This window comes from Rudanella lutea DSM 19387, from assembly GCF_000383955.1.
In the GTDB taxonomy this organism is placed as follows: domain Bacteria; phylum Bacteroidota; class Bacteroidia; order Cytophagales; family Spirosomataceae; genus Rudanella; species Rudanella lutea.
This window is the reverse complement of record NZ_KB913013.1, coordinates 3243694-3359036: the sequence shown is the minus strand read 5'-3', so window position 1 is coordinate 3359036 and position 115343 is coordinate 3243694. Positions and strand designations below refer to the sequence as shown.

The 115343-nt window shown below is 53.9% G+C and carries 80 protein-coding genes and 1 tRNA gene (2 of these 81 only partly in view); 48 read left to right on the top strand and 33 right to left on the bottom strand.

Annotated features, from left to right (window positions below):
- On the top strand, positions 1-161 hold the 3' end of the coding sequence (locus RUDLU_RS0113780; protein ID WP_019988972.1) for a 3-hydroxyacyl-CoA dehydrogenase NAD-binding domain-containing protein. The gene continues 2041 nt to the left of window position 1, outside the view; only the last 161 of its 2202 coding nucleotides appear in the window; its start codon lies off the left edge, out of view; it ends in the stop codon at positions 159-161.
- Here RUDLU_RS0113780 and RUDLU_RS0113775 read toward each other — a convergent pair.
- A complete protein-coding gene (locus RUDLU_RS0113775) occupies positions 158-1882 on the bottom strand; it encodes a DUF6044 family protein (protein ID WP_019988971.1) in 1725 nt (574 codons plus the stop codon). The genes RUDLU_RS0113780 and RUDLU_RS0113775 overlap by 4 nt on opposite strands.
- 134 nt (positions 1883-2016) lie before the next feature.
- Here RUDLU_RS0113775 and pseF point away from each other — a divergent pair, with 134 nt between their 5' ends.
- The 10 genes from pseF (at position 2017) to pfkA (ending at position 12536) form a co-directional block, all read left to right on the top strand.
- Entirely contained in the window at positions 2017-2727 is a 711-nt protein-coding gene (pseF, locus tag RUDLU_RS0113770) for a pseudaminic acid cytidylyltransferase (protein WP_019988970.1), read from the top strand.
- Positions 2727-3692, top strand: coding sequence for a UDP-2,4-diacetamido-2,4,6-trideoxy-beta-L-altropyranose hydrolase (gene pseG / locus RUDLU_RS0113765; RefSeq protein WP_019988969.1), 966 nt, complete (start codon positions 2727-2729; stop codon positions 3690-3692). The genes pseF and pseG overlap by 1 nt, the downstream gene beginning before the upstream one ends.
- Positions 3693-3704: 12 nt before the next feature.
- Positions 3705-4244: a UDP-4-amino-4,6-dideoxy-N-acetyl-beta-L-altrosamine N-acetyltransferase gene (pseH, locus tag RUDLU_RS0113760; protein WP_019988968.1), complete on the top strand. Its 540-nt coding sequence runs from the start codon at positions 3705-3707 to the stop codon at positions 4242-4244.
- Positions 4245-4536: 292 nt separating this feature from the next.
- On the top strand, positions 4537-5433 hold the full coding sequence (locus RUDLU_RS0113755) for a tail fiber domain-containing protein (RefSeq protein ID WP_245581670.1): 897 nt from the start codon (positions 4537-4539) through the stop codon (positions 5431-5433).
- A 14-nt stretch (positions 5434-5447) separates the two neighbouring features.
- Complete coding sequence (gene pseI / locus RUDLU_RS0113750) at positions 5448-6521, top strand: pseudaminic acid synthase (protein WP_019988966.1); 1074 nt, start codon at positions 5448-5450, stop codon at positions 6519-6521.
- A gap of 59 nt (positions 6522-6580) precedes the next feature.
- Positions 6581-8068: an oligosaccharide flippase family protein gene (locus tag RUDLU_RS0113745; RefSeq protein ID WP_019988965.1), complete on the top strand. Its 1488-nt coding sequence runs from the start codon at positions 6581-6583 to the stop codon at positions 8066-8068.
- Positions 8069-8099: 31 nt separating this feature from the next.
- The gene (locus RUDLU_RS0113740) at positions 8100-8906 is read left to right on the top strand and encodes an FkbM family methyltransferase (protein ID WP_027303043.1); all 807 of its coding nucleotides are present in this window, start codon (positions 8100-8102) and stop codon (positions 8904-8906) included.
- Between the two features lie 73 nt (positions 8907-8979).
- Positions 8980-10245, top strand: a complete 1266-nt coding sequence (locus RUDLU_RS0113735; protein ID WP_019988963.1) for a glycosyltransferase family 4 protein — start codon at positions 8980-8982, stop codon at positions 10243-10245.
- 33 nt (positions 10246-10278) lie between these two features.
- The gene (locus RUDLU_RS0113730; protein WP_019988962.1) at positions 10279-11412 is read left to right on the top strand and encodes a glycosyltransferase; all 1134 of its coding nucleotides are present in this window, start codon (positions 10279-10281) and stop codon (positions 11410-11412) included.
- Between the two features lie 149 nt (positions 11413-11561).
- Positions 11562-12536: a 6-phosphofructokinase gene (pfkA, locus tag RUDLU_RS0113725; protein ID WP_019988961.1), complete on the top strand. Its 975-nt coding sequence runs from the start codon at positions 11562-11564 to the stop codon at positions 12534-12536.
- Positions 12537-12617: 81 nt separating this feature from the next.
- Here pfkA and RUDLU_RS0113720 read toward each other — a convergent pair whose 3' ends face one another.
- Positions 12618-13406: a YdcF family protein gene (locus RUDLU_RS0113720; RefSeq protein WP_019988960.1), complete on the bottom strand. Its 789-nt coding sequence runs from the start codon at positions 13404-13406 to the stop codon at positions 12618-12620.
- Between the two features lie 110 nt (positions 13407-13516).
- Between RUDLU_RS0113720 and RUDLU_RS0113715 the strand changes: the two genes are divergently transcribed.
- On the top strand, positions 13517-14992 hold the full coding sequence (locus RUDLU_RS0113715) for a DUF4369 domain-containing protein (protein ID WP_019988959.1): 1476 nt from the start codon (positions 13517-13519) through the stop codon (positions 14990-14992).
- An 89-nt stretch (positions 14993-15081) separates the two neighbouring features.
- Here RUDLU_RS0113715 and RUDLU_RS0113710 read toward each other — a convergent pair whose 3' ends face one another.
- The 9 genes from RUDLU_RS0113710 to RUDLU_RS0113670 form a co-directional block, all read right to left on the bottom strand.
- A complete protein-coding gene (locus RUDLU_RS0113710; RefSeq protein WP_027303042.1) occupies positions 15082-15993 on the bottom strand; it encodes a DUF58 domain-containing protein in 912 nt (303 codons plus the stop codon).
- Between the two features lie 190 nt (positions 15994-16183).
- Complete coding sequence (locus RUDLU_RS0113705; RefSeq protein ID WP_027303041.1) at positions 16184-16624, bottom strand: septal ring lytic transglycosylase RlpA family protein; 441 nt, start codon at positions 16622-16624, stop codon at positions 16184-16186.
- A gap of 185 nt (positions 16625-16809) precedes the next feature.
- Positions 16810-18999: a c-type cytochrome domain-containing protein gene (locus RUDLU_RS0113700; protein WP_019988956.1), complete on the bottom strand. Its 2190-nt coding sequence runs from the start codon at positions 18997-18999 to the stop codon at positions 16810-16812.
- Positions 19000-19023: 24 nt separating this feature from the next.
- The gene (locus RUDLU_RS0113695; RefSeq protein ID WP_019988955.1) at positions 19024-20478 is read right to left on the bottom strand and encodes a DUF1501 domain-containing protein; all 1455 of its coding nucleotides are present in this window, start codon (positions 20476-20478) and stop codon (positions 19024-19026) included.
- Positions 20479-20483: 5 nt separating this feature from the next.
- On the bottom strand, positions 20484-22808 hold the full coding sequence (locus tag RUDLU_RS0113690) for a PSD1 and planctomycete cytochrome C domain-containing protein (protein WP_019988954.1): 2325 nt from the start codon (positions 22806-22808) through the stop codon (positions 20484-20486).
- A gap of 10 nt (positions 22809-22818) precedes the next feature.
- The gene (locus tag RUDLU_RS0113685; RefSeq protein WP_027303040.1) at positions 22819-24255 is read right to left on the bottom strand and encodes a DUF1501 domain-containing protein; all 1437 of its coding nucleotides are present in this window, start codon (positions 24253-24255) and stop codon (positions 22819-22821) included.
- A gap of 50 nt (positions 24256-24305) precedes the next feature.
- The gene (locus RUDLU_RS0113680) at positions 24306-26666 is read right to left on the bottom strand and encodes a DUF1549 domain-containing protein (protein WP_019988952.1); all 2361 of its coding nucleotides are present in this window, start codon (positions 26664-26666) and stop codon (positions 24306-24308) included.
- A gap of 47 nt (positions 26667-26713) precedes the next feature.
- Complete coding sequence (locus tag RUDLU_RS0113675) at positions 26714-28210, bottom strand: RagB/SusD family nutrient uptake outer membrane protein (protein ID WP_019988951.1); 1497 nt, start codon at positions 28208-28210, stop codon at positions 26714-26716.
- A 12-nt stretch (positions 28211-28222) separates the two neighbouring features.
- A complete protein-coding gene (locus RUDLU_RS0113670; RefSeq protein WP_027303039.1) occupies positions 28223-31396 on the bottom strand; it encodes a SusC/RagA family TonB-linked outer membrane protein in 3174 nt (1057 codons plus the stop codon).
- 257 nt (positions 31397-31653) lie between these two features.
- On the opposite strand from RUDLU_RS0113670, the gene RUDLU_RS0113665 reads away from it, so the two are divergent.
- Entirely contained in the window at positions 31654-31974 is a 321-nt protein-coding gene (locus RUDLU_RS0113665; RefSeq protein ID WP_019988949.1) for a DUF3276 family protein, read from the top strand.
- Between the two features lie 201 nt (positions 31975-32175).
- Positions 32176-33276 (top strand): redox-regulated ATPase YchF, encoded by a 1101-nt coding sequence (gene ychF, locus RUDLU_RS0113660; RefSeq protein WP_027303038.1) that lies wholly within the window; start codon positions 32176-32178, stop codon positions 33274-33276.
- 83 nt (positions 33277-33359) lie between these two features.
- Here the strand turns inward: ychF and RUDLU_RS0113655 are convergent, their stop codons facing one another.
- Both RUDLU_RS0113655 and RUDLU_RS0113650 read right to left on the bottom strand, forming a co-directional pair.
- Positions 33360-36530: a PVC-type heme-binding CxxCH protein gene (locus RUDLU_RS0113655; protein ID WP_019988947.1), complete on the bottom strand. Its 3171-nt coding sequence runs from the start codon at positions 36528-36530 to the stop codon at positions 33360-33362.
- A gap of 209 nt (positions 36531-36739) precedes the next feature.
- The gene (locus tag RUDLU_RS0113650) at positions 36740-38047 is read right to left on the bottom strand and encodes a type IX secretion system plug protein (RefSeq protein ID WP_019988946.1); all 1308 of its coding nucleotides are present in this window, start codon (positions 38045-38047) and stop codon (positions 36740-36742) included.
- 104 nt (positions 38048-38151) lie between these two features.
- Between RUDLU_RS0113650 and RUDLU_RS0113645 the strand changes: the two genes are divergently transcribed.
- Positions 38152-39045: an EamA family transporter gene (locus RUDLU_RS0113645; RefSeq protein WP_027303037.1), complete on the top strand. Its 894-nt coding sequence runs from the start codon at positions 38152-38154 to the stop codon at positions 39043-39045.
- Between the two features lie 110 nt (positions 39046-39155).
- Here the strand turns inward: RUDLU_RS0113645 and RUDLU_RS0113640 are convergent, their stop codons facing one another.
- Both RUDLU_RS0113640 and RUDLU_RS0113635 read right to left on the bottom strand, forming a co-directional pair.
- Positions 39156-39563: a hypothetical protein gene (locus RUDLU_RS0113640; RefSeq protein ID WP_019988944.1), complete on the bottom strand. Its 408-nt coding sequence runs from the start codon at positions 39561-39563 to the stop codon at positions 39156-39158.
- A 105-nt stretch (positions 39564-39668) separates the two neighbouring features.
- A complete protein-coding gene (locus RUDLU_RS0113635; protein ID WP_245581669.1) occupies positions 39669-41834 on the bottom strand; it encodes a T9SS type A sorting domain-containing protein in 2166 nt (721 codons plus the stop codon).
- 243 nt (positions 41835-42077) lie between these two features.
- Here RUDLU_RS0113635 and RUDLU_RS0113630 point away from each other — a divergent pair, with 243 nt between their 5' ends.
- From RUDLU_RS0113630 to RUDLU_RS0113610, 5 genes are all read left to right on the top strand, one after another.
- Positions 42078-43376: a UDP-N-acetylmuramoyl-tripeptide--D-alanyl-D-alanine ligase gene (locus tag RUDLU_RS0113630; protein WP_019988942.1), complete on the top strand. Its 1299-nt coding sequence runs from the start codon at positions 42078-42080 to the stop codon at positions 43374-43376.
- Positions 43377-43385: 9 nt separating this feature from the next.
- A complete protein-coding gene (locus RUDLU_RS0113625; RefSeq protein WP_019988941.1) occupies positions 43386-44063 on the top strand; it encodes a GDSL-type esterase/lipase family protein in 678 nt (225 codons plus the stop codon).
- Positions 44064-44116: 53 nt separating this feature from the next.
- Positions 44117-44452 carry a nucleotidyltransferase family protein gene (locus RUDLU_RS29290; RefSeq protein ID WP_083940578.1) on the top strand — a complete coding sequence of 112 codons (336 nt, stop codon included), beginning with the start codon at positions 44117-44119 and terminating at the stop codon, positions 44450-44452.
- A 167-nt stretch (positions 44453-44619) separates the two neighbouring features.
- Positions 44620-45936, top strand: a complete 1317-nt coding sequence (gene ahcY / locus RUDLU_RS0113615; RefSeq protein WP_019988939.1) for an adenosylhomocysteinase — start codon at positions 44620-44622, stop codon at positions 45934-45936.
- Positions 45937-46153: 217 nt separating this feature from the next.
- Positions 46154-49147 (top strand): FAD-binding and (Fe-S)-binding domain-containing protein, encoded by a 2994-nt coding sequence (locus tag RUDLU_RS0113610; protein WP_019988938.1) that lies wholly within the window; start codon positions 46154-46156, stop codon positions 49145-49147.
- Positions 49148-49153: 6 nt separating this feature from the next.
- Here RUDLU_RS0113610 and RUDLU_RS0113605 read toward each other — a convergent pair whose 3' ends face one another.
- Complete coding sequence (locus RUDLU_RS0113605; protein ID WP_157580200.1) at positions 49154-49969, bottom strand: hypothetical protein; 816 nt, start codon at positions 49967-49969, stop codon at positions 49154-49156.
- Positions 49970-50182: 213 nt separating this feature from the next.
- Here RUDLU_RS0113605 and RUDLU_RS28780 point away from each other — a divergent pair, with 213 nt between their 5' ends.
- The 3 genes from RUDLU_RS28780 to RUDLU_RS0113590 all read left to right on the top strand — a co-directional run bounded on the left by RUDLU_RS28780 (position 50183) and on the right by RUDLU_RS0113590 (position 54852).
- Positions 50183-52255: an McrB family protein gene (locus RUDLU_RS28780; RefSeq protein ID WP_019988936.1), complete on the top strand. Its 2073-nt coding sequence runs from the start codon at positions 50183-50185 to the stop codon at positions 52253-52255.
- Positions 52256-52291: 36 nt separating this feature from the next.
- Positions 52292-53326 (top strand): galactitol-1-phosphate 5-dehydrogenase, encoded by a 1035-nt coding sequence (locus tag RUDLU_RS0113595; protein ID WP_019988935.1) that lies wholly within the window; start codon positions 52292-52294, stop codon positions 53324-53326.
- A gap of 218 nt (positions 53327-53544) precedes the next feature.
- Positions 53545-54852 (top strand): APC family permease, encoded by a 1308-nt coding sequence (locus RUDLU_RS0113590; RefSeq protein ID WP_019988934.1) that lies wholly within the window; start codon positions 53545-53547, stop codon positions 54850-54852.
- 120 nt (positions 54853-54972) lie between these two features.
- Here RUDLU_RS0113590 and RUDLU_RS0113580 read toward each other — a convergent pair whose 3' ends face one another.
- The 4 genes from RUDLU_RS0113580 to RUDLU_RS0113565 form a co-directional block, all read right to left on the bottom strand.
- Positions 54973-55704 (bottom strand): SGNH/GDSL hydrolase family protein, encoded by a 732-nt coding sequence (locus RUDLU_RS0113580; RefSeq protein ID WP_019988932.1) that lies wholly within the window; start codon positions 55702-55704, stop codon positions 54973-54975.
- A 167-nt stretch (positions 55705-55871) separates the two neighbouring features.
- On the bottom strand, positions 55872-56588 hold the full coding sequence (locus RUDLU_RS0113575; RefSeq protein ID WP_019988931.1) for an ABC transporter ATP-binding protein: 717 nt from the start codon (positions 56586-56588) through the stop codon (positions 55872-55874).
- A 116-nt stretch (positions 56589-56704) separates the two neighbouring features.
- A complete protein-coding gene (locus RUDLU_RS0113570; RefSeq protein WP_019988930.1) occupies positions 56705-59746 on the bottom strand; it encodes a tetratricopeptide repeat protein in 3042 nt (1013 codons plus the stop codon).
- A gap of 50 nt (positions 59747-59796) precedes the next feature.
- Positions 59797-60570, bottom strand: a complete 774-nt coding sequence (locus tag RUDLU_RS0113565) for an HNH endonuclease (RefSeq protein WP_019988929.1) — start codon at positions 60568-60570, stop codon at positions 59797-59799.
- 180 nt (positions 60571-60750) lie between these two features.
- Between RUDLU_RS0113565 and RUDLU_RS0113560 the strand changes: the two genes are divergently transcribed.
- Positions 60751-61674, top strand: coding sequence for an SPFH domain-containing protein (locus tag RUDLU_RS0113560; RefSeq protein WP_019988928.1), 924 nt, complete (start codon positions 60751-60753; stop codon positions 61672-61674).
- A gap of 185 nt (positions 61675-61859) precedes the next feature.
- On the opposite strand, the gene malQ is transcribed toward RUDLU_RS0113560, so the two are convergent.
- The gene (gene malQ, locus RUDLU_RS0113555) at positions 61860-63410 is read right to left on the bottom strand and encodes a 4-alpha-glucanotransferase (protein WP_019988927.1); all 1551 of its coding nucleotides are present in this window, start codon (positions 63408-63410) and stop codon (positions 61860-61862) included.
- 290 nt (positions 63411-63700) lie between these two features.
- On the opposite strand from malQ, the gene atpD reads away from it, so the two are divergent.
- Positions 63701-65221: a F0F1 ATP synthase subunit beta gene (gene atpD, locus RUDLU_RS0113550; protein WP_019988926.1), complete on the top strand. Its 1521-nt coding sequence runs from the start codon at positions 63701-63703 to the stop codon at positions 65219-65221.
- Between the two features lie 121 nt (positions 65222-65342).
- Positions 65343-65588, top strand: a complete 246-nt coding sequence (gene atpC, locus RUDLU_RS0113545; protein WP_019988925.1) for an ATP synthase F1 subunit epsilon — start codon at positions 65343-65345, stop codon at positions 65586-65588.
- A gap of 104 nt (positions 65589-65692) precedes the next feature.
- Here atpC and RUDLU_RS0113540 read toward each other — a convergent pair whose 3' ends face one another.
- The 6 genes from RUDLU_RS0113540 to RUDLU_RS0113515 all read right to left on the bottom strand — a co-directional run bounded on the left by RUDLU_RS0113540 (position 65693) and on the right by RUDLU_RS0113515 (position 72134).
- Positions 65693-66406 (bottom strand): hypothetical protein, encoded by a 714-nt coding sequence (locus RUDLU_RS0113540; protein ID WP_019988924.1) that lies wholly within the window; start codon positions 66404-66406, stop codon positions 65693-65695.
- Between the two features lie 171 nt (positions 66407-66577).
- Positions 66578-67462, bottom strand: coding sequence for a LytR/AlgR family response regulator transcription factor (locus tag RUDLU_RS0113535; RefSeq protein ID WP_019988923.1), 885 nt, complete (start codon positions 67460-67462; stop codon positions 66578-66580).
- A gap of 6 nt (positions 67463-67468) precedes the next feature.
- Positions 67469-68092 (bottom strand): rhomboid family intramembrane serine protease, encoded by a 624-nt coding sequence (locus RUDLU_RS0113530; RefSeq protein WP_019988922.1) that lies wholly within the window; start codon positions 68090-68092, stop codon positions 67469-67471.
- Positions 68093-68219: 127 nt separating this feature from the next.
- Positions 68220-69206, bottom strand: coding sequence for a polyprenyl synthetase family protein (locus RUDLU_RS0113525; RefSeq protein WP_019988921.1), 987 nt, complete (start codon positions 69204-69206; stop codon positions 68220-68222).
- A 73-nt stretch (positions 69207-69279) separates the two neighbouring features.
- On the bottom strand, positions 69280-70053 hold the full coding sequence (locus RUDLU_RS0113520; RefSeq protein ID WP_044130312.1) for a hypothetical protein: 774 nt from the start codon (positions 70051-70053) through the stop codon (positions 69280-69282).
- 167 nt (positions 70054-70220) lie between these two features.
- Positions 70221-72134 (bottom strand): RecQ family ATP-dependent DNA helicase, encoded by a 1914-nt coding sequence (locus RUDLU_RS0113515; RefSeq protein ID WP_019988919.1) that lies wholly within the window; start codon positions 72132-72134, stop codon positions 70221-70223.
- Between the two features lie 137 nt (positions 72135-72271).
- On the opposite strand from RUDLU_RS0113515, the gene msrB reads away from it, so the two are divergent.
- The 7 genes from msrB to RUDLU_RS0113480 all read left to right on the top strand — a co-directional run bounded on the left by msrB (position 72272) and on the right by RUDLU_RS0113480 (position 82116).
- Positions 72272-72667, top strand: a complete 396-nt coding sequence (gene msrB, locus RUDLU_RS0113510; protein WP_019988918.1) for a peptide-methionine (R)-S-oxide reductase MsrB — start codon at positions 72272-72274, stop codon at positions 72665-72667.
- A 100-nt stretch (positions 72668-72767) separates the two neighbouring features.
- A complete protein-coding gene (locus RUDLU_RS0113505; RefSeq protein WP_019988917.1) occupies positions 72768-75467 on the top strand; it encodes a T9SS type A sorting domain-containing protein in 2700 nt (899 codons plus the stop codon).
- 178 nt (positions 75468-75645) lie between these two features.
- Positions 75646-76923: a D-alanyl-D-alanine carboxypeptidase/D-alanyl-D-alanine-endopeptidase gene (locus RUDLU_RS0113500; RefSeq protein WP_019988916.1), complete on the top strand. Its 1278-nt coding sequence runs from the start codon at positions 75646-75648 to the stop codon at positions 76921-76923.
- 104 nt (positions 76924-77027) lie between these two features.
- Positions 77028-79277, top strand: a complete 2250-nt coding sequence (locus tag RUDLU_RS0113495; protein ID WP_019988915.1) for a S9 family peptidase — start codon at positions 77028-77030, stop codon at positions 79275-79277.
- Between the two features lie 98 nt (positions 79278-79375).
- The gene (locus RUDLU_RS0113490) at positions 79376-80044 is read left to right on the top strand and encodes an NUDIX hydrolase (RefSeq protein WP_019988914.1); all 669 of its coding nucleotides are present in this window, start codon (positions 79376-79378) and stop codon (positions 80042-80044) included.
- Between the two features lie 152 nt (positions 80045-80196).
- Positions 80197-80268: transfer RNA gene (locus RUDLU_RS0113485), tRNA-Arg, on the top strand.
- A gap of 141 nt (positions 80269-80409) precedes the next feature.
- Positions 80410-82116: an AMP-binding protein gene (locus RUDLU_RS0113480; RefSeq protein ID WP_019988913.1), complete on the top strand. Its 1707-nt coding sequence runs from the start codon at positions 80410-80412 to the stop codon at positions 82114-82116.
- A 129-nt stretch (positions 82117-82245) separates the two neighbouring features.
- On the opposite strand, the gene RUDLU_RS0113475 is transcribed toward RUDLU_RS0113480, so the two are convergent.
- Positions 82246-82683: a LytR/AlgR family response regulator transcription factor gene (locus tag RUDLU_RS0113475; RefSeq protein ID WP_044129433.1), complete on the bottom strand. Its 438-nt coding sequence runs from the start codon at positions 82681-82683 to the stop codon at positions 82246-82248.
- Between the two features lie 215 nt (positions 82684-82898).
- On the opposite strand from RUDLU_RS0113475, the gene cysM reads away from it, so the two are divergent.
- The 3 genes from cysM to RUDLU_RS0113460 all read left to right on the top strand — a co-directional run bounded on the left by cysM (position 82899) and on the right by RUDLU_RS0113460 (position 87598).
- On the top strand, positions 82899-83786 hold the full coding sequence (cysM, locus tag RUDLU_RS0113470) for a cysteine synthase CysM (RefSeq protein ID WP_019988911.1): 888 nt from the start codon (positions 82899-82901) through the stop codon (positions 83784-83786).
- Positions 83787-83884: 98 nt separating this feature from the next.
- The gene (locus RUDLU_RS0113465) at positions 83885-84946 is read left to right on the top strand and encodes a quinone-dependent dihydroorotate dehydrogenase (protein ID WP_019988910.1); all 1062 of its coding nucleotides are present in this window, start codon (positions 83885-83887) and stop codon (positions 84944-84946) included.
- 105 nt (positions 84947-85051) lie between these two features.
- Positions 85052-87598 carry an FtsK/SpoIIIE family DNA translocase gene (locus RUDLU_RS0113460; RefSeq protein ID WP_019988909.1) on the top strand — a complete coding sequence of 849 codons (2547 nt, stop codon included), beginning with the start codon at positions 85052-85054 and terminating at the stop codon, positions 87596-87598.
- Between the two features lie 60 nt (positions 87599-87658).
- On the opposite strand, the gene RUDLU_RS0113455 is transcribed toward RUDLU_RS0113460, so the two are convergent.
- Together RUDLU_RS0113455 and RUDLU_RS30425 are read right to left on the bottom strand one after the other, a co-directional pair.
- Positions 87659-89320: an FAD-dependent oxidoreductase gene (locus RUDLU_RS0113455; RefSeq protein WP_027303032.1), complete on the bottom strand. Its 1662-nt coding sequence runs from the start codon at positions 89318-89320 to the stop codon at positions 87659-87661.
- An 80-nt stretch (positions 89321-89400) separates the two neighbouring features.
- Positions 89401-90783, bottom strand: coding sequence for a sensor histidine kinase (locus RUDLU_RS30425; RefSeq protein ID WP_019988907.1), 1383 nt, complete (start codon positions 90781-90783; stop codon positions 89401-89403).
- Between the two features lie 207 nt (positions 90784-90990).
- On the opposite strand from RUDLU_RS30425, the gene RUDLU_RS0113445 reads away from it, so the two are divergent.
- The 3 genes from RUDLU_RS0113445 to RUDLU_RS0113435 all read left to right on the top strand — a co-directional run bounded on the left by RUDLU_RS0113445 (position 90991) and on the right by RUDLU_RS0113435 (position 95651).
- Positions 90991-91620 carry a gluconate 2-dehydrogenase subunit 3 family protein gene (locus RUDLU_RS0113445; protein ID WP_027303031.1) on the top strand — a complete coding sequence of 210 codons (630 nt, stop codon included), beginning with the start codon at positions 90991-90993 and terminating at the stop codon, positions 91618-91620.
- Positions 91621-91723: 103 nt separating this feature from the next.
- On the top strand, positions 91724-93442 hold the full coding sequence (locus RUDLU_RS0113440) for a GMC oxidoreductase (RefSeq protein ID WP_019988905.1): 1719 nt from the start codon (positions 91724-91726) through the stop codon (positions 93440-93442).
- 88 nt (positions 93443-93530) lie between these two features.
- Positions 93531-95651 (top strand): outer membrane protein assembly factor BamB family protein, encoded by a 2121-nt coding sequence (locus tag RUDLU_RS0113435; protein WP_019988904.1) that lies wholly within the window; start codon positions 93531-93533, stop codon positions 95649-95651.
- Here the strand turns inward: RUDLU_RS0113435 and RUDLU_RS0113430 are convergent.
- Complete coding sequence (locus tag RUDLU_RS0113430) at positions 95648-96637, bottom strand: NADPH:quinone oxidoreductase family protein (RefSeq protein ID WP_019988903.1); 990 nt, start codon at positions 96635-96637, stop codon at positions 95648-95650. The genes RUDLU_RS0113435 and RUDLU_RS0113430 overlap by 4 nt on opposite strands.
- Positions 96638-96752: 115 nt before the next feature.
- Here RUDLU_RS0113430 and RUDLU_RS0113425 point away from each other — a divergent pair, with 115 nt between their 5' ends.
- From RUDLU_RS0113425 to RUDLU_RS0113415, 3 genes are all read left to right on the top strand, one after another.
- Positions 96753-98564 (top strand): acyl-CoA dehydrogenase family protein, encoded by a 1812-nt coding sequence (locus tag RUDLU_RS0113425; protein ID WP_019988902.1) that lies wholly within the window; start codon positions 96753-96755, stop codon positions 98562-98564.
- A gap of 308 nt (positions 98565-98872) precedes the next feature.
- Complete coding sequence (mfd, locus tag RUDLU_RS0113420; RefSeq protein ID WP_027303030.1) at positions 98873-102238, top strand: transcription-repair coupling factor; 3366 nt, start codon at positions 98873-98875, stop codon at positions 102236-102238.
- A 48-nt stretch (positions 102239-102286) separates the two neighbouring features.
- Positions 102287-103567: an SUMF1/EgtB/PvdO family nonheme iron enzyme gene (locus tag RUDLU_RS0113415; RefSeq protein WP_019988900.1), complete on the top strand. Its 1281-nt coding sequence runs from the start codon at positions 102287-102289 to the stop codon at positions 103565-103567.
- Between the two features lie 50 nt (positions 103568-103617).
- Here the strand turns inward: RUDLU_RS0113415 and RUDLU_RS0113410 are convergent, their stop codons facing one another.
- Positions 103618-104244 (bottom strand): ComF family protein, encoded by a 627-nt coding sequence (locus tag RUDLU_RS0113410; protein ID WP_019988899.1) that lies wholly within the window; start codon positions 104242-104244, stop codon positions 103618-103620.
- 124 nt (positions 104245-104368) lie between these two features.
- Here RUDLU_RS0113410 and RUDLU_RS0113405 point away from each other — a divergent pair, with 124 nt between their 5' ends.
- The 5 genes from RUDLU_RS0113405 to RUDLU_RS0113385 all read left to right on the top strand — a co-directional run bounded on the left by RUDLU_RS0113405 (position 104369) and on the right by RUDLU_RS0113385 (position 113292).
- Entirely contained in the window at positions 104369-104737 is a 369-nt protein-coding gene (locus tag RUDLU_RS0113405; RefSeq protein ID WP_019988898.1) for a hypothetical protein, read from the top strand.
- Between the two features lie 25 nt (positions 104738-104762).
- Positions 104763-108059, top strand: coding sequence for a DUF4175 family protein (locus RUDLU_RS0113400; protein ID WP_019988897.1), 3297 nt, complete (start codon positions 104763-104765; stop codon positions 108057-108059).
- 88 nt (positions 108060-108147) lie between these two features.
- Positions 108148-110010, top strand: a complete 1863-nt coding sequence (gene mnmG / locus RUDLU_RS0113395) for a tRNA uridine-5-carboxymethylaminomethyl(34) synthesis enzyme MnmG (RefSeq protein WP_019988896.1) — start codon at positions 108148-108150, stop codon at positions 110008-110010.
- Between the two features lie 57 nt (positions 110011-110067).
- Positions 110068-110952, top strand: a complete 885-nt coding sequence (locus RUDLU_RS0113390) for a methyltransferase domain-containing protein (protein ID WP_027303028.1) — start codon at positions 110068-110070, stop codon at positions 110950-110952.
- Between the two features lie 525 nt (positions 110953-111477).
- Positions 111478-113292 carry a tol-pal system YbgF family protein gene (locus tag RUDLU_RS0113385; RefSeq protein ID WP_019988894.1) on the top strand — a complete coding sequence of 605 codons (1815 nt, stop codon included), beginning with the start codon at positions 111478-111480 and terminating at the stop codon, positions 113290-113292.
- Between the two features lie 39 nt (positions 113293-113331).
- Here the strand turns inward: RUDLU_RS0113385 and thrC are convergent, their stop codons facing one another.
- Positions 113332-114639, bottom strand: coding sequence for a threonine synthase (gene thrC / locus RUDLU_RS0113380; protein ID WP_019988893.1), 1308 nt, complete (start codon positions 114637-114639; stop codon positions 113332-113334).
- A gap of 177 nt (positions 114640-114816) precedes the next feature.
- On the opposite strand from thrC, the gene pruA reads away from it, so the two are divergent.
- Positions 114817-115343, top strand: the start of a protein-coding gene (gene pruA, locus RUDLU_RS0113375; RefSeq protein WP_019988892.1) for an L-glutamate gamma-semialdehyde dehydrogenase. The gene runs 1105 nt beyond the window's last position; only the first 527 of its 1632 coding nucleotides appear in the window; it begins with the start codon at positions 114817-114819; the stop codon falls past the right edge of the window.

The window sequence follows — 115343 nt, the reverse complement described above, 5'->3', positions numbered from 1 at the left end:
CGTTTGTCGATTTTGTGGGCGTAAAAACGTTTGTCGAAACCGCCGACCGACTGGCCGACACCTACGGCGAGCGATTCCGGCCCACCGATACGCTGCGGGCTATGTCCGCCCGTGGCGAAGGGTTTGCGCAAGCGGCCAAACCAGCTCCGGCGGTGGGTTAAGCAGGGGGTACCTCGTACACCCACACGCGCCAGTAGCTATCCGAATCGTTGAATATACCGACTTGCCGCCAGCCCAAACTGGCGGCATTTTTTATGGATACGGCCGAAAGAATGTACCGGCCGCCCATCGCTCGAAAAGCCGTATTGTTGAATGCCAGATTATTGACAATCCGTTTATCGGTTTTGCCAATCAGGGCATTCATACGGAGTTCGGCCGGGAACACGTAGCAGCGATTTCCGTAGGCGTTGAAATACGGTCGGATAGCCCAGGCTGTCGGCTTGGCCCATTCGTCGGCCATCAATTGCCGAAACCGATGTTTGTAGGGCAGTGGATAATTGTTCTGATAACTATCGAGCGTATAAAATCCGTTTAGCTGAGCGACGATTGGGTGCATACCGATACTCACGACCCGGTAATCACTCATAGGTTGCGGCAATGCCTGCCGGATACGCGCGAACAGATCAGGGGCGTAAAAAGCCCGAAACGAAGGCGAACGGGCCGGCCGGGGCATACCCACCAGCACACGGGCATTGGTAAGCCACTCCGCATTGTGAGTCAGCGTCAGGTAGAGCTGCCCGCCTATCAGCCCGATCAGCAAACTACGTCTCCACCCGCCCAACAACTGCGCCCACTCGGCCAGGAGTACCCCCAGCAACAACGTCCACAGAAACGGCAACAAAAAATAAAACCGGTCGAGCTGAAAGATGGTCAGGATTCGTTTGTTAGTCCCCGCCTGGCTCAGAAGCCACGGGTACAGGCCATGCAGCAGACAAATAGACCCAATGGCCACCATGAGCCATACCGGCAGTCCGCGCCAGCGCCCTGTTATGAACCGGGCCAGCCACAAAAACGCAATGAGCCAGGTAGCAAACGTGCCTGCATGATACTGCCCATACTCAAACAGCAGCCGGGCATGAATCAGGCCGTTGCCCAATTTGGCCGACACCAGAGCCGCTTGGTTGTACTCGCTGCGGTGCGACACAAACTGCCCGGTCAGGTACGCCCGAATCATCGGAAAATCGACGAGTCCGTAGAGAACCGCCAACAGAACCAGACCCAGCCAGTACGGGCTATTGAACCGACGGCTTTGCCCCCATTGAACCAAGCCAAGCAACGCCAGCCCAACCAGTGCATACAGCCCCGACCGGACCAGAAACGAATAAAATGGAAAACCCAGAATGATAAGCCAGCCCGCAACGCCCGGCCGACGGTAGAAAAGTTGCAGAAACGCCAACAGAAGCAGTGGCTGCCCCATTACCGACAACCCGTAGTTGGTGTACGTCGGAATAAGGGCAAACACCAGAGCCACCCCGATTGCCAGCCACTGCTCGCCGGAGCGGTTCAGAACGTACTGCCGCTGAAGCACGTACATACTCACCAACCCGATACTGTGCACGACCAGAAAATTGACCAGAATAGCCCAGAATGGGGGCAACAGCGCAAAGAGCCATACCGACACGTACAGCCCCGAATGCATTGCCGAACGGGGCAGCCCGTTCATGATGGTTGGCACAATGGCATTGGCCCCAAAACGAAACGCCTGCCCCGATTGCACCAGTGGCCCAAACTGGTATGAGCTATCGTCCAGAAAATCATGAATGGTGAAATAGGCATCCTGCCCAAGCCACCAGTACGGTGCATACGAAGCCAGCAATATCAGGACACCCACCAGCACCGGCCAACGTTCCTGATGCCAGCGAAACGGTTGATAGCCAAACATGCCGCAAAGTTGGCGAAACTCTGCCGAGAAGAGATGTCATCTTGTTTAGGAAAGATGACATCTCTTTACAAGCCACCTTCTACCCAGATGACATCTTTCCCAACAAGATGTCATCTGGGGTTATCTTTGCCCGCATGAATAACGTTGCCATTATCACAGCCCGGGGCGGCAGCAAACGGATTCCGCGCAAAAACATCCGACCGTTTTTGGGCAAACCCATCATTGCCTACGTTATCGAAGCGGCCCTGCAATCGAGGCTGTTCGACGAGGTGATGGTGTCGACCGACGATGCCGAAATTGCCGAGGTGGCCCGGCAGCATGGAGCCGTCGTCCCGTTTATGCGCAGTGCCGAAAACGCCGATGACTACGCTACCACCGTCGACGTGATTCTGGAAGTGCTCGATGCATACCGGGCGCAGGGCAAGACCTTCAATCACGTCTGTTGTTTGTATCCAACATCTCCCTTTATCACAGTTGATATCTTACAGAAAACGCACGATGCGCTCATTGAAAAAGGTGTCGCTATTATTTACCCGCTTCAACGGTTTCATTTCCCGATACAACGAGCGTTTTTTCTGAACAAAGAAGGTTTAATCGAATGGGCAGATCCGGCAGCGTTTTTGAAACGTTCTCAGGATCTGGCGGTGGCTTATCATGATGCGGGCCAATTCTATTGGTTTGATACGAAGCAACTTTTAGCTGATCGGAAACTGACTGGTTTATCGGCAGGAGGTGTTGAGATTGGTGAGATGCAGGCCCACGACATTGATTCGGAGGAAGACTGGAAGATTGCCGAATTTAAATACCTATTGCTGAATCAGCAGCAATCTAAAATTGAGGAGTAATGCGCTCAATTCTATTTCGTGCCGACGGAAACACCCAGATTGGGATGGGGCATCTCATGCGCAGTTTGGCGTTGGCTATTATACTTGGGGATGCGTTTAATTGTCGGTTTGCCATCTGCCAGCCCACACCGGCAGTCAATGCGTTACTATTGGGGCATGGGTTTCCCGTGCTATCCTTAGATACTCAGCATATCGACGAGCTAATACCGCATACTCAGGCCGAAGATATTTTGGTGCTGGATGGGTATCATTTTGATGAGGCTTTTCAAAAAGTATTGCGCGGTAAGGTCCACAAACTTGTCTTTATTGACGACCTAATGCGTGGGCACCAGGTCGCGGACGTAATTTTGAATCACACAGCGGGCATCCCTGCTACAGAATACGAAGCAGAGCCGTACACCCAGTTTCTACTTGGCCCTCGATATGCATTGGTGAATCCATTATTCAAAGCTGCCCGGCTTCATACATCCGCAAACGATATACTGATAAATCTGGGCGGGGCTGACATCCAGAACATATCCCACACCCTTACGGAGTGGCTTATTAAGCATTACCCCAAGTGTTCTTTGCGAGTTGTATTAGGAAGCGCCAACCCACATGTTGCAACATTTTCAAACTTTCCGCAAGACCGGCTCACCGTATTGCAGAGTCTGTCTGTTGCTCAAATGGCTCATGAAATAGACCATTGTCGATTAGCCATCGTCTCCTGCAGCACTATTGCATACGAAGTAGCTTCTGTTGGCCGTCCTTTTATCGGTATTTTAACCGCAGACAACCAAAAGCGATTAGCACATTTCTTTGTTCAGGAGGGGTTAGCTTTGGGGGTTCTGGAATTACCCTTAAAACCATCAAGGCTATTTCCTCTTTTAAACCGCAACGGTTTTGACGAAAGTGTCGAACGACAACGGCATTACCTCGACGGACTATCCGGCCAACGACTCAGAGAGTTTTTTCAAACATTATAAACTGACATTGAGATGGACATCCAATTGACCCCTCTTCAGCACGAGGATATCGAATTGGTTCGAACCTGGCGCAATTCAGAAGAAGTTGCGCAGTACATGTATACCGATGATTTGATTACAGCTGAACAACAGGAAGCATGGTTCGCAAAAATCAGCAAAGATCCTTCGAGCCAGTATTGGATAATCCAGTATAACGGGCAAAAAATCGGACTTGCTTCACTTACTGGTATTAGTCAGACCCTCAGCAGTTGCTACTGGGCCTTTTATTTGGGGGATACGTCAATTCGAGGGGCAGGCATTGGTTCTAAGGTGGAATTCAATGTACTGAGTTACGTTTTTGAGCACCTCAAATTAAATAAGCTCCGTTGCGAGGTATTTACCTTTAATGATAAGGTGATCTCGATGCATGAAAAATTTGGATTCAGAAGAGAGGCTTACTATCGTCAACATGCTCGAAAAAATGGCAAGTGGCAAGACGTAGTTGGTTTGGCTATGCTACGGGAAGAGTGGGAAACCTATCGCGAAATTATGAGGGCTAAAATTTACAGATAGTAACTCATCGTACAAATTTTTATCAAAAAAAGGTATTATTGGGCAATCATCATTTACACCACCAATTTCATAAAACATGAAATACGTACTACTATTATGCTTTGCCCTTACCCTCGAAAATGCTTTAGCCCAGGACCCTTCTACCGACCGTTGGTTCGATTCAGGAGAGACAACGGTCATAGAGCCCCCCGCAACGATTTCGGGCTCAGTAGTCATTAAAAAAGGTAATATTTTTTCAAGTACTTTTAACGAGCTCCTTCGTATCCAGACTACCGATAGCCCAAATGATTTCATGAGCTTCCGGAACGCAACTACCCGCTACGGAAGTATGGTACCAGCTATTTTCTCGTACAATGAGACGGGTAGTGGCTCATCACTGATGCTCATAGGCGTTACTAACTACAGCAACGATTATGGCGAATCCGCCATCATGCGTTTTGATGCACGGAAGTATTTCAACAACTCCTTATCGGGTGGTGATGGGGCGATAACCGGAAGGCCTTTATTCTCGTGGGCAAATTTCACCACCATACACATGCAAATGCTGGCCAACGGCAACCTTGGTCTTGGAACCATATCGCCACAAGCCCAGCTTCATACCACCGGCACCGTTCGTTTAAGCGGCTTACCATCTGGGGCAAGCTCATTCGCGGTCATGTCTGACAATAACGGGAACCTCACTCGCTATCTGCTACCCACCAACACCAGCCTGGCAACCTTCAGTGGGTCGTCTGTAGGAGCAAACACGATTCCGAAATTCAACGCAGCCGGAACCCTGCTGAACAGTCAGCTTACCGATGACGGCACCGGGTTGGGCATTGGCGGATCTCCGGTAAGTGGGGCCAAACTGGCTCTGTACGGAACTCTTCGGATGATGTCGGATGAACGCACCAAGACGAATATTGTACGGATGACCAATGCGCTTCAGAAAGTAGAAGTTCTCAACGGGTACTATTACGACTGGAAAACAGGCGGGGCAGCCCGAGAAACAGGCTTTTTGGCGCAGGAGGTCGAAAGCGTGTTGCCCGAAGCCGTATCACAAAATGCCGAGGGCACTAAATTCCTGAATTACAACGGAGTTATCCCACTCCTTACCGAAGCAATCAAAGAGCAACAGCAACTTATTTTGGAGCAAAGCGCGTTAATTAAGCAACTTCGCAGAGAAGTTGACGCGTTGAAAGCCAAATAACGAGATTGCCTATTATGTTTCAACCCATTCAGGTTGCCCAATATACCATTAGCCCGGACCACCGACCGTTTGTGATTGCCGAGATGTCGGGAAATCACAATCAGTCGCTGGAGCGGGCCCTCGAAATTGTCGATGCCGTGGCCGATACGGGTGCGCAGGCTCTTAAATTACAGACCTACACGCCCGATACGATTACCTTCAACGGGTCGTCGGAGGAGTTTTATATCCGCGATAACAACTCGCTCTGGGCCGATAAAAACCTGTACAAGCTCTACAAAGAGGCTTACACGCCCTGGGAATGGCATAAACCCATTTTCGAGCACGCCCGTAAGCGAGGTATGATTGCGTTCAGCTCGCCGTTTGATACCACCGCTGTCGATTTTCTGGAGTCGCTGGATGTACCCTTGTACAAAATTGCATCGTTCGAAAACACCGACCATATCCTCCTCAAAAAGGTCGCCCAAACCGGCAAACCCGTGATTATGAGTACGGGCGTAGCCTCCGTGGCCGACCTGGAAGAATCCGTGCGGGTGCTGCGCCAAAACGGGTGCCGCGATCTGGTATTGCTTAAGTGTACGAGTACGTATCCGGCCTCGCCCGAAAGCACCAATCTGCTCACGATCCCGCACCTGCGCGACTTGTTCGATGTACCCGTGGGCCTTTCCGACCATACTATGGGCATCGGGGCAGCTATTGCCGCCGTAGCGTTGGGGGCGGTTGTTCTCGAAAAGCACGTAACCCTGCGCCGGGCCGACGGCGGTGTTGATTCAGCGTTTTCGCTCGAACCCGACGAACTGAAGAGCCTGGTTGTTGAAACCGAGCGGGCGTTTCTGGCCATGGGGCGGGTCAATTATACCCTCAGCCCGAAAGAGCAAAACAGCCTTCAGTTCAAACGTTCGCTGTACGTCGTGCAGGATATGAAAGCTGGTGAGCCATTTACGCCCGCCAATGTGCGGAGCATTCGGCCCGCCAACGGCCTGCACACCCGCTACTACGAGCAAGTGCTGGGGCAAACCGCCAGTAGGGATATTCAGGCCGGCACGGCGCTGAGCTGGGAGCTTTTGAAAAGCGACAGAGTGAATGAGTGAATGAGTGGTCACCGATCAACTCCCTTTTCACTCATTCACTCGTTCGCTCTTTCACTAAGATGGGCATCATCAAACGCCAGACCATTGCCAGTTCGGTGTTTTCGTACGCTGGAATTGGCGTTGGTTTTATTACACAGGGGCTACTGTTTCCCAAGCTGCTGAGTACCGATCAGGTAGGCCTGATTGGGCTGTTGCTATCCTATTCGGTTGTGCTGGCGCAGTTTGCCAATCTTGGTCTCAACGGGGCCGGTGGCCGGTATTTCCCGTACTTCCGTGACCCGGAGCGGCACCACAACGGCTACCTCTTGCTAAGCGTGCTAACTACGTTTGTGGGCGTACTGCTCTGCTCGGCCCTGCTCACGGCCCTGCGCCCGTGGGTGGTTGAACGAAACATCGAAAAATCAGCCCTGTTTGTCGACTATTATTACTGGCTCATCCCGCTCACCCTGTTTACGGTCGCCTTCAATGTATTCGACAACTACGCCAAGCTGCTGTACGACACCGTTCCGGGCACGCTGTACCAGCACTTCATCAGCCGGTTGCTGGTGCTGGCTTCGATTGTAGCTTATGGTTTGGATTGGCTCACCTTCGGGCAATTTATGGTGTGCTGGATGGGGGCTTTTCTGGCACCAGCGGTGCTTATGGGCATCCGGGTGGCCCGAAAACACGGCCTCTATCTCCGGTTCAATTCGCTCACGGTACGTCCCGACCTACGCCGGTCTATTATGCGGTACGCAGGGCTATCGTTGCTGACCGCTTTGTCGTCCAACATTATTCTGACCATCGACAAGGTCATGATCAACGATGCCTCCGGGCTCGACGATACGGGTATCTACACCATTGCGTCGTACTTCGGTACCGTGATTGGCCTGCCTGCACTGGCTCTTTACAAAGTGGCGGGCACCATCATTGCCGATGCCTGGAAACGCAACGACCCTGCCCATATTGCCGACGTGTATGAGCGCAGTTGCCTTAACCAGCTCATTGCGGGATGTCTGGTGTTTGTCGGGATCGCGGCCAACCTGCCCAACGTGTTTCAGTGGCTCCCGGCAGGCTATGAAGCTGGCTATTACGTAGTGCTCTGGATCGGTCTGGGCAAACTCATTGATATGGCTACGGGCCTCAACGGCACCATTCTGGCCACCTCCCGCTATTATGCCTACGACTCGGCCTTTTTCATCGGGCTTATTTTTATCACCATTGGGGTCAATGCGTGGCTTATTCCGAAGTACGGTATCAACGGAGCCGCCATGGGTGCCGCTTTTGTAACAGCCTTGTTTAATTTTGTACGAACGGTGTTCGTCTGGGTGAAATTTGGTATGCAGCCATTCAGCTGGCGCAACGGGGCCGTTTTAGGGGTGGGCGCGCTGGTCTGGTGGCTGGCGGTACAGTACCCTTACGGCACAGGTACCGTCCGGGTACTGACCGACGTAGCACTGCGGTCGGCCCTGATTACGCTTGTGTTTGGTGGCCTGATACTCGTTCTGAAACTCTCACCCGACCTCAATCAGACCGTTGCCGGGCTGCGAAAACGAATGAACCGGTAACTCCACTAAGCGGGCACCCTAATCTTGCATCATGCGACTGCTTCGATTTTTATTTAAAGACCTTTTCCGGTCACTACAAACAGCCAGCGGGCGGCAATTTCTGTGGCTTATGCTCCGCTACGCCGACCGGCCACGTAATAAGCCGTTTCGGGCGCAGGTGGGGCCGTTTCGGTTTCGGGTGATCGACGGGCTGTCGTTTGCCTGGCAGTACAAGGAGATTTTCACCGACGAATTTTATCGGTTCAGCACCACAGAGTCTACCCCAGTGATTTACGACTGCGGAGCCAACATTGGTATGAGTCTGGCTTATTTTCGGCAGCACTACCCGGCCGCCCGCATGGTTGCGTTTGAGGCCGACCCTACTATCGGGCAGGTATTGGCCGACAATCTGACCGTCAACGGAATTCAGAATGTCGAACTTATCAACAAAGCCGTGTGGATAAACGATGCTGGTGTGGATTTCAGCTCGGCCGAAGCCGATGCCGGGTCTATTTACAGTACTGGTCAACGCCAACGGGTGCCCTCGGTGCGACTTCGGGAGTATTTACTCCGCGAACCCCGGATCGATATGCTCAAAATGGACATTGAAGGAGCCGAAGCCGATGTGCTGGCCGACTGCCGCGATGTGCTCAACAACGTTCGGAATATGTTTATCGAGTACCACTCGTACGTGGGCCACCCGCAGGCACTCGGCGGCATTTTACAGATGCTCGAAACGGCTGGCTTCCGGTACTACGTCGACACCAATCAGCACCGGGTTCGGCCATTTCTGAACCGGCGTTACAACGGCAACGACGTCATGGATTTGCAACTCAACGTATTTGCCTACCGTGAATAGCGCCCAGAAACAATCCTGGCCTCAGGTCCGACTGACTGCCGAATTAATCATAAATACATAACCGTTTGCTTTTTTGAAGGTCACTCTCCTCAGTACGTATCACCTCAATGGCGGGGCTGGCGTGGCCGCTACCCGCCTTCACCGGGCTTTACGAAAAGCGGGGGGCCAAAGCACCTTGCTCGTCGAGCGGGAGAGTACGCCCGAGCCCGGCGTGGTTGGTCTGGCCGAGAGTGCCCTGCAAAAGCAATGGGCCACCGCCCGGTTTGCCCTCGACCGGCTGTCGTTTGTGCCGTACGAGAAAAACAAGTCGGTACGGTTTCACTTTTCGCCCGCTACCATTGGGGCCAACCTGAGTGGGCACCCAGCAGTGAAGGAGGCCGATGTACTGCATCTGCACTGGACTAACTTTGGCTTTTTGTCGCTGACGGGCCTGCGGAAACTGGTTCGATCCGGCAAACCGGTTGTCTGGACCCTGCACGACATGTGGGCGTTTACGGGCGGGTGTCATTATGCGCGTGGCTGCACCCACTTCCGCCATGCGTGCGGGCAGTGCCCCTACCTGCGCCAACCCATCCCCCACGACCTCTCGAACCGCGTATTTGAGCAGAAATTGGACATTCTACGCGAGGCAAACCGGCTGCATATTGTTACGCCGAGCCGGTGGCTGGCGCAGGAAGCCCTCAGCAGCAAGCTTTTGGGCCGTTTTCCAATCACCACCATTCCGAACACCCTCGATCAGGGCGTCTTTCGGCCAATCGAAAAAGCGGAAGCTGGCCGCCAATTGGGCCTGCCCGACACCGGGCGGCCCCGATTGCTGTTTGGCAGTTTCAACACGACCGACCCACGCAAAGGCTTTCGGTATTTTGCCGATGCCCTGCACCGGCTGCATACCCATTGGCCGACGCTACAGCCCGAAATTCTGGTCTTTGGCAAAGGGGCCACCCATGATGCCAACGCCCTGCCCTACCCGATCCGGCAGTTGGGTGTCCTAACCAATGAGGCCGACATTGTAGCCGCTTACAACGCGGCCGACGCTCTGGTGGTACCCTCACTCGAAGACAACCTGCCCAATACCGTTGTGGAGTCGATGGCCTGCGGTACCCCGGTGGTGGGTTTCCGAACGGGAGGTATCCCCGAACTGATTGAGCACACCCAAACCGGCTACCTGAGCACCGTGGGTTCAGCCGCCGAACTGGCCGACGGGCTGGCTTTTGTCCTGAACCACCCGAACCCAACCACAATGCGGCAACAGGCCCGGCAGTTTGCCCAGCGCCAGTTAGCCGAGGACGTGGTGGCTCAGGCGCACCTTCGCTTGTACCAAACACTGCTTCACTCCTGAATCAGACTCCCTTCCAACAGCATTTGTTTTCGTATGCCGCTTACCATTATCAACCGCCATTACCCGCCCAACCCCGGCATTACCGGCGAATCGGCCTGGGACCTAGCCCGTTACCTGATCGACCAACACGGCATTGAGGTAGTGGTGGTGCATATCGACCGGACGTACGATGGCGGGGGAGCCATTCGGCAACCGGTGGGCGAAACCCATGCCGTACAAACCATCTATCAGGGTAAAAATGGGCTTCTCCGGTTGCTGGCGGGTTTTCTCGACGGTTTCTCTCTAATCCGCAAAGCCCTCCGGGTAGGCCGTGGACCACTCCTCGTAATGACCAGCCCGCCCATGTTACCTTTCTGGGCGTCGCTGCTGTTGCGCAAAACACCCTACTGGCTCTGGTCAATGGATTTGTTTCCGGAGGGTTTCGCGGCAGAGGGCAAAGTGAGCCCCACCAATGCCTTGTACCGCTGGGTGATCCGCCAAACTTACCGGCGCGCCCCACAACGGCTTATCGCATTGGGACCACGGCAGGCAGCTCATGTATTAGCTAAGTATGGTCAGACAATTCCAACCATTCAGCTGCCCTGCGGAGTTCTCATGCATCAGGAGCGCGACCCCGCGCCCCCGGCCTGGCGCACGCCCAACGACGGGCTTATTTACCTCGGCTACGCGGGCAACGTGGGACAGGCTCACTCGGCCGCTTTTTTGCAGAGTGTAATCCGGCACCTCGACCCTACCCGCTTCAGGCTGGTACTGGCTTTATACGGTACTAAAGCCGAGCAGGTTTGGGCCGTGGCCGACGGGCGCGAGGGCGTCATCCGGGTGCCCAACATTCCCCGGAGTCAGCTTCATTTTCTGGATGTGCAGTTGGTGAGTCTACTACCCGAGTGGACGCATATTGCCGTACCCTCCAAAGCCGTCAGTGCCATTGGATCGGGCTCCCCCATTTTGTTCTATGGCGACCCAGATAGCGATAGTTATGTACTTTTGCAGGAGGCCACGTTTCTGATTGATGCCCGGCAGGACATCGACCAGGGCGTAAAAGCCTTTCTGTCAGAAGTTACCGCAGATCAGCTCAGCGAGCGAAAACAGGCCGCCCAACAGGTAGCCCTTCGTTTACAGCAAATGGTGCGCGATGCATACGCTGCTATAGCCTCGCTGGCTGGCTGAAATGTGAAGAAGCAGTTATTTTTTGTCTCAAAACGGGGTGATATGTCTGCTTTTCGTGCTTTTTACAGAAGAATGCCCATAAATTTGGCGTTGAATCCGTAATGTTGTTGGCTGAATATTCCTTTTCTGTTAAAAAATTAGCTTGACCTATGAAACGAATCGCTGTATTTACCTCGGGTGGTGACGCTCCGGGTATGAACGCCTGTATCCGAGCGGTAGTTCGGGGGGCGGTGTACCACGGAGTCGAGGTGTTTGGTGTCCGCCGGGGGTACAACGGCATGATAAATGGCGATATATTTCAGATGACCTCCCACTCGGTAAGCAATATTGTGCAACGCGGGGGAACCATTCTGAAGTCGGCCCGGAGTAAGGAGTTTATGACGCCCGAAGGCCGCAAAAAAGCGTACGATCAGCTCCAGAAGTTTGGTATCGAAGGTCTGGTGGCCATTGGCGGAAACGGTACGTTTACCGGAGCCACTATCTTTTACGATGAATACGGAATCCCGACGGTAGGGGCTCCCGGAACCATCGACAACGACCTGTACGGTACCGATCATACCATCGGTTTCGATACGGCGGTTAATACGGCTCTCGAAGCCATCGACAAAATCCGCGACACGGCCGACTCGCACGACCGAATCTTTTTCATCGAGGTGATGGGGCGCGACTCGGGCTACATCGCTATTCAGTCGGGGATTGCGGGCGGGGCCGAAATGGTCATGGTACCCGAGGTATTGACCCCGATCCCGGAGGTTGTAGAGGTGCTCAAGCAGGGTTGGAGCCGGCAAAAATCGTCGTCGATTATTGTGGTTGCCGAAGGCGAAGAAGAAGGTAATGCCGTGGAGGTAGCCGAAAAAATCCGGAAGCAGGTCGAAACGGATATTGATATGCGTGTGACTACGCTCGGGCACATTCAACGGGGCGGAATCCCGACGGCTTACGACCGTATTCTGGCCAGCCGCCTGGGCCTTGGTGCGCTGGAAGGCCTCATGAACGGCCAGAAAAACGTAATGGCCGGGATTATCAACAACGAGCTGGTGTACACACCATTCCGTGATACCATCCGGCTACCGAAGCCCATCAGCGAAGACCTTCTCCGGATGGTTAAGATCCTGTCGGTATAAGAAGAGAACGTTCCGCAGAAAGAGGAATACAGACGAGCCGGTACATCCGCGCTCGCCCCTCTTTGCTGCGCGTACCGGTTTTTACAGGTACCCCGCAATCCGGTACATGACATAGCCAACCAGCTCACGGGAGAGCAATTGCATTTCGTAAAACGCTTTTTCGGCCGGGAGCAGGTACGCACCCCATGCACGCGACGGGCGTTCGGTCAGCTGCCCCGCCGACCAGGGCGTGACCCGCAAGCCCTGCTTCTGAAAACAACCCACCGCCCGGCGCATGTGCCAGGCCGAGGTAACCACCACACAGTCGGTTATGCGAAACTGCCCCCGTAGCAGCCGCGCCGAGTAGAAAGCATTTTCATACGTATTTCTCGATTGGTTCTCCAGCAGGATGTCGGCCTGAGGTACGCCCGCCCGTTGCAGAAACTGACTCACCATTTGGCCTTCGTCAACGGCCCCCGGCGTTGTAAACGGCAGCGTACCAATCCCCCCGCTGATAATGATTTTCTGTACCCGGCCGGTCTGATATAACCAGAGAACCTGCTGGGCGCGATCGGCCTCGTGCGAGAACACCGGCCGGAGTGGCTGGGGCTCGTACAGGGTATTAATCATGCCACCCGTGAGCAAAACCGCCACCCGCGGGGCCGAATCGGCGGGATTTGGCATTAATTTGGCTGGGGGAATCTCCCAGATACGGAGGCCTTCGTTGACCAGCTGACTATTGCCAAACAGCCAGAACAAAACGAGGGCCGCCAGGGCAAATTGGCGTTTCAGGCGCGGCTGGCGTATAAATACTGTGCCCAGCAGGGCCAGAAACACCCAGCCCGCTGGGGTAAGCAAATAGAACAGGGTTTTCGACAAAAAATAGAACATGAGTACCAGTTCCCGGGCCCTGAACGTTAACCCAGTAGTAAAATTTATCCGCTAAATTTGTAGTTAACCGACCCCGTCAGCGGGCCGACAAAATCGTAAGCGTTTTCTGTATGAAAAAACTGTTCTGCATGGCCTTGCTCGCCGTTCTGTCGGCAACCGCCCTGCTGGCTCAAACCACCAACAAACCGTACCGGATCAGCGGGCAGATCAAAGGTCTGCGCGACACTTCGGTTGTACTGGCCCATTGGTACCGTTCGGGCACACAATATATCCCGAAAGATACCGCCAAAATAAACGCTCAGGGGCAATTCGTTTTCGAAGGCGATAAGGCGCTGCCGCAGGGCTTATATCTGGTCTTGACGCCCAAACAGCGATACATGGAGTTTATCCTCGACGATCAGCAGACGTTCTCATTCGCGACCGATACCACCAATTTCATCCGGTCGATGAAGGTGACGGGCTCCCGCGAAAATGAGAAGTTTTACGAGTACCAACAGGCGTTGGCCACCTTGTACGAGGAAGTACAGGCCATTGAGGTGCAGAAAAAACTACGGAACGATGCCGTGTCGGCCGCTCTGTTTCAGAAGCAACAGAACGAGCTGGCCCAAAAAGCGAATCAGATTCGGCTCGATTTTGTGCAGAACAACAAAGGCCTGTTTGCCACCAAGCTGCTCGAAGCCTCGGCCGAACCGAATGTACCCGCGCCCCCTAAAGCCGCCAACGGCCGCCCCGACTCGCTCTGGACATTCAATTATTACAAAGCCCACTACTGGGACGGGTTCGACCTCGCTGACGACCGGTTTTTGCTCACCCCTGTTTACCAGCGTAAGCTCGAACGGTACATGAAAGAGCTGACGGTGCAGCAAACCGACTCGATCACGAAAGAGGCCGATTTCCTGATTCGGAAAACCAAGCCCGGCAGTGATATGCACCTGTACACCATTTACTGGATCACGAGCCAGTATGAGCGGCCCACCGTGCTGGGTACTGATGGGGTGTTTATTCACATGGCCGAGAAATACTACCTCTCGGGTGTGATGCCGATGTCAGACTCGACTGCCCTGGCCAACGTACGCGAAAAAGTAAACACGCTGAAGCCGCTGCTGATTGGCAAACCGTTTCCGACCCTGTCGGTGAGCGACACCCTCCGGCGCCCCATCAACTTTGCGTCCCTAAAGAGCGATTACCTGATTGTGTTTTTCTACGATCCCGAGTGCGGTCATTGTCGCACAGCGGCTCCTCTACTGAAAAAATACACCGACGCCAACAAAGGCAAAGGCATTGATGTACTGGCGGTACCCGTAAGCAACAGCCCCGAAAGCTGGAAAAAGTTTATCAACGAGTTTAAGCTCCAAAACTGGATTCACGGCTACGACTTCACGTTCCGCACCGACTTCCGGCACCGGTACGATGTGTTCACCACGCCACAGGTCTACGTGCTCGACAAAAGCCGCACGATTATCGGGCGGGGCATACCCGCTGAGCAGGCGGGCGACTTCCTTGATTTTTACAAGCGTCAGCTGGCCACCAAAGCCGCACCGGCTACTGTGAACAAACAAGCGAAGCCAGCCGCGAAAGGGAAATAGGTAATAGAGGAGAAAAGGAGAAGGGAGGAAAGGAGAAAGGGAACTATGCAACAGCCCCTTCTCCCTTTCCTCCCTTCTCCTTTTTCCCTTTATTTCATCTTCGTCCGTTTCACTAAGTACGAGCTCAGAATCTGATCAAATCCCCGGGCAATATCGGCCTCGATAAAGTCAATTTTGTACTGCCCGCAACGCAGCTTCAGTTCCTGAAAATACGCCCGCACGGCCTCTTGATACGAATCCCGAATCTGACCGGGTTGCAGCTTTACCCGCTCACCCGTTTCGAGGTCAATAAACTCGTAGGGGCGCTCATCAAAGGCAAAATCCTCTTCGGTTTTCTTGTCGGTCACGTGGAAAAGCAACACCTCGTGCAGGTTATGCCGCAAATGCTGAAGGGCCGAGAACAGCGCATCGGCCTTGTCGGCATTCTCAAACATATCACTGAAAATAACCACCAGCGAACGCTTGTTGATTTTCTCGGCAATCTGATGAATCACTTCGGCGGCCGATGTTTTCCGGGTGGTTTTGGGCTGCTGCATCAGGTCGCTCAGGTGCCCAAACAGCTTGTGCACGTGTGAGGGCGTCGATTTTACGGGCGTCTGTACATCAATTGCATCGGCAAAGGTGGTCAGGCTCACGGCGTCTTTCTGGCGTTGGAGCAGGTAGGCCAAACACCCGGCGGCCATCACGCTGAAGGTGAGTTTACCGAAGTTTTTTTCGGGGTAATACATCGACGACGACGTATCGATCAGTAAGTGGCAGCGCAGGTTGGTTTCTTCCTCGTACCGTTTTACAAACAGCTTTTCGGTTTTGCCAAACACTTTCCAGTCGATATGCCGGGTGGTTTCGCCGGTATTGTAGAGCCGGTGCTCGGCAAACTCAACCGAAAAGCCGTGAAAGGGCGATTTGTGCAACCCCGTGATGAAGCCTTCGACCATCTGGCGGGCCAAAAATTCGACGTTACCGTATTCCCGGATCTGGGCTAAGTTGAGTTGCTGCTTCATGATGGTAATATAACGCAAAAAACCGTTCGGCTCACGCACCCACCGGAATTGCACAAACGGTTTTGGGATGCCACAGGAGCCGAACGGTTCAGTAAATATGTGTAGCGGGAAGCTGATTCCCTTCCGGATCGCGCATCGAAAAAGCGAGCCACCGGAATACTACACGGCGGGCTTCCACCCACCTGACTGATTAGAAGCGGTTAACGGGTTCTGTAGTCGACAGAAGTTGCGCCGTTGGTTCCGCTGAAACCGGGCCGAGAGCAACCACACCATTGGTGCCTACAACCCGAAGCTTGACATTGGTTACCCCTCTTTGGATAAAACCAAGTGCTTTGGCGGCCGCGTGGGTCATATCCACGATGCGACCTTTCGAAAATGGACCCCGGTCATTGATCCGAACAATTACCGACCGGTTGTTAGCGAGATTGGTAATCTCGACCATGGTGTTGAATGGTAGCGTCCGGTGGGCGGCTGCGTAGACTTTCGAGTCTACCCGTTCTCCGCTTGACGTCTTACGTCCATTGAATTTTGAAGCGTAAAAAGAAGCCTTACCCTTCTGTATGAAGCCCGAATGGGCCTCTGTCGGTTTGATAGTGCTGAACAGCATCATCAGGGACATTATCACACTCATACAGCGTACGGTTTGGTGAACAAATAAGAGCGTGCTTTGTAGAACGTACTCTACACGTCTCTTCCCCAAAATGTGCAATTCCGACCTCACAAAGATACGCACAAACCGTATGCCAGCCAAGTTTTGGGCTCATTCAGAACCAATTGACCCCGTTTCGTGAGCCTGTGGCCCCGGATTCGTTTGGATTAATTGAGGAATACTTCGTCGACCAAAAGCAGGGCCTGATTGCCTTTATTGGGGTGCCAGGCCGGTATTTGTTTAAGCGGGCGGGCCACAATTTTCAGCCATGAGACCGACTGCGGGCCAAACGAGCACGTGACTGTTTGCAGGGTATGCGGCTCCTTGCCTCCCGGTTGCCGGGGCTTTACTGTGACAAGCCGCTTCAGTTCGTTCGGGCCCGCCCCACCCCATATTTCAACCTCTCCGGGCGGGAAAATACTCGTCTCCTCCTCAACCATAATCCGCAGGGCTACCGAGCTGATGGTGACCGGTTTGGCAAATCGCGATAGCAGGGCCATTTCGTTTTTGCGAAAGCCCATCCAGTTGTTAGCCCAGGCGGGGCTGTTGGCATTGAACGTACCCAGAATTCCGTCAAAAAAGCTTTGGGGGCCGTTGGCCTGATGCACCGGGTTGAACGGCAGCAACAGCCGCACGCTGTCGGGTTTGTACGTGCTGCGGTAATAGTCGAACGTAGCCGTGCTACTGCCGTACCAACCCGCCTTAAAGGCCCGCGCCTTGATCTGAGTTGGCTGCGAGATGGTGGTTTGAGCAGTCAGGACAGGCGAGCGTAGGCTGTCGGGCTCCGAGCCGTCGGTGGTGTACCGGATCTGTACCCCCCGAACCGGGTGCCGAATATCGACCCGCGTCGAGCCGGAGAAAATAGGCGACGCGTTTTTGAGCTGGGGCGGATTGAGCCGGATCGGCTCGGCAGCCGCGCCGTTGAAACCCGCCACAAACCGCACTTTTCCGTACGCTTTTTGCAACTGCGCGATCTGCTCCGGGGTTAGGCGGGTGTTCCAGAGGGCTACAGTCTGCAAATTTTTAAAGGCTTTGAGCGGACCAACGAGGTCTTCGTAGCGCACAGACGTACCTGCCAACGCCAGCGTTTTGAGCTGCTTTAGCGGGGTGAGCAACTCCAGCGTTTGGCCCGTAATGTCGGTAAAGTTCAGGTCGAGTTTTTGCAGGTTCTCAAACTGACTCACCTGTTTCAGATCGGCATCTTTGACAGGCAGTTTATTCAGGCTCAGCGAGACCACCTGCTCCCGGATCGGGCTCAGGTCGGCCAGTTGGTCGGGGGAGTAATTGGCTTTGTTGTAGAGGTTGACCGCCAGAGCCGGTGAGCCATAGGCTAATCGGGCCACGGTGCGGTAATCGGTGTTAAGCTGCCGGACTACGTCCTCGTCGGGCTCGTCGAAGTCAAACGATTCCACCGGGGCCGACGGTGCCAGAAAACCAGCCGCTATGATCCGCAACGAATCGGTAGCGGGTAAGTCGGCCACACGCCCATTGGCCTGAGCGCGCCCTTTAATCCACAACGCCAGCAGTTTGGCCTCCTGCGGAGTTAGCTGACTTTTGCCAATGGGCGGCATGTGTTTTTTCTCCTCAAGCGGCAAATGAATTCGTTGAAGCAGCAGGCTGATGTCGGGCCGCCCAGATACGTACAGCTTTCCCGACTTACCGCCCTTTTGCACCCCCGCCAGCTCGGTCAGATTTAGCCCCCCTTTGAGCTTACCGGGATTATGACAACTCACGCATTTCTGCTCAAAAATGGGTTGCACCAGATGGTCGTACACCAGGGCCTGCTCCAGCGGTACGCGCTCAGGTTCTTCGGGCCGGCTAAGGGGTTCAAACAGAAAATTGTCGCCGTGGGTCAGGGTAGCGCCGTAATGCCCGGCCCCCACCAGACACACCACGCCCGCCAGCCCACCCACGCGCGCCAGGGGGGCGTTGTACCAGCGTTTCTGGCGAGCCCAGTAAATAAAAGCCGCCACCAAAAACACCCCAACGCCCGACCATTTGTGCCATTGCAGGGTGGTGCCGCTGTAGTCGTCTTCGGTAGCGAGAAAAAGGCCCATCACCACCGTCAGACCCGCCGATAGGGTGCCCACCAGAAGCAGGGTATCCAGAAACTGCCGGTACGCACTGACGGTCTCGACGGTTTGGCCCGCCCGAACCGGCCGAAACCGAAACACCTCCATCACCAGCGTCAGCAGCAGAATTACGATCGGGAAGTGCAGAAAAAGCGGGTGCATCCGGCCGATTGGTTGTAACCAGACTGGCACGGTCAGGCGGTCGGCAAAGGCAAGCAGAACCAGCACAAAAATTACCGTTGCAAAGAGCGCTTGCTCGGCAATACCAAGGAGCCTTTTGTTCATAAAAGGGGGCGATACGGCTGTCGGTTAGGCAATGATGTCATGTACTACTTTTCCCGAAACATCAGTCAGCCGATACCGTCGGCCCAGATGTTTGAAGACCAGTTTTTCGTGATTGAGGCCAAGCTGATGGAGCACCGTGGCCTGAAAATCGTGGACGTGAACCGGGTTTTGAATAATATTGTAGCCCACATCGTCGGTTTCACCGTACACCATGCCGGGTTTGATGCCCCCGCCCGCCATCCAGATGGTAAAGCAGCGCGGGTGATGGTCGCGGCCGTAGTTGTCTTTGGTGAGCTTACCCTGCGTGTAGCTGGTTCGGCCAAACTCGCCCCCCCAGATCACGAGCGTTTCGTCGAGTAACCCGCGCTGTTTGAGGTCGGTGACCAGAGCCGCCGATGCCTGATCGACATCTTTGGCCTGTTTGGCAATTTCAAAGGGCAAGTTACCGTGCTGATCCCACCCCTGATGGTAAAGCTGTACAAACCGGACGCCGTTTTCCGACAGCTTGCGGGCCAGCAAACAGTTGGCCGCAAACGTACCCGGCACCAGACAGTCGGGCCCGTAGAGCTTGATAATATCGTCCGACTCCTTCGACAAGTCCATCACCTCGGGCACGGCCGTTTGCATGCGGTACGCCATCTCGTACTGCTTCACTTTGGCCATAATTTCGGGATCGCCAAACGACTGATACGACAGGTCGTTCAGCTGGGCCAGATTGTCGAGCATGGCCCGGCGTTCCTCGCGCGACATACCGTCGGGGTCGCGGAGGTACAGCACCGGGTCTTCGCCTTTGCTGAACTGTACGCCCTGATGAATAGAATCCAGAAACCCGTTGGACCAGAGTTTGGAGTAGACCCCCTGCCCGTTGCCGATGCCGCGCGAAAGCAGTACCGTAAAGTTGGGCAGGTTTTTGTTTTCGTTGCCCAGCCCGTAACTCAGCCACGAGCCCATGCTGGGGCGGTTGCCCTGCTGCGAGCCCGTCTGCAAAAACGTGAGCGCCGGGTCGTGGTTGATGGCCTCGGTGTACATCGACCTGATGATGCACAGATCGTCGACAATTTTGGCCGTATACGGAAACAGGTCGCTCACCCACGCCCGCGATTGGCCGTATTGGTTGAAATCGACAAACGAACCCACCATCGGAAACTCTTTCTGGTTGGCGGTCATACCCGTGAGCCGCTGCTTGCCCCGCACCGAGGGCGGCAACTCCTGTCCGGTCATTTCGCGGAGTTTGGGCTTGTAATCGAAAAGCTCCTGCTGCGAAGGCGCGCCGTTCTGAAACAGGTAAATCACCCGTTTGGCCTTGGGAGCAAAATGCGGCACGCCTACAGGCAGGGTTTCGTCGTCGGAGCCGGAGCCACCAAACAAATCTGGAATGAGCAATGATCCCAAAGCTGCACTCCCCAACCCCAGACTAAGCCGCGACAAAAAGCGACGCCGGTTGAAATTAAAGCCGTGTTCGAGAATTTCGTTTTCCATAGCCGTCAGGACTTGGTAATAGTTTCCTCCAGGTTGTAAATCGTAGTGACTACGCGCATCAGAGCCGCCAGTTGCGTGCGGTCGAGGCCCGCCGGAATCGGGTACTCACCCACGGCCAACGCCTTATCGACGCCCGTTTTGGTGAGTTTTTTCCGGGCATTTTCGTAGTAATCGTGCAGAATACCGAGTTCCTGCTCCGTCGGCTTCCGGCTTACAATCAGCCGAAACGCTTTACCGATTTTACCCGGCACATCGCCCCGCTCCTGCAAAAGCCGGGCCGCCAGCACCCGCGAGGCTTCGAGCACAGCCGGGTCGTTCATCATGACCAGGGCCTGCAAGGGGGTGTTGGTTTTAAGCCGTTTGGTTTCGCACAGATCCCGGTTACTGGCATCGAAAATAGCCATAGCGGGCGGAGGCACCGTGCGCTTTATGAGTGTGTACATCCCCCGACGGTACAGGCTCGGACCGTGGTCCTGCACGTACATCGACAATAGGCCTCGCCCTGAGGTTGCGCCCTCCCACAGGCCCGCAGGCTGGTAAGGCTTCACACTCGGCCCGCCAACCGTGGGGTTGAGCAAGCCGCTGCTGCTCAGCACCAGATCGCGCACAAACTCGGCATGAATCCGGTAGCGCGGCCCGCGGGCCAGCAGGATATTGTCGGGGTCGGTGGCCAGTTTTTCGGGCGTCACCACCGCCGACTGCCGGTACGTGGCCGAGGTCACCATTTGCCGCACCAGCCGCTTTATGTCCCAGCCGTGTTCCATAAAATCAACGGCCAGCCAGTCGAGCAGTTGGGGGTGCGAGGGCAGTTCGCCCTGCATGCCAAAGTCGCCGGAGGTCTTCACAATGCCTTTCCCGAAAAACTCCTGCCACAACAGGTTGACGTACACCCGCGCCGTAAGCGGATTCCGGCGGTCGAACAGCCATTTGGCCAGGCCAAGCCGATTTTTGGGGTAACTCGGATCGAACGGCAAAATGGCGGTGGGCGTACCGGGCTGTACCTCTTCGCCGGGGTCGTCGTAAGCACCACGCTTGAGTACGTAGGTCTTGCGGGTGGTGTCGAGGTCACCCATGACCGAGACAATGAGCCGGTTGGTATCGCGCTTGTTCACGAACGACAGAATTCCCTTCACATCATCGTTACTGATTTCCATCAGGGGCTTTTTGGCGTAGGTATCGGGGCCACCAATCACCGACTCGATACCTACCTCACTGACGTTGTTGAAAAACGCAAAAAGCCGGTAGTACTCTTTCTGGGAGAACGGGTCGTATTTATGGTCGTGGCAATGGGCGCATTCGAGCGTAACCCCCAGCAGGCCCTTACCAAAGAGATCGTTACGGTCGGTGACGTACATAATCCGGTACTCTTCGGGGATCACGCCCCCCTCTTCGGTGATTTTGTGGTTGCGGTTGAACCCCGTAGCCAGCAGTTGCTCTTTGTTGCTGCCGGGCAGCAAATCACCCGCCAGTTGCCAGGTCACAAAATCATTGTACCGCATATTTTTGTTGAAGGCGTGAATCACCCAATCACGCCAGGGCCACTGCGTCCGGTAGCCGTCGTCCTGGTACCCGTGCGAGTCGGCATAGCGAGCCAGGTCGAGCCAATGCAGGGCCATTTTTTCGCCGTAGGCCGGGCTTTTGAGCAATTGGTCTACCATGGTTTCGTAGGCTTTGGGCGAGGCATCGGCCAGAAACCGGTCCATTTGTTCGAGAGAGGGGGGCAGACCCGTCAGGTCGAGGCTCAGCCGGCGAAGCAGGTGCTCCTTGTCGGCTTCCTCGTTTGGCTTGAGGCCTTTTTGTTCCTGCTTTTGCAGAATAAAGTAGTCGATTTCGTTGCGGGGCCAGTTCGTTTGGCTCACCATCGGGCGGGCAGGCTTGCGCGGAGCCACAAACGACCAGTGTTTTTCGTAGGGCGCACCTTGCTTAATCCAGGCCTCAATGAGCCGAATCTCGCGCTGTGTCAGTTTCAGGTTCGACGAGGGCGGGGGCATCACCGTGGCCGTATCGTCGGATGTAATGCGCAGGTACACCTCCGACAGCTCCGGTCGGCCGGGTACGAGCGCGTGGGCCGCCGGGTTTTCTTTCAGGGCGGCATACGCATTCTCGGCAATGTCGAGCCGCAGGCCAGCCTCCCGTTTGTTGGCGTCGGGTCCGTGGCAGGCCAGGCATTTGTCCGACAGAATCGGCCGAATATCGAAGTTGTAGCTGATTCGCTCCGGAATCTGATCGGGGCTGCTACTCCCCGCCGAACTGTTTGTGCACGCCTGATTGTACCAGGCCAACCCGGCCACCAATACGACGCTCAGTACGAAAAAAAAGCCCTTTTGCATACGTCAACGGTTAAGCGAGTAAATCGAGCACGGGTTTACCCAATCCGTCGGGTGTGGTGTAAAACGGCCGTTTCTCCACGTCGTAATGCGTATCGGGGGCAATGCCGAGCGCGTGATAAATGGTCTGGTGAATGCCGTCGATCCGAACCGGGTTTTCGATCGTCTTGCAGGGGCGTTCGTCGGCGGTTTTGCCGTACACGAATCCTTTCTTGATACCTCCGCCAAACATCAGAATCGAGCAGCCGTCGGTAAAGTGGCGGTGCATCCCGTAAAACTTCAGATCCGACAGAATATCGGGCTGCGGCACCTGTTCCTGCACCTTGGCGTCGGGGCGGCCTTCGACCATCATATCGCGGCTAAACTCACTCGCCAGAATGATGAGTGTGCGGTCGAGGTGGCCGGTTTTGTCGAGGTCTTTAATCAGTTGGGCAATGGGCGCGTCGATCTGCCGCTTCATCTCCTCAAGCCGCGTGTGGCCGTTTTCGTGCGTATCCCACCCCATAAACGGCTCATACTCCGTGGTGACGCTGATAAACCGAGCCCCCTGCTCAGTCAGTCGGCGGGCGAGCAGGCAACCCAGCCCAAACTTACCCGTGTTGTAGATGTCGTAGCTGGCTTTGGGTTCCTTGCTCAGATCAAAGGCCCTGGCTTCGGGCGAGTTGAGCAGTTGGTACGCCTGTTCCATCGACCGGCGCAAGGATTCTTTCTGGTAGTCGCTACCAAACTCGCCCATCGGTCCTTTGCTGATGAGTTCGTTATAGAGCTGATTCCGGCGCTCAAATCGTTTGGCATCCATCCCAACGGGCGGCCGCACACTCTCAAGGCCCTGCGTGGGGTCAGGAATAAAAAACGGGCCGAACTCATTGCCCAGAAAACCGGCCGTATGAAACGCCTTCAGTTCTTCGGCCTCACCCACGGTAAACCGCTGTCCAATATCAATAAAAGCCGGAATCACCGGGTTTTTGGGGCCCAGCTCTTTGGCAATCCAGGAGCCGATATGCGGAGCCGCTACGGTTTGGGGAGGCTCGTAGCAGGTGTGCCAGTGGTACTGATGGCGCGAGTGCAGAATATGGCCCAAATCGGCCGCTACGTACGAACGGATGAGCGTGCCCTTGTCCATCACCTTCCCGATTTGCTGTAGCCCTTCGGAAAAATGAATGCCGTCGAGCACGGTCGGGACCGGTTTAAAGGTGCTCAAGACCCGGTTGCCTTCCATACCTTTCGAAAAAGGCGTGTACCGTTTGGGGTCGAAGGTTTCGGTATGGGCCATGCCGCCGGCCATCCAGAGCAGAATAACCGTGTCGGCGGTACCATTAGTTTCGCCGGGTTTACGGCTACGGCCACACCCCGACAGCAGACTCGAAACGGGTGCACCAGCCGCCATAGCGGCTAAGGTTGCCGCGCTTGTTTTTTGCAGAAACTCCCGTCTGTTCCAGGTATTTTTCATGGTTGTATCGAGGTAAGGCTGGCACGCAGATCGCATCCGCGTGCCAGCCATCAGTAAATCAGTTGAAATTCGGGATGCAGGCTAATCGCCCAAACCAGATCCTGAATACCATCGGTGGTGGGCGTTTTGCCCAGTATCTTTTGGGCCACGGCCAGCTCCTGCGGTTTGGGTTCGCGGCCGAGGGCCTTCCAGTACAGGTTACGCACGAGTACATCAGACGTAGGGTACAGGGCCCGCCACTGCAATGCCCCCCGCTTGAGGGCTTCGTTGAACTTTTCGCCGTTGGTCAGCTCAAGGGCCTGCAACAGGTTGGCCTGCGAAGCCCGGCTCGTACTGACAGTTTCGCGGTTGGGCCGACCCAACGCGGTTAAAAATGGGTCGTTTTTCACGAGCGACGCCCTGGGAAACGGCATTTCGGCTTTCAGCTTCTTCGGAAACTGCTCTTCCACAATCGACGTGTCGGCGTAAATCGGGCTAAACGCCAGACTGACGGCATCGGCAAACTGCTCGGCCGATAGCCGCCGACGCACCATACCCTGAAACACGAATTTCGGCGAGACAATCTGATCGGCTTCTTTCAGCCCCACCGACGGAAGCTGGTACGCCCGTGAGGTCAGAATCTGCCCCAGTAATCGTTTGAGGTCGTAACCATTGGCCGCAAAATCGGCCGCCAGCCAGTCGAGCAGGTCTTCGCTCCAGGGCACATTGTCCATCATATCGACGGGTTCGATAATGCCCCGGCCCATCACCTGTGCCCACACCCGGTTCACCACCGTGCGGTACAAGCGTCCATTTTTGGGTTGCACCATAAATTCGGCCAGTTCGCGGAGTCGCTCTTTGGTGGGTGCTTTGCCGTTGATAGAGCCCAGTTCCTCGAAAATGATTTTGGTGCCCGCCATCTGCCCGGTGGGTTTGTCGCAGCGGTGAATTTCGAGAGTGGTATCGGCAAAGATGTTGGCAAAGGCATAGGCATCGGCCAGTTTCCAGTCGCTGATAAAACTATCGTGGCACGATGCACACTTCAGGTTCAGACCCAGCAGCACCTGCGATACATTCTGAGCCGCCTGCATTTCGGTGCTTTGGCTCGAATTGATCGTGCCCCGCCATTTGATCCCCTTGATAAACCCTTCCGACTCTTTACCTGGATTGATCAGCTCGCGCACAAACTGATTGTACGGCTTATTGGTCTTCAGCGAGGTGTAGAGCCAGGTTGTAATATCAAACCGGCCTTTGGTGATGTAGCCCGTACCGGTGTAATCATTACGGAGGGCGTCGTTCCAGAAAGTAAGCCAATGCTGCGCGTAATCGACGTTTCGGGCCAGCAGTTTTTGCACCAGCACCGCCCGCTTGTTAGCTGCGGTATCGGCCACAAATGTTTTGAGCTGATCGGGCGTCGGGAGCAAGCCCACCACATCGAGGTACACCCGGCGCATGTACGTCCGGTCGTCGACTGCGGGTTTCCAGTTGAGCTTGTTCTTCGCGAAATACACGTTCACAAACCGGTCGATAGGGTTTTCGAGCCCCGGTGCGGCCGGTGGCAAAGCGGGCATCCGGGGGGCTAACTCGGCCACGCGATACAAGCTCTTTTCGGGGCCACTCGGCCAGGGCGCACCCTGTTTGATCCAGAACTCAAGCACAGCAATGTCCTGCTCGGTCAGTCGCTTGCCTTTGGTCGGCATGGCGTCGTCGTGACCGGCGGGCAGTTTCACCCGGCGGATGATGTCGCTGTCTTCAGGATGGCCCGGCACCAGAATCGGGCCACTTTCGCCCCCCTTCATGATAAACTCCTTCTTGTCAAGGCGCAGCTCACCTTTCACTTTCGAGGAGCCGTGGCAACTGTAGCAATTATGCGCCAGAATGGAGCGCACTTCGAGGTTCAGCTCACTCACCTGCTTATCGTCGAGCGGGGTGGTTGAGCTGGTGTTGAGCGCAAACCGCGACCCACCTTCGGCCACGGGGGCCATTTCGCGGGTCTCGGGCAATACGCTCGTCAGAAAATCATCGCCGTGGGTGAGCATCGCTCCGTAATGGCCAGCCACTGTAACTCCCACCACGCTTGCGGTGAGCAACCCCCGAAACAGGTCGGTACGCCGGGCGCGGAGGGCCAGCAGGGCAAGTACGGCCAATGCCATAGTGGCCAGGCCCGACCATTGGTGGACGACCACGGTGTCGCCACCGTAGTCGTCCTGATTAATGAGTACAAGCCCCAGTACGGCGGCCACCACCGAACTAATCGCCCCAATCCAGACCAGCGCTTTCACACCCGACTGCCACTCGGCCGATTTACGGTACCAGCCGACGCCTTCGAGCAGCCAGGCGATCAGCAGCAGGCTCACCGGGAAATGGACGATCAGTGGGTGCAAACGACCCAAAAACTGCCAGAGCCAAAACGATTCAGTTAATACTGTCATTACAATCCGTTGAAATAATGTGGGTAGAAGGGCAAACTACGCCCTTTCTAATAACCCGCATTTTGAGTTAATTTACTGTTAATCAGAATTTGGGGAGCCGGAATAGGCAGGAAATATTCGAAATCACTGTACACATAGTCGAGCGCGTTGAAGGCAATCCCCCCCCGCCCTACCGTGGGGTTTGCTTTTTCTTTAGCCCCGTACGCGTTCAGAAAAGCCGCCAGCTCGGCCGGGGTTTTAGTGCGCTGAAGATCGAACCAGCGGTGGTTTTCGAACGCCAGCTCGACCCGGCGCTCTTTCAGTACGGCCTCGCGGAAAGCATCTTTGCTCAGAGTACCCAACTCCTTCAGACCGGCCCGCTTCCGCACCTGATTGACAAAATCGGCGGCCTCGGCCGTCGGGCCCGACTGCTCGTTGATGGCTTCGGCCAGCATCAGCAGCACATCGGCATATCGGAGCACGGGCCAGTTGTTATCGGTTCGGCCGGTGATGGTATGCGGGTGCCGATACTTGTTGATAAACGGAATGGCTACGAACGTACCGTTGAGGGTGTAGCCGGGCTGAAACGATACATCCTTGCGGAGGTCGCCCGGCTCAAAGGCAGCCATAATGTCATTGGTCGGAATATTGCGCCCACCCGGTGGCGTATTGGCAAAGCCCGTAACGGCCCCCTGCGAAAGCCGGGGCGCAAACACATACATAAAGTTGCTTTGCTCGCCCAGGTCGTTTCCGCCCTGATACTGCACCTCAAAAATTGATTCCGGGCCGTTTTTCTTGGCCGGATCGAAAATGTCGGCGTATTTGGGCAATAGCGAGTACCCAAGCGGCACCACCTGCTTGAGCGTACTGACAGCCTCAGCGTATTGTTTCTTGGTCAGGTAAAGCTTCCCAAGCAAGGTCAACGCGGCCCCTTTGTTGGCCCAGCCCACTTTTTTGGTACGCGAAGCTGGCAACAAAGCGGCCGCTTCTTTCAGATCATTTTCGACCTGCGTGTACACCGCTGCCTGGGGCGATCGGATCAGATCAAACGCCTGATCGGGGTTCTTGAGCGTCGACGTTACGAGCACAACATCGCCAAAGTAGCGGGCCAGATTGAAGTAGTGGTACCCACGCAGAAACTTCAGTTGACCTTCTATTTCCTTTTTCGCGTTGGCATCAATCGTACTGGCCGCCAGTTTTTCGAGCGCGTAATTGATGTTGTAGAGCGTTGAATAATGCTGGTTCCAGAGGTTCGCAATCTCGCCATTACCGGGGTTTACCGTCGAAAACTCAAAAGCCTCCCAGCCAGCCGCGCCCCCGCGGTCGAGGGGGTTAAAGTCGAGCGTCGTGTTATCGGTATTAAACTCCGTAAACAGGTACGCCGTGTTGGTTATGGTTTGTAACTGCCCGTACACGCCATTTACGGCCTGCTCAAACTGCGTCTGATTTTGGTAGAACAGGTCGGCCCCGATGCGCGTCGGATCGGTTGTGACGAGGTAATCCTCTTTGCACGACACCCCGGCCAGGCAAAGAAAAAGCAAGCTGAATAAGGTTAATTTTTTCATGGCCGAGGAAGATTAGAAGTTGAACTTAGCACCTACTGCGAACGTCCGCGGAACCGGATACGACTCATCATCATTGTTCAGCTCGGTACCACCCCGTACACCCGCGTCGGGGTTATTGCCGGGGTATTTGGTGAATAGAAACAGGTTGTTGGCCGACACAAAAATCCGGGCGTCGCTCAGCACCGACCGGAGCCGGGGCAATGTGTAGCCAATCGTAACCGTTTTGAGCCAGATATAGCTGCCGTCGTACACGTACCGTTCGCTACTCTCGCGCGACCATTTGAAGTAATTGGTGCCCCCCTGCGAGTTTTTGGCCGTAGGGTTTGAGCCGGGATTCTCGGGCGAGCGCCACCGGTCTTTGGCTTTGTCGAGCACGTTAAAGACCCCGTCCATGTTCATCGTCGAGGCTTCGATATTGCGGTAGATATCAAAGTCGTGCGCCCCCAGAAACAAAAGATTCAGATCGAATTTACGGTAATCGGCCGCTACAGTCCAACCCCAGGTGAAGGCCGGGTTGGGGTTGCCAATCTCCACCATGTCCTGCGTATCGTACGTGATTACGCCATCGCCGTTGGTATCGGCAAACTTCATTCCGCCCGGAATCACACCGTCCTGCTTGGGCGATGCGTCGATTTCGGCCTGCGTGTTAAAAATGCCCAACTTCCGGTACCCGTAGATCATCCCGATTGGACGACCTACCTTCTGCACATTATACCCACCGTAGAAACTACCGTACCAGAGCATGTCGTTGGCTCCTTTGATGGCCAAAATCTTGCTGCGGTTGAACGCAATGTTGGCATTGGTTCGGAAGTTGATAGCTCCAATATTGGTCCGGTAATCGGCACCCAGCTCAATACCCCGGTTTTGCACTTTCCCGATATTAGCCAAACTCGTTGTGAAACCCGACACCGCCGGTATCGAGATCGGTAGCAGCATATCGTTGGTAATCTTCTTGTAATACTCGAAGGTGAAACTGAGCTTGTTGTTGAACAGCGACAAGTCCATACCGATATCCAGCTGATTCGATTTCTCCCACTTCAGTTCTGAGTTGGCAAACGAGCTAACCACTTTCCCCGGCGCAAAGGCATTGTCGAGAATGTAGTTGTTGGCCCCCACAAACGCGAGGCTTGGGTAGTTACCAATGTTATTGTTACCCGTTACGCCCCAGCTTGCGCGGAGCTTGAGGTCGTTCAGCCAGGCGTACTTAGGCATAAAAGGCTCCTCCGAAATACGCCAGCCCACCGAGGCCGCCGGGAAATCGCCGTACTTGTTCTGTGTACCAAACCGCGAACTTCCCTCCCGCCGAAACGAAGCCGACGCCAGATAGCGATCTTTGAATGAGTAGTTGACCCGCGCCAGATACGCCAGCAGCGTAAAACCAAATTCATACGAGTTTGACGACCGGATAGAGCCTGCGCCCAAAAACGGCACCAGATCGTCGGGGAAGGTATTGGCCGAACCCGACAAGCCCCGCACGGTCTCCTGTTGAGCCGTAAAACCAACCAGGGCATTCAGGTTATGATCGGTACCAATAGTGGGCGTGTAGGTGAGCAGTTGATCGAGCGAATAGTTGGCGAGCTGCTCGGTGGTTTCGCCGGCCGTCGCAATGCGGGGTGGAGCACCGGCCGTTCCCGAAGCAACCGACAAGCCAATGGTCGACGGGACAAACTCGCGGTAGGTGTTATAATTGATCTTGGCATTGACCGACGAGCGGAACTGGAGATTTTTCAGAATCGACACCTCCGCGAAGGCGTTGGTCAGCAGATCAAAAATGTTCCGTTTGCGGGAAACATTGTTCAGCACAAATACCGGGTTCGGAAACCCAAATACCCCGTCGACCCCGCCAATGTAAGGGCGTAGTGATCCGTCGGGGTTACGCACCGGCTCACGGGGGTCCATAAGCAGGGCACCACCCACGAGCGCACTACGGCCATCGGTATTGGCCACATTCTGACGGGTGTATGAGCCATTTACGTTCAGGCCAACGTTCAGAAACTTGTTTACCTGCCCCGTCATGTTGCTACGGACGGAGAAGCGGTCGTAGTTGGTTTTGATAATAGAGCCCTGCTCTTTGTAATACCCCACCGATAACAACGAACGAATGGGGCCTTTGCCCGACGAGATCGTCAGGTTCATGTCGCTGTACGGCGCGTTGTTATTCAGAATTTCGCCAAACCAGTCGGTCGAGTACTTGGTCTGTTCGGGGTAGCGGAATCCGATAGGCACCTCTTCAATGGCCGGTTCGCGCTTTTGGAAGTAGCGGATTCCGTCCATGAATACATCCTTTTTAAACTGAGCAAACTCGACTCCATTCAGCATTTTTACCCGGCGCGAACTGGGCACATTCTGAACGCCGTAATCCAGCGACAGGTTGATACCCACCTTGCCTTCCTTGGCATTTTTAGTCGTAATCAGCACAACGCCGTTGGAGCCCCGCGCCCCATAAATGGCTGTTGAGGCCGCATCTTTCAAGATCGAGATGCTCTCTACATCATTCGGGTTCAGGTTCTGCCCTACCGAGGTTCCCACCGCAAAGCCGTCAATCACATAAAGCGGGTCGCTACCTGCCCCAAGCGAGCCGATCCCCCGTACCCGCACCTCAAATGCTCCGCCCGGTGTACCACTTTTTTGCTTCACCACAACCCCCGGTGCCCTACCCTGCAAGGCTTGGTTGAGGTTATTGGCGGGTTGTTCTCCAATATCTTTCATGCCAATAACCGACACCGCCGAGGTAATATCCTGCCGACGTTGGGAGCCATAGCCCACCACAACCACCTCGCTCAAGGTCTGATCGTCGGGCGTCAGCGTAACGGTTATCGAGGTTTGGGAACCGACGGATATTTCCTGCTTCAGGTAACCCACAAAACTGAATACAAGCTGCGCCTGCGCACTGGGTACCGACAGCCGGTAGCCCCCTTCGGCGTCGGTGGTGGTACCCTGCGTGGAGCCTTTTACCACTACACTCACACCCGGCAACCCGGCCCCTTTTTCGTCGACCACCCGACCCGATACAACGATATCGGCCACCCATCGCCCGGCGGGTGCAGGTGTTACATTAGGACTGTGGAGGGCTAAAAGCGGGCTCTCTGTTCTTGTGGGACTCGCCGAGATTGATTGCGCCTGTACGAGGCCAGGGACACCGTAGGCGAGCAAGCCTATGGCTACAGTTTGGGAAAGAAATTTCATGAAGGTAAGGGAATAGGTGAACGAGCATGGTGACTAAAAAACAGAATACTTATTGACCAAATATTACCAATACCCCGTATGCTACTTTCCCTTACTTACCCCTTTTTTTATTTCTTTTTAATATTAAATTGACTTTTAACAAGCCACACAAGACAAAATTTGGCCCTTTGTGAAAATATATTTGATAAGTTTCTTTCGATCCTAATACTATTGCAGTTAATTTGGCGTTTAGCGCGACTGCATAAACCTCACTGATTGTGGACGAACGAGAGAAGGAGAAAATCTATTCGAAACGAGTGCGAGCTGGTAAACGTACCTACTTTTTTGACGTAAAATCAACGCGCAGCAACGATTATTACCTAACGATCACCGAAAGCCGTCGGCACCCACAGGGAGATGGCTTTACGTACGAGAAACATAAAATGTTTCTCTACAAAGAAGACTTCGATAAGTTTATAGAGGCCCTTCAGGAAACCATCGAATTCGTAAAAACCGACCTGATGCCCGACGTTGATTTTACCCAGTTTGCTCACCGCGACGAGATTGACGAGTTCGGCACCGAACTCAAATGGGACTAGCTTTCCAATCTGACCATTCCTACAAACCCAGAGCCTCAGCCTTCGGTCTGAGGCTTTTTTGTGGCCCGCTACGGTGATGGTCCGCTACGGTCGTTGTAATTTTGCAAAAAAACCGCGCGCTGCCCATGGTTGATAAGCAGTTGGTTGGCCAGGCATATGCCCTCCGGCCCGCTCTTATCCCGTAGCCGCACTTCCTTCAATATGGGTTTACAATGTGGAATCGTGGGCTTACCCAACGTGGGTAAGTCGACCTTATTCAATGCTATTTCGAGCGGCAAAGCCGAAGCCGCCAACTATCCGTTTTGTACCATCGAGCCCAACGTGGGTGTAGTAACGGTGCCCGACGAACGACTGAACACACTCGAAGAGCTGGTAAAACCACAAAAAGTGGTCCCAACCATCATCGAGTTTGTCGACATTGCCGGCCTCGTGAAAGGAGCCAGTCAAGGGGCAGGTCTGGGTAATAAATTCCTGGCCAACATCCGGGAGGTCGACGCTATTGTGCACGTTATTCGGTGCTTCGAAGACGAAAACATCGTGCACGTGGAAGGCCGCGTAGACCCCGTATTCGACAAGGAGATTATTGATGCTGAGCTGCAACTGAAAGATCTCGAATCAGTCGAGAAAAAGATGCAGCGTATCGACAAAGCCGCCCGCGTTGGCGACGCCAAGGCCAAAGCTGAGCTCGAACTGCTGAAACAATACAAAGCGGCCCTCGAAGCTGGCAAAAGTGCCCGTACCGTGCAGACTTCACCCGAAGAGCGCGAAGCTGCCATCGGCGATTTGGCCCTCCTGACTGTAAAACCGGTTATTTACGTTGCCAATGTCGACGAGGCATCCCTACCCGACGGTAACCAGTACTCCGAAAAACTGAAGGCAGCCGTAGCCGACGAAGGGGCCGAGGTCATTGTAATTTCGGCGGGGATTGAGTCGCAGATTTCCGAAATGGAAGACCCCGAAGAGCGTGAGCTGTTTCTGGGCGAGTACGGCCTCACCGAGTCGGGATTGAGCAAACTGATTAAGGCATCGTACCGGTTGCTGGGTCTGATTACGTATTTCACCGCCGGGGTGAAAGAAGTACGGGCTTGGACCATCCACCGGGGTTGGAAGGCTCCACAAGCCGCGGGTGTCATTCACTCTGATTTTGAGAAGAAGTTTATCCGGGCGCAGGTGATGAAACTCCCCGATTTTGCCCAGTATAAAACCGAAGCGGGTGTCCGCGAGGCCGGTAAGCTATCGGTCGAGGGAAAAGAATATATCGTTCAGGACGGCGACATTATGGAGTTTCTGCACGGCGCGTAAACGCCCTGTTCATACTCTATTTGAATCAAAAAAGGCTCTGGAACGGTTCCAGAGCCTTTTTTGATATATCCATTTAACTGACCTTACTTTTCCATGGGGTGCTCTTTGAGCAGCTGCTCAGGCGAGTAAAAGTCCGTCTTACCCGCTGTCGCGCCACGTACCCGCTTCACCTGGTCCGCCGTGATCGCTCCCGCCCGGTTGCCAAACGAGTTGCGCACGTACGTCAGCACGGCCGCCAGCTCGTCGTCCTTCAGCAAACCCCCAAACGGCGTCATCGGTACCTGACCCGGGTAGGTCTTACCCCCCACCTCAATCGGACCCAGCAGACCCTTCAGCGCCAGCTTGATCAGCCGATCTTCGCTGCCCACCACCCAGTTGGTGCCCGCCAGGGGCGGGAAACCCGAAGCCGCCAGACCCCGACCATCCGCCTGATGGCAGGTGCCGCAATAGCCTTCTTTACTGTAAATGGCCTTGCCCCGGTTATAGAGCGCCAGCTCCGCTCCTTTCAGGTTGTTGGCCGCAACGGTCTCTTTGGCCTGCGCTTCTTTCACGTTCATGCCCTGCAGGTGCGCCACCGCTGTCCGGTGGGCGTGCACCATCCAGTCATCAAGCGGTTTTGCGCCCGCCCGCGCCAGAATCGGTAGCCCCTGACTCGGCTTGAGCCACGAGGCTGCCACGATCGCCATCAGCCGCACCCGGCTGTTGGGGTCATCGGCCGCCGAAGCCAGCAGGGCCGCCTGATCGGGCACCTGATGCCCCGTGTACCGCAGCACCTGCACGGCCGCAGCCCGCACCCGGTAATCGTTCGCCTTCAGCAACCGGCGCAGCAGCGGGGCATCCACCCGGTTAGCGCCCCAGGTTACCCACAGCCCTTCCAGCAGATGATGCTCATAGCGGGCATCGGCCGGGTTAAGGCCCGCCACCCACTTCTTCACCCCGGCCACCACCTGAGCGGCCGGACGGCCGCGTAGCTCCCGGCGTGTGCGGTAGCGGCTGCGGTACTCGGGCAAGGTCAGGTTGGCCAACAGTGTGTCTATCGGTGCCCCCGCAATCCGGGCCGGCCGTACCAACGGACGTCCTGGGTAGGTGATCCGATACACCCGACCGTGCACGTGGTCGCGCAGGGGGTCGCGGGCGTTATGCTGCATGTGCCCGATCAGAATGTTGTGCCAGTCGATCACGTACAGCGACCCATCGGGCGCAAACTCCATGTCCACCGGCCGGAAGTTACGGTCGTCGCTCACCAGCAGGTCCTGCCGGTGGCGGCTTTTGTAGCCCGTTCCGTCGTCTTCGAGCCGGTGCTGCTTGGTGCCCAAAAAGCCAATCGTGTTGTTGATCAAGAAATCGCCCTGCACCTCCTCGGGGAAGTGGCGGCTCGAGACAAACTCCAGCCCTGAGGTGGGCCGCACCCGGTGAGCCTCCTCGATCAGCTGCACCGACTTGTGGGTAGCCTGTCCGTAGCGGGGCAGCACCGTGCCCGGCAGCATCCAGCGCACGTCGGGGCTGGAAGTCTCGGCAAAGAACGGCTGGCCCCAGTCATCAAAGGCGATGCCCCAGGGGTTAGGAATCGACAGTTGCGCGGTGCGTTCGAGCTTCTTTATCTGGGGCGCGTAGCGGTAGAAGCCCCCGTTGGTGGCACGCACCGGCCCGTAGGGCGTTTCGACGTTGGTGTGCAGAAATACCCCTTCGCCCGAGTAGATGGCCCCCGAGGGGTCCACCGTGAAGGCATGGCTGTTATGATGGGTGTCGTGGTCGTCGAAGCCACTTAGCAGAATCTCCCGCCCGTCGGCCCGGTCGTCGCCGTTGGTATCGGTCAGCAGCACCAGGTTGGGGCCCTGCGAAACGTACACGCCCTCAGCGGCCAGCTCGAAGCCCAGCGGCAGGTGCAGACCCCGGGCGAAGATCGTCTGCTTGTCGGCCTTGCCGTCGTTGTTCGTGTCTTCCAGAATAAGAATCTTGTCGTCGGGCTTGGCATCGCCGGGCTTGTAGTGGGGGTAGCTGGGCATCACCGCCACCCACAGGCGGCCCTTATTGTCGAAGGTCATCTGCACGGGCTTGGCCAGATCGGGGAACTCCTGTTCCGAAGCAAACAGCTCGATGCGGTAGCCGGGGGCCACTTTGAGCTTGGCCAGGGCATCGGCCCCGTAGAGGTAGGTCAGGCTGCCGTTGCGCTCAGGGTTGAAGTTGGTCTTCACCGTAGGCAGGGCCCGCGTGCGGGCGTCGGCCGCGGCCAGATCAAACGGCTGGCCCTGCACCGTGCGCCAGATGGCCGTGTCGCGGATAGCCGTCAGCTGGCGGATCTTCTCGATCTCGGCGGGATAGTTGTCGGGCCCGAAGGGGTTATACCGCCGACCGTAGACGTGCACGCCGTTGGGGATTTTGACGTCGTTGTGCCACATCCAGTTTTTTTCGAGCACAGCCTCATCCACAGCCGCCCGGCGGGCCGGGTCGGTTTTAGCGTTGCCGAAGACTTGGTCGGCCAGCAGGGTGGCCAGCTTGGCGTAGCCAGCCGCGTTGAGCTGGCAGCCGTCGATGGTCAGGGGCTCTTTGGTCTGGGCGTACCAGTTCTGGGAGGGGGTGAACACATCGATGCAGCGAATGCCGTTCTGGCGGGCCACCTGCTGCATGGCCTGGGCGTAGCGGAGCAGGTTAGCGTTTTGGGTCTGTCCGTTGGGCAGGTCGAAGCGGTCGGAGAGGTCTTCGAAGGCAATGGGCGAGACGAGCACCAGCTGGGGCGGTGTTTTGCCGTTGTAGCGCTGGGCGAGGGTGTGCTTGACAAAGGCGTCGAGTTCGGCCTGGAAGGTGGGCAGGCCGGCGGGTCCGTTGAAGGACTCGTTGTAGCCGAAAAAGGCCAGGATAACGTCGGCCCCGGCGCGGGTTATCCACGCATCGTGGGATTCGAGGTGACCTTCACTGGCCGAGGGATTGGCCAGCTCAGTCTGGAACTTTTCGGCACCGGGGAAGGCCCAGGGGTTAGCGCGGCTGGGGCTGGGTCGGAAGCCGGGGGTATCGCCCGCATCGCACATGTTGCGGATGATGAGGTTGTGCTGGGGGAATCGGAGGTAAAGCTCGGTCTCGAAGTGGGGAAAGTGGAACATGCGGGAGCCGAGGTTGTTGCCCAGCAACACGATGCGGCTACCCGGTTGCAAAGTCAGAGCCTCGGGGGCTCCCGACTGGAACGCACTGAACCCGATCAGGGCCAGGCCAATGCCCAGAATTAACGTAAATACATTTCTTTTCAGCGGCTTGCTCATCGGAAATTAGGCGGAGAAACAGTTTACAAAGGGCCGTTGACCGCTCCATACCGGAAGCGAACTACAGCTCAACAGGTTACCTTAGTAAGGAATCTGGGCCAATAATATACCGCGACGTTGGCCCGAAAAATTGTGCAATCGATTCCAGCCAATGTTATACCCCAACTGATAAGCGCGCCTTCTGTTCTGACGACCGAATCCAGCGTTTTTTATCGACGCTTGCCGAATCCCACTTTTCTGTAAGCCACCAGCTGATCGGCGCGGCCCGCCGGGGGGCGGTGGTACACAAAAACTTCGTAATCGTTTTCGGTCTGGGAAAAGTTACCCTCCAGCAACGACTCATCAACGAGGGGCTGCGGACTGGTCCGAGCCACCGCATACACATAGTTGTACACGCCCTGCTTGAGCAGGATGGCTGCCCGGTAACTGCCCGAAGCGGGGTCGTAAGTCATGCGGTTCCGATCATTTTGCCGCCAATTGTTAAATGCCCCGTTTACGTACACTTCACCGTCGGGAAGCTCCGCCGTTTTGAGTGTAAACACCGTCTCGATGTAGTCGGCACTCACGCTACCGTTCTGGGTTTCGCGATGGTCGATCACGTACCGGCCGTTGAAATCATCAAACTGAATATAACCGCCTACACTCCGGGGTTGGTCGATCATGACATAAGCCGTCGTTTTATCTTCCCGAGGCACAATCCGGTCCACGAAATTACTGCGGGAAAGTACCGTTCGGGTATCAAAAAACCGGTATTCATTGCTGCCGGGTATGGTGTTGGTCAGGTCGAACAGGTGGTACTCAAGCACCTGATCGAACACCCGCACGTTGGTGGGTTTCAGGCCGGTGATGATCCGGTCGTCGCGGTAGTTCTGGCGAATGATAATCTTGAAATCATCCTGGGGCGAAATCACCTGATACCCTTTGTAGTTGAGTGTCAGGTCGATTTGCTGATCGCGAAACTGCCGCTGCGGGCTGCTCGAAAACTGTACCGCAGCCCCCACCGACACCCGGTTTTGGTATGTACTGAACCTCCGCGACAAGATCAGCTGCCGGGGGTTCCGCTCGTTGACCACCACCAGCATATAGTTGCCTGGTAACTTCACCTTGGGCACCTGAAACCGGTAGTGATAGTACTGCACCTTGGTGCCCATCGAAACCTGATACTCCGTAATGGGGTAGTCGTTGAACTCGTACGTAAATTCAATATCGTTCAGTACCGACTTCTGCCAATCGGCGTTACAGTGCACCAAACGCGCCCGAAACGGCCGGTAATCGCCCGACAGGTCGTCGAATTCGAGCACAAGCGGGCTATCGGTGTTCAACTCCGTTACGGGTGGGTTGAGGGTACGGGCCGGGCTGGTTACGTCGCCCCCGATGGCGGGGTACAGCAACACCGTCTGGATTTGGGTATCGTAGTTGACATCGGCGGTTTCGAGCGGCTGGGCTACAAGTGAGCCAAACGCGGCCGCCCAGAGCCAGCTTGTCAGGAGTAATACGTAACGGTTAGGTGCAGTCATGCCGACGAAACAGGGGTTGCTGGTTATGGTTGACTAACGATTCGTTTGTTGAATATCTTGCATTTTCCCGGATTCTCCCCCCTTCCTGGTTTTATTTCTGCCCTATGTTGTTGCTTGCCCTTTCGCTTACTTCCTTAGCCATTCTGGTCCGCATTGTCGCGAATCCGTTGGCCAACGTGTTTCAGAAACAACTTACCGAACGCGCGGCTGAGCCGCTTTTCGTTACGGCGGCCACCTACGGATTCCTGTCAATTGTGTGCCTGGCGGTGGTGCCATTGGCGTCGCTGACGGGCTTACCAACGGCTTTCTGGACAAACATGACCGCCTGCGCGATACTGTCGGTACTGGGCAATGTGTTTCTGGTGCGGGCCATGCGCATCGGCGACCTGTCGGTGCTGGGGCCTATCAATGCGTACAAGGCGGTGGTCAGTATGCTCGTGGGGCTGGTGTTGCTGGGCGAGCGCCCTACACTGGCGGGCCTGGCCGGTATTGGCCTGATTGTGGCCGGTAGTTATGTAGTGCTCCGCCAACCGGGCGCGGCTTCAACCTTATCTTTGGCTGTTTTCCGGCGGGTCGATGTGCGGCTGCGCGTGCTGGCGCTACTCTGCTCGGCTGTGGATGGTGTGTTTCTAAAAAAAGCCATCGTGGTAAGTTCACCCCTGACGGCCTTCTCGTACTGGTGCCTACTGGGGTTTGGCCTCTCGATGGGCTGGATTCTGCTGGCGCAACGAGCCCACTGTGCCAGTCAACTACGGGTGTTATGGTCACAGCGGGCTACGTATTTGCTTTTATTTCTGTCGATTGGGTTGATGCAGATTTCCACCAACATTGCCTTTAGCGGCACGCCTGTTGGCTACGCACTCGCCCTGTTTCAAACCTCAGCCCTGCTGAGTGTTTTGTTTGGCTACCAATTTTTCGGCGAGCAAAACATCATGCGCAAGCTGGTTGGCGCAGGCGTCATGGTTGTCGGCGCGAGCCTGATTATTGTGCTGGGATAATGATGAGTGATGAGTGATGAGTGATGAGTGATGAATTGTAAAAAACAATTTTGCATCAACAAAGCCATCATTACACATTATCCATTACTCATCATACATTATCTGTTACGTCAATACGCCAGATACCGATCCGTATCGTCGTTTTCTCGTTCGTTACGAAGCTCGTTGGGGTCGGCGTCCACATCGGTATCGTTCAACCGATCCATCTCTTCATCGAGTAGCAACTCCTCTTCCGTCAGTTCGTCGCCCAGATCGTTTGATACATTTTCGGTAGCGTTGCGAGCGGTCATGTTATCGGTGTACAGAATGGTGTCGGAGGCCTCTTCATCGCCCGGATTCATGTTGTCGGGTACGCCATCGAGACCGAGTTCGGCATAAACAGCCGGGTCTTCGTTAACATCATTGCCGGGCATGTTGGTAAACTGGGGCGACATGCCTTCCAGGGGGCCACCCGTGTTCTGATCAACCTGCTGAGGGCCGGCCGGTACACCCGATTGCGCGTTGGTGCTGCTTTCCATTGTCGTTGAGATAAGGAGATGATAAATAATGACTGCATAACTCCTCACACGGCCCGATGTTCGGGCGTCTTAGGCAACGCCCACGTATGTACAGTCAGAACCGGATCAACGCCAAATCACCACTTTTTCCACACGAGCCGGTTTATTGGGGGCCAACAGTCGTACCAGATAGGTTCCTTCGGGCAAATCGCCGAGGTCGATGGTCGTTTCGTTATAGGCGCGCACGGGGGCACCCGCCCGCACCACTTGCCCCGCCAGATTGATTACCTCGGCCGTGCCGTCGTGCGGAGGGCGCACGGTCACGTACCGGTCTGTAGGATTAGGATACGCCCAGGGGGTGGTGTCGTCGGTGGTGGGTTCTGTAGCCGTGATAAGCACCTTTTCGGAGTCGTTTTTGATAAACCGCAACCCGCCAGCTATCGTCCCAAGCACCAGATCAGGGAGTTTATCTCCATCCAGATCGGCCGCAGCCAACGTTAAGTCTGTACCGGCAAAGGGCAGGCTTTTGAGCGAATCGAGCAATACAGCCGGTTGGGTCGGGGAATCGGGGAATCGGTACAGGCGCAGTTGTCCGTTATACGATCCCGTGACCAGTTCGGGCCGGTTGTCGCCGTTCAGGTCGGCCACTACAAGCGAGCGCGTACCCGTAGTGATGTCGCCCGTGAGGTTGCCAAACGTCTGGCTTTGGGGTGCATACACCGGGGCCGCGTTACTGCCCGTGTTTCGGTAATACTCGACCGTCCCGATTTGCTTACCCACCAGCAAGTCGATCAGCCCATCCCGGTCTACATCGGCAAACGTAAGCAGCTCGCGTAACCCAATCGTCGAGGGTACCGGCCATGTACGGGCTTCAGCCGCAACGTACCGGGCTGCCGAACCGCGGGGGGCCGTGTTCAGAAACACCCGCACCTGCACCACCCGGCCGGCCCGGCTCGTGAGTACCAGATCGGGCGTTTGGTTGCCGTCCATGTCAATCAGTTGCGGTACCGTATAGGTCACGTTGAGCGATTGCGCCAGTCCCAGATAGTCGGTCGTGATTAGTTCAAAGGCCGGATCGTTGGCCGTGCCCTTGTTTTCGAAGTACCAAAGCCCCGCCCGCGTGCCCGCACTCGTGATGGTGCCCGCATGGCCCACGAGCAAGTCAGCATCGCCATCGCCGTCCAGATCAGCCAAGGCCGGGGCCGAATTTTCGCCCAGGTCGATCATGCCGTCCTGCAAAAAATTCTTCTGCACGAGTTCATAGGATGGCTTGGTCCGGGTGCCTGTATTGCGGTAAAACCAGTTGGAGGCCCGGTAGTCGGTGAGGCCGCCGTCGTTGCCTGAGTTATTGGGCGAAACGAGCAAATCGGCATCCCCATCACCGTCGATGTCCTCCAGAAACGTTGCCAGAAACGACGGAAAATCGACGGGTGCGTTAGCCGGGAACTTCGTTTCGGCCGACACAAAATTAGCTTTCGCGTCGTTGGTTGTCGCGTTCCGAATCTGATTAACGTTAAAACAGCCCACATGCCCCAACAGAATATCTTTCCGGTTGTCGCCGTCGGTATCAGCAATAGTCAGGGTAATACCCGAATGAGCCGGGCGGGCTCCTGCAGTTGGGGTGGCAATACGCCCTCCACCCTGGCAGTTGACGCCAAAGGCGAAGGCCTCGCAATCATTGATAATAAAATTACCCCAGCAGTCGCCATTTCGTTTGAAGTCGAGCCCCGGCAAGGCACCGGGGCCGGGCGTCCGGTTGCGGCTGAGGTTTTCGTAATACACCACGTAGCTTCCCCCAACCTGAGCCGCCAGCACATCAATATCGCCATCGTCGTCTAAGTCGGTAATGGCGGGAATATCTACAGGTGAGCCGTAGATGGGCAGCAAGCCGCTAAACCCTTCGACCATAAGCGGATCAGCTACAGGCTGAAACCGGACTTGCCCGGCAGTGGAGACGTTACGAAACAGCCGGATGCCTGCCGTCGTGTAGGTAAACAGGTCGCGTCGGCCATCGGCGTCATAATCAACCAACAGCATCCAGTTAAGCATGGCCGGAAACATCGGTTCGTAACTGGGGTCGTACCGAAAGCTCCCGTCGGCCTGCGCCAGAAACGTACTGACCTTGGAAGCCGTACGGTCAAACACCACCAGATCGTCGCGGGAGTCAGCGTCGAGTTTCATCATCGAAAACTGACAGGCGTTGAGCCCCCCGGCAAAGGCATTGGGCAAGGTTTTTCCAGAAACAACGGCCGAGGGTCGCTGCTCATACCGAAACGAATATCTTTGCGCCAATGAAATCAACGGCAGCAGAACCAAAACCAGAGAAAGTCTAACGGTGAGGCACACGGTACAGAAGCTGATAAGTGTATGGATTGGGGTCTTTGGCGTTTTCAAGGCCATTATCGCTAATTGATTCGTGTCGAAACAGCCAACCGTCAAATCGCCAGGATCGCCAGCTACTTCATCACCAAAAACCAAAAACCCGACTAAACGTCTCTTTCCTAACGAAGAATTTCCTCAGAATAATCTACGGCTATGACATCAACAACCGACTTGTACGCAAAATATCTCGAATGTTCGGGCGTCTCGACCGACACCCGGCAGATCACCCCCGACTGTTTGTTTGTGGCACTTAAAGGTCCGCTGTTCGACGCCAATACCTTTGCCGCCGAAGCCCTCAGCAAAGGCGCCCGTTACGTGGTTGTCGACGACCCGGCGGTAGTACAACCCGGCGGGCAGTATCTGCTCGTGGCCGACGGCCTTACTGCGCTTCAGGATCTGGCCCGGCACCATCGCCAAACGCTCCAAATCCCGGTGGTTGGGCTTACGGGCTCAAACGGCAAAACAACCACCAAAGAACTGATTGCAAGCGTTCTGAGCCAGCGATACGTTACCTACGCCACGCGTGGAAATTTCAATAATCATATTGGCGTGCCCCTTACCGTGCTGGCCATTACCGAGCAATACGAAATGGCCGTGGTCGAGATGGGGGCCAACCACCAGCGCGAAATTGCCCTGTTGTCGAGCATTTGCCAGCCCACACACGGCCTCATCACCAATGTCGGCAAGGCTCACCTCGAAGGGTTCGGCGGTATTGAGGGGGTTCGTAAAGGCAAGGGCGAGCTCTACGATTTTCTGGCTCAGTCGGGCGGCACCCTTTTCGTCAACGCCAGCGACCCCACCCTGATGGAAATGCAACAGGAGCGGCAGGGCTTCGGGTCGGTGGTGCCCTACCTCGACCCCACCGACCCCTCGCAGCCCAAATTGCTGGAAGAGTCGCCGGTGGCCGTTTACCAAACCCCCGACGGACAAACCATTCGGACGCACATGCCGGGCCGCTACAACTTCATGAACATGGCAGCCGCGCTCGCTATCGGGCAGTATTTTGGCGTAACCGCCGAGGAGGCCAACCATGCCGTAGCGGGGTATAACCCGACCAACAACCGCTCGCAGGTAGTGACGCGGGGCACCAACACGGTTTTGCTCGATGCCTACAACGCCAATCCCAGCTCTATGGCTGCGGCTATTACCCAATTTATACAGCAGCCGGCCGAACGTAAAATGGTGATTTTGGGCGATATGTACGAACTGGGTGAGGAGTCGGCCGCCGAACACGCGGCCCTGGGCAAGCTTATTGCGACCGGTAATTTTGATACCGTTATTCTGGCCGGACAGGATATGAAATACGCCCTGGAGTATCTGCCTAAGGCCTACTACTTTCCTGATAAATTCTCCCTCCACAACTGGATTGCCGACCACCCCATGCAAAACACCCACGTTCTGATCAAAGGGTCGCGTGGGATGGGCCTCGAATCCGTTGTACCGTTTATCTAAAACCGCCCTATGCGCACCAACCAAAACCTAACCGCCTACTTTAGCCCGATCATCGCCCTCTTGTGGCTGGCTTATTTCCCAACCGGTGTATGGGCTCAGACAAACAAGTTTGAAGCTGAGGTCGCCAAATTTGAGGAAACCGACCGGCAAACGCCCCCGCCCACCAAAGCGGTTGTGTTTACGGGCAGCTCCTCTATCCGGCTTTGGGAAAACCTGTCGGATTATTTTCCGGGCCACACGCTGCTGCAACGGGGGTTTGGCGGGTCCGAGCTGAGCGATGTTCGGCACTTTGCCGATCGGCTCATCATTCGGTACAAGCCCAAACAGGTGGTTGTGTACGCAGGCGAAAACGACATTGCCGCCGGAGCCACCGCTGAGCAGACGTACAATCGGCTGGTCGATTTGTTTCAGTACGTACGGAAAGCATTGCCGCGTGCTCAGTTTACGTTTATCTCGATCAAGCCCAGCCCGTCGCGTCGGCAGTACCGCCCGGTAGTCGATGCCACCAATGAGCGGATTCGGCTATTTCTGAGGCAGCAACGGCGGGCCGATTTTGTGGACATTGTACCGGTGATGATTCAGGCCAATGGCGAGCCCAAAGGTGAGTTGTTCAAATCGGACAGCCTGCACATGAATACCAAGGGGTACGAACTGTGGGGGCAGGTACTGCGGCCCTTTGTGCAGTGATTACCACCTGTTTTTGTTGTATTATTGTATAGCCAATATCACCAATAGTGACCATGCTTCATCCGTTTCTTCACCGGTACCAAACACAAATCACTCAATTATGTGAACAATTTGGGGTAGAGCGCTTGTATGCATTCGGTTCGATCACGACAGCAGAATTTGATGACCAACGAAGCGATATCGATTTACTGCTTGAATTGCCCTCTCAGCTTGCTCCCGAACAGAAAGGACTCCTCTATTTTAATTTGCTGGAAGAATTTAGCCGGTTGTTCGGGCGCAAAGTTGATCTGCTTTTGAACCAGCCGTTCAAAAACCCCTACTTCGCTCGCTCGGTGGAAGCTACTAAAGAACTCCTCTATGCAGCGCGACATTCGCAAGTACTTAGCTGATATTGCCATACATCTTCCTACGTTGAAACAGGAGGTACACGCATTGTTGTCTACTCTCGGCGATAAATAAAGGTAGTTTGCCAACCATTGTGTAATTTTGCACTTTATTTAGAAACCGCGCCTGTTGGGTACTGATTACCAACCGGAAAAACAAACAAGTTCGGAGAATGTCAACGCAAACATCCGCTTACGTTCCTTACAAAGTAAAGGACATCGCGCTGGCCGAGTGGGGCCGCAAAGAAATCAAACTGGCTGAGGCTGAAATGCCCGGCCTGATGGCGCTTCGGCAGGAGTTTGGCCCAACCAAGCCATTGGCCGGTGCCCGTATTGCGGGTTGCCTCCACATGACTATCCAAACCGCCGTACTGATCGAAACCCTCGTTGAACTCGGTGCCGACGTAACCTGGTCGTCATGCAATATCTTCTCTACGCAGGATCACGCTGCGGCTGCCATTGCGGCTGCGGGTATTCCCGTGTACGCCTGGAAAGGCATGAACGAAGAAGAATTCAACTGGTGCATTGAGCAAACGCTGTTCTTCGGCGAAGAGCGCAAGCCCCTCAACATGATTCTGGACGACGGTGGCGACCTCACCAACATGGTATTCGACGTGTATCCTGAGCTGATTTCGGGCATCAAGGGTCTGTCAGAAGAAACTACCACGGGGGTTCACCGCCTGTACGAGCGGATGAAAAATGGCACGCTGCACCTGCCCGCCATCAACGTAAACGACTCGGTAACGAAGTCGAAGTTCGATAACAAATACGGTTGCCGCGAGTCGCTCGTCGACGCGATCCGCCGGGCTACCGACCTTATGCTGGCTGGTAAAGTAGCCGTTGTAGCTGGCTATGGTGATGTAGGCAAAGGTTCGGCCGAGTCGCTGCGCGGTGCCGGTTGCCGGGTACTGGTGACCGAAATCGACCCCATCTGCGCCCTGCAGGCCGCTATGGACGGGTACGAAGTAGTTCCGATGGATGAGGCCGTAACCCGCGCCAACATCTTCGTAACAGCTACGGGCAACGTTCGGATCATCAAAGACCGTCACTTCCGGGCTATGCGCGACAAATCAATCGTTTGTAACATCGGCCACTTCGACAACGAAATCGACATGGCGTGGCTCAATGACAACTACGGCCATACGAAGAGCCAAATCAAACCACAGGTTGACATGTACGAGATCGACGGCAAGGAGATTATCGTACTGGCCGAAGGCCGTCTGGTAAACCTGGGTTGCGCGATGGGTCACCCCTCATTTGTGATGTCGTGCTCGTTCTCGAACCAAACGCTGGCGCAGCTCGAACTGTGGGCAAACTCAGACAAGTACGAGAACAAGGTGTATGTACTCCCGAAGAAACTCGATGAGAAGGTAGCAGCTTTGCACCTCGCCCACGTGGGTGCCCGGCTGGAGCCACTGGAGCAGGAGCAGGCCGACTACATCGGTGTTCAGGTTGAAGGTCCCTTCAAAGCCGAAATGTACCGGTATTAAGACCCGCAGAGACGCAAAATTTTGCGTCTCACATGCGTCAGCCATTCTTTTGCCATGCCTGAAGAAAACTGACGGATACAACCTACCGGATATGAGACGCAACAGGTTGCGTTTCTACGGAAATAGGCGCGGCCCCGGAAACGGGGTCGCGCTTTTTTGTTTCATAAAACCCGCCCTGCACATCGTATCTTTACGCCGGATTTGACCACCCCGTGCTATGTTCTTCATTGCCCCCAACTTACCCTTTGCCCAGCTCCGCGAATCATTTGAAGGCGATTTGTATTTCGATGCCTCGCCCGAGCATACCGCTCAGCGCAAACTCTACGCGACCGATGCCTCCGTGTATCAGGAAATGCCCATAGCAGTCGCCTTGCCTAAATCGGTAGAGGATTTGAAGCGGCTGGTTCGGTTTGCGCGTGAACACAGCCAACCGGGCGCACCGGTCGGGCTTATTCCGCGGGCGGCCGGTACGTCGCTGGCGGGGCAGGTAGTGGGTAGTGGCATTGTAGTCGACATCTCGAAATATTTTGGTCAGATTCTGGAGCTGAACCCTACTGAGCGTTGGGTGCGGGTGCGACCGGGCGTCATCCGTGACGACTTGAACAAGTTTCTGAAGCCGCACGGTCTTTTGTTTGGTCCCGAAACCTCCACCGCCAGCCGGGCTATGGTTGGCGGCATGATTGGCAACAACTCCTGCGGCCTGCACTCCATTATCTGGGGCACCACCCGCGATCATCTACTTGAGGTGCGTTCTATCCTGAGCGACGGCACCGAGGTGACCTTCGGCACGCTCACCCGCGCGCAGTACGAGGCCAAATGCCGGGGCGAAAACGTAGCCAGTCCCCTCGAACAGAAACTATATCAGCAGTTTAAGACCTGGCTGTCGGACCCGGTCATTATTCAGAATATTAAAGACGGCTACCCCAAACCAACCGTAAAACGCCGGAATACGGGTTACGCCGTTGATGAACTGGTACCCTTTTTCGAGCCATCAGCTCCGGCAACGGCAACGTTCAATTTTGCCAACCTCATTGCCGGATCGGAAGGAACGCTGTGCCTGATTACCGAAGCCCGGTTGAATTTGCTGCCGGTGCCGCCGAGCGACGTGGCCCTGGTATGTGGGCACTTTACCACATTACGTCAGTCGCTGGAAGCCAATTTGGTCGCTCTTGAGCACCACTGTGCGGCCTCGGAGCTGGTCGACGACTACATTCTGCAACTGACCAAAACAAACATCGAGCAAACCAAAAACCGCGCATTTGTGGAACCCCATCCGGTAGAGGGCGACCCCAAGGCAGTGTTGATGGTTGAGTTTTTTGCCGATGCCCTTCAGAGCGCCCGAAGCCGGGCCGAAGCCTTCGTGGCCGATCTCCGCGCCCGGAACATGGGGTATGCCTACCCGATTCTGGAAGGCGACGAAACCCTGAAACCCTGGGCTTTGCGCAAGGCGGGGCTGAGTATCATGTACAACATTCCGGGCGACGACAAACCCGCGAACGTGATCGAAGACTGCGCCGTTGACCCCGTCGACCTGCCCGACTACATTGACGAGCTGGACCGGATGGCCCTCGAAAAACACGGCCTCACCCTCGAATACTCGGCCCATGCGGGAGCGGGCGAGCTGCATGTTTTGCCCCTGATTAACCTCAAATCGAGCGAAGGGCAGGCCAAATTCCGGGCGTTATTGGCCGATACGGCCGCATTAGTCAAAAAGTACGGCGGAGCCCTTTCGGGCGAACACGGCGATGGGCGGCTCCGGGGTGAGTTTATTCCGTTTATGCTCGGCGAGGCCAATTATGAACTCTGTCGCGCCCTCAAAAACCTGTGGGACCCAGCGGGTATTTTTAACCCCGGCAAAGTAGTCGATACGCCCCCGATGAACGCCTTTCTGCGGTACGAGGCCGACCGGGTTGTGCCGCAGCCCGCTACAGTGTTTGATTTCTCGCGCGATGGGGGCCTACTCGAGCTGGCTGAAAAATGCTCCGGTTCGGGCGATTGCCGCAAAACGCACCTTTCGGGCGGTACTATGTGCCCCAGCTACATGGCTACCCGGCGCGAGCGCGACACCACACGGGCCCGCGCCAACATGTTGCGGCATTTTTACACCGACACCCAGCAACCGTCGGCACATGATTTTGAGGAAGTTAAGGAAGTACTCGACCTCTGCCTGTCGTGCAAAGCCTGTAAGGCCGAGTGCCCCAGCAGCGTGGATATGGCCCGGATGAAGGCCGAGTTTACCCAGCAGCAGTATCACCAAAAGGGAGTGCCGCTGCGGGCCCGGCTGGTGGGCAACTTCACCCGGCTGATGTCGCTGGCGAGCCTGGCCCCCTGGGCGTACAATGCCATTTACGACAGACCCGCCCTCCGCCGACTCGCTAACCGGCTCGTGGGTTTCCACCCCGACCGTACCATGCCCCGGCTGGCGGGCCAAACCGTAAAGAAGTGGAGCCAAAGCGAGCGCCAGAAAACGGACGCCGGTAACCCTTCTATCCTGCTCTATATTGACGAGTTTACCGATTTCAACGATGTGGAAGTTGGGCAGAAAGCCGTGAAGCTACTCGAACGGTTGGGCTACACCGTGCAGATACCCAAAACGGCCGAAAGTGGCCGAACGTATCTGTCCAAAGGCTTAGTCGACGACGCCCGTAAACTTGCCATTCGGAATGTGACTCTGTTGCGCGACTCGGTTTCGGAGCAAACGCCCCTTGTGGGCCTCGAACCGTCGGCTATTCTGACCTTCCGCGACGAATACCCCGACCTGGTACCGTCTGAACTGAAAGCCGACGCCCAACGGATTGCCCAACACACATATCTGTTTGAGGAGTGGCTGGCCCGCGAAGCCGACGCCAAACGGGTGCGCCCTGAGCAGTTCCGAACCGATACCCGAATGGTGAAGATTCACGGCCACTGTCACCAAAAAGCCCTATCGAGTCTGGTGCCGGTCCGTAAAATTCTGTCGCTGCCCAAAAACTACAGTACGCAACTGATTCCATCGGGCTGTTGCGGTATGGCGGGGTCGTTTGGTTACGAAGCCGAGCATTTCGAGCTATCGATGCAGATTGGAGAGTTGGTGCTTTTTCCGGCGGTTCGGGCCTCAGCCGACGATGTGCTCATTGCCGCACCGGGAACATCGTGCCGCCATCAGATCAAAGACGGAACGGGCCGTAAAGCACAACACCCCGCCGAGATTTTGTACGATGCCCTGGCTTAAATCTGCCTACTGACATTGATACGCGAAGGTCAGTTTGTTTCGACGCGTAAACGTCTGACCACTGCTGGTCGTGCTTACCGTATTTTGCTCCTGCCCAATCAGGCGGTTATCACCGTCGAGGGCGGGCGTAAACGTGGCGGTTTCGCGCACGGCACTCCGCACGCCGTTTCGGGCATTGTAAGTCTTGTACTCTTTCAAGATCCGCTGCTGCCAGAATTGCCCTGGCATGGTTTCGACGTATTGGCTCAGCGAAGCCACCGTGAGCAGCACGGGCTGGGAAAAGTTGGCCATGGGCCCCATACCAGTGCCATAAGTAAAATCGGTTTCCTGCTCAACGGTTGATCTATCGTTCAGCGTTGATTTCAGTTTTTCGGTGATCATATTACCGTTATCATCGTAGGTAAACAGGTACTCCCGCGAGCGTACAAGCGAGTTGGGGGCCAACACCTGCCGATTTTCAAACACCCGCGCCAGTTTGTTATTGGCCGAGTAGGCCAGGTCATAAACCGCCTGCGGATTCCCTCCCTGAATAGACGTAGCGCGACTGGGAAACGCCTGCCCCGACGTGTAATCAAACGCAATCGTAAAACTACCCGTCGATGCCCGCAGCAACTGCCCGTTGGCCCCGTATTCAACCGTCAGAGCCAGTTGGCGGTCGGTATTGCGTTCGGCGAGTTGAGTAAGTTGCCCAGCCGTGTAGGTAAACGACCGCAGCATCTGATCGGTCAGGCGGCCACCCGCGTCGAGCTGATCGGCCACACTCACTACAGCGCACCTAACCGGTGCCGGGTTGGGCTTGTCTGTACATCCAACCCACAGCAAAAGGCAAAAAATCGTTAGTAGAGAAAGGCGGCAGGTCATCACAACGAGCAGTTCGGGTAGTTGGCCGACCTGTGCAGAAAAGCCCTTAAACGAAGGGGCTGACCGACAAACCGGCGTTGGTTTTATCAGCCTAAATCTACAGCCTTCGGCGGGTGCAATCAATAGATTCCGGCGAAAAAGTCGTATTTTAGCCATCCTGAGTCTACTCCTTGCATGATTGCCGAAGACCACCAGCAACTTCTGACCGACCGCATGCGGGCCATTGGGCAGCCCGAAGCTATCCGACGGTTTTTCGGCCTGTTGAAAGAACTGATCGATGTGGTCAACCTGCCCAATGGCGATGCCCGGCTCGCGTTTGTGGTTGGGCGCGACAATGACCTGACGGCCAACATCAATTTTTTTCCGGCTCTGCGCCTGCTGCGCGCCCGCAACAGCGAGGCTGAGTTTCGGCTGCTTATTAAACGAGAATGTCAGGACCGGATCGAAGCTGAAGAGGTTTCGTTTATCCCGCTTTCCGACAATTCGCCGTATGCCTATGCCGTGCTGGGTGAGTCGGACGGGCATCTCCTGCAAAATATTGCCCTGCAACGTTGCTGGCAGGACTGCCTCGTCGAACTAACCGAAACCGCCCGCCGGGGGCCGCACAAAGCCGTGCACAACCCGGCCCTGTACGACATGGCCGAGGACGATGCCGTTCGGGAAAGCCTGCTGAACCAAACGTTTCGGTACGGGCAAAACGCCGGTCCCGTTCGGTATTGGGTGTTTCATGCGTACCCCAAATATTACGATATGGCCGCTGAAATAGCAGGCGAGCTGGGCGGCACGTTTCGGGTGAGTCAGGTCAACAAAGCCCTGATGCGCTCGGGCGACCGGTTTGCTGTGCTGGTATCGGGGGCGCAGAGCGGTATCTACGCGTTTGGCACCGTCACGTCTGACCCAACGGTTCGCGCGGCCGAGTCGCCATCGGCGTACGTACGCTCGCCCGACCGGTTTACGGGTGAGCGACTGGCCGTTGAGTATCTGTTCGACGAAAAACTGCTCGACAACCCCGTTGGCCGGGCGCAGTTACGTGAGCATCCGCTGCTGGCTCCGTTGCGGATTTTTGAAAATCCGCAGGGCATGACCAATTGGGAGCTGACGCCCGAGCAGTTCAACGCGATCCGGCAACTGGCCGGCCTGCCCGAACTCGACAATCGGGTTGAAGAAACCACCGTCGGCTACGGAACCGAGGAGCCGACCGAGCCCGTTCAGCCCCTCAATCAGCCGCGTAACCTTATTCTGTACGGCCCACCGGGTACGGGGAAAACCTTTTCGTTACAGCACAACTGGCTGCATACCGCCACCGCCACCCGGCAACGGGCCGATTTTGTTACGTTTCATGCCTCGTACAGCTACGAAGAGTTTGTGGAGGGGATTCGGCCCGAAACGCTTCAGGGACAGGTAGCCTACCGAGTCCGTAAAGGTATTTTTCACCGGGCCTGCCTCACCGCTCTGCAACTGGCGGGCTACGCAACCATGGCCGACTGCCTGAACGATACCCCCGCCAACCGGCAACGGCGATTCCGGGAGGCACCTCCGCACGTGTTGCTCATCGACGAGATAAACCGGGCCAATATTGCCGGGGTACTGGGCGAGCTGATTACCCTGCTGGAAGAGGGCAAACGACTTGGGCATGAACAGGAACTCTGGCTCACCCTGCCCTACTCGCAGGAGCGCTTTGGGGTGCCTGCCAACCTGTACATTGTGGGGTCGATGAACACCGCCGACCGCTCTATTGCCCTACTCGACCTAGCCTTACGCCGACGGTTTAGCTTCCGGGAGGTGTTGCCCAACCCTGCCCTGCTGGGTACGGTCGACGGAGTCGATTTGGCGGCCCTGCTGCGAACCCTCAACGAGCGCATCGAATACCTTTACGACCGCGACCATCAGATTGGTCATGCGTACCTGATGGGTGTCGACTCGCTCGATACCCTAGCGATTGTGTTCCGGGATACTATTATCCCGTTGTTGCAGGAGTATTTTTACGGCGACTGGCACAAGATTCAGCTTGTGCTGGGCGACCATAAAGCCTGGGGTAAAACGCCTGAGCAGCGGCTCATCTGGGTAAAAAAGCAGTACACCCCGGCCCTGGCGCGCGAGTTGTTCGGCGAAAACCCCAATGAGATGGACGAGGTAGTGACCTACGAAATAAATCCGCACCTGACCGCCGGTGAGTTTGGGCAAGTCCCGAAAGAAGCATTCATTTTTATATACCAGAAACCAATGAGCGAAAGAGTGAAAGAGTGAAACGCTCTTTCGCTCTTTCACTTTTCCCCCTTAGCCATGAAAGCACTCGTTTTAAACCAATACAAGCAACTCGATTATCAGGAAATGCCCGTACCCAAACCCGGACCGGGCGAGGTGTTGATTCGGGTACAGGCCGTGGGTATCTGCGGCTCCGACGTGCATGGGATGGACGGCAGCAGCGGCCGGCGCATGCCCCCGATTATCATGGGGCATGAAGCTTCGGGCATTATTGCTGAACTGGGCCCTGATGTCCACGAATGGGCCGTGGGCGACCGGGTTACGTTCGACTCAACGGTGTACAAGCTGGATGACTGGTACAGCCGACGGGGTATGTACAACCTCAGCGACGACCGCGAAGTAGTGGGCGTATCAACGCCGAACTTCCGGCGGCATGGAGCCTTCGCCGAGTTCGTGACGGTGCCGCAACACATCATGTACCGCATTCCCGACAACGTCACGTTTACGCAGGCAGCCATGGTAGAACCGGTGGCGGTAGCCCTGCACGCGCTCAGCCTTACGCCTTTGCAACTGAACGACTCTGCCGTGGTGGTAGGTGCGGGTATGATTGGTTTATTTGTGATTCAGGCCCTCAAACTGGCCGGTGCAGCGCCCATCATCGCTATTGACCTCGACGACGACCGGCTGGCGCTGGCGCTCAAGCTTGGGGCTACCCATACGTTCAACGCCCGTACCGAAACCGACCTGGCCGCCAGGGTAAAACAACTCACACACGGGCGCGGGGCCGACGTGGCCTTTGAGGTGGTCGGGGCCAATGCCACCATCAACACCGCCATTGCCTGTGTTCGGAAAGGGGCTACCATTACGCTGGTAGGCAACCTGACCCCAACGGTTGAGATTCCGATGCAGAAAATTGTAACCGAACAGTTGCGCTTACAGGGTTCGTGCGCCATCAACGGTGAATACGAAGCCTCGCTGGCCCTTATCTCATCGGGTAAGATTGATGTGGGGGCTATTCTGAGCGCCGAAGTTCCCCTGAGCGAGGGCGCGGCCTGGTTCGACCGACTCTACAGCCACGAAAAAGGGCTGATGAAAGTGGTGCTCAAGCCTTAATTAGTTTGTGGTTTATGGTTTTTAGCTTCAGTACTGGACACTCGGACTTCAGACATTAGACATTAGACCTACTACCATTCTGTAGGCAGGTCTAACGTCTAATGTCCAACATCTAATGTCCAGTACTGAACTGCCCCCTAAACGCCCTAAAAAACTCAAAGTCAACGGACTAAAAACCAAAAACTACAAACCAGAAACCTTTACCTCCTGCCCTTTTCATGACCAAACGGACTTCTCTTCTTAAACTGCTGGGTGTTGGCTTCGGTATCGCCGTGACCATCGGCGGCACCATTGGCACCGGTATTTTACGCAAACCCGGCCCCATTGCACAGCAACTAGGCGACCCAACGCTCATTATTGCCGTTTGGCTACTCGTTGGCGTGTACGCGCTGGTGGGGTCGCTATCGGTCATCGAGCTGGGCACTATGCTGCCCAAAGCCGGGGCCTGGTATGTGTATGCCCGCCGGGCCTTTGGCGATTATGTTGGGTTTGTGATTGGCATTAGCAGTTGGTTGGGGAGTATTTCGGCGATGGCGTTTGGGGCTTCAGTCATGAGCGAGTACATCGGCCTGCTGGTGCCGAGCCTGGCGGGTTCGCTCAAGCCGGTAGCCATCGGGATTCTCGCATTGTTTGTCGGCTTTCACTGGATTGGCGTGGGCGTGGCCAGCCGGGCGCAGGAGATTATGAGCTTTTTCAAGGCAGTTGGCCTGCTCTTGTTTGTGGTAGCCTGCTTTGCCTTCACGCCCGAGAGTGCCGGCGTCGCCGGGCCAGTAACCGTGCAACCGCTGGCGCAACAAGGCGTTTGGGTAGGGTTACTCGCGGCCCTACAAGCCGTTTTTTACACGTACGACGGCTGGCATACGGCTGCGTATTTTGCCGAAGAAGACGTAAACCCTAACCAAAACCTGCCCCGGTCTATGATCAGCGGGGTGTTGCTCATTATCGGTATCTATTTGCTGGTCAATCTCGCCCTGTTGCACGTACTCCCGATGGAGCAATTAGCCAACTCGAAACTGCCCGCAGCCGATGCTATTCAACTGTTGTTCGGGCCGGGTAGTGCGCAGGTTGTGACGTTTTTGCTGATGATTTCGATCATGGGGATTATCAACGCCCAGATCATGTTTAACCCACGGGTCATTTTTGCAATGGCACGCGACGGCCTGTTTTTCAAGTCCTTTGTGTCGGTCAATGCGGGCGGTACACCGGGTTTGGCGATGATTCTGACGGCCGCAATGTCGGTGCTGATGATTCTGACCAATACCTACGCCAAGCTGTCGGACATTGCCACGTTTTTCTTCGTGACGTGTTACGCGGCCGGGTTTGCGTCGCTCATTCGCCTGCGAAAAACCGAGCCTGAGCTGTCTCGGCCGGTTAAAGCGTGGGGCTACCCCTTCAGCACCTGGACTCTGCTCGTGGTTTCGATTCTGTTTCTGGTGGGGGCGGTCTTCGGCGACCCTACCGGCAGCATGTACGCCCTGCTTTTTGTTGCGCTGAGTTATCCGGTTTATCGGCTTATTCGGCAGTGAAGAATAGTTTATTGTTTATCGTTTTTGGTTTTTGGCGGCCGGCGTTCCGGTTTGTTGTTCCGGTTACCGGCTGAACCCGAAACCGGAGCGCCGGCCGCCAAAAACCAAAAACTAAAAACTCTATTTCAGGCTCTTCACAACGGGCAATGCCAGTTCGGCCCACCCTTTCATGTGCTTGCCGGAATAATGCAGGCCATCATCGGCAAACTGACTCGCGTCGCCCTCGGCCGCGCGCGAAACGGGCGTGATGTCGATAAATACGATCCCGACTTTGCTACACTCGTCTTTGGCCACAGCATTGAACGCGTCAATTTCTCGGGCGATCTGCTCCCGGTCGCGGCCCCGGGCGAAAGCCGAGCGGCCCCAGTCAGGAATCGACAAGACAAACACACGTCCCGGATTCCCCTTGGCAAACGTCATGGCGGTTTGGAGTAGTTGCCGAAACTCCGTCCGATACTTTTCCAGACTCTGCCCCCGATACTGATTGTTTACTCCGATCAGCAGGGACACGTAATCGTATGTTTTGGTATTACCCGATGCCCGGATAGCGGCCTGAAGTTCATCGGTTGTCCAGCCCGTGCGGGCAATAATGTCGGGATCGGCCACATCAACGCCCTGATTACGGAGCATCCCGGCCAACTGCACGCTCCAGCGGTCTTTTGGGGCAACACTCTCGCCAATGGTGTACGAGTCGCCGAGCGACAGTATCGAGAAGGTATGAGGGGCCGAAGGTTCCATAGTAGTATACGAAAAGAGAACCCATACGGCGCAAAGCCGCAGTAGGGTCGAAAGGCTACGGGCCGAAATGCCGAGGCCGGTACGAATCGATTTTGCTATTGTTTGGCGATGCATAGTTTGTCAGCAGCGGCCGGGCCGGGCTTTTGGGTAACCATTCGGCCTACCCTTTTGTGTGATCCACGTGCAGTACTGGACATTTGTTCAGTACTGAATTATCTACGTACAGATTAGCCACACAGATTTTAGGCTGCTGGGTCTTGCACCAAAACCGGCGCGCCGGGTCAGGCTCCCATAAACGAACGGGCCTTACGGACATGTTCGTTGGCACGATCGCTTTCGACTAGACCATCGCGGAGCCGCACAATCCGGTGGGCGTATTCAGCAATGTCTTCTTCGTGCGTTACCATGATTACGGTATTGCCCTTGCTGTGAATCTGATCGAACAAGTCCATGATCTCGTACGACGTTTTGGTGTCGAGGTTACCCGTTGGTTCGTCGGCCAGCAAAATACTGGGGTCGTTGACCAGTGCCCGCGCCACAGCAACCCGTTGCCGCTGCCCGCCCGAGAGTTCATTGGGTCGGTGCCCCGCCCGGTTTTCGAGGCCTACGTTTTTCAAAGCCAGCATCGCCTTTTCGATTCGCTGCGACTTGGTATAACCCGCGTAAATAAGCGGTAGAGCCACGTTTTCGAGCGAGGTTTGGCGGGGCAAGAGGTTGAACGTCTGGAACACAAACCCGATTTCCTGATTCCGCACCTCGGCCAACTCGTTCTCGCTCATATTGCTCACATCTTTCCCGTTGAGCACATACGAGCCTGAGGTTGGGGTATCTAAGCAACCCACAATATTCATCAGGGTGGATTTGCCGGAGCCCGACGGTCCCATGAAGGCTACGTACTCACCTTTTTTCACATCAATCGTGACCGATTTGAGGGCTTCGATGACCTCTGAGCCCATCACGTAACGCTTGGCAATATTGCGGGTTTCGATGATATTCATTCGGAATGCAGTCGGGGGATTAAGATGCCGGTTTGTGTTTACAGATTGTCGGGTAGCCAAACGGCAAACGGTAGCTTGCGGTCGGTACGGTTTGCGTCACCAAAACTACATTTTTCTTAAAACGCCTGACGCTGCTTTTCGATTGACGTCAGTTTTTGCTGATAGTCTGCCAGAAAAGCCTGATAATCGGCAGGAGAGGTAGCGCCTTGCAACTGCGGCAGGGCATCTTCGGCATAGTCGGTCAGGCGCTGATCGAGGCACAAACTGATGTACGTTTTCCAGAGTTCGGGCTCGCGGGCGTTGTAATCCAATACGCCCACCACCGCCCGGTACGCCCGGCCGGTTTGCTTTTGTTGCTGCCAGAACCGGGCCGCCCCCGTCGCGATTTGGGCATCGAGCGGGGCCAGCCTAAGAGCCTCGGCAAAGGCCCGATCAGCTTCCGTCGTTTTCTGGTTACGCGCCAGCACGGTACCCAGCAAAAACTGCCGCTCGGCCTGATGGGGTAGGGCAAAAAATCCGCGACTCATCGAGTCGGCAGCGGGTAGCTTGTTGCGAAACACCGTGATGCGCAAAGCACTCAGGTTTTCGAGCGAGAGCGCAAACGGACTCAGTTGCTCCGGTTTTCCCATCTGGCTCAGAATCATCTGGGCGTAAAATGGCTGACGCGTAGCCAGATATTCTTCAATCAATGTTGCTCCCGATACCGTTTTGAGGTCGGTATTCCGAATGGTTTCCCAATAGCGGCCCCGGTTGGGGTCGTCGGTGCGGTAGCTGACGTAAAACGCTTTTTCGAGGTCCGACACCGGTGGCCGCTCCTGATACAGAATCTGCTTTAGCCCGGCAACCCCGGCATCGTTGCGGCCGGCCGTTTCCCAAAGCGATTGGGCCGCTACGAGATCACCCATTTTGGTGAGCGTCAGCGCCCGGTAGTACATCGAAAGGGTGTCGGTATTCAACTCCAGCATCTGGTTTGCTTTAGGGTACAGGCCGCTGTCCATCAGCAACAGCCCCAGCGCTGTGCGGTAACCTTCGGCCGTGCGGGGGCTCCCATCGGCCAGCTGACTCAACAGCGTAAACGTATCGGCGGGCCGCCCGCTTCGGTAAGCTACCATGGCCTGCGCCAGCAGCAGATCGTCGGCAAAGTCCTGGTTGGATACCTGACGACCACGTTGTTGCAGGGTTTGGAGCAGGAGGGAGTCGGGCCGGGCCGACGCGAGCGCGTAGTTGTACAAACTGGCAAATCGGCCTACGCTAAGCCCGGCGGGGCCTTCGGTCAGCAACAGGCTGTCGGCTACGGGCGGCTCGTCGGCCAACCAGGTTGGCGGGGCTAGCCCGGCCGTGTCGCGACGGGCCACCAGCTTGATGGCCAGTGCATTGGCTTCGTACGATTCGTATGTATACCGGTCGGTTTGCCGAGCCAGCGTTGAGTCGGTTGCCAGCACCTGCGGGTTGCGGGCGTAGAGGCCCAGCAGATTGGCCTCGGGCACTTCGTTGCGACTGGTGTTGGCTACCGCCGTCTGAAAGTAGTAATACGCTGAGTCGGCAATGCTGGTGCGGCTGTAGAGGTAGCCCAGGTTATTCTGCAACTCCCCACTTTTCGGAAACTGACCCAGCCCGCGTTGTAAGGCTTTGATAGCTTCAAAAAACAGGTTTGTTTGCTGATAGGTGCTGCTTAGAGCGGCAAACGCCTGCGGACTGGGCTGTTTGAGCAACGCCTGATTGAAGAAAAACGCGGCTTTGCCAGGTTCGTTGTTACGCAGGGCCAGCGAAGCCAGAGCGTAGTTCGATTTGTGGTTCTGAAACTCTTGCTCAACCCCCAGCTGGTAAAACGCCTGTGCCGAGGTCAACTGCCCCGAAGCCGCGTATAAGTCGCCCAGCCCGTTGTAGTATCCCGTGATCGCCTGCCGAACCGGAAACAGATTCGCCCCGCCCAGCAACGCTCCAAACACCACCAGTCCACCCAGCCGAAACACGGTCAGGCCCGCTTGTTTGGGTTTGTACAACACCCGGTGCACGGCCAGTCCTTTGGCAAACAGCTGTCGGAAATTGTACAGCACATACAGCACAAACGCCGTTCCCATAGCCAAATGACTGTACACGATGGCGTCTTCGAACATCTCAACGACCGGGTCGTTGGCGGTGGCGAAGGCATACGCAATGGTCGACGTAGCGATAAGCCCCAGCCCCGCGTACAAAAACGCGCCCGACTCGGCAAACGGCACATCTTCCTGTTGTTCGACCTGCCGCCGGTAGCCCCAGACCCCCAGCAGCAGCGAGGTCACGTAAATCAGAAACGGACTCACCGTGAGCCAGCCCAGCTCCAGGGTTTTGGTATTTTGGAGCCACACCAACAACAGGTTGACTAAATAAAGGCTCGTGAGCAGGACAAAATTGCGCAAGCCAAATGTCCGCCGGGTCTCAGGGTTACCAACGGCAGGCGCCAGATTGGCCGACGTTACCCAGACCAGTCCCGCAATTATTTCGAAGGCGATAAACAGAATAAACCCTACGCTCACAAGCATGAACGCGGGCATACCATAACTCACCGCCGTGAGGGCCGGGTGGGGTACGGGCGAAAGAGCACCCAATCCGAAAAACAGGCCGATCAGCAACAGGCCAAACACCCCAAACCGAGCGGGCATCGGAATATCGGTCCGGAACGCGTGGAAGTAGTAGGCTACCGAGCCCAACACAAACGCCAGAATACCAAATACATATTGCCCATCCAGCCCCGGGATTTCGAGCGTCTCGAATCGGCACACGGCCAGTACCAGAATGAAGGCCGTCATAATGGCCAGAAACGGAACACGGCTCAGGCGGGTAGCAGCACTGAGTACGCCCGCAAAACCGATCAGCAAGGCCCCCAGCAGGGTAGTCGCCATCCAGGGGTGGACCTGCATCACCGAGGCCACAAACTGCTCCGACACGGCATAGGCTTTTCCCGGTACATTATAGTCAAACAAGCCATCGGTCAGGGTACGGATGGTGGTGGGGAGGTCGATCAGTTCGCTCAGGACATCCCACTGTACCACGTTGGCCACACCCCGATACCAGGCCACGCCGAACAAAATAAGGCTAAGAGAGAGAAAAAATAAGCTATTGAGGTACGGAAGCCGGTAGGTACGGCTCCACTCTTTCCAGAAGAACAACGACGACATGCCAAGGAAACGTAACAGCGAGCGGGTTAGTGCGTTTATCTATTTATCCATCAACCGACAAACCGATCTAATCGAACTTGTAAAAAGTCCTTATGCGGTCGGTATTGGCGAGGTAGTGTGATCTGTTTTCCGGCATATCGGCCAAAGATGGTTTCATAATAGCTTTTGGACGTATGCTCTTTTAACTGTCTTGAAATAAGCAGCTTGTAATCGGTATCAATGCAAATCAAGCCCTTTTCGTACGCCCGGTCATACAAGTTAGATAGGCAAATGCCGTTTTCAGGATTCAACCGTTCCCGTTCATTTTCGGCCCAGGGAATAATATGGCCTGCTACCAGCAGTTCGGGCAAATCGATGCCTGAGATGGCACATTGGCTTTGGTACGTTTTCAGAATCATTTGCCGGAAAACACTCTGATTCACACGCGTTTTTACCAGTCGCTCTTTTACCTCGCCTTTCAGGTTTTTTAGGTCGAATTCAATGTCAGGGTGTGCTTCTTCGATGGTCTTTCCCTGATAATCAGCCAGTATTCGCTCACTCTCAAAAACCAATTCTTCCTGATTATTGATAAATTCGTTCCAGATAGGCTGCACCTGATTATAGCCTCCACTCATGCCTTTTACGCCCCGTTGCTGATGGTACGGGTCAACGCTGGCAAAGTTGGTCAACCGCATGGCAACCGAGTCCGGTGTACGTCGGCCTAAAATTGACGCCAGCTTTTTTACCTCGGCGTTGCCTTTATGCATCTGCCCAAACGGCAGCTTCAAATACAGGTTGAAGGCTAAAATGAGCTCTTCACGAGTCCAGTTGGGCGATTTTGCCATAGACGAAGATAGGGGTTTTTAAGTTGGAGTACTTCTACTCCTACCAAACTCCGCTGTTCTGTTATGTACGTCAGCCCTACAAACCAGGCACAACAGCCCCAAACCGTTTGTCCAACAACGCATACCAGGTTGTCGGCCAAATATGTACCTTGTCTGCTGTAACGCTTAACCAACTCTGCTATGACTTTTTTCATTATCCTTTTGCTCCTGCTTCTGGTGCTGGCCTTTTTCTCAATAGCTATTGTACGGCAGGGCACCGTGGCGGTCATCACCATTTTTGGCAAATACGCCCGCGTAATGGCGCCCGGCCTGAATTTCAAAATCCCGTTCATTGAAGTCATCTACCGGCGCATCTCGATCCAGAACCGGTCGGCCGAACTGACGTTTCAGGCCATCACAGCCGATCAGGCCAATGTCAATTTCAAGGCCATGCTGGTGTATTCGGTGCTCAACCAGGAAGAGGAAACGATCAAAAACGTAGCCTTTAAGTTTATCGACGAGGCCTCGTTTATGCAGGCTCTCACCCGCACCATCGAGGGATCGATCCGTAGTTTTGTAGCCACCAAACGGCAGTCTGAAATTCTGGCGCTGCGGTCGGAAATTATCGAGCACGTAAAGTCACAGATCGACACCCTCCTCGAAAGCTGGGGCTATCACCTTATCGATCTCCAACTGAACGACATTGCCTTCGACGAGGTCATCATGCGTTCCATGGCGCAGGTGGTTGCGTCGTCGAACCTCAAAGCAGCCGCCGAAAACGAAGGGCAGGCCCTGCTCATTACGAAGACCAAAGCCGCCGAAGCCGAGGGTAACGCCATCAAGATTTCGGCCGAGGCCGAGAAAACAGCCGCTCAACTACGGGGGCAGGGGGTCGCTTTGTTCCGCGAGGAGGTAGCCAAGGGGATGGCCGAGTCGGCTAAGGTGATGACAGCCGCCGAACTCGATGCGTCGCTCATCTTATTCTCGATCTGGACCGAAGCCATCAAACACTTCGCTGAAAACGGCAAAGGTAATGTCATTTTCCTCGATGGCTCAACCGAAGGCATGGAAAAAACCATGAAACAGTTGCTGGCCGTTGAGCAGATGAAAATTGCGCCCAAATAACCCGTTAGCAGCAGCGGCATCTTTGTCTAAACTTGGTTGACGCCCGTGTTTATTGTTATCAGTTTACGGTTTACAGTTGCGATTTTCCGCCGGGACTCATACGATTCAGACCGCTCCGCGCAACTGCAAACTGTAGACCGTAGACTGTAAACTTTTCAGACAAGACTCTGGCATTAACCGGCTTTTTATATCCGCCCGGCCATTTGGGTCAACCTTAAGAGTTGCTCAGCCACGTGGTCGGTTAGTTGATCCGGCGTGTATCGCCACGACCAGTTTCCACTACCCGAGTCAGGCGTCGCTTCGCCGGATGAAGCGACGCCCGGCGAAGCGACGCCCGGCGTATTCATGCGGTGCGACTCGTCCAGGTTCAGCGCATCCTGCAAGGGCAAAATAACCAGACGCGCTACCGACAACATCGCCAGACGGTTCAGATGTACCGTGACCGTTTCGGCCGTTGGCCTGATACCCAGATACGCTTTTACATTGGCTCGTACCTCAGGGGTAGCATTTGCCCACCAGCCCGACGTAGTGGGGTTATCGTGCGTGCCCGTGTAAGCCACCGTGTTGATTACGTGGTTGTGCGGAGCGTGCGTCGACGTGGCTACGTCGGCCCCAAACCCAAACTGCAACACCCGCATACCCGGAATCTGGAAATGGCGCAGGTGCGGCTGCACATCGGGTGCGCGCTCGCCGAGGTCTTCGGCAATAACGGGCAGATGCCCAAACTGCCGGTACATGGTATCCATAAAGGCGTCGATAGGGGCCTTTATCCACTCACCAATACGAGCCGAGGGCTCCGAAGCCGGAATTTCCCAGTACACCGCAAAGCCCAGGAAATGGTCGAGCCGGGTAAGGCTGTACAGTTTCATCTGATGCCGTAACCGCCGAATCCACCATTGAAACCCGCTTTCTTCGTGTTTCGGCCAATCGTACACCGGGTTGCCCCAGCGTTGACCTTCTTCACTAAACATATCGGGTGGAGCCCCGGCTACGAACGTCGGCATCCCCTCATCATCAAGTTTAAACAGGTCCTGAAACGCCCAGACATCGGGGCTGTTGTGCTGTACGTAGATCGGAATATCGCCAATGATATGAATCCGGTGCGCAAAGCAATAGTCTCTGAGCGCATTCCATTGCCGGAAAAACAGAAACTGAAGTACCTTGATCTCTTCAATCGGGTCGCGGAGCCGGTCGAGTTCGTGGGCGAGGGCCTCGGGTTCGCGCCGGACCAGTTCGGGTGTCCAGCGCACCCACCAGTACTCGCCGGTATCGTGTTGCAGAGCCGTAAACAACGCATAGTCATTGAGCCAATGGGCTTCCTGCTGGCAAAAAAGCTCGTAATCGACCAGCTGCGTATTATTGGCCGTTCGCCGAAATACATCGGCGGCCCGCCGGAGCAACGGCATTTTACGCTCCGACACCAGCCAGAGATTGGCCCGGTTGCTGAGGGGCAGCTCCGCCGACTGTACCTCTTTGGCGGTCAGCAAACCGTCTTCAACCAGCTTATCGAGACTAATCACCAGCACATTACCCGCAAACGCAGAAGGGCTGCTGTATGGCGAAAAGCCCGCACCGGGGTCGACGGGGGTAGTGGGCAGAATTTGCCAGTATGTTTGTCCGGCAGCCGACAAAAAATCGACGAAGCGATAAGCCTCGGTGCCCAGATCGCCCAAACCGTGCGGAGAGGGCAATGAGGTAATGTGCAGCAGCAGGCCGCTTGAGCGTTGTTGGAGCATAACGTTGAGTCGTGAGCGATGCGTGATGAGCGTGAAGCGATAAAAACAGGCACGAGCCCGTTCATCATGCTTCGTTCAGCACCCATCGCTTTTGTGCAAACTTTCTTTTGTACAAAATCGCTCAAGGCCTGATTTGTTCGTATAAATCGCCAAAATCCTAATTCTCAACCCCCATCCTCTACTTTCATCTAAGAATAAGTTAGGGTTGCATCTTTACTTTACGCGGTTTTTCTCCTAATTTTGCAGTCCCAAATACCGGGTTCACTCTTTTAGACATACATCATATCCAAATGATTACGGAAACGGCAGTTAATACGGGCAAGGTCACTCAGGTGATTGGTCCGGTCGTGGACGTGAGCTTTGAGGGCGAAGGTTCTCGGCTCCCGGCTATCCTTGATGCCCTCGAAGTAACGAAAGCCAACGGCCAGAAGGTTATTCTTGAATGCCAGCAACACCTCGGCGAAGACCGTGTGCGTACCATCGCCATGGACTCAACCGAAGGTCTTCAGCGTGGCATGGCTGTTGTTGACCTCGGCGGTCAGATCACCATGCCTACAGGCGATGGTATCAAAGGCCGGTTGTTCAACGTAGTAGGTCAGGCCATCGACGGTATCCCGCAGCCAGTTAGCACGGGTGGTCTTTCGATTCACCGCGCAGCTCCAAAGTTTGAGGATCTGGCAACGTCGACGGAAGTTCTCTTTACAGGTATCAAGGTAATTGACCTGCTGGAGCCTTACGCAAAGGGTGGTAAAATTGGTCTGTTCGGTGGTGCCGGTGTAGGCAAAACCGTATTGATTCAGGAATTGATCAACAACATTGCCAAGGCGTACTCAGGTCTGTCGGTGTTTGCTGGTGTAGGTGAGCGTACCCGCGAAGGGAATGACCTTCTGCGCGAAATGATCGAAGCCGGTATCATCAAATACGGCGAGAATTTCAAGCACTCCATGGAAAATGGCGGCTGGGATCTGAGCAAAGTGGATCTGGAAGAAATGAAGGAAAGCCAGGCTACCTTTATCTTCGGTCAGATGAACGAGCCTCCCGGAGCCCGCGCCCGTGTAGCCTTGTCGGGTCTGACCATTGCTGAGCACTTCCGCGATGGCGACGGTACCGGTCAGGGTCGCGACATCTTGTTCTTTATCGATAACATCTTCCGCTTTACCCAGGCCGGTTCGGAAGTATCCGCTCTGTTGGGCCGGATGCCTTCAGCCGTAGGTTACCAGCCCACGCTGGCCACCGAAATGGGCGCCATGCAGGAGCGTATTACGTCGACTAAGCGTGGTTCAATTACGTCGGTACAGGCCGTTTACGTACCTGCCGATGACTTGACTGACCCCGCGCCGGCAACTACGTTTGCTCACTTGGACGCTACGACTGTATTGAGCCGGAAAATCTCCGAGCTGGGTATCTACCCGGCCGTGGACCCTCTCGACTCTACGTCGCGGATTCTGACCGCCGAAATCCTCGGCGACGAGCACTACAACACAGCTCAGCGCGTGAAGCAGATTCTGCAACGTTACAAAGAATTGCAGGATATCATCGCCATTCTGGGTCTGGAAGAACTTTCAGAAGAAGATAAGCTGGTAGTAAGCCGTGCCCGCCGGGTGCAGCGCTTCCTGTCGCAGCCCTTCTTTGTGGCCGAGCAATTTACCGGTCTGAAAGGCGTACTCGTACCTATCGAAGATACGATCAAAGGGTTCAACGCCATCATCGATGGTCAGTACGACCACCTGCCCGAGGCTGCTTTCAACCTCGTGGGTACCATTGAAGATGCGGTTGCCAAAGGCGAGCGTCTGTTGAAAGAAGCAGCTTAATAAAATAGTTGTCAGTTTACAGTTTACGGTTTACAGTTGCGGTTTCCCGCCGGGACTTACGCGATTCAGACCGCTCCGCGCAACGACAAACGGTAAACTGTAAACTGTAAACTTTTCAGATATGACTCTCGACATCATTACCCCCGACCGTAAGGTTTTCTCCGGCGAGGCTTCGGCCGTAACGTTTCCGGGTATTGAGGGGCAGTTTCAGGTACTGAACGACCACGCTCCCTTAGTTAGCACGCTGGCAAAGGGTCCTGTAACGATTCAGACAGCATCGGGCCAGCAAACATTTATTGTAGACGGTGGCGTAGTTGAAGTACTCCGCAACCGCGTGCTGGTACTGGCCGAAGCCGTTGTCGCTTAAGCTTGCTTCGCTAACGAATTTTTGATATAGCCGAAACCCGAACAGCGCGCTGTTCGGGTTTTCTGTTTTCAGGTTATGGCCTATACATCAAGCTATTGGGCTACCTACACGGCCACGCTGGTCCCTCTGGTTGCAAACTTCTTTTTGTAATGGGCTATTGTCCGGCCGATCATCATGCCACCAATAAGGGAGGGAGCAATCCAGCTTGCCAACGGTATCCACTCCGGAGCGTCGGTGGGCAGGAACCGCATATTGTTGTTCACCAGAAACGCGGTGAAAGCTGCAATGTATGACCCGGCCATGCGCGCGATGTGGTGAAAAAATGGAAACATGCGCGCTGTAGGTTTCCCGAAACGCCAGAAATCCTGCCCGGAAAAAACAAAGGTTGCCCCGCCAAAAAAGGTAAACAGAGTAGCTAAAAACGAACTCGTACCGGCAGTAATCAGCTGCAACCCGTAGCCCATCATACCTACGCTAACCAACAAAGTGATGTAGGTGAGCCAGCGGTCGAAGGAGGGGGGCGTAGTAAGGCTCAGCCCCGCCCGTTTCAGTACAATGGCCCGGTAACCGGTTGTACTCAGGTAAAAACTAAAGACGGCAACGCCGGTTAAGAACAGCCGAAATAGGGTGAACGGCTGCACAACAAATAGCAAAACGGCCGACAGGGCCACGTACGTCATACACCAGACATAAACAAGGCCGGTCCGGTTGTGCAGGCGGCTACCCTTTTGGGCAAGCATAGCCACAAGCCCCAGCAACAGGGCGAGACTTCCGGCAGCGACGTGGGTGATGAGCAGACTAGAAACAAGCGTTTTCATGACAACTTTGGTTGGCGATTAGTTGTCGCAAAGGTGCAGGGAGCTTTCCAACCGAGCCGAAAAATAGGGCCCAATGGCAGTTTTTGGGCTATTTGGCAAATTTGGGGACGTTTGACAAAGGCCCCAGGGACGTTTGGAAACTGGGGAGCTTATAGAAATGTCCGTCGGGCGTTACCCTTTCAGTCCGGCTACCAGCGTCTCGTTATAGCGCCGGGCTACGGGTACTTCCAATTCGCCCTGGAGAAGGTGAAGTTTGTACCCTTGTGCATTCCCCGTTACCCGTTCGACGCGGTCCAGATTAACCACATACGAACGATGGCAACGCACCAGCCGGGGCTGTTCCATCAGTTGCGACTCCAACCGGCTCAGGCTACTTCGGAGCAAAACCTTTTGCATACGCCGGTCTTTCAGAAAATAAACTGTGCAGTAATTATCACTCGACTCGATCAGAAGCAACTCGGTGGGCGAGAGGGTCAGCGAATCCTTGTCATTTTCGGCGATGAGGGTCACAGGCGCGGGCATTTGGGCCGGAGCTTGTTCGGCGGTGGGGCTTTCCCGATCAGGCGGCAAACCAACGGGATGCAACTGAGCGGCCAAATCTCGGTACGTCCGTAGCCGACGAATATACCCACCCACAATAACACCCGCAACCGGAAATACACCTACTCCGAGCGTCGCCAAAACACCCCAAATCAGGTTATCCAACGTAAAAGGTAATTTCGCGAAGAGGTTCAGATAGAAAAAGTTTCCGAACGTTACCTGTAACAAATTCAGCAACACAAAGCCGATGGCCCGCCCGACGGTCCAGTGTTGTTCGGCAAAAAACCGGGGAAACAGCGTCGGCCAAAGGGTAAAATGAATGGCTGTAATCACAAAGGAAACGAAGCCAAATCCGCAAATCTTCAGCCATTTGTAGTCAGTTTGCCACTCGGCCAGCCCGAAGGGCTGAAACACCACCAGAAACAACCCGACAAATAGCCCGATCAGCCCGGCAATGCGAATCTGAACCGCCGGAGGCTCAAGTACGGTGTAGGGCTGACGAAAAACGGACCACATACGTGTTTAGAAAAGCCGCCAACTGGAAATCTGCTCAAAAAACGAAGGCAATACGCCCGGAAATACGGCAATCATAAACACAATCCCGAACAGGGCGCCGTAAATGTGGGCGTCGTGATTCACATTGCCATACCCCCGGCGCGACTCGTAGAAGGAGTAGGCCAGATAGAAAATTCCGAAAATAAAGCCCGGCACCGGAATCGGAATAAACATCAGATACAGCGGGGTAAGGGGCCGGAACAGAATCGACGCGAAAATAATGGCCGACACCCCGCCCGAAGCACCCAACGAGTTATACCCCGGATTGTGACGGTGCTTGAAGAACGTGGGCAGATCAGACACGATAATGGCAACCAGATAAAACCCAATGAGCCAGATAGCCGACGATGCGCCGAACATAAACGCAAACAACTGCTCAATGTAGCTCCCGAAAAAATAGAAACTGAGCATGTTGAAAATCAGGTGCCCCCAGTCGGCGTGCAGAAAACCGGAGGTGAGCAACCGGTAGTACTGACCGCGCCGGGCCACCTGATAGGGGTTCATGATCCAGCGGTTCATCAGGTCGGGGTTGTTCCAGGCCCACACACTGATGGCAATCGTAACAACGATAATTAGTAGGGTGATGCTCACAGGGCTTTTGTTCGTTTGTGTAGACTGTTTGCTTGTTTGTCTGTCTATAGTTGTTCACTCGTTCGCTACAGGGCAGAAGCGTATAGAACAGACAAATAAACTTACCAGAGAAACCGATAACTACCTCTTAACTTTCGCGCTCAACCAGTTGATGGGCGAACTGAAGCAACAACTCCTTGCGGGCAGGCTCGGCCGAAACCTGCTCAAAGTTGGCAAAACCCTGCGCAAAATAGCTGCTGATGCGAGCCTCGGCAATCTGCCGAATACCCAGCTGATCGTAAATTTCCGTAACGGCTTTTACTTTCTCGGCCTTATCGAATTCGGTCCGGTTCAGCCAGCTGTGCAGTTCGGCTTTGAGAGACCCCTCTGCTTTTTCGAGGGCTTCGATCAACATAAATGTTTTCTTGTTGGCGATAATGTCGCCCCCCACCTGCTTACCAAATTTGGCCGGGTCGCCATACACATCGAGCAGATCGTCTTTCAACTGAAACCCAATGCCGATATTGATACCTCCCTCACGCAGGTGCTCCACACTGGCATCGTCGGCGCGGGCAATCAGGCCGCCCAGTTCGAGGGCAAAGCCGAGCAATACCGACGTTTTCAGCTTAATCATCTCGATATACTCGGCCTCGGTCACATCGGTACGGGTCTCGAAGTTCATATCGAGCTGCTGCCCTTCGCACACCTCGGCGGCCGTCCGGTTGAACCGGCTCATAACGCGCTTCAGAATTGGAGTTTCTACATCGAGCAACAGCTCGTAGGCATTCACCAGCATGACATCGCCCGACAGGATGGCGATGTTATGATTCCACTTTTCGTGAACCGTAGGCTGTCCCCGGCGCAGCGGAGCCTGATCCATAATGTCATCGTGCATGAGCGTGAAGTTGTGAAACACCTCCACGGCCAGGGCGGGCTTTACGGCTTTCTGCCAATCGTCGGTAAACAGATAAGCGCCCAGTAGGGTCATGAGGGGCCGCAGACGTTTGCCGCCCAGGTTCATGATGTAACGGATGGGGTCGTAAAGTTCGGCGGGCTGATCGCCGTACTGAGTATTCTGAAGTTGGTTGAGAAGGGCCTCTGAGAAAACGGCTGGATTGATTGACGGAGACGGCATAACACGGTGTTAAGGCTCAAAAATACACAAAACTGCCTTCTTCTCTGCCATCTTACTGAGTTAGGGCTCAGTACTACCAGCCAATTACCCGTTTGTACCGGCTGTCGGCTTCGGTTTTCATCAGCCGGGTTAGCCGCAGCGAGAGCGAAAAGTAGCCGTCGCGCCGTACCCGATTTCCCCGCTGATTACCCGGCTCATTGGGTGGCAACCCAATAGAAACCCGCCGGTCGGAGAGGGCTTGGCCCATGGGCGAAAGTGTGCTAAAGTCGGGATACACCGTACTGACATCGTCGAGGTAGTCGCTGAAAACAACTGTATAGCCAAACTCCAGCGACAGCCGGTACCGAAACCAGATGTAAGCCGGATGCCCAATCTGCAGTTTCAACACGGGCGGCACACGGCTGTAAGATACCCCCTCGGTACGCAGGGGCGGCAAGCTGACGAGTTTACCCAGATAGCCCGTCATGGTGTTCAGGTAGGTAAGCCCCAAACCGGCGTACAGGTAGGGGTTGAAAGTCCGTTCGCGCTGATCGGGCGGAAAAAGATCAGTTTGGATACCGGCCGAGATTTCGGGGTTCAGGCACACAAACGACAGGTTGTTGTACCAGACCCGCGTGCCCTCCTGGCGTCCCTGCAAAAAATAAAGACGCCCATCGGCCCGCGCCGACAGCCGATCGGCAAATCGATACAGCACTGAAGCCGAAGCCTCAGCACCAAGCCGGGGCCGGCGTAGTACGTCTTTTTCCTCGCTCATATCGCCCGCATACCGGGCCGCCCCTGCCTGAATCGCAACTGACCACGCACCGGGTGTATCTTCCCAGTATTTCCAGGGACGGTACTGAGCCATAGCCGCCGGGCTTACCAACGGGAAGAGGAAAAGGAGAAGGTATTTTTTCAAAACAAGTCAGCAGAAACGGTTGGGGGCGCAAATTAGTCAGATCGAGCCTATTATAGAACGAACGACCTCACCAATGGTCACAGGCCTGTTTGGCAACTAACCCGTTGGCCTTAGGTTTACTCAGGTCTGAGCGTCAGGTTGCCGCCAGCGTTGTACTGCAATACCTCCTCGGCCAGCATCTGCTGCACTGCCTGTGCCAGCACGTCGGCATTGGTCTGGGCAAAATAGTCGGCTAACTGGCGGGGCGACACCCCGGCACCGTCGGCCTGATGAACGTACTGCCACACCTGCTCCCGCACGGCCTGCGTAGGTTCGGGGCGGGGCTTTTTCTTCACACAATTGTCGCAAATACCGCAGGCTTCACCCGGCTCTTCGCCAAAATACGCTTGCAGCAGGCGGGTGCGGCACTGCGTGTCATTTTGCACATAGCGCAACATAGCCCTGACCTTGGTCATGGCCCGCTGCTTGCGTTCATCGAGGAGGTGGGTATCAATCGGCAGCCGGCTTGTATCGAACCGGGGGGTCAAAAACGTCAGTTGGGGCTTGTCTTTCTGCTTTTCGTAGATGAGCACGTTGCGTTCATGGAGCTGTTGGAGCATGGCCTCAATCTCTTTCTGATCGATCAGGAAGGCGCGGGCAAGGGCCGTCTCCGAAATCGTCATAAAATCGGTAAACAGCTCACCGCCATACATCCGCAACACGAGCTTAATGAACGGCTCGTAACGCGGATTTCGTAGCTGAAATTCATACAACTCCCGGTTGTTTACGCTCATCATCAGCCGCGAAGGCCGAAAATAACTTTCGGTCAGGCCAATAAACCCTTCGTGCTCCAGTTGCTTCAAGGCAAAGTGGGTGTCCTGCGGGGGCAACTGAAAATTAGTCACGAAGGTGTGCATATCGAAGTCGTAACTGGCAAACTGACCGGCCCCGGTGGGTACAGCGGTGTAGTTGGCCAAAGCCTGATACGTGCGCCGGATCAGCTCAACCGATGGGTACTGCTGCTCGGTGCGGGCCTCTACGGTGCTCAGGTCGGCGGGCGTGTATAGCAACACCGCATACGCTTTTTTGCCATCCCGACCCGCCCGGCCGGCTTCCTGATAGTACGCTTCGGGCGTGTCGGGCACATCGAGGTGCACCACCACCCGCACATCGGGCTTGTCGATCCCCATCCCGAAGGCATTGGTGGCCACAATCACCCGAATCTGGTTATTGATCCAGGCACTCTGCTTGGCGTCGCGTTGCTGGGTAGTAAGACCGGCATGGTAAAAATCGGCCGATACTCCGTTGCGATACAGAAATTCGGCCACCTGCTGCGTTTGTCGGCGGCTGCGCACATAGACCACCGCGCTGCCGGGCACATTGCCCAGGATCCGAAGCAACCGCGATTCCTTTTCGGCTTCGGGCAGGGCCGAGTAGGAGAGGTTGGGCCGCGCAAACGTCTGCCGAAACACGTGGGGGTTTTGCATCGCCAGCCGGGCCTGAATATCGGCCTGTACTTCGGGCGTGGCCGAGGCTGTGAGGGCAATGAGCGGCACCGGCTTGGGCAGCAGCGTGCGGAAATCGGCAATTTTGAGGTAGGGCGGCCGAAAATCATACCCCCAGGCCGAAATGCAGTGCGCTTCGTCGACGGCGATGAGGCAAATATTCATTTTCCGGGCGCGCTCAATCACGATCTCGGTTTGCAGCCGCTCCGGCGATACATACAAAAACTTGGTATTACCGTAAATACAGTTGTCGAGCGTAGCGTCGATCTCGCGCCAGTGCATACCCGAGAAAATAGCCGCGGCTGGTATATTCCGGCGTTTGAGTTGCTCCACCTGATCTTTCATGAGGGCAATGAGGGGCGTCACCACGATACAAACGCCCTCCATAACCAGCGTGGGCACCTGATAGCAAAGCGATTTGCCCCCGCCGGTAGGCATAAGCACCAGCGTGTCGTGCCCGGCCAGCACCGTATTGACGATGTCTTCCTGCAACGGCCGGAAGGCTGAGTAACCCCAATATTGCCGTAAAATGTCGTGTGGCGTCATGCAGTAGCAGCCTCTTACGGTACAAATTTACGCCAGAAGCAGACAATTGAGCCCATGAATTGTTTTTCTATCAACAACCGCAACGCTCACCGGCTGGCCCACGTACAGGCAGAGAGCGTGCTTAACGAGTCCTACACATGATTGAGAAAGTAATCAAGTCCGACGCAGAGTGGCGCGCCCAGCTGACGCCCGAACAGTACCGGGTAGCCCGCCAGAAAGGTACCGAACGACCGTTTACGGGCGCGTATTGCGAAAGCAAAGACCCCGGCACCTACGCCTGCGTGTGTTGCGGCACCGAGCTGTTCGAATCGACGCACAAGTTTGACTCTGGCACGGGCTGGCCCAGCTTTACCGAACCACTCGAAGCCGATCGTATCCGGTTCGAAAAGGACTACAGCTACGGCATGTATCGGGTTGAGGTGCTGTGCAATGTATGCGATGCCCATCTTGGTCACGTATTCGATGATGGCCCGCCCCCCACCGGCTTGCGATACTGCCTCAATTCGGTATCTTTGGTATTAAAGGGCTCCTGACCCTGCCGGGTGGCCCGCTGCATACCACAAACCCGGTTTTGTCGTTACCTTACCAAATCACTCTGTCTGTATTTGCTTTCACTCTTTACGTTATCTTCACATGCGATTTCTGTTTGCCGCCCGGCTGCTGACCTTCCTGGGTCTGTGGCTTGTGATGAGTTCGGCCTGGGGCCAAAAAACAGCCTCCCGTTCGGCTTATCAGCAATTCGCGATGCAGACGCGCCTGGACAAACCAGTCAGCACCACCTGTTTCGCCCGATTAGATAACACCAATTTCTATTCACTACCCGCCCCCGAGGCTTTTCTGAAAGCGCGCAACGCCCGCACAGCCGCCCCCCAGTCGTCGACGTTTATTGTCACCTACAACGGTTTTCCCGACAACGCCCGCGCAGCCTTCCAGCTGGCTGTTGATATCTGGCAGTCGGTGATCAAATCGCCCATTCCGATTCGGATGACCGCTAACTGGACTAACCTCGGGTCGCCCAGCCGCAACCGCGTAACGCTGGGGCAGGCCAGCCCGAGCGACTATTACCGGCTGTACGGCCCAACCCAGAAAACGGACGCATTTTACCCGATTGCTCTGGCCGAAAAAATTGCCCGGCGCGAACTGAACGGCACGGCTCCTGATATTCAGGCCAGTTTTAACAGCCAGGTGAGCTGGTATCTGGGCACCGACGGCAAGCCCGGTCCCACGCAGCTCGACTTTGTCACGGTGGTGCTGCACGAGATTGGTCACGGACTTGGGTTTGTGAGCGGCCGGAGTGTTGGTAACAACAACACTGCCAGCATTTTCACGTTCGTGTTTGATGCATTTGTCGAAAATGGACAGGGCCAAAAGCTAATCAACGAAACAATCTTCCCCGACAATTCGACCGCCCTGTACAACCAGTTTGTGGGCGATAACCTATTTTTCAACGGCCCGATTCTGCAACAGAAAACCGGTCAGAAAGCCCGCCTGTACGCGCCCTCGTCGTTTCAGCCGGGGTCAAGTACCTCGCACCTCGACGAGCGCACCTACCCCGACGGAAGCATCAACGAGCTCATGACGCCCGAAGCCAGCAACGGTGTGGCCAATTTTAACCCCGGCCCGCTTACCCTAGCCATGTTTGAAGATATGGAGTGGAAAACTACCTCCATTATTCACGAAACACCCCTGCGCGACAGTGAAGAGGTGATTGACCGCACACTGACCTTCGACGTCTTCAGCGACACCACGCTGGTTCCCAACTCGGTACGGCTCTTCATCGGGCGCGGAGCCGCAGCGGCCAACGTAGCCAGCTATTCGGCCGTAACGCCCACTCTGGTAGCGGGTTCAACCAATCGGTACAGCTATACGATTCCGGCCAGTTTGGCTACGGGTCGGATTGGCTATTATTTCCAGGTGCAGGACGCATCGGGCCGCACATTTACCAGCCCCGGCAAACTGTCGTCAACCGGTCAGCAGTTTATTTACGGAGCCACCCTCGGCCCCGACAATGTACCGCCAACCATTGCCCAGCTGGGCCTGCGCACTAATGGCCTGTTTACCTCGCCCACGGCAACTACTGTAGCCGGTACCAACAATTACTACGTGTTTACAAGTACCGATACCCTGAACGTCAGCGCCATTATCCGCGACGATCGGCTTACGGGTGTCGATACTGCCTATGTTGAGTACCAGATTAACGGCGTAAACCAGACGCCAGCCCCCATGCGGTACACCGAACAAATTCGGGAGCTTACCGATGGTTCAGCCCTGATCGATAGCGTGTACATGGCCCGGCTCCGGTTCCCGGCGGGTTCGCTCACGGCCGGTGGCCGTATTCAGTATCGGGTGGTGGCCCTCGACAGTGCCCGCGCCCGAAACCGGGTGGTATTTCCGGCACAGGGTTTCTACGATATTGCCGTAGTAGCCCCGCAAGCAACCGCCCGAACCAGTTACAGCACTTCATTTGCCGATCCGGTTGCCTCGGCCGCCGACTTTGTCACCAATGGCTTTACCGTTGGGCAACCGTCGGGTTTCCAAAGCCCGATGCTGCAATCGGAACACCCTTACCGCAACGGCAATACCTACGATTTTGAAAACAATACCTCGGCCGTACTGCTGGCCCCCATTCGGCTCAAAGCAAACCCCGACAGTGCCACCATCCGGTTCAGCGAAATTGCCCTCATTGAACCTGGTGAGACAGGTACCCGCTACGGCGATCCGGGCTTTTTCGACTATGTGATTGTAGAAGGTTCGAAAGACGGTGGCCGCACCTGGCAACCCATGATCGAAGGCTACGATGCCCGCGACAACAATGACTGGAACCGGACCTGGAACAACAGCCTGAGTGGCGTAAGCCCCGATATTAACTCCAGCGCGCCGGGTACACCGACTTTGTTCAAACAACGTGAAATCCGAATGCTCGAAACGGGCCTGTTCCGGCCGAACGACGTGGTGCTGATTCGGTTCCGGCTCTACGCCGATCAGCTTTCGTATGGCTGGGGCTGGGCCATTGATAATCTTCAGATTCAGGTACCGCCCCCACCGCCCATTCTGGCTACCGAACCCACCAAGTCGGTGCAGTTTACGGTGTACCCCAACCCATCGAGCAACGGCTCTATTCGGGTAGAGGCCAAACTCGCCAGGGCAGCCACCGAAGCCGGCCTTACCGTAACCAGCCCGATGGGCCAAACCCTGCGGACAATCTCACTACCGGTTCGGGGTACATCCATCAACGAAGCCATCGACCTGACGCAATTGCCCACGGGTCTCTACCTGTTGCAACTCAAAGTTGGTGATACTATCGAAACCAAAAAGATTATGATTGCCCGATAAGAGCCGCAAGCGGCTTTAGATGGGAACGCGGATTGAACAGGATCAAAAGGATTTTGACGGATTTCTTCTGGTGAGATCCGTTTAAACCCCTCCAATCTGTTTAATCCGCGTTCCCATTTTTTCGATCCGCGTTCCCATCTTTGTGTTTCCGCTTCAGCGGACAACACCTTCACGCCCCATGCGTTACCTACCCGCTATTCTGTTGCTTTGTCTGATTGGTTGCTCCCCTACAAAACGGCTTTCCCGAGACCTCCGCACGAATAGTCAGTTCACCGACCACGTTACGGGCTTTGCTCTTTATGATCCCGCTGGGCAGAAAACACTCGTAGCACACAATGCCGACAAGCCCTTTGTACCAGCTTCGAACACCAAACTGGTGAGTTTTTATGCCGGACTGCTTCACCTGCCCGATTCGCTTCCTGCCCTGCGGTACGTGATTCGGGGCGATTCGCTTATTTTCTGGGGAACTGGTAACCCTTTGCTCCTCCATCCCGACCTGCCCGACTCGGCAGCCATCCGGTTTTTGAGAAGTCGGTCGGAACGGTTGTTTTTTTCGGCGGCCAATTACGCTGGCCCCCGGTTTGGAGCAGGCTGGGCCTGGGACGACTACAACGATGATTATTCGTGCGAGCTGGCCCCGCTGCCACTGTACGGCAATTTTGCCCGGTTCAGCTTTCCTGACCGACGGCCCGACTTTACGGTTCAACCTGCTTTGTTTGCGGATAGCACCGTGCTGGCCCCACCGACGTGGCAACAGCGCGGGGTCCGGCGCGATGAAGACCGTAACCGATTTGTGCGACCTCCGGTTGGCAAGACACCCCGCCAGGATGTACCCTTTCGATGGTCGCCTGAGTTAGCGGCCCGGCTCCTGAGTGAGCAACTAAACCGGCCGGTTGGCGTAGTCAGGACAGCCCAACCCCGCTCAGCTACGTTATTGAGCGGCACGCCTACCGACTCGCTGTACAAGCGGATGCTGCAAATCAGCGATAACACCCTGGCCGAGCAAATTCTGCTGATGGCCTCCGCCCAGCGGGGCGACACCCTCCTCAACGCTCGCCGGATTATGAACCTGACCGACTCCGTCGCGTTTGGCAAGCGGACTGATATTCGCTGGGTCGACGGATCGGGGCTCTCGCGCTACAATCTGTTTAGCCCCAACAGCCTGATAGCGTTGCTGCGGCAACTCCAGGCCACTGTACCTCAACCTCGTTTGTTTGCCTTGCTGCCCGCAGCTGGTCAATCGGGTACGTTGCGGAGTCTGTACAAATCCAACACACCGTTCATCTTCGCCAAATCGGGCTCTATGAGCGGGGTTTATAACCTTAGCGGCTATCTTGTCACCCGAAAAGGCCGAGTGCTGCTTTTCAGCATGATGCACAACAATTTTACAGGGTCAGTATCGGAAATGCGGCAACGAACAGCCCGGTTTCTCGAGCAAATTCATCGTCAATTTTAAAACCAGGACCACCTCTCGAAACGAGGAATGGGGTCTTTACTTGTTTCCCAGATAGGTCATCTTTTCAAACAAGATGACATCTTTACCAAATTCTCTTCATCGCTATGCGCTTTAGACTTTTATTCTTGCTGTTGTTTCCAGCGGTTGTCTTTGCCCAGAAACAGAAAATTGTGGCTACCGACCTGACCCGTATCAAACAGGTAGGCGGCATCATGCTCTCGCCCGACGGTAACCGGGCGGCCTACACCCTCACTACCATTGAGCCGAGCGCGGACCAGGCCGCCGACGCCCGCACGGGTGAGTACGAGTACCGAACTCATATCTACCTGACTAACCTGAAAGCGGGCGATGCCAAAGCCCTCACGCGCGGCACCGAAAGCGCCCGTCAGCCGAGTTGGTCGCCCGATGGTAGCCGACTGGCTTTTGTCCGGACGGTGAAAGGGAAATCGCAGGTGTTTGTCATGCCGCTCGACGGCGGAGAAGCCTATCAGCTCACCGATAGTAAGTACGGGGCCAATAACCCGAGCTGGTCGCCCGATGGCAATCAAATTCTGTTTGAAGCTGGGGTATCATTTGCCGAAATGCTGAATGACACCCTGCTCAACCCCGGCCTGCGCACACCGTCGTGGTCGCTGGAGAAGCCCGGCTTTGCCAACAACGACTTTGTGAAGCCCAACAAAGCGATCAAAGCGAATCCGGATGGTTCGCTGGCTGAAATTCGGGCGTATCTGCAAAAAGACGTCGACGACAAGAAAGCCAAGGTAATTACGCGGCTCAACTTTCAGGGGGAGGCAACCACCGAGCCCGATATGAGCTTCACGCACCTCTACCTTGTGGATGTACGCGACGGCACCCCGACCGAACGCATCCCGGCCCGGCCTATCACTCGTGGCTTTTACTCGTTCAACTCATCAGGCTGGTTCCCGAACGGGCAGCAAATTGTGGCCGTTACGAAGCGCGATACCCTCAAACACCCCGACCGCGAGCAGGCCAACGCCATTGTGGTGATTGCGGCCGACGGCAAAAGTCGACCCACGGTGCTGATGGGGCAGGAGGGGCGCAGTTACTTTTCACCCGAACTCTCGCCCGATGGCACGCAGATGGCCTTTTTGAGCAGCCCCACCGAGGGTGTCAACGTGGGTCAGATGGGCATTGCCACGCTCAACGGTACAACCGTGTCGGGTACCCAGATTATTCCGTTCGACCGCTCGGCGGGTAACTTTAGCTGGGCAACCCTGCCTGTAGCCGCACGGGGTCGCCGGGCTACAACAACGGGAGCAGCTTTGTACTTTACTGCCCCATCGAACGGAGGTTTTCCGTTGTATCGGCTCAACCCGGTCACCAAAGAAATTACCCAACTCACCCCGTTTGAGAAAGGTGTCAGCAGTTTCGATGCCGCATCGGGCCGGGTTGTCATGGCCTTGACCGAGGTAGCCAATCCCTCAGAACTGGTGATGGCCGATGCCGACGCCAAAAACCCGGTTGTTCTGACAGGCCACAACGACTGGGTTAAGCAAAAAGCACTCAGCTTCCCCGAAAAACGGGTGTACACCAACTCCAAAGGGCAGGCGGTTGACTACTGGATTATGAAGCCCACCGCTATTGCCAACAGCTCAACGGGCGACACCAAAAAGTATCCGCTCCTGCTGAACATGCACGGTGGACCCTCGGCTATGTGGGGGCCGGGCGAGGGGTCGATGTGGCACGAGTTTCAGTACATGTGTGCGCAGGGCTACGGCGTTGTGTACGCTAACCCGCGCGGATCGGGCGGGTACGGCGAAGCCTTTTTACGGGGTAATGTGAAAGACTGGGGCACCGGTCCGGCCGAGGACGTGCTGGCCGCAGCCACCGATGCCGCCAAGGCACCCTGGGTCGATACGGAGCGGCAGGTAATTACCGGCGGCTCGTACGCAGGCTACCTCACGGCCTGGATTGTGGCTCACGACAACCGATTCAAAGCGGCCTTTGCCCAGCGGGGTGTGTACGACCTGACCACATTTATGGGTGAGGGCAACGCCTGGCGGCTGGTACCCAACTACTTCGGTGGCTATCCCTGGCAACCCGAAACCCAGAAAGTACTCGACGCGAACTCGCCGTATTCGTTTGTCGAGAATATTCGGACCCCGCTGCTTATCAAACATGGTGAGAACGACCTCCGGACGGGCGTTATTCAGAGTGAGATGATGATGAAGAGCCTTAAGGTGCTGGGTCGGCCGGTTGAGTATGTACGGATGCCCGGCGGTACGCACGAGCTGAGCCGGTCGGGTAATGTGCGGCAGCGGATCGACCGGATTCTGCGGATTTACGAGTTTTTTGAACGCTACGTAGGCGAGCCTACCGGCACTGTAAAATAAGTTCTGTTGAATTGAAAGCACGAAGGCCACGCAGGATTCCCGATTTTGTGTGTTCTTCGTGCTTCGTTGTTTATTGAATGCCCGCAGAGGCCCCAATTATGGAAAAACTGGAAGACGCCCCCAAGTTTCGGTTCTGGAAAAGTCAACTGATCGCCAACGGCCTTACGGTACATGGTGTCAAGGAGCACTTCATCCGTCGGCGCCACAACGGCGAAGTTTTGTTTGCCATGCTCGAGCTGGATGCCGATACTCCCGAAGGCGACAAAATTCCGCCGGTCTGCTTTCTGAAAGGCCACGCGGCCTCGGTATTGGTGTGCCTGATCGACGAGCAGACTGAAGAAAAATTTGTGGTACTGGTGCGGCAACGGCGTATCTCCGATGGTTCACAAACCTACGAACACCCGGCCGGTATGGTCGACGCCGACGATAACCCAACCGATGTAGCCGCCCGTGAAGTAGGCGAGGAGATAGGGCTGAGCATCGGCCCCAGTGAGCTCACCAAGCTAAACCCGCGCCTGTGGTACCCAAGCACCGGCACCAGCGACGAAGCCATGCATTACTTTTTCGTCGAGAAACGTATGTCGCGCGAGCAGATCATGGGGTTTCATCATCAGCGCATGACCAACGACTCGGAGTTTGAACGCATCACGACGGTAGTAACTACCCTGCCCGAAGCGCATCAGCTGATCAACAACGTAAACGGGTTGCTGATCCATTTTCTGTATCTCAAACACGTTGGCGATTACGAAACGATGAAGTTGCTCTAAATGAGTCGACTATCATCGACTTACACGAATCGTGCCCGCTGGCAACCAGGTTTTGAGAAGATTTTGCGCACAGAAATGCGTTTAACCATTGCTCAGTATTCATTATTCATTATTTTTGCATCCCGAAACAGCCCATAAAGCTGTCCGGACAGGCTCCCGTAGTTCAATGGATAGAATTATGGTTTCCGGTACCATCGATAGGGGTTCGAATCCCTTCGGGAGCACAACCACAAAAAGGCCCGACAGAGCAAATGCTCTGCCGGGCCTTTTTAATTGCACTAAACAAATCTGTTTCGCGGGGGCTTTATACGTGTACTTGTTGCTTATTTCTTATTTTTGCTTTAAAACGTACAACCAATCGTTACATGGAGTCACAAACGCCCACCCAAACCCGGCCCTGGTTAGCTCATTACCCACCGGGTGTACCCCACGATATCAACCCTGATTCATATACTTCATTAGCCGCCTTGATTGAGGAGGGGGTCAAGAGGTTTAGTTCAGCGCCTGCCTATGCCTGCATGGGCAAACAAATCACGTTTAGTGAGCTGGATACGCTCTCGCAGCAGTTTGCCTCGTTCCTTCAGAACGACCTGAAACTGCAAAAAGGCGACCGTATTGCTATTCAGATGCCCAATTTGCTGCAATACCCCATTGCTATGTTTGGCGCACTGCGGGCGGGCCTCACGGTTGTGAATACCAACCCGCTGTACACCCCCCGCGAAATGCAGCATCAGTTCAACGACTCGGGAGCCAAAGCCATCGTGATTCTGGCCAACTTCGCCGGCAACTTAGAGAAGATCCTGTCGCAAACGGCCATCGAGCACGTCATTGTCACCCAAATTGGCGACCTGCTCGGATTCCCCAAAAAGCTCATTGTCAACGCTGTTGTCAAATACGTCAAGAAAATGGTGCCGGCTTACCACCTGCCGGGTGCTATTTCGTTTGGCGACGCCCTGAGCCGCGGCAGCCGGCAGCCACTCAAACCGGTAGCGATCAAGAATACCGACCTCGCTTTTGTGCAGTACACGGGCGGAACCACAGGTGTATCGAAAGGGGCCGCTCTGACACACCGGAACATCATCTCCAACGTGATCTGTCAGGACGAGTGGATGAAGCCTGCCGGTGTTCCCGACGGGCAGGGCATCATTGTGGCCGCCCTGCCACTGTACCACGTGTATGCGTTAACAACCAACGCCCTGGCTTCGCTGAAGAGTGGTTCGATGAATCTGCTCATCACGAACCCGCGTGACCTCAACGCCTTTATCGACGACCTGAAGAAATACAAAATCACAGCGTTTACGGGGCTCAATACGCTGTACAATGGTCTGCTAAACCACCCCCGCATCAACGAAGTCGACTTTAGCGAGCTGCGCATCACGTCGGCGGGGGGAATGGCCCTGCAAACATCAGTAGCCGACCGCTGGCAGAAACTGACCGGCAACAAACCCGCCGAAGGGTACGGCCTGTCGGAAACCTCGCCGGTGCTGTGTTCTAACACGGTTACGGAAGAAGGCAACCGGGTGGGCACTATCGGCATCCCCTGGCCAAGTACGTACATGAAGTGTGTGACGGAAGACGGTACCGAAGCTGCTCTGGGCGAACCCGGCGAAATCTGGGCGAAAGGTCCGCAGGTGTTTGGAGGCTACTACAACCGACCCGACGAATCGGCCAAGGTGCTGGAGGATGGCTGGTTCAAGACCGGCGACATTGGTGTGATGACCGCCGACGGGTATTTTAAAATCGTGGACCGGAAGAAGGATATGATTCTGGTATCGGGTTTCAACGTGTATCCCAACGAAATTGAAGAGGTTGTGAGCCAATGCCCCGGTGTGCTGGAAGTAGCCTGTGTGGGCGTTCCCAACGAAAAGTCGGGCGAGACGGTTAAAATTTTCGTCGTTAAGAAAGACGAAGCCTTGACCGAAGATTCAATTACTCGTTACTGCCGCGAAAACCTCACGGCTTACAAAGTGCCTAAGCATATCGAATTCCGAACCGAACTGCCGAAATCGAACGTAGGCAAAATTCTGCGCCGACCGCTGCGCGAAGAAGAGCTGGCGAAATTAAAGAAGTAAGCGTCTGGCAGTGTGATTGGCCCGATGGTGAGAGCTCACCACCGGGCCAAAAACGAACGTGGCTTGCTGTTCAGTATCTGACGACGTTGCATAAACGCCGATTGGTACGAAACAGTAAGCCACGTTTGTTTACGCTACGGGTACATTTCGTAGCAGGTTCATCTGCTGTTGAAACGTCTCAATCTGCCGGTAAAACTGTGCGGCTTTCCGACGCGAGACCTCCACATAATCGCCGTTTGACAAACCCACCATAAATGGGTGTCGCTTGGACCGAACCTCCCGCAAATACAGTAGATTGATCAGGTTCTTCTTATGAGAGCGTGCAAAAACATTGGCGGGTAAACGGCTTTCAATCCGTTTGAGCGTCAGCGAAACGATGAGCTTGGTGCCATCGTTAAAGTAAAAGTGCGTGTAATTTCCTTCGCCTTCTAACCGAACAATCCGGTGAATAGGCATGGGCTTGCGATAGCCCCAGAATGGCAAGGTGAGTTCGGCCATCTGGAGTTGACGTGCAACGGCTTCCAGCTCGTTGGATGCCAACGGAAGTGTGGTCAATTGAGATTTCATTAAATGAGATGGATATAGTACCGCTCGGCAAGGCAACTTTCCGGCGACATGGTAAATATCATAATTTTCGTCCTATATACCTACACGTACTGTTATTTCGCGTAGAAATACGTAGTCAGATCGGGTTTATGCCCGTCATAAGTGCTGGTTCCGGACGTTTCTGAGAACTAATTGACAGCGCATAGCCTTTGATAACAAAGCTTAACTCGATACGTATGGCCTCTCTACTTGACCTTGTCGGTAACACCCCCCTCGTCGAACTCAACCGCTTGACCGCTACGCCTGCCCGCCCACACCGCCATGTGCGACTGCTGGGTAAACTGGAAGGCCACAATCCCGGTGGCAGCGTGAAAGACCGGGCTGCCTACAGTATGATCAAGGGGGCCATAGACCGGGGCGAACTAAAGCCGGGCACCCGACTCATTGAGGCTACGAGCGGCAACACAGGCATTGCCTTAGCTATGATTGCCCGGCTGTTTGGGGTTGAGATTGAGCTGGCCATGCCCAAAAACTCAACCCGCGAACGTGTGCTGACCATGGAGGCCTTCGGGGCCACCGTCACTCTGACGGAAACCATCGAGAGCGCACGCGATTACGCCGAAGAGCAGGTTCAGAAAGGGGGTTTTCTGATGCTCAATCAGTTTGCCAACCCCGACAATTATCTGGCACACTACCGCACTACCGGACCCGAAATCTGGCGCGATACCGATGGGCAGGTTACCCACTTTGTCTCATCGATGGGCACTACCGGTACCATTATGGGCACCTCGCGCTACCTGAAAGAGCAGAACCCGGCGATTCAGATTGTGGGTTGCCAACCCACCGATGGCTCGTCGATTCCGGGGATCCGAAAATGGCCGGTCGAGTACCTGCCACAGATTTTCGAGCCGCAGCGCGTCGACCGAATCATTGAAGTTTCTGAGACCGACGCGGTTGCTACCACCCGGCGGCTGGCGCAGGAAGAGGGCGTTTTTGCGGGCATGAGCAGCGGAGGAGCCGTTTGGGCTGCCTTACAACTTATGGATGAGCTGGATCATGGCACGGTTGTGTGCATCATTTGCGACCGGGGCGACCGTTACCTGTCATCTGGCTTATTTGGGTAGGCCGGCACAGCCATTTGCCTGCCCACGGTCGTGCAATTTACCGGGTTTAGCCATGCTGCTGTTTCTACGGTCTGACATTTAGCCCGTACCTTTGTAGCATGTACAAGCGTTTGGTTCTGCCCCTTCTGTTTCGCTTCGATGCCGAGGCTGTTCATCACTTTGCCACCTCTGCCCTCAAACTAATTCTGTCTGTACCGGGTATGCGCGGATTGGCCCGCTCACTGTACACAGTGAATGACCCACGTTTACGGCGCACCGTGTTTGGTATTGATTTCCCAAATCCCGTGGGTATGGCAGCTGGTTTTGATAAAAACGCGGAACTGGTGCCCGAACTGAATGCCCTGGGCTTCGGTTTCATCGAAATTGGAACGGTTACCCCCCGCCCTCAACCGGGCAACCCGCAGCCCCGGCTGTTTCGGCTCAAGGCCGATGGCGGACTCATCAACCGAATGGGTTTCAACAACAAGGGAGCAGGCCCGGCAGCGGGTCGGCTCCGCAACCGACCGGCGGGCCTGATTGTGGGCGGTAACATTGGCAAGAACAAGGATACCCCTAACGAAAACGCCCTCGACGATTACCTGATCAGTTTTTGTGAATTATTCGACGTAGTCGATTATTTCGTGGTCAACGTGAGTTCGCCTAATACGCCCGGCCTGCGCGATTTACAGGAGCGCGAACCACTCACTCTCCTGCTTCAGGCTTTACAGGGGGAAAACCAAACTATAGCTACCCGCAGCCGCGTCAGTCCGAAACCCATTCTGCTTAAAATTGCCCCTGACCTAACCAATTCGCAACTGGACGATATTATCGCTATTGTCGTCGAGACCCGGATTGCGGGGGTCATTGCTACCAATACCACCATTAGCCGGGAGGGCCTACATACGCCGGCCGCTACAATTGCCGAGATGGGAGCCGGTGGAGTAAGTGGTCGGCCCGTCCGCGAACGCGCTACCGAAGTGATCCGCTACCTGCATCAGCAGTCGGGCGGGGCATTCCCGATTATTGGCGTTGGCGGCATTTTTACCGCCCAGGACGCCCTCGAAAAATTGCGGGCAGGGGCATCGCTTGTGCAGGTGTACACCGGATTTATTTACGAAGGACCGGGAATGGCCAAACGAATTTGCGAGGGATTACTCCGCGATGAATCGTTTCGGGGCTGACCGTGAAGCGATTTGCGGCAATCATTCAGGATTTTTTGCGTTAGCCATTCGGCATCTCCGTAAAAACGCGGAAATTTACTTCTGAAGCCACCTTTCTAACCCATCATGGCCCAGTCTACTGCCTCTCCCCGACAGCCTGCCAACCGCCGACGGTCTCAGACAGCTACCGCCAGTGAACCCTCGTTCGACTGGGCCGCTGCGCTCGACCGATGGCTCACCGACCAACGCTCCACGCTGACCTTAGGCGTTTTTATGATGCTGGTTGCGGTGGGTTTGTTTGTTGCGTTTATATCCTATCTGTTCAACGGTACCGACGATCAGAGTGTGGTTGATGCCGCCCTCGATGTTTCGGTGCGTACCAACGGGCAGGAAGCCAAAAACTGGCTGGGGCTTCTGGGCGCACATATCGGCCACGTTTTTATTTTCCGCTGGTTCGGAATTGGAGCCCTGGGCTTACCGCTGATCGTTTTTCTGTCGGGCTACAAACTGGCGTTCAATGCTGAACCGCTACCGCTGGCCCGTACGACCAAAGCTACCCTCTTCGGAATGCTTTGGATCAGCCTGTTTACCGGGTATTTCGTGTTGGCAACCGACTCCGTTGCCGAGGGTAGCATTTGGTGCGGTGGTATCGGCTACGAGCTGAATGCCCTGTTGCAGAGCCTCCTTGGCTGGGGTAGCCTGGCCCTTGTTGTCTTTCTGCTGTTTCTGTTTATTGTCTTTTTCTTCAACGTTACCTCGTTGCCGTGGTTGCGTACGCTGGGCCAACGTTCACCATCGCCTGATTCGGGCTCCGACGGCACATTGGACGAATACGATGAGGATGAAAACGACGAACCGGCACCAGTCAAACCCACATCAACCAATGCGCCCCGTGCGAGTGCCTCTGCTGTAGTCGAAGAAATTCCGGCTGGGCCGACACGGCCCGAGCCCGTTCAGACCGAGGACGTAGAGCCTGAACCTGAGCCCGAACCACTTCGCACCCGGCCCGAACCGGTGACGTCGCCCGTAGCATCGGTAGGAACCACCCTGATTGTGAAGAACAATGCCGAAACAGGCGAGGAACCTCCTGCCACGACCCCGGTATTTGACGTTGATGTAGCCGAGGAAGAGATTGACCTGGTAGCTACGCACGGCCTTTACGACCCAACGCTTGATCTGCCCAGCTACCAATACCCTACAGCCGAATTACTGACCGATTACCCCAACAAGGGTAAAGCGCAGGTGTCGGAAGTGGAACTGGAAGAGAACAAGAACAAGATTGAAGATACGCTGCTCAAGTTTGGCATCGGCATCAAGAAAATCTTTGCCGAAGTGGGGCCTACGGTCACGCTGTACGAGATTATTCCGGCCGATGGGGTACGAATCTCCAAAATCAAGAACCTCGAAGACGACATTGCCCTGAGCTTAGCCGCGCTGGGTATCCGGATTATTGCACCCATGCCCGGCAAAGGCACCATCGGGATTGAGGTGCCGAACAAAAACCGGGAGATGGTCTCTATCCGGTCGGTGCTTACGAGCGAGAAATTCACCAAGGCCAATATGGACCTGCCCATTGTACTGGGCAAAACGATTTCCAACGAGATTTACCTCGCCGATCTAGCCAAAATGCCCCACTTGCTCATGGCCGGGGCTACGGGTCAGGGTAAATCGGTGGGTTTGAACGTACTGCTGACGTCGCTGATTTACAAGAAGCACCCGGCTCAGCTCAAGTTTGTACTGGTTGACCCGAAAAAGGTAGAACTTACCTTGTTTAACCGCATCGAACGGCATTTTCTGGCCAAGCTGCCCGATACCGACGAGGCTATCATCACCGACACCAAAAAGGTGGTGAATACGCTCAACTCGCTTTGTATCGAGATGGATAACCGGTACAACCTGCTCAAAGACGCCAATTGCCGGAACCTGAAAGAGTACAACGTCAAGTTTGTTAACCGTCGGCTCAACCCCGAAAAAGGGCATCGGTTCCTGCCGTACATCGTGCTGGTGATCGACGAGTTGGCCGACCTGATGATGACCGCCGGTAAAGAAGTGGAGCAACCCATTGCCCGGCTTGCCCAGCTGGCGCGGGCCATTGGTATTCATCTGGTGGTGGCTACTCAGCGGCCTTCGGTCAATGTAATTACGGGCCTTATTAAGGCCAACTTCCCGGCCCGGTTGTCGTTCAAAGTGACCTCCAAAATTGATTCGCGTACGATTCTGGATGCCGGGGGCGCCGAACAACTGGTGGGTATGGGCGACATGCTGCTGTCGTCGAATTCCGACATTATCCGGTTGCAGTGCCCGTTTGTGGACACCAACGAGATCGAAGAGGTATGTGATTTTGTAGGCAATCAGCGCGGTTATGACGATGCCTATTTCTTGCCCGAATTTGTAGGCGACGATGGCGGCAATGCTGACGATGAGCGTGAAGTGGACCTCGAAAACCGCGACCCGATGTTTGAAGAAGCCGCCCGCATGGTCGTGCTTCATCAGCAGGGTAGTACCTCACTTATTCAGCGACGGTTGAAGCTGGGTTATAACCGGGCCGGCCGTATCGTCGATCAGCTCGAAGCAGCCGGTATTGTCGGGCCATTTACGGGGAGTAAGGCCCGCGACGTACTCTTCCACGACGTACAGCAACTCGAAGAACACCTCAAACGGTTGGGCAGTTGAGGTGAGCTGACCTCAGCGTAACATTTTTCAGGAAAACACCACCATCTGGCCGAGAGCACATCAGCTCTCGGCCAGATATTTATGCACGAAGCTGACCGCCATAGCGCCCTCGCCCACGGCCGAAGCCACCCGGTTCATAGCCCCCGCACGCACGTCGCCAGCCGCAAAAATGCCGGGGCTACAGGTTTCGAGCGAATACGGCTCACGCGTTTGTTTCCAAACCGTCCGGTATTCGGCAAAGCGCCCAAGGTCGCGGCCGGTGGCGATGAAGCCTTTCTCGTCTTTCAGAATATCCAGTTCGATCCAGTCAGTAAGGGGTTTGGCCCCAATGAAGATAAACAACGCGGCCGCCGGCACCGTCTGCCGTTTTTGGGTCTGAACGTTTTCGAGAATCAGGCACTCCAATTTTTCATCGCCTACGCCCTCAACCACTTCGGTAGACGGCAAAACCGTAATGTTGGGCGTGTTATCAATCTGCTCAATCAGGTACTGCGACATGGTCTCGGTCAGGTCAGGGCGCCGGACGCAGATAAACACCTCCGAAGCCATCCGCGACAGGTACATGGCCCCCTGACCAGCCGAGTTACCCCCGCCCACCACGTACACCGGTTGCCCTTTAAACGCATAGGCTTCGGTAGTAGCGGCTCCGTAGTAAACACCCGCTCCGCTAAACTTGTCGAGGCTTTCATTTTCAAGTTTCCGGTACGACACGCCCGTACTTAGCAGAATCGACCGGGCCACCACCTCACTTTCGTCGGCCATGTGAATCCGCTTGTATTGCCCCTCTGACTTAATCGAAACCACCTCCTGCGGGGCCAGAAACTCCACCCCAAACCGCTGGGCCTGCGCAATGGCCCGCCGGGTCAGCTCGGCACCGCTCAACCCGTTTGGAAAGCCCAGATAGTTCTCAATCCGCGAACTCGTGCCCGCCTGACCACCGGGTGCCCGCTTATCGATCAGGATCGTTTTTAGCCCCTCCGAACCTCCGTACACAGCCGCAGCCAGCCCGGCGGGGCCAGCCCCGATAATAGCCAAGTCGTACAGCGCCCGCGACGCCTTTGGGTTGAGCCCAATTTTTTCGCCCAACTCACTCAGGGTAGGTCGCTTAAGAACGTGCTCTTCATCCACGAGCACCACAGGTAGGTCAGCGGGCGTCAGCGCATGTACCTGAAGCAACTTCTGTGCGTCGGGGTTAGTCTCGACATCGAGCCATTGGTACGGAAACAGGTTACCGGCCAGAAAATCCTTTAGTTCATGCGACAAGGGTGAAAACTGGTAACCAATCAGCCGGAGCCCCTCAAACGAGGGCCGGTAATTGGAGCGCCAGTCGGTAAGCAGTTCGTCGAGAATCGGAAATAGTTTTTCTTCGGGCGGGTCCCAGGGTTTGGTGATGTAGTAATCGAGCTGAACCTCGTTGATAGCCCGTATAGCGGCCTCGGTATCCGAATAGGCCGTTATGAGCACCCGTTTTGCATTGGGAAACACAGTCCGTGCCTGCTTCAGAAAATCAACACCAGCCATTTCGGGCATCCGCTGATCGGATAAAAACACCGCCACTTCATCGCCTTTACGCTGTAGACCCGGCAACGAGTCGAGAGCCTCCTGCGCCGACGTTGTTGCCATAATTCGGTATTGCTGACGGTATTGCTGCCGCAGATCGCGCCGAACGGCTTCGAGCACTTGCTGATCGTCGTCGATGGCTAAAATGATGGGAAGTCGCATAAAAATCGAAAGAGTGAAAGAGTGAAAGAGCGAAAAAGGCATCACCTGGTCGCTCTGCCACTCTTTCGCTCTTTCACTCTTTAAATTGGTAAACAAATAATAAACTCGGTCCGGCCGGGCTCGGATTCCACTTTAATACTCCCCCGATGATGTCGAACAATACCACGTACAATATCGAGCCCCAGCCCGCTGCCCTGCCCAATGGCTTTTGTCGTGAAAAATGGGTCAAAAATTTTCGGCTGAATCTCGTCGGGAATACCCGTCCCCGTATCGGCAACGTGCGTGTACACAAAAGCAGAGCCGTCGGCGCGGGTATCGAGTTCAGCGCTGATTTGTAGCTGCCCACCCTCGGGCATGGCATCAATGGCGTTGTCGATGAGGTTAGTCCAGACCTGATTCAGTTCACCCGGCCAACCGCAGATAGTCGGCAAATCGTCGGGTATGGCCAGCGTAACCGCAATTTGTTTCGCCCGGAGTTTATGATTGAGCAGCGTCAGCGTATTCCTGATTCCTTCCTCCAGCCGAACATCTTCACGGCCCTCGCCCCGATCCATGTGGGTGTACGACTTAATACTTTTCACCAGCTCAGAAATCCGCCGGGAAGCCTCGCCGATGTCGCGCACTAATTTTTCGGTTTCGAGCGTGTTTACCACCCAGCCAAGCACTGCCGACAGGTTTTCGGACGGAATTTGACGGCCTATTTCGTCCAGATCAGCCGGGCTAAAGCCAAATTGGACGAGCGAGTCAATCAGGTCGCCTGATTCAGCCACGTTGCGGTCGTCGAGCCAATCGGTCAGCTCATCTTCAAGTGCATTGCGCTCCAGCATGGTCAGGGTAGGGGGTTTCTGCTGCAAACGCTGGAACATAACCTGAACCACGCGCTCAACCGGTTCGGCAGGCAACTGAATAGCCATCAACGATTTGAACCGCTCAGGGGTTGCGTTCATTTGCTCGCTGAGTGTATCGGCAGCCCGCACCACAGCCGAAACCGGGTTGTTCAACTCATGGGCTAACCCAGCCGACAAGCGGCCCAACGACGCCATTTTTTCCTCCTGCTGAATCTGCCGGGTAAAGTCGCGCACACGGTCGGTCATTTGGCGAACCATTACCTCGGTCAGTTCGTAACACTGCCCGGTCATGTCGCGCAGATGGTCGCGGTGAAGGTGCAGAGCTTCGGCCCCCGGATCGGCAATGACCGGGAAAGTTACCTGCCGCAGCCGCGAGTAGGGGAGTACCCCCAAAATTCCGGGGGCGTCGTAGATAACCAGTTCGTCAGCCCCGCCATCGATCCAGATTCGCCCTTTCAGCACCAGGGTCAGGAAGTCCACATCGCCACCAGCAGGCTGCAATGTTGTTTGTTCAGCGTACGCCCGAAACTCGGCCCGCTGGATAAACCACGTCAACTGCTCATCGGGAACATCGGCAAACTGCGGAAATTGGCGGAGGGTAGCCAGCTGATTCATAGGGTTTTTCGTAACGGGCATACCCTATCATAACCGGAATAACACCTCCGTAGTTAGGGCCGTACAATCGGCTTCCCGTTTCGGAGCTACCGGAACAACGAATTATCCGAGCAAAACCCTTTAAATCCTGCAAACAGAACCCCTGATTTTTATACATTTGTACTCCCCGAATCCGTTTATCAGCTAACGGTTAATATTTAACGAATCATGAACAGAAGAGACGCCCTTCTTCGTGTAGCCACCTTCGTCGGAGCCTCTATGTCGCTCCCGGCAATGGCCGACACGCTCGAACGTTCGGCAAGCCTCCGCGCCAGCACGGGCAAACCCCTGCTTTTCTCCGCCGATCAGGACGCTATGGTCGCCGAACTCGCCGAAACGATCATCCCGACCACCAAAACGCCGGGAGCTAAAGCAGCCAAGGTAAACGAGATCATCGACATTGTTCTGAAAGATTGCTACCGTGAACCCGATCAGAAAGTGTTTATGGAAGGCTTAGCGCGTACCAACAAGTTATCGCAGGATGCCTACGGGAAAGCATTTGTCGGTCTCGACGCAAACCAGCGGATCGAAATTGTGAAAAAACTGGAGGCTGAAGCAAAAGAACTGAAAGCGCAGCAGGCCAAGGCCGTGCAGGGTGGTAACAACCAGCAGGACGTTCAGATGCCGAAAGAGCAGCGCAAAGTGACGCCGTTCTTCACTATGCTGAAAGACCTGACCCTGATGGGTTACTTCACGTCGGAAATCGGCTGTACACAGGCGCTGGAGTACGTGCCGGTACCGGGCCGTTACGAAGGCTGCATTACGCTCAAGCCCGGCCAAAAAGCCTGGGCAATTTAACAAGTTTTCAGTGTCCAGTTTTTGGTTTACAGTTGGTCTGCTGACTGTAATTTATCAACAGAACCGAAAACCGTAAACTGTAAACCGTAAACTTCATTACAGGATGAATCTCAATATTGATGCGATAAAAGACATGACCTACGACGCTATCGTGGTAGGTTCAGGTATCTCGGGCGGCTGGGCAGCAAAAGAGCTGACGCAGAAAGGCCTGAAGGTATTGATGCTGGAGCGTGGCCGTGACATTAAGCACGTTGAGGGCTACAAAACAGCAACAAATAACCCCTGGGATTTTCCGCACCGGGGCCGGATTACGACGCAGGCAGCCGAAGAGTACTGGGCCAATATGCGTACGGGTTACACCGCCAACGAAGAATGGCGGCACCACTTCGAAAACGACAAGGAGAACCCCTACATCGAGAAGCGGCCCATGGACTGGATCCGGGGTTATCACGTGGGTGGCCGGTCGCTTATGTGGGGTCGTCAGAGCTACCGCTGGAACGAAGAAGACTTCCTGGCCAACGCCAAAGAAGGTGTCGGTGTCGATTGGCCGATCCGTTACAAAGACCTGGCGCCTTGGTACGATTATGTAGAGCGGTTCATCGGCGTTTCGGGCAATAAAGACGGTTTGTCGGTACTTCCCGATGGTCAGTTTTTGGCCCCGATGGAACTGAACTGCGTGGAGAAAGAAGTGAAAAAGCGGGTTGAGAAGGCGTTTGCCGGTCGTACCATCACAATTGGCCGGACGGCTCACCTGACCTCACCTCAGGCGCACCACTATGCTCTGGGCCGGGCAGCCTGCCAGTACCGGAATCAGTGTATGAGGGGTTGCCCATACGGTGCGTATTTTAGTACGCAGGCGGCTACGCTCCCTGCAGCTGTGGCAACGGGCCGCTTGACGCTCCGCCCCGATTCAATTGTTTCGGAGGTACTTTACGATGAGAAAAAGGGTCTGGCCACCGGCGTTCGGGTTATCGATCAGAATACCAAAGAAGTGCGTGAGTACTTCGCCCGGGTTATTTTCCTCAACGCATCGGCCTTTGCCAGCACCTCAATCCTGATGAACTCAAAGTCGAGCCGGTTCCCCAACGGAATGGGCAACGATTCGGATCAGCTGGGCCGCAACATCATGGACCACCACCTCGCCGTCGGTGCTGCCGGTACGTTTGAGGGCATGGAAGACAAATACTACTACGGTCGTCGGGCCAATGGGGTGTACGTACCTCGCTACCGCAACTGGGGCAACGACAAGCGCGATTATCTGCGTGGCTTCGGCTACCAGGGTGGTGCCGGCCGGGCAGGCTGGAACCGAGGCAACGGTACAGATGGCTTTGGGGCCGAATTCAAAGAGTCGCTGACCCAGCCGGGTCTGTGGTCGATGAGCCTCGGCGGTTTTGGCGAAGTACTGCCCGACCCGAACAACCGGATGACGCTCTCACCCGATCAGAAAGACAAGTGGGGCCTACCCTTGATCGTATTCGATGCCGCTTATGGCGAAAACGAGCGCAAAATGCGTATCGACATGATGAACGATGCCGCCGAAATGCTTGAGTCGGCTGGTCTGAAAAACATCACGCCTTACAACGACAACTCAAAACACCTCGGTATTGGTATCCACGAAATGGGCACTGCCCGTATGGGTCGCGATCCCAAAACGTCGGTTCTGAACGCGCACAATCAACTACACTCGGTGAAGAACGTATTCAACACCGATGGCGCTTGTATGACTTCAGCATCCTGCGTAAACCCATCGCTGACGTACATGGCCCTCACGGCCCGTGCAGCTGCGTTTGCGGTACAGGAGATGAAGAAAAAGTCGTTCTAAGAAAATTGACTTAGCCGTTTCGAAGAGGAGAGATCAACCGGTCTTTCCTCTTTTTGTATTTGGTAGCTACTTAAACCTGTCCGGGCTAATGAAATCTGTCTCTTTTCTCTTCGCCGTTACCATTCTCTGCTTATCACTGGTGGGTTTAACCTATCAGGCAGCCGATACCGACTGGCCTGAGTATCTCGGCGGCCCCGACAGAAACCATTATTCGCCACTCAATCAGATCAACACAACCAACGTTGGCCAACTTACCCAAGCCTGGGCGTATAGTGCTCCCGATAGCGGGCAAATGCAGGTAAGCCCTATTGTGGTTAAAGGCGTTTTGTACGGCGTAACGGCCGCTGTGCAGGCTTTTGCGCTCGATGCCGCCACCGGTCGCGAGCTGTGGCGTTTTGGCGACCCCCTGAAAGCCTGGCATAGCACCAGCCGGGGTGTTGCTTACTGGACCGACGGCAAAGGCGACGAGCGTATTCTGTACACGGTTGGCCCCTGGCTCTATGCCCTGGATGCTCGTACTGGAAAACCCATTGTCGGCTTTGGTGAAGCCGGGCGCGTGAGCTTACGCGCCGGTTTGGGTGCACAAGCCGCCGAAAAATCGGTAATCTCGAACACCCCCGGCACCATTTTCGAAAACCTGATTGTGATGCCTATGCGACTCTCGGAGGGTTCTGATGCCGCACCAGGGCATATTCAGGCATTCGACGTTCGGACGGGTAAACTGGTCTGGGTATTCCACACGATTCCCCATCCGGGCGAATACGGCTATGAAACCTGGCCCAAAGATGCCTGGAAAAATACCGAAGTAGGTGGGGCCAACAACTGGGCTGGCATGGCCATTGACCGCAAGCGTGGTATTCTGTTTGTACCGACGGGTTCGGCGGCATTTGATTTTTACGGTGGCAACCGGAAAGGCCAGAACCTATTTGCCAACTGCCTGCTGGCGCTTAACGCCCGCACCGGCAAACGACTCTGGCACTACCAAATGGTGCATCATGACGTGTGGGACCGCGATTTTCCGGCTCCGCCAAACCTCGTAACCCTCCGGCAAACCGGCCCCGACGGTCGTCCGCGTACCGTCGACGCGGTAGCTCAGCCCACCAAATCGGGGCATGTGCTGGTTTTTGACCGGGTTACGGGCAAACCTTTGTTTCCCATCCCCGAAGTGGCCGTCGAGCAAAGTGATTTGCCCGGCGAGTCGACATGGCCCACGCAACCCCAACCCCTTAAGCCAGCTCCGTTTGCCCGGCAAACCCTGACCGAAGCTGATCTGAATCCGTACACAACCGACCGGGACTCCTTACTGACCGTATTTCGCCGGATTAAGAGAGGCTACATGGCTCCACCCAGCAAGCAGGGGACCCTTATTTTTCCCGGTTTCGACGGAGGGGCCGAGTGGGGCGGGGCTGCCGTTGACCCTGAGGGTGTCATGTACGTCAATGCCAACGAAATGGCCTGGGTACTCACCATGATTGATGCCCCCAAACAAGACGCCCTAGCCCACCTCAGCGCGGGTGCCCGCCTATACACGCTCCAATGTGCGAGCTGTCACGGGCCCGAGCGTAAGGGCAACCCTAAAAGCGGCTTTCCGTCGCTGATCGACATCAACCAACGACGCGACCGCGCATATGTTATGCAGGTTGTTAGTCAGGGCAAGGGTATGATGCCGGGCTTCACCACCCTCAAACCCGAAGAGAAACAAGCCTTGGTGGCCTTTCTGTTTGGCGACGAAAAGCAGGAGATGGCGGGGGTAGCTACGGCGAAAGGCGCTCAGCCTCCTCAACTGCCCTACAAAACCACGGGTTACAACAAATTTCTGGATAGCAAAGGGTACCCAGCCATCTCGCCCCCCTGGGGTACACTCAACGCCATAAACCTGAACACGGGCGAACTGGTCTGGAAAAATACGCTGGGCGAGTTCAAGGAGCTGACAGCCAAAGGCATACCGCCAACCGGCACCGAAAACTACGGCGGGCCTGTAGTTACAGCCGGAGGGGTACTGTTTATTGCAGCCACTAAAGACGAGATGTTCCGGGCCTATGACAAAAAAACGGGTAAACTACTCTGGGAAACCAAACTCCCGGCCGCTGGCTATGCCACGCCCTGCACGTATGCCGTTGGAGGCAAACAGTACGTGGTCATTGCCTGCGGTGGGGGTAAGCTGGGCACCAAAAAAGGAAACCAGTTTATTGCGTTTGCGCTTCCTTAGGGCACAATCAGCACCTTACCCATCACTCGCCGACCACGCATCTCGTTGAGTGCATCAGCCGCTTTTTCGAGTGGGTAGGTAGCCTGAATATGGGGTTTCAGCTGTCCACTTTGCCAGAATCCCAGCAATTCATTCACGTTTTTGAAATTGTCTTTGGGTTGCCTCTCGGCAAAGGCTCCCCAAAACACGCCCACTACCGAGCACCCTTTGAGCAATGGTAAGTTGAAAGGCAAACTGGGTATGGCTCCGGCGGCAAATCCAACCACCAAATACCGACCCTGCCAGTTCATCGACCGTAAGGCAGGTTCGGCCAAATCACCGCCGACGGGATCGTACACCACGTCGACACCTTTTCCGCCCGTAATGTCCTTGATCCGCTCCCGAAGGTCTTCGGTTTTGTAATTGATCGTTTCGGTGGCACCATACTCTCGGCATAAGGCCAGTTTCTCGTCGGTGGAAGCGGCAGCAATCACCCGGGCTCCCATGATTTTACCCAACGATACAGCCGCCAGGCCAACACCACCTGCGGCTCCCAATACCAGCAGGGTTTCCGGCCCGTCGCTACGGCCTGATTGCAGGTTTGCCCGGTCTTTCAGGGCATGATACGAGGTTCCGTATGTGTACATGAGCGAAGCCGCCGTTTGAAAATCCATCCCCTGCGGCATCGGAAACGTCCGGTAACCATCGGCTACTACCCCTTCGGCAAAACCACCCCAGCCCGTGAGCGCAAACACCGAATCGCCGGGTTTCACGTGTGAAACGCCTTCGCCTACCTCCCGCACGATACCCGCAACTTCGCCCCCCGGCGAAAATGGGAAAGGTGGCTTAAACTGGTACTTTCCCTCGATAATGAGCGTGTCTGGGAAATTGACACCACAGGCCTTTACCTCGATCACCAGCTTCCCTTTCGGAGCCGACGGCCAGCTAATATCTTCAACAACAAGGCTTTCGGGTAGCCCGTATTGATGGCATAAAACAGCTTTCATTTGTCTAAAAATCTAATTTCATCACAATAAAATAATTTAACTGTATGCTTGCATACTATTTTAAGAGGTATTTTATTTGCACCATAATTAGTATGCAAGCATAACATTTAACGACATGATTGCAACGGAAAACAAAGCGTCGATCAAAGGCGGAGAATTTCTGATTAAAGAGACAAGCGCCGACCAGGTATTTATTCCCGAAGAGTTTACGGAAGAGCAGCAGATGATTGCGGCTACCTGCCGTGAGTTTCTGGAACGTGAAATCTGGCCGCGTCTTAACGAGATAGATTCAGCCAAGTCGCCCGAGCTTATTTCATCGCTGATGGACAAAGCTGGCGAGTTGGGTCTGTTGGGTACGGGCGTACCCGAAGAGTATGGCGGTTTTGGCATGAGCTTCAATACCTCTATGCTGGTGGCCGAGACAACCGGAGCCGGTCACTCCTTTTCGGTAGCCCTGTCGGCACATACGGGTATTGGTACGCTGCCCATTGTGTATTATGGCAACGACGAGCAGAAAGCTAAATACCTGCCCAAACTGGCAACCGGTGAGTGGAAAGCCGCTTACTGCCTTACGGAGCCCGATTCGGGATCGGATGCAAATTCGGGCAAAACCAAAGCCAAATTGAGCGAAGACGGTAAACACTATATTCTGAATGGCCAGAAAATGTGGATTACCAACGGCGGTTTTGCTGACGTGTATATCGTTTTTGCTAAAATTGAGGAAGGTGGCCAAACTGATAAGAACCTGTCGGCATTTATTGTAGAGCGCTCGCACGAGGGCATCACGATGAACGAGCCTGAGCACAAAATGGGTATCAAGGGATCTGACACCCGTCAGATCTTCTTCAACGACTGCAAAGTACCCGTTGAGAACCTGCTTTCGGAGCGCGGAAACGGCTTCAAAATCGCGGTTAACATTCTGAACATCGGCCGTATCAAGCTTGGTGCCGCTACGGTAGGTGGCTCGAAAGAGGTAATCAACAACGCGGTTCGGTACGCTAACGAGCGTAAGCAATTCAACACGCCCATTGCTCAGTTTGGTGCCATTAAGCACAAACTGGCCGAAATGGCCATCAAGGTGTACACTTCCGAAACGGCTTCGTACCGCGCCGGTCAGAACATCGACGACATGATCGAAGATCTGAAAGAGCAGGGTATGAACGATGCACAGGCCAAACTGAAAGCATTGGAACAGTTTGCGATTGAGTGTGCCATCATGAAAGTACACGGCTCTGAAGCCCTCGACTACGTAGTTGACGAGGGGGTACAGGTGTATGGCGGTATGGGCTACTCAGCCGACGCCCCCATGGATCGGGCCTACCGGGATGCGCGTATCAATCGAATTTTTGAAGGTACCAACGAGATCAACCGGATGCTCGTAGTTGATATGATTTTGAAGCGGGCTATGAAAGGCGAACTCGACCTGATGGGTCCCGCCATGGCCGTTGGCAAAGAAATCATGTCGATTCCTGATTTCAGCAGCGACGAAGAGGAGGGCCTGTTCATAGCCGAGAAAAAGGTGTTGCGCAACCTCAAGAAATCGGTACTGATGGTAGCCGGTGCCGCTGTTCAGAAGTTCATGACCAAGCTTTCGGAAGAGCAGGAAATCCTGATGAGCCTTGCCGATATGGTTATCGAAATTTACGCGGCAGAATCCGTTCTGTTGCGTGTTGAAAAACTGATTGGCGTTAAGGGTGAAGCGGCTGTTTCGTTACAAAAAGAAATGGCGCTGGTTTACCTGCATGAGGCCGTTGAGAAGATCAACAACGCCGGCCGGGCAGCCATCACCTCGTTTGCTGAGGGCGATGAACTGCGCGTGATGCTGATGGGTCTGAAGCGATTCACGAAAATTGAGCCGATGAACCTCAAAAACGCCCGTCGGCGGATTGCGGAGGCCATGCTTGCCGAGAATAAGTACATTTTTTAAGATGATGGGCGTCATGATGCCCAATACCTGACGATTTTACATTCAACCAACAACTAAAAATCAATAAAGCCGACCCTTAATGAGGGTCGGCTTTTTCGTTTTCCAGGCCGGATTGGCAGAGTCTTATTTATTCGGGCGACGAACAATTCAAATGGGTCACGAATCTCTCCAACAGGCTAAATTTTACCTCTTTCGGGCACCTGCGTAACGAACATTACCAACGTGAACGCTGTTACTCTCTCGGTGCCGCCGAAGTCATTTTGGCGGCTTTTCGTATTACCAAACACCCGCTACAGCGGGCCGTCTTTTTGAACGCACAGGAACTGATCGGTTTATACACCGACGATAGTTTTATTAAGCTTTTGGCCGAACCCTTAACCCGGAAATCGGCCGAACCGCAACGGCTTCAGATCAAAGGTCTTTCGGGTAGTCTGGATGCCCTCTTAGCCACGGCTATTTTCCGCATGAACGGCGGTAATCACTTATTCGTGATGACCGACCGCGACGAAGCCGCCTACTTTTTCAACGATCTGCAAAATCTGATCGGGCAGGAGGTTTTGCTCTTCCCGATGTCGTACAAGAAACCTTATCAGTACGAAGAGGTTGAAAATGCCAACGTACTGATGCGGGCCGAGGTGCTTAACAAGCTTAACCCTGCGCCCAAAGGCGGGTTGTTGATGGTGACGTATCCAGAAGCGCTGTCGGAGCGGGTGATTAACAAGCGCACCTTACAGGCAAACACCCTGACGGTTCGGGTTGGCGACAAACTCGACACCAATTTCGTATCGGAAATGCTCCAGAATTATGAGTTCGAGCTGACTGATTTTGTGTACGAAGCGGGTCAGTTCTCCATTCGGGGGGGGATTATCGACGTATTTTCGTTTGCCAGCGAGTTTCCGTATCGAATCGATTTGTTTGGCGATGAAGTGGAAAGCATTCGGACATTTAGCCCTGAATCGCAGTTATCCACAGGTGACGTGCCGTTTATTAACATTATACCCAATATTCAGACCAAACTGATTGAGGAAACCCGCGAACCTTTTCTGGATTACCTGCCTCAAAATACGGTGGTTTGGGCTAAAGATGTGGATTTCACCCTCGAAGTTGTGGATAAGTGCTTCGAAAAAGCGGAGCAGAGCTTTGCCTCGATTGTAGCCAGTGGGGGAGGTGTACAGGTCGTGTTAGATCCTACTGATCTGTTTGAGACAAGACGGTCGTTACTGAACCATCTGAAACGGTTCACAACGGTTGAGTTTGGGCGCAAATTTTACTTCAAAACCGAAGCCCGGCAGCAATATCAGTCGAAGCCGCAACCGTCGTTCAACAAAGATTTCAAGCGGCTTCTTGACAATCTGGCCGAAAACCAATCGAAGGGAAACACCAACGTTATCGCGGCCGAGTCGTTCAAACAGCTCGAACGGCTGCGTACCATCTTTGAGGAACTCGACCCATTTGTCAAGTTTTTGCCTTTAAATATTGGTTTGCGCGAGGGCTTCACCGACGAAGCCCTGAAGATTGCCCTTTTCACCGACCACCAGATCTTCGACCGATATTTCAAATACCGCGTTCAGGACAAGTTTTCGAAGTCGAAAGCTCTCACCCTACGCGAATTAAAAACGTTACAACCCGGCGACTACGTGACCCACGTAGACCACGGAATCGGGCGTTTTGCGGGTCTTGAAAAGGTAGATATGGGTGGCCGCGAGCAGGAAGCTATCCGGCTTATTTACCGCGACAACGACATTCTGCTCGTCAGTATCTACAGTCTGCACAAAATTGCCAAGTATAGCGGCAAAGAGGGTGGCCCACCTACCATGAACAAGCTGGGATCGCAGGAGTGGGAGCTGAAAAAATCGCGGGTCAAGAAGCAGGTAAAAGACATTGCCAAAGAGTTGATCTCGCTGTATGCAAAGCGTCGGCAGGCACCGGGCTACGCTTTCAGCCGCGATACCTTCTTGCAGGCCGAACTCGAATCCTCATTTATCTATGAAGATACCCCCGATCAGGCTAAGGCAACCAACGACGTGAAAAACGACATGGAGCAGCCCCACCCAATGGATCGGCTTGTGTGTGGTGATGTAGGCTTTGGCAAAACCGAGGTTGCGATACGGGCGGCTTTCAAGGCCGTTTCGGATAATAAGCAGGTGGCAGTGCTCGTACCAACCACTATTCTGGCCATGCAGCACTACAAAACCTTTATGGACCGCATGGCCGATTTACCGGTGAAAGTTGACTACATCAACCGGTTTCGTTCGGCAGCTCAAATTAAGGAGACGCTCAAAGGGGTAGCTTCGGGTGAGATCAATATTCTGATTGGTACCCACCGGATTGTCAATAAAGACATAAAATTCAAGGATTTAGGCCTACTGATTATCGACGAAGAGCAGAAATTTGGCGTGAAAACCAAAGATCGTCTGAAAGAAATGCGAGTCGATGTCGATGTACTAACGTTGACGGCCACCCCCATTCCCCGGACACTTCATTTCTCGCTCATGGGTGCGCGTGACCTTTCGGTGATTGCTACTCCTCCCCCTAACCGGCAACCGGTCACAACCGAGGTGCACGCGTTTAACGAGGCCACCGTCCGCGATGCCATTAGCTATGAGTTACGCCGGGGTGGCCAGGTGTTTTTTGTGCATAACCGGGTTGGTGATATTGAGTCTATTGGAAATTTGATTTTACGGTTAGTCCCCGAAGCCCGCGTCTCAGTAGCCCACGGACAGATGGAGGGCGAGAAGCTGGAGAAAATCATGACCCGGTTTATCGAAGGCGATTCTGACGTGCTTGTTTCCACCAATATTATCGAGTCGGGCTTAGACATTCCGAACGCCAACACCATTCTGATTAATTCAGCGCACATGTTTGGTTTGTCGGATTTGCATCAGATGCGGGGTAGGGTAGGACGCTCTAACCGTAAGGCGTTCTGCTACTTACTGACGCCACCGGCTTCGGTTCTTACCTCCGACGCCCGCAAACGGCTGCAAACCCTGGAAGATTTTTCTGATCTGGGCGAGGGCTTCAAAATCGCCATGCGTGACCTGGACATTCGGGGCGCGGGTAATTTGCTGGGTGCCGAGCAAAGCGGTTTTATCAATGATCTGGGCTACGAGATGTACCATAAGATTCTCGATGAGGCCGTTCAGGAACTCCGGGAAACAGAGTTTAAAGACCTGTTTAGCCCGAACACCGACGTATTAAAGCCATCGTTACCCGATACAGTCATCGAAACCGATTTGCAGGTTGTGATTCCAGACAAATATGTATCTAATATTTCGGAACGTTTGGCGTTATACACTCGCCTGGATAATATTCAGACAAACGATGAGCTTCAGGCCTTCCGGCAAGAGGTAATTGACCGGTTTGGCCCCATGCCCAACGATGTGGAAAACCTGATTAAGATGGTGAATGTCCGGTGGAAAGCTGAAAAACTGCATCTGGAAAAACTGACGTTGAAAAATAATATCCTGAAGGGATACTTCGTTTCTTCCGAGGGTGGTAACCAGGCAACTGACAGCTTTTTTAACTCCGATGGGTTTGGCAAGGTTATTGACTATTTACGCGCAAACCCAAACCGTTTTTCGCTCAAAGAATCGAAAGGACGGCCTGTATTTACCCATTCAGATATCACCTCGGTGGAACAAATGGATCAGGTCCTTGGCGCTTTGACTAATTAATGCGATTTATTGCCCAATTTTGCAACCTCGATTGACTCAGATACAGCAATGATTAAGAAGTATCACCTTACGCGAGCTATGCTCCAACGTGCAGCGTACGTGTTGTTGGCAACGGCGGCCCTGGCCTCGTGTAAGCCAAAACACCCGACTAGTGTAAAACCCGGTAAGAAGAGTACGGCTACCGGAATTGCCTACAATCAGAAGGATGGTTTTCAGGTAAAGTCATTTAAAGCACCTAATGGTGGCCCTAACCTCATCTTTATCGAGGGAGGTCGGTTTACTATGGGAGCTCTTGAAGAGGACGTGGTGAACTCGCGCGACAACCGCGAGCGGACGGTGAGTATTCAGTCATTTTATATGGACGAAACCGAAATGGCAAACGTCCACTACCTTGAATACCTGAATGCTATTCAACGTGACTCGTCGGAAGAAGTGTACCGGGCGGCTCTGCCTGATACGACGGTTTGGGCCGGTCAGCTTTCGTTTAACGATACCTACGTTACGCAATACCTGCGTTACCCAGGCTATCGGTATTATCCGGTCGTGGGTGTATCCTGGGTTCAGGCGAGCGATTACGCTGCCTGGCGTACTGAAGCTGTGAACAACGAATTGGCCAAAGGCGGTCAGAAAACCAAGAAGAAAGGCGGTGGTTTCTCGCTCAAGCGGAAATCAAAAACGGCTGAACCCGCGCTTGCTGAAGCATCGGCATCACCGAGTGCTCCGGCTCGTATGAGCATCGAAAGTGGCCTTGTACTGCCCGAATATCGTTTACCAACAGAGGCCGAGTGGGAATACGCAGCCAAAGCCATGATTGGTACTCAGTATCTGGACGAGAATCAGGCGAATCAGCGAATTTATCCTTGGGATGGTTCATCTGTCCGGAACCCGAAAAAAGGTAAGAAACAGGGACAAATGCTCGCCAACTTTAAACGTGGTCGGGGTGATTACGCCGGTATCGCAGGACGTTCAAACGACCGGGCTATTATCACGGCTGAGATTTACGAATTTGCGCCTAACGACTTCGGTCTGTATAACATGGCCGGCAACGTGAATGAGTGGGTGTACGACGTTTACCGGCCCCTCTCGTATCAGGATGTGAGTGACCTGAACCCGATTCGGCGGAATGGTTATCTCGACGATTCTAAAAACTACGATCGTAAGAACAACAACTCGGCTATCGACGACAAGGTCCGTGTGTACAAAGGTGGCTCATGGAATGATGTAGCCTACTGGCTCTCGCCCGGTACGCGCCGGTACCTTGACCAAGACTCAGCTACTGCTACCATCGGCTTCCGTTGCGCCATGATTGGCTTGGGTCGGAATCGATAGGGCTCGATATAGAAAGTAAAAGCCCCGGAGCGACCTCCGGGGCTTTTTTATTATCGGGCAGAAGCTATTGTAATAACGCTAACCGCCTTACAACCAGATCGGTGCAGTTCAATTGCACAGGCTTCTATTGTCGCACCTGTGGTTAATACATCATCCACAATTGCAACGTGTTTGCCTATTATTTCATCTGGCTTGCTCACACGAAATACAGTCTTCACATTTAGCCACCGTTGCAAACGATTCTTCCGTGTCTGTGATTCTTTGAAGGCAGTGCGTACCATTACATCGGTACGCATCGGTTTCGAGGTTGCCTTGCTTAATCCTTCAGCAATGCAATCTGCCTGGTTATAGCCACGCTTCCGTAATCTCTTTTTGTGTAGTGGAACCCCAACAAATAAGTCAATTTCATCAATCCAGGGACACTCCGCTTGTAACCGATGGCCGTACCACTGACCAACTGTCACCGCAGCTTCGGTTCGATCTTTGTACTTAATCTGATGAACGAGTTTTTGAACGACGCTACCCTTTGTAAATCGGTAAAATGAAGTAGCATGAGCGACTCTGACTTTACCCGCGAATTTGATGAGCAGCTCGGATTCTATTTCGTGATGATAATTTGTCTCCGGCAGGGTCATCCGGCAGGGTACACAGAGCAACATTTCGTGTTGATCAAGCATCTTTTGACAACCTAAACACGGAGTAGGGTAGAGTAATTGAAAAAAGTCGGTAAAGGCTCTGGAAATAAACCGAAACATAGTCTATGTACGTTAATGGCTTATAAGTTGTATTTTAGTGAAGAATATGGACAATCCTAATACTGTGTCAGTTGAAGACACCGATCGCACCTGGAATTTGCTTCTCGATCAATTAGAAACAATGGTTGGGAAGCGCCCTGCCGACCTTAACGCTGTCTTGTTTTTAATCGGCATTCAGGAGCTGGGAGTTGGGCCTCGTCGATTTTCAAAAGAGCAAAAACAGGATTTGTTACACATTGCTACGTGTCGGGTTTTAAGTCTGTCTGGATATTACGCCTTCGACGGGTATGATAAAGATGGCTGGCCAAGCTGGACATTAGTTAAGCCGATTCCGCAAACTAATCTTGCTGCTCAAGAGTATTTGATTCAACAGCATGTAATTCAATACTTTGAGCAGGTAGTACCCCTATTATGACCTTTACGATTTAACAGCACACGCTATGCAGTCATACGATACCTTACTCCAACGTATTGAGGAGTACAAGAAACGTTATTTTCTGAATCAACTCGTTAAAGGTGCTTTGTTTTTTACAGCTTTGGCGGGTTCGCTGTTCTTATTAATTAACACGGCTGAATTTATTGGCCGCTTCGGGTCGACGGGACGGGCTGTGATGTTCTTCGGCTTTTTGCTTACACTCCTCATCACGCTCTATTTATTCATCCTCAAGCCTTTACTGGGTTTATATAACTTGCGCAAAGCGTTGAGCGATGATGAAGCCGCCCGTCAGATCGGAACATTCTTTCCCGAAGTTGGCGACAAGTTGCTGAATACACTCCAACTTCAACGCATTAGTAGCGCTCAAAGTGATTTGATGCAGGCCAGCCTGCAACAACGGTCACAGCAATTGTTGATTACGCGTTTTGCCAACGCCATTCAGATTGAGCGGAACCGGCGATTTCTGAAACTGGCACTTCCACCAATTGTGCTCATTTTAGGAATTCTATTGGTCAACCCTACCTTTTTCAGTACTTCCTCAACCCGAATTGTCAACTACAATCGTGAGTTTGCCGAAGAGGCACCGTTTCAGTTTGTGTTGCAGAACAAGTCGCTCAATGCTTTTCGCAATGAAGACTTTCCGGTATCAGTCCGTTTGAAAGGTGATGCTATTCCGCAAGATGTGTATCTAGTTACCAACGGTACACGTTTTAAGCTTGAGTCATCAAATTCGGTGTTTACCTACACATTTGATAATGTGCAACGGGATTTGGACTTCCATTTGGAGGCATCGGGATTTAGGTCAGATGAGTACCAGCTAAAATTAATTGACCGGCCAGCTGTTCTGAATTTCAACGTCAAGCTGGAGTATCCGGCTTATCTGAACAAACCCGCCGAACAATTAGCCAACGTGGGTAATCTCTTAATTCCGCAAGGCACTGTGGTAACCTGGAACTTTGTGGCTGATCATACCGATTCACTTTCCTTACAGTTTGGCCAAGGAACTAAGCCCATTATAGCTCAGGAGAATGAGGAAAACGGGTTTACGGCTACCCGTCGGATGATGCAGAATACGGCATTGACGGTAATGCTTAAAAATGCCCAGGTACCGAATCCATCCTCAATCAGCTACGGCATACAGGTGATCCCCGATCGGTTTCCAACCATTTCGGTGGATAAAATTCAGGATACTGTTTCCTACAATGCCATCGCACTGAATGGTCTTATTTCAGACGACTATGGATTTTCGCGTCTGCGCCTGACCTACAAAATTATTCGGAAAGGGAAAGAGTCACCATTTTATAGCAAAGATATCCCGATCAATCGTTCATCGACCTCCCAAAACTTTGTTTACAATTGGTCGTTGGACAGTTTGAAACTCGACAAGGAAGATCGGATTGACTACTTTATCCAAGTTTGGGATAATGATGGTGCCAATGGCCCAAAATCGGCCAAGTCGAGCGCAATGAACTTTGCGATCCCCTCGAACCAGGAGATCCAACAACAAATTGATCAGGCAGCTGAGAAAACTGAACAGCAAATTGATCAGGCATTGAGCAAAACTCAGGAGATCAAGAAAGAGCTCAACCAGATGGAGGAGCGTCTGCGTACGAAAAAAGCAACGGATTTTCAGGACAAAAAGCAGCTCGAGGATATTCTGAAGAAACGCGAGGAGCTTATCGAACAGATAAAACAGCTTCAGCAACAGTTCGACAAAACGAATCAAACCCAAGAGCGTTTTGCTCAGAACGATCCTCAAATGCAGCAAAAATTAGAGCAGCTTGAGAAGATGTTTAAAGACTTAATGGACCCTGAATCGAAGAAGCTTTATGAAGAACTAAAGCAACTACTTGAGCGGAAGCAGGATGATAAGGCAAGCGAAATGCTGGATCGGTTGAACCGTAAAGAGCGAAATACGCAACGCGAGCTGGAGCGGGCCATGAAGATGTTTAAGCAAATGCAGCTGGAGCAAAAGATGGATAACATCATGAATGATCTGGAAAGGCAGGCCCAGCAACAGGAAAAAGAAGCAGAAGAAAACGATAAAGCCAATGCCGATCCAGAGAAACAAGCGAAAGAGCAGGAGAAGGCAATGGAGGATTTCAAGAAGACACAGGAGCAACTGAAAGATCTGGAGAAGCAGGCTCAGAAAGATCAGCTTCGTTCGCCCGATCAACAAGAGGACTCGCAAAAGGAGATTGAGCAGCAAATGCAGCAGTCTAAACAGCAACTCGACCAGAAGCAAAGCAAAAAGGCATCGTCTTCGCAAAGCAAGACAGCAAAGTCGATGCGAAGCATGATGAAAGCTATGCAAATGTCAATGGCCTCGATGGAAGCGCAGGAGTTGCAGGAAAACATGGATGACCTGCGTAATTTACTTGAGAACTTGATTACGCTTTCGTTCAGTCAGGAGCGGCTCATGAAAGAGTTTAGAGGTATCAATTTACAAGACCCTCGTGTTGCACGGCTCTCGCAAGAGCAACTCAAATTACAAGATGATGCCCGAATTGTTGAAGATAGTCTGAATGCGTTGGCTTCCCGTGTAAATCAGATTCAGTCATTCGTAACCCGCGAAATGTCGAATATGAAGTATTACATGGATCAAAGTGTTCAGCAGCTGAAAGAGCGTAAACTGTCGCAGGCTTCGTCTCGGCAACAGTTTGCTATGACTTCCATGAACAATCTGGCCCTTTTGCTCAGCGATGTATTGAAAAATATGCAGCAGCAAATGAATGCTATGGGCGCTCCCGGTTCCGGTTCGAGTAAGGGTAAAAGTAATAATCCTTCGGGCGAAATGGGGGAGATGCAAAAACAGCTGAATGCAAAAATGAGGCAAATGTCGCAAGGGGGGACTACAGGCCGAGCGCTTTCTGAGCAGCTTGCTCAAATGGCTGCTGAACAAGCCATGATTCGAAACTTGCTTAAGAAGTTACAAGAGAATGCAAAAGGAACTGAGGCTGGTAAGCAGATGGATAAACAAGTCAACGATCTGATGGAAAAAATGGATCAGACTGAAACAGATCTGGTGAATAAGCGAGTAAATCAAAATACAATAAACAGGCAAAATGAAATACTTACACGCCTTCTTGAATCAGAAAAAGCGCTAAAACAACAGGATGAAGACCCTAAGCGGCAATCACAAACGGCCAAAGCGCCTAAAGTGAGCTCACCATCTTTCTTTGATTCAATAAATAACAGACCCCAGATTAAACAGGTTGAAGTACTCAGGTCCGTAGTTCCAACGTACAATCCCTACTATAAAAAACAGGCTAACGATTATTTACAGAAAGTAGCCAAATGATTTAAATCCAGAAGCGGAGAACTTTTTTAAAGTTTTCCGCTTTTTTCTTAAAAGTTTCCACGTGAAACATTTTAAGTTTTCCGCAAAAATGCACGAAACATACGACGTCATAATAGTCGGGGCCGGACATGCAGGCTGTGAAGCAGCGCATGCCGCTGCTACCATGGGTTCAAAGGTTCTGCTCATTACCATGAACATGCAGACGATTGCCCAGATGTCATGCAATCCTGCTATGGGCGGAGTTGCAAAGGGGCAGATTGTCCGGGAGGTCGACGCCTTAGGCGGAATGTCTGGAATCATCAGTGACAAAAGTATGATTCAGTTCCGTATGCTCAACCGCTCAAAAGGGCCCGCCATGTGGAGCCCACGCTGCCAGAGCGATCGGAATTTGTTTGCCAATGAGTGGCGACTCGCACTAGAGCACAACGCCAATGTCGACTTTTGGCAGGATACCGTGAGCCAGCTTCTGGTAAAGCACAATCGAGTTCAGGGTGTGCGTACAGATATGGGCCTCGAGTTTATAGCAAAAGCTGTAGTACTCACCAACGGGACGTTTCTTAATGGCCGAATCTTTATTGGTGAAAAGATATTCGGTGGTGGACGAACGGCCGAACGATCTGCAACAGGTCTGACCGAGCAATTGGTCGAACTGGGTTTTGAAGCGGGCCGGATGAAAACAGGAACGCCCCCTCGGATTGATGGACGTTCGTTAGACTATAGTCGAATGGAGGAACAACCCGGCGACGAAAACCCGGGTAAGTTCTCGTATAGTAATACTAAGCCTTTATCGAAACAACGGAGTTGTTGGATAACCTACACCAACAGTGAGGTGCATGAAACACTGAAAGAAGGCTTTGAAAAATCACCCATGTTTACTGGGCGAATCAAAGGATTGGGTCCGCGGTACTGTCCATCCATTGAAGATAAAATCAACCGATTTGCTGATAAAGACCGGCACCAAATCTTTGTTGAGCCGGAAGGGTGGGAGACAGTCGAAGTCTATGTAAACGGTTTCTCTACGTCTTTACCTGAAGATGTTCAGCTAAGAGCTTTGCGTAAAATTCAGGGTTTTGAGCAAGCTAAAATGTTCAGACCAGGCTACGCAGTTGAGTATGATTTCTTCCCGCCAACCCAGCTAAGGCACACACTGGAAACACATTTGGTTGAAAACCTTTTCTTTGCGGGCCAGATAAACGGGACTACGGGTTACGAGGAGGCTGCCTGCCAAGGGCTTATTGCAGGTATAAATGCACACCAAAATGCGTACGAAAAAGAATCCTTTACAATCAGTCGGTCCGAAGGATACATAGGGGTTTTGATTGACGATCTAATAACGAAGGGTACTGAAGAGCCATACCGGATGTTTACCTCAAGGGCAGAGTATAGAACACTCCTCCGCCAGGATAACGCCGATTTACGGCTGACTGAACGGGGATACACTCTCGGACTAGCCTCCGAGAGCCGCCTTCACAATGTCCAGAAAAAGAAGCAAAGTATTGCAGACTTGATGGATAACATACGGGTTACAAAAGTCAAACCTGAAGAAATAAATAGCTGGTTGGGCAATCTGAATAGCGCTCAACTTCGTGAGAAAAGTAGTTTGTACGGCCTGATTAAACGCCCGGAGATAGGGCTGACTGAGGTCGACTATCTATTGCAGTTCTTGCCCGAATACGAGTCTAACGTAAACAACGAAACAATTGAGCAGGCGGTTATTGAAATCAAATACGAGGATTATCTGAACCGTGAACGTACAAATGCTGAAAAGATCAGCAAATGGGAAAACTTGGAAATTACGGCTGATTTTGATTACGACAGATTAAAGGCCTTATCGTTTGAAGGGCGAGACAAACTGAAAAAGCAAAAGCCCGCTACTATTGGACAGGCCTCCCGAATAAGTGGAGTCAGCCCCTCGGATATTTCAATCCTTCTCGTCTATTTAGGTCGTTAGACATCTATCTTTGATCCCGCTTAAACAAGCGGGATTATTTTTTAAGTCGCTATTGATATGAATCAGGAAACGCTGACGAACTGCCCAATTTGCACATCCACTCATTTTTCGACGCATTTAGTTTGTAAAGATTATCTGATAAGCCAAAGCGATTTCACCATACAAGTGTGTAATCAATGCGGGTTTCGTTTTACAAATCCCCGACCGGATTCAGCATCGATAGGCGCTTATTACCAATCCGCTGATTATGTTTCGCACAACGACAGCGGTGGAGGCTTAATCAACAAAGTATATCGTTTAGTTCGCCAATATACCTTGCAGCAAAAGCTTAAGCTTATTAACTCGCTACAAACTAAACCAGGTAAGGTGTTAGATGTCGGGTGTGGTACAGGACTCTTTTTGGAAACATGTCAAAAAGGTGGTTGGTCGATTAACGGTGTAGAACCTGACGCAAATGCACGGACCGTAGCCACCAGTCGTCTGAAAATTCAAATCAAAGCCGATATTGACCAGGTTGTCGACGGGGAATTTGACTTACTCACAATGTGGCATGTCTTAGAGCATGTACCAGACTTGACGGAAACTTTAAAGAAATTAAGAAGCCGCGTAAGGGTGGGAGGGACGCTATTGATTGCAGTGCCAAATTCAGATTCGTTAGATGCGCACCATTTCCAGAATTACTGGGCAGCATACGACGTACCACGTCACCTGTCGCATTTTACCCCCCCAACGTTAAAGAAACTTGTAAATGAGGGCGGTTTTATTTTCAAAGAAATGCACCCTATGTACTTTGACGCCTTTTATATCAGTATGCTCAGTACAAAATATAGAGATGGCCGTACAAACTGGTTAGAAAGTATCTATCAAGGATTACGGTCAAATATACGTGCTAGGCGAACTGGTAATTACTCCAGCCTCATCTACGTTTTCCAAAAGCTGTAACGTAACGTCTACCCCAAACACACGATACAGACAAGCCCTGAAGCATTGCTTCGGGGCTTTTTTATGCCTGTTTATACGAATCCAGAAAAGGTCAATCTAAAATTAAAAATGTTAAAATTTTGAGTGGAAAACCATGTTGATAACTTACACTTAGAAGTGTATAAACGTGATCTTGATCAAGTGCGGAATGTGTACAACCTAGGAGTTATCCTGAACTGTGATTATCCACAACAATAGTGTAGAATAACTGTCCCGAAATCAACGGCCCAACGACACGTTTTCGTCCGTCGCATTTTGTGTAAAAATGAGTTTGGTTAATAAGTGCAAAAGTGAATGTCGCAATTGTGCATAACTTGTTAATTCACTGATTAACAATACGTTCAAAGTGGATAATAAAATAACAATGTGGGATAACTATGTTGAGAAAATAGCCGTTATTGTTAAGTAAGTGTGGACAGTTTATCTTTCCACATATCCACAGCCTTAATGGTTTATAATAGTTAAAGAAATTAATTAAATTAGAAAATGAAAAATAGGTTTGTGTATATCCTGTTGCTGGGTGTGCTACTTGTCGGGCAAGCTCAGTGGTGTCTGGGTCAATCCTCAGCTGACCTGGCCGACGAGTATTACAAAAAAGAAGAATTTGAAAAGGCGGCCAATGAATACGCAAAGCTGTTGAAAAACCAGGTCAACTGGCCGACAGCCTTTCGGTATGTGAATAGCCTATTGCGGGTAAACAAAAACGAAGAGGCCGACAAGTATCTGAAAAGACAGGTACGGTCGGAGAATGAGAATAAATATCTGTTTGAAATTTTGACAGGGTTCGTAGCCAGCCGGGGAAGCGATACGTTGGAAGTGAACAAGCGGTTCAACGCGGCTCTGAAAGAAGCCCAGAAGTCGGTTGCCAGAGCAGAACAGTCGGCAATTGCCTTTTCGGATATCAACGAATCGAAGTGGGCTATCAGAGCGTTGCTAACAGCACGCGAGTTGAGCAAAGATAATTCAGCCTACAGTGAAGAGTTGGCAGGCTTATACCGCGCTACGAGCCAAAATGAAAAATGGCTCGGTGAGCTATTTACCTTAAACCGGTTTCCCGAAAAGCGTGAAAAGGTGATGGCCTCCTTGCAGGGAGTTATCAACACTAAGGACGAAGAAATGTTGGAAAAGGCATTGTATGCACGCGTTCAGCAGGAGCCAAATGAACTAAGTTATACCGATCTACTTACCTGGTTTTTTGTACAGAAACAAAAATTCAGCCGGGCCCTGCTTCAGGAGAAAGCAACAGACCGGCGGCTCAAGTTGAACGGTAGTCGTGTGTACGATCTCGGTAACATTGCTTTGAACAACAAGGAATACAAAGTTGCCGCAGATGCTTTTGACTACGTTGCTACGACCTATCCACAGGGGCAGCTGTACCCGTTTGCCCGGCGATTGACAATTAACGCTCGGGAGGAACAAATCAAAAATACCTATCCCGTTGACCCGTCTGAAATCCGGAAGCTGATAAATAGTTACCAGAGTATGCTTCAGGAGATTGGTACTAATGCCAAGACGCTGGATGCGTTACGTAGTACAGCAAACTTGTATGCCAACTATTTAGATCAAAAAGATACAGCGCTGACAGTTCTTGATTTAGCCATCGAAATGGGGAAAACCGATCGGAATTTTGTGGATAAGTGTAAGATCGACAAGGGCGATATTTATCTGCTTAAGAATGAGCCCTGGGAATCCACATTGCTTTATTCTCAAGTGGAAAAGTCTCAAAAAGAGGAGCAGCTGGGCCATGAAGCAAAGTTGAAAAACGCTAAGCTGCATTACTATAGCGGCAACTTTATACTGGCCAAGGAGATACTGGATATTCTGAAACTAGCTACTTCCAGAGAAATTGCCAATGATGCCGAACAATTGGGCCTACTCATTCAGGACAACACGGGAATGGACAGCACGGGGGCTGCAATGCGTGATTACGCGGCCGTAGAGCTCATGCTTTTTCAAAATAAGCTGGAGGGTGCAGTTACGTCATTAAATGCAATGCAGACAAAATATGGCTCACACATGCTGGCGGACGAAATCCTTTGGTTGCGCGCAAACACCTATTTGAAGCAGGGTAAGGTCGACAAAGCAATGGAAGACCTCAAACAAATTACGGCTTCACACGGCCAAGATATTCTGGCCGATGATGCCCTGTTTATGCAGGGTAAAATTTATGAAGAGCGACTAAAGGATAAAAATGAGGCCATGGCAATTTATCAAAAGCTACTCACTGACCACTCTGGGAGTATCTACGTTGCCGAAGCCCGAAAACGTTTTCGAAGTCTTCGCGGTGATGTAGTGAACTAAACTAATGGGGCCAATCTGATTCAGATTGGCCCCATTAGTTTAGACGGTTTGTAAAAGTGCTTCTTTAAAATCCGGGTAACTGGGCGGAATCTGAATAGAATGCTTTTCTCGGTTTGCCAGCACAGCAAGCCGATCAGGTACATGAACAGGTACAGACAAAACCTCCTCAACTAAAGGTTTGAACTTAGACGGGTGTGCCGTTGCCAAGGCAATACCACAAACATCAGGATTAGTAGAAGCTAAATACTGCTGCATTCCCATAATACCAATTGCGGTATGTGGACAGCTTACATACCCGTAAGATTTATAAATAACCTGCATGCCAGCTCGCGTTTGTTCATCGTCGAAATAACAACCTGAAACTTGAGCTTTTACAACATCAAACGAATCGCCGTAGAGGTGTTTTAGACGTACGAAATTGCTGGGAGCCCCTACATCCATTGCATTTGAAATAGTAGCGACAGAATCTTTCGGAGCATACTCTCCAGACTCGAGGTAGTCTGGAACAACATGATTAAGGTTGGTAGCGGCAATAAAATGGTGAACAGGAAGCCCCATTTTTTGCACGAGAGCCCCCGCGCTCAGATTACCGAAGTTGCCACTTGGGGTGCAAAAAACAACCGGTTTTTGGTGTTGAGCCACCTGTCCATAAGCACTTACATAATAAAAACCCTGCGGAATCAGCCGAAAGATATTAATCGAGTTAGCTGACGAGAGCGCAAACTGCCCAGTTAGTTCAGGATCAAGAAAAGCATGCTTCACTAAAGCCTGACAATCGTCGAACGATCCTTCAACCTCAAAAGCCTGAATATTTCCACCGAGTGTCGTTAATTGCTTTTCCTGTAAATCACTAACTCGTCCCTTGGGGTACAAAATAGAAACGCGAACACCGGGAACATTGTGAAAACCCATGGCAACAGCCCCACCTGTATCACCCGAGGTAGCAACAAGAATGTGAACTTCTGAGTCCCGCTTTTTTGAAAAGTACGACATAAGCCCGGCCATATAACGAGCACCTACATCCTTAAAAGCGAGTGAGGGGCCATGGAATAACTCCAGTACAGAAAGTTTTCCATCTTCAAGAGAAACGACCGGAGTTTCAAACGGAAAGGCCCGGTGCGTTAACTCTTGCAAGTCGGCATCAGAAATCTCGTCGCCAAACAAGGCTTTACTGATCTGATACCCAATATCAGCCAGTGTTCCAGAAGCAATTTTCTGGAAGAAAGCCGAACCAAGATTTGGTAAATGGTCTGGCATATATAGCCCCTTATCGGCTGGCAAACTATGAAAAAGGGCATCTTGAATGGAAACGGTTTTCTCCGGGCTATTTGTACTATAAAAGCGCATGATACTCAGGGATAAGGCGCGCAATTTACAAGGTTATCCACATTGGATTAGTTAAAATGTGGGTTATAACCTTGAATTAGTGAAGATATTCGCCCTAAGGGATAGCATTCCCACTAAATTGTGTTATGCCTCGTAAGTGAGGTCAAGAAAGTATATTTGCCCCAAAACACTTCAACTATGTCATTCGGAACGTTTCAAATTCCCACTCCACAAAACGAGCCCGTAAAAGAATACCGCCCCGGCTCACCCGAACGCAAAGCAATTCAGCAGGCATTAGCCGAGGCACGGAACCAGGAAGTGAACATTCCGATGTATATCGGGGCCGAAGAGGTTCATACAGATACTCGAATTCGAATTGCCCCACCGCACGATCATCAACATACGCTTGGTCATTTTTCAGAGGGGGATGCCTCGCATGTTCAACAAGCCATTGATGCCGCATTAGTTGCAAAAGAAAGCTGGGCTAATTTACCCTGGGAACACCGGGCCGGCATATTTCTGAAAGCTGCTGAGTTAATTGCTGGCCCGTATCGGGCAACCATCAATGCCGCCACGATGCTCGGGCAATCAAAAAACGTGTTCCAGGCCGAAATCGACTCGGCATGCGAGCTAATTGACTTTCTACGATTCAACGTACAGTATGCTGCCGAAATTTATGGTCAGCAGCCTAAGTCAAGTCCTGGGGTCTGGAATCGGTTAGAATA

Bases quoted from the DNA above. Each gene is read 5' to 3' on its own strand.
- RUDLU_RS0113775 (WP_019988971.1), bottom strand. From the start codon at position 1,882: ATGTTTGGCTATCAACCGTTTCGCTGGCATCAGGAACGTTGGCCGGTG.
- pseF (WP_019988970.1), top strand. From the start codon at position 2,017: ATGAATAACGTTGCCATTATCACAGCCCGGGGCGGCAGCAAACGGATT.
- pseG (WP_019988969.1), top strand. From the start codon at position 2,727: ATGCGCTCAATTCTATTTCGTGCCGACGGAAACACCCAGATTGGGATG.
- pseH (WP_019988968.1), top strand. From the start codon at position 3,705: ATGGACATCCAATTGACCCCTCTTCAGCACGAGGATATCGAATTGGTT.
- RUDLU_RS0113755 (WP_245581670.1), top strand. From the start codon at position 4,537: ATGAGCTTCCGGAACGCAACTACCCGCTACGGAAGTATGGTACCAGCT.
- pseI (WP_019988966.1), top strand. From the start codon at position 5,448: ATGTTTCAACCCATTCAGGTTGCCCAATATACCATTAGCCCGGACCAC.
- RUDLU_RS0113745 (WP_019988965.1), top strand. From the start codon at position 6,581: ATGGGCATCATCAAACGCCAGACCATTGCCAGTTCGGTGTTTTCGTAC.
- RUDLU_RS0113740 (WP_027303043.1), top strand. From the start codon at position 8,100: ATGCGACTGCTTCGATTTTTATTTAAAGACCTTTTCCGGTCACTACAA.
- RUDLU_RS0113730 (WP_019988962.1), top strand. From the start codon at position 10,279: ATGCCGCTTACCATTATCAACCGCCATTACCCGCCCAACCCCGGCATT.
- pfkA (WP_019988961.1), top strand. From the start codon at position 11,562: ATGAAACGAATCGCTGTATTTACCTCGGGTGGTGACGCTCCGGGTATG.
- RUDLU_RS0113720 (WP_019988960.1), bottom strand. From the start codon at position 13,406: ATGTTCTATTTTTTGTCGAAAACCCTGTTCTATTTGCTTACCCCAGCG.
- RUDLU_RS0113715 (WP_019988959.1), top strand. From the start codon at position 13,517: ATGAAAAAACTGTTCTGCATGGCCTTGCTCGCCGTTCTGTCGGCAACC.
- RUDLU_RS0113710 (WP_027303042.1), bottom strand. From the start codon at position 15,993: ATGAAGCAGCAACTCAACTTAGCCCAGATCCGGGAATACGGTAACGTC.
- RUDLU_RS0113705 (WP_027303041.1), bottom strand. From the start codon at position 16,624: ATGAGTGTGATAATGTCCCTGATGATGCTGTTCAGCACTATCAAACCG.
- RUDLU_RS0113700 (WP_019988956.1), bottom strand. From the start codon at position 18,999: ATGAACAAAAGGCTCCTTGGTATTGCCGAGCAAGCGCTCTTTGCAACG.
- RUDLU_RS0113695 (WP_019988955.1), bottom strand. From the start codon at position 20,478: ATGGAAAACGAAATTCTCGAACACGGCTTTAATTTCAACCGGCGTCGC.
- RUDLU_RS0113690 (WP_019988954.1), bottom strand. From the start codon at position 22,808: ATGCAAAAGGGCTTTTTTTTCGTACTGAGCGTCGTATTGGTGGCCGGG.
- RUDLU_RS0113685 (WP_027303040.1), bottom strand. From the start codon at position 24,255: ATGAAAAATACCTGGAACAGACGGGAGTTTCTGCAAAAAACAAGCGCG.
- RUDLU_RS0113680 (WP_019988952.1), bottom strand. From the start codon at position 26,666: ATGACAGTATTAACTGAATCGTTTTGGCTCTGGCAGTTTTTGGGTCGT.
- RUDLU_RS0113675 (WP_019988951.1), bottom strand. From the start codon at position 28,210: ATGAAAAAATTAACCTTATTCAGCTTGCTTTTTCTTTGCCTGGCCGGG.
- RUDLU_RS0113670 (WP_027303039.1), bottom strand. From the start codon at position 31,396: ATGAAATTTCTTTCCCAAACTGTAGCCATAGGCTTGCTCGCCTACGGT.
- ychF (WP_027303038.1), top strand. From the start codon at position 32,176: ATGGGTTTACAATGTGGAATCGTGGGCTTACCCAACGTGGGTAAGTCG.
- RUDLU_RS0113655 (WP_019988947.1), bottom strand. From the start codon at position 36,530: ATGAGCAAGCCGCTGAAAAGAAATGTATTTACGTTAATTCTGGGCATT.
- RUDLU_RS0113650 (WP_019988946.1), bottom strand. From the start codon at position 38,047: ATGACTGCACCTAACCGTTACGTATTACTCCTGACAAGCTGGCTCTGG.
- RUDLU_RS0113645 (WP_027303037.1), top strand. From the start codon at position 38,152: ATGTTGTTGCTTGCCCTTTCGCTTACTTCCTTAGCCATTCTGGTCCGC.
- RUDLU_RS0113640 (WP_019988944.1), bottom strand. From the start codon at position 39,563: ATGGAAAGCAGCACCAACGCGCAATCGGGTGTACCGGCCGGCCCTCAG.
- RUDLU_RS0113630 (WP_019988942.1), top strand. From the start codon at position 42,078: ATGACATCAACAACCGACTTGTACGCAAAATATCTCGAATGTTCGGGC.
- RUDLU_RS0113625 (WP_019988941.1), top strand. From the start codon at position 43,386: ATGCGCACCAACCAAAACCTAACCGCCTACTTTAGCCCGATCATCGCC.
- RUDLU_RS29290 (WP_083940578.1), top strand. From the start codon at position 44,117: ATGCTTCATCCGTTTCTTCACCGGTACCAAACACAAATCACTCAATTA.
- ahcY (WP_019988939.1), top strand. From the start codon at position 44,620: ATGTCAACGCAAACATCCGCTTACGTTCCTTACAAAGTAAAGGACATC.
- RUDLU_RS0113610 (WP_019988938.1), top strand. From the start codon at position 46,154: ATGTTCTTCATTGCCCCCAACTTACCCTTTGCCCAGCTCCGCGAATCA.
- RUDLU_RS28780 (WP_019988936.1), top strand. From the start codon at position 50,183: ATGATTGCCGAAGACCACCAGCAACTTCTGACCGACCGCATGCGGGCC.
- RUDLU_RS0113595 (WP_019988935.1), top strand. From the start codon at position 52,292: ATGAAAGCACTCGTTTTAAACCAATACAAGCAACTCGATTATCAGGAA.
- RUDLU_RS0113590 (WP_019988934.1), top strand. From the start codon at position 53,545: ATGACCAAACGGACTTCTCTTCTTAAACTGCTGGGTGTTGGCTTCGGT.
- RUDLU_RS0113580 (WP_019988932.1), bottom strand. From the start codon at position 55,704: ATGCATCGCCAAACAATAGCAAAATCGATTCGTACCGGCCTCGGCATT.
- RUDLU_RS0113575 (WP_019988931.1), bottom strand. From the start codon at position 56,588: ATGAATATCATCGAAACCCGCAATATTGCCAAGCGTTACGTGATGGGC.
- RUDLU_RS0113570 (WP_019988930.1), bottom strand. From the start codon at position 59,746: ATGTCGTCGTTGTTCTTCTGGAAAGAGTGGAGCCGTACCTACCGGCTT.
- RUDLU_RS0113565 (WP_019988929.1), bottom strand. From the start codon at position 60,570: ATGGCAAAATCGCCCAACTGGACTCGTGAAGAGCTCATTTTAGCCTTC.
- RUDLU_RS0113560 (WP_019988928.1), top strand. From the start codon at position 60,751: ATGACTTTTTTCATTATCCTTTTGCTCCTGCTTCTGGTGCTGGCCTTT.
- malQ (WP_019988927.1), bottom strand. From the start codon at position 63,410: ATGCTCCAACAACGCTCAAGCGGCCTGCTGCTGCACATTACCTCATTG.
- atpD (WP_019988926.1), top strand. From the start codon at position 63,701: ATGATTACGGAAACGGCAGTTAATACGGGCAAGGTCACTCAGGTGATT.
- atpC (WP_019988925.1), top strand. From the start codon at position 65,343: ATGACTCTCGACATCATTACCCCCGACCGTAAGGTTTTCTCCGGCGAG.
- RUDLU_RS0113540 (WP_019988924.1), bottom strand. From the start codon at position 66,406: ATGAAAACGCTTGTTTCTAGTCTGCTCATCACCCACGTCGCTGCCGGA.
- RUDLU_RS0113535 (WP_019988923.1), bottom strand. From the start codon at position 67,462: ATGTGGTCCGTTTTTCGTCAGCCCTACACCGTACTTGAGCCTCCGGCG.
- RUDLU_RS0113525 (WP_019988921.1), bottom strand. From the start codon at position 69,206: ATGCCGTCTCCGTCAATCAATCCAGCCGTTTTCTCAGAGGCCCTTCTC.
- RUDLU_RS0113520 (WP_044130312.1), bottom strand. From the start codon at position 70,053: ATGGCTCAGTACCGTCCCTGGAAATACTGGGAAGATACACCCGGTGCG.
- RUDLU_RS0113515 (WP_019988919.1), bottom strand. From the start codon at position 72,134: ATGACGCCACACGACATTTTACGGCAATATTGGGGTTACTCAGCCTTC.
- msrB (WP_019988918.1), top strand. From the start codon at position 72,272: ATGATTGAGAAAGTAATCAAGTCCGACGCAGAGTGGCGCGCCCAGCTG.
- RUDLU_RS0113505 (WP_019988917.1), top strand. From the start codon at position 72,768: ATGCGATTTCTGTTTGCCGCCCGGCTGCTGACCTTCCTGGGTCTGTGG.
- RUDLU_RS0113500 (WP_019988916.1), top strand. From the start codon at position 75,646: ATGCGTTACCTACCCGCTATTCTGTTGCTTTGTCTGATTGGTTGCTCC.
- RUDLU_RS0113495 (WP_019988915.1), top strand. From the start codon at position 77,028: ATGCGCTTTAGACTTTTATTCTTGCTGTTGTTTCCAGCGGTTGTCTTT.
- RUDLU_RS0113490 (WP_019988914.1), top strand. From the start codon at position 79,376: ATGGAAAAACTGGAAGACGCCCCCAAGTTTCGGTTCTGGAAAAGTCAA.
- RUDLU_RS0113480 (WP_019988913.1), top strand. From the start codon at position 80,410: ATGGAGTCACAAACGCCCACCCAAACCCGGCCCTGGTTAGCTCATTAC.
- RUDLU_RS0113475 (WP_044129433.1), bottom strand. From the start codon at position 82,683: ATGAAATCTCAATTGACCACACTTCCGTTGGCATCCAACGAGCTGGAA.
- cysM (WP_019988911.1), top strand. From the start codon at position 82,899: ATGGCCTCTCTACTTGACCTTGTCGGTAACACCCCCCTCGTCGAACTC.
- RUDLU_RS0113465 (WP_019988910.1), top strand. From the start codon at position 83,885: ATGTACAAGCGTTTGGTTCTGCCCCTTCTGTTTCGCTTCGATGCCGAG.
- RUDLU_RS0113460 (WP_019988909.1), top strand. From the start codon at position 85,052: ATGGCCCAGTCTACTGCCTCTCCCCGACAGCCTGCCAACCGCCGACGG.
- RUDLU_RS0113455 (WP_027303032.1), bottom strand. From the start codon at position 89,320: ATGCGACTTCCCATCATTTTAGCCATCGACGACGATCAGCAAGTGCTC.
- RUDLU_RS30425 (WP_019988907.1), bottom strand. From the start codon at position 90,783: ATGAATCAGCTGGCTACCCTCCGCCAATTTCCGCAGTTTGCCGATGTT.
- RUDLU_RS0113445 (WP_027303031.1), top strand. From the start codon at position 90,991: ATGAACAGAAGAGACGCCCTTCTTCGTGTAGCCACCTTCGTCGGAGCC.
- RUDLU_RS0113440 (WP_019988905.1), top strand. From the start codon at position 91,724: ATGAATCTCAATATTGATGCGATAAAAGACATGACCTACGACGCTATC.
- RUDLU_RS0113435 (WP_019988904.1), top strand. From the start codon at position 93,531: ATGAAATCTGTCTCTTTTCTCTTCGCCGTTACCATTCTCTGCTTATCA.
- RUDLU_RS0113430 (WP_019988903.1), bottom strand. From the start codon at position 96,637: ATGAAAGCTGTTTTATGCCATCAATACGGGCTACCCGAAAGCCTTGTT.
- RUDLU_RS0113425 (WP_019988902.1), top strand. From the start codon at position 96,753: ATGATTGCAACGGAAAACAAAGCGTCGATCAAAGGCGGAGAATTTCTG.
- RUDLU_RS0113415 (WP_019988900.1), top strand. From the start codon at position 102,287: ATGATTAAGAAGTATCACCTTACGCGAGCTATGCTCCAACGTGCAGCG.
- RUDLU_RS0113410 (WP_019988899.1), bottom strand. From the start codon at position 104,244: ATGCTTGATCAACACGAAATGTTGCTCTGTGTACCCTGCCGGATGACC.
- RUDLU_RS0113405 (WP_019988898.1), top strand. From the start codon at position 104,369: ATGGACAATCCTAATACTGTGTCAGTTGAAGACACCGATCGCACCTGG.
- RUDLU_RS0113400 (WP_019988897.1), top strand. From the start codon at position 104,763: ATGCAGTCATACGATACCTTACTCCAACGTATTGAGGAGTACAAGAAA.
- mnmG (WP_019988896.1), top strand. From the start codon at position 108,148: ATGCACGAAACATACGACGTCATAATAGTCGGGGCCGGACATGCAGGC.
- RUDLU_RS0113390 (WP_027303028.1), top strand. From the start codon at position 110,068: ATGAATCAGGAAACGCTGACGAACTGCCCAATTTGCACATCCACTCAT.
- RUDLU_RS0113385 (WP_019988894.1), top strand. From the start codon at position 111,478: ATGAAAAATAGGTTTGTGTATATCCTGTTGCTGGGTGTGCTACTTGTC.
- thrC (WP_019988893.1), bottom strand. From the start codon at position 114,639: ATGCGCTTTTATAGTACAAATAGCCCGGAGAAAACCGTTTCCATTCAA.